75 protein-coding genes and 1 pseudogene (1 of these 76 running past the window's edge) are annotated in these 115,343 nt (G+C 56.7%); 38 read left to right on the top strand and 38 right to left on the bottom strand.

Annotation, left to right across the window (positions count from 1 at the left end; translation table 11 throughout):
• Positions 1-398: 398 nt before the first annotated feature.
• The 3 genes from J3U88_RS18880 to J3U88_RS18890 all read right to left on the bottom strand — a co-directional run bounded on the left by J3U88_RS18880 (position 399) and on the right by J3U88_RS18890 (position 3,523).
• Positions 399-1,412 carry an NHL repeat-containing protein gene (locus tag J3U88_RS18880; RefSeq protein WP_207860500.1) on the bottom strand — a complete coding sequence of 338 codons (1,014 nt, stop codon included), beginning with the start codon at positions 1,410-1,412 and terminating at the stop codon, positions 399-401.
• Positions 1,413-1,665: 253 nt separating this feature from the next.
• The gene (locus J3U88_RS18885) at positions 1,666-2,289 is read right to left on the bottom strand and encodes a hypothetical protein (RefSeq protein WP_207860501.1); all 624 of its coding nucleotides are present in this window, start codon (positions 2,287-2,289) and stop codon (positions 1,666-1,668) included.
• 220 nt (positions 2,290-2,509) lie between these two features.
• On the bottom strand, positions 2,510-3,523 hold the full coding sequence (locus J3U88_RS18890) for an Rpn family recombination-promoting nuclease/putative transposase (protein WP_207860502.1): 1,014 nt from the start codon (positions 3,521-3,523) through the stop codon (positions 2,510-2,512).
• A 323-nt stretch (positions 3,524-3,846) separates the two neighbouring features.
• Between J3U88_RS18890 and J3U88_RS18895 the strand changes: the two genes are divergently transcribed.
• From J3U88_RS18895 to sigJ, 3 genes are all read left to right on the top strand, one after another.
• On the top strand, positions 3,847-4,821 hold the full coding sequence (locus J3U88_RS18895; protein WP_207860503.1) for a DUF1028 domain-containing protein: 975 nt from the start codon (positions 3,847-3,849) through the stop codon (positions 4,819-4,821).
• Between the two features lie 150 nt (positions 4,822-4,971).
• Positions 4,972-5,523 (top strand): carboxymuconolactone decarboxylase family protein, encoded by a 552-nt coding sequence (locus tag J3U88_RS18900; protein ID WP_207860504.1) that lies wholly within the window; start codon positions 4,972-4,974, stop codon positions 5,521-5,523.
• A 17-nt stretch (positions 5,524-5,540) separates the two neighbouring features.
• Complete coding sequence (gene sigJ, locus J3U88_RS18905) at positions 5,541-6,425, top strand: RNA polymerase sigma factor SigJ (RefSeq protein ID WP_207860505.1); 885 nt, start codon at positions 5,541-5,543, stop codon at positions 6,423-6,425.
• Positions 6,426-6,673: 248 nt separating this feature from the next.
• Here sigJ and J3U88_RS18910 read toward each other — a convergent pair whose 3' ends face one another.
• Positions 6,674-7,186: a hypothetical protein gene (locus tag J3U88_RS18910; protein WP_207860506.1), complete on the bottom strand. Its 513-nt coding sequence runs from the start codon at positions 7,184-7,186 to the stop codon at positions 6,674-6,676.
• Between the two features lie 5 nt (positions 7,187-7,191).
• Positions 7,192-8,346, bottom strand: a complete 1,155-nt coding sequence (locus tag J3U88_RS18915; protein WP_207860507.1) for an aminotransferase class V-fold PLP-dependent enzyme — start codon at positions 8,344-8,346, stop codon at positions 7,192-7,194.
• 266 nt (positions 8,347-8,612) lie between these two features.
• Here J3U88_RS18915 and J3U88_RS18920 point away from each other — a divergent pair, with 266 nt between their 5' ends.
• Positions 8,613-11,387 (top strand): serine/threonine-protein kinase, encoded by a 2,775-nt coding sequence (locus J3U88_RS18920; protein WP_207860508.1) that lies wholly within the window; start codon positions 8,613-8,615, stop codon positions 11,385-11,387.
• Positions 11,388-11,446: 59 nt separating this feature from the next.
• Here J3U88_RS18920 and J3U88_RS18925 read toward each other — a convergent pair whose 3' ends face one another.
• The 4 genes from J3U88_RS18925 to J3U88_RS18940 all read right to left on the bottom strand — a co-directional run bounded on the left by J3U88_RS18925 (position 11,447) and on the right by J3U88_RS18940 (position 17,961).
• Positions 11,447-14,536, bottom strand: a complete 3,090-nt coding sequence (locus J3U88_RS18925; protein WP_207860509.1) for an efflux RND transporter permease subunit — start codon at positions 14,534-14,536, stop codon at positions 11,447-11,449.
• A gap of 3 nt (positions 14,537-14,539) precedes the next feature.
• Entirely contained in the window at positions 14,540-15,736 is a 1,197-nt protein-coding gene (locus J3U88_RS18930; RefSeq protein ID WP_207860510.1) for an efflux RND transporter periplasmic adaptor subunit, read from the bottom strand.
• Complete coding sequence (locus J3U88_RS18935) at positions 15,729-17,201, bottom strand: TolC family protein (protein WP_207860511.1); 1,473 nt, start codon at positions 17,199-17,201, stop codon at positions 15,729-15,731. The genes J3U88_RS18930 and J3U88_RS18935 overlap by 8 nt, the downstream gene beginning before the upstream one ends.
• Before the next feature lie 124 nt (positions 17,202-17,325).
• Positions 17,326-17,961: a TetR/AcrR family transcriptional regulator gene (locus J3U88_RS18940; protein WP_207860512.1), complete on the bottom strand. Its 636-nt coding sequence runs from the start codon at positions 17,959-17,961 to the stop codon at positions 17,326-17,328.
• 988 nt (positions 17,962-18,949) lie between these two features.
• Between J3U88_RS18940 and J3U88_RS18945 the strand changes: the two genes are divergently transcribed.
• Positions 18,950-20,029, top strand: a complete 1,080-nt coding sequence (locus J3U88_RS18945; protein ID WP_207860513.1) for an NAD(P)-binding domain-containing protein — start codon at positions 18,950-18,952, stop codon at positions 20,027-20,029.
• Between the two features lie 387 nt (positions 20,030-20,416).
• Positions 20,417-21,607 (top strand): 6-bladed beta-propeller, encoded by a 1,191-nt coding sequence (locus J3U88_RS18950; RefSeq protein ID WP_207860514.1) that lies wholly within the window; start codon positions 20,417-20,419, stop codon positions 21,605-21,607.
• Between the two features lie 21 nt (positions 21,608-21,628).
• Here J3U88_RS18950 and J3U88_RS18955 read toward each other — a convergent pair whose 3' ends face one another.
• Both J3U88_RS18955 and J3U88_RS18960 read right to left on the bottom strand, forming a co-directional pair.
• Positions 21,629-22,468, bottom strand: coding sequence for a hypothetical protein (locus J3U88_RS18955; protein ID WP_207860515.1), 840 nt, complete (start codon positions 22,466-22,468; stop codon positions 21,629-21,631).
• A 73-nt stretch (positions 22,469-22,541) separates the two neighbouring features.
• A complete protein-coding gene (locus J3U88_RS18960) occupies positions 22,542-23,513 on the bottom strand; it encodes a Gfo/Idh/MocA family protein (protein WP_207860516.1) in 972 nt (323 codons plus the stop codon).
• Between the two features lie 203 nt (positions 23,514-23,716).
• Here J3U88_RS18960 and J3U88_RS18965 point away from each other — a divergent pair, with 203 nt between their 5' ends.
• The 5 genes from J3U88_RS18965 (at position 23,717) to J3U88_RS18985 (ending at position 31,890) form a co-directional block, all read left to right on the top strand.
• Positions 23,717-24,961 carry an ankyrin repeat domain-containing protein gene (locus J3U88_RS18965; protein ID WP_207860517.1) on the top strand — a complete coding sequence of 415 codons (1,245 nt, stop codon included), beginning with the start codon at positions 23,717-23,719 and terminating at the stop codon, positions 24,959-24,961.
• A 354-nt stretch (positions 24,962-25,315) separates the two neighbouring features.
• The gene (locus J3U88_RS18970) at positions 25,316-26,044 is read left to right on the top strand and encodes a response regulator (RefSeq protein WP_207860518.1); all 729 of its coding nucleotides are present in this window, start codon (positions 25,316-25,318) and stop codon (positions 26,042-26,044) included.
• Positions 26,045-26,489: 445 nt separating this feature from the next.
• Positions 26,490-29,900: a response regulator gene (locus J3U88_RS18975; RefSeq protein WP_207860519.1), complete on the top strand. Its 3,411-nt coding sequence runs from the start codon at positions 26,490-26,492 to the stop codon at positions 29,898-29,900.
• 383 nt (positions 29,901-30,283) lie between these two features.
• Complete coding sequence (locus J3U88_RS18980; protein ID WP_207860520.1) at positions 30,284-31,537, top strand: serine/threonine-protein kinase; 1,254 nt, start codon at positions 30,284-30,286, stop codon at positions 31,535-31,537.
• A complete protein-coding gene (locus tag J3U88_RS18985) occupies positions 31,534-31,890 on the top strand; it encodes a hypothetical protein (RefSeq protein ID WP_207860521.1) in 357 nt (118 codons plus the stop codon). Before J3U88_RS18980 ends, J3U88_RS18985 begins: the two co-directional genes overlap by 4 nt.
• A gap of 68 nt (positions 31,891-31,958) precedes the next feature.
• On the opposite strand, the gene J3U88_RS18990 is transcribed toward J3U88_RS18985, so the two are convergent.
• A complete protein-coding gene (locus tag J3U88_RS18990) occupies positions 31,959-32,477 on the bottom strand; it encodes a hypothetical protein (RefSeq protein WP_207860522.1) in 519 nt (172 codons plus the stop codon).
• Between the two features lie 631 nt (positions 32,478-33,108).
• On the opposite strand from J3U88_RS18990, the gene J3U88_RS18995 reads away from it, so the two are divergent.
• Both J3U88_RS18995 and J3U88_RS19000 read left to right on the top strand, forming a co-directional pair.
• Complete coding sequence (locus J3U88_RS18995) at positions 33,109-34,179, top strand: 6-bladed beta-propeller (RefSeq protein WP_207860523.1); 1,071 nt, start codon at positions 33,109-33,111, stop codon at positions 34,177-34,179.
• A 360-nt stretch (positions 34,180-34,539) separates the two neighbouring features.
• Complete coding sequence (locus J3U88_RS19000) at positions 34,540-36,351, top strand: hypothetical protein (protein WP_207860524.1); 1,812 nt, start codon at positions 34,540-34,542, stop codon at positions 36,349-36,351.
• A gap of 58 nt (positions 36,352-36,409) precedes the next feature.
• Here the strand turns inward: J3U88_RS19000 and J3U88_RS35065 are convergent, their stop codons facing one another.
• Positions 36,410-37,009, bottom strand: coding sequence for a site-2 protease family protein (locus J3U88_RS35065; RefSeq protein ID WP_207860525.1), 600 nt, complete (start codon positions 37,007-37,009; stop codon positions 36,410-36,412).
• Positions 37,010-37,397: 388 nt separating this feature from the next.
• On the opposite strand from J3U88_RS35065, the gene J3U88_RS19010 reads away from it, so the two are divergent.
• From J3U88_RS19010 to J3U88_RS19035, 6 genes are all read left to right on the top strand, one after another.
• Positions 37,398-39,449, top strand: coding sequence for a hypothetical protein (locus J3U88_RS19010; protein WP_207860526.1), 2,052 nt, complete (start codon positions 37,398-37,400; stop codon positions 39,447-39,449).
• 7 nt (positions 39,450-39,456) lie between these two features.
• Positions 39,457-40,575 (top strand): AAA family ATPase, encoded by a 1,119-nt coding sequence (locus J3U88_RS19015; RefSeq protein WP_207860527.1) that lies wholly within the window; start codon positions 39,457-39,459, stop codon positions 40,573-40,575.
• A gap of 57 nt (positions 40,576-40,632) precedes the next feature.
• Positions 40,633-41,562, top strand: a complete 930-nt coding sequence (locus tag J3U88_RS19020; protein WP_207860528.1) for a DUF58 domain-containing protein — start codon at positions 40,633-40,635, stop codon at positions 41,560-41,562.
• Between the two features lie 3 nt (positions 41,563-41,565).
• Positions 41,566-43,206 (top strand): BatA domain-containing protein, encoded by a 1,641-nt coding sequence (locus J3U88_RS19025; RefSeq protein WP_207860529.1) that lies wholly within the window; start codon positions 41,566-41,568, stop codon positions 43,204-43,206.
• Entirely contained in the window at positions 43,197-45,848 is a 2,652-nt protein-coding gene (locus J3U88_RS19030; protein WP_207860530.1) for a vWA domain-containing protein, read from the top strand. Before J3U88_RS19025 ends, J3U88_RS19030 begins: the two co-directional genes overlap by 10 nt.
• 241 nt (positions 45,849-46,089) lie before the next feature.
• Positions 46,090-48,192 carry a rhodanese-like domain-containing protein gene (locus J3U88_RS19035; protein ID WP_207860531.1) on the top strand — a complete coding sequence of 701 codons (2,103 nt, stop codon included), beginning with the start codon at positions 46,090-46,092 and terminating at the stop codon, positions 48,190-48,192.
• 70 nt (positions 48,193-48,262) lie between these two features.
• Here the strand turns inward: J3U88_RS19035 and J3U88_RS19040 are convergent, their stop codons facing one another.
• On the bottom strand, positions 48,263-51,226 hold the full coding sequence (locus J3U88_RS19040; RefSeq protein ID WP_207860532.1) for a pentapeptide repeat-containing protein: 2,964 nt from the start codon (positions 51,224-51,226) through the stop codon (positions 48,263-48,265).
• Between the two features lie 109 nt (positions 51,227-51,335).
• Here J3U88_RS19040 and J3U88_RS34700 point away from each other — a divergent pair, with 109 nt between their 5' ends.
• Together J3U88_RS34700 and J3U88_RS19050 are read left to right on the top strand one after the other, a co-directional pair.
• Positions 51,336-51,704 (top strand): MauE/DoxX family redox-associated membrane protein, encoded by a 369-nt coding sequence (locus J3U88_RS34700; RefSeq protein WP_341535189.1) that lies wholly within the window; start codon positions 51,336-51,338, stop codon positions 51,702-51,704.
• A gap of 780 nt (positions 51,705-52,484) precedes the next feature.
• Complete coding sequence (locus J3U88_RS19050; RefSeq protein ID WP_207860533.1) at positions 52,485-53,252, top strand: hypothetical protein; 768 nt, start codon at positions 52,485-52,487, stop codon at positions 53,250-53,252.
• Between the two features lie 28 nt (positions 53,253-53,280).
• Here the strand turns inward: J3U88_RS19050 and J3U88_RS19055 are convergent, their stop codons facing one another.
• The 5 genes from J3U88_RS19055 to J3U88_RS19075 form a co-directional block, all read right to left on the bottom strand.
• The gene (locus tag J3U88_RS19055) at positions 53,281-53,694 is read right to left on the bottom strand and encodes a hypothetical protein (protein WP_207860534.1); all 414 of its coding nucleotides are present in this window, start codon (positions 53,692-53,694) and stop codon (positions 53,281-53,283) included.
• A 558-nt stretch (positions 53,695-54,252) separates the two neighbouring features.
• Complete coding sequence (locus tag J3U88_RS19060; protein ID WP_207860535.1) at positions 54,253-54,891, bottom strand: FMN-dependent NADH-azoreductase; 639 nt, start codon at positions 54,889-54,891, stop codon at positions 54,253-54,255.
• A gap of 107 nt (positions 54,892-54,998) precedes the next feature.
• Positions 54,999-55,844, bottom strand: a complete 846-nt coding sequence (locus tag J3U88_RS19065; protein ID WP_207860536.1) for a hypothetical protein — start codon at positions 55,842-55,844, stop codon at positions 54,999-55,001.
• Positions 55,834-58,596: a beta-propeller fold lactonase family protein gene (locus tag J3U88_RS19070; protein WP_207860537.1), complete on the bottom strand. Its 2,763-nt coding sequence runs from the start codon at positions 58,594-58,596 to the stop codon at positions 55,834-55,836. Before J3U88_RS19070 ends, J3U88_RS19065 begins: the two co-directional genes overlap by 11 nt.
• A gap of 643 nt (positions 58,597-59,239) precedes the next feature.
• The gene (locus J3U88_RS19075; protein WP_207860538.1) at positions 59,240-59,752 is read right to left on the bottom strand and encodes a VOC family protein; all 513 of its coding nucleotides are present in this window, start codon (positions 59,750-59,752) and stop codon (positions 59,240-59,242) included.
• A gap of 655 nt (positions 59,753-60,407) precedes the next feature.
• Between J3U88_RS19075 and J3U88_RS19080 the strand changes: the two genes are divergently transcribed.
• The gene (locus J3U88_RS19080; protein WP_207860539.1) at positions 60,408-61,583 is read left to right on the top strand and encodes a hypothetical protein; all 1,176 of its coding nucleotides are present in this window, start codon (positions 60,408-60,410) and stop codon (positions 61,581-61,583) included.
• On the opposite strand, the gene J3U88_RS19085 is transcribed toward J3U88_RS19080, so the two are convergent.
• Positions 61,566-62,639, bottom strand: a complete 1,074-nt coding sequence (locus J3U88_RS19085; protein WP_207860540.1) for a DNA cytosine methyltransferase — start codon at positions 62,637-62,639, stop codon at positions 61,566-61,568. The two genes, J3U88_RS19080 and J3U88_RS19085, sit on opposite strands and share 18 nt — an antisense overlap.
• 1,142 nt (positions 62,640-63,781) lie before the next feature.
• Here J3U88_RS19085 and J3U88_RS19090 point away from each other — a divergent pair.
• A complete protein-coding gene (locus J3U88_RS19090; RefSeq protein WP_207860541.1) occupies positions 63,782-64,984 on the top strand; it encodes a hypothetical protein in 1,203 nt (400 codons plus the stop codon).
• Between the two features lie 73 nt (positions 64,985-65,057).
• On the opposite strand, the gene J3U88_RS19095 is transcribed toward J3U88_RS19090, so the two are convergent.
• On the bottom strand, positions 65,058-66,515 hold the full coding sequence (locus J3U88_RS19095; RefSeq protein ID WP_207860542.1) for a pyridoxal phosphate-dependent decarboxylase family protein: 1,458 nt from the start codon (positions 66,513-66,515) through the stop codon (positions 65,058-65,060).
• Positions 66,516-66,689: 174 nt separating this feature from the next.
• On the opposite strand from J3U88_RS19095, the gene J3U88_RS19100 reads away from it, so the two are divergent.
• The 7 genes and pseudogenes from J3U88_RS19100 (at position 66,690) to J3U88_RS19130 (ending at position 72,866) form a co-directional block, all read left to right on the top strand.
• A complete protein-coding gene (locus J3U88_RS19100) occupies positions 66,690-67,145 on the top strand; it encodes an Lrp/AsnC family transcriptional regulator (protein ID WP_207860543.1) in 456 nt (151 codons plus the stop codon).
• Between the two features lie 12 nt (positions 67,146-67,157).
• Positions 67,158-67,571 carry an acyl-CoA thioesterase gene (locus J3U88_RS19105; protein WP_207860544.1) on the top strand — a complete coding sequence of 138 codons (414 nt, stop codon included), beginning with the start codon at positions 67,158-67,160 and terminating at the stop codon, positions 67,569-67,571.
• Between the two features lie 643 nt (positions 67,572-68,214).
• A pseudogene (locus tag J3U88_RS34360) lies at positions 68,215-68,883 on the top strand (L,D-transpeptidase scaffold domain-containing protein); the annotation flags it as partial.
• Positions 68,884-68,898: 15 nt separating this feature from the next.
• Positions 68,899-69,696: a L,D-transpeptidase family protein gene (locus J3U88_RS34365; protein ID WP_243436042.1), complete on the top strand. Its 798-nt coding sequence runs from the start codon at positions 68,899-68,901 to the stop codon at positions 69,694-69,696.
• A complete protein-coding gene (locus J3U88_RS19120) occupies positions 69,693-70,619 on the top strand; it encodes a M15 family metallopeptidase domain-containing protein (RefSeq protein ID WP_207860547.1) in 927 nt (308 codons plus the stop codon). The genes J3U88_RS34365 and J3U88_RS19120 overlap by 4 nt, the downstream gene beginning before the upstream one ends.
• Before the next feature lie 26 nt (positions 70,620-70,645).
• Positions 70,646-71,608 (top strand): calcium/sodium antiporter, encoded by a 963-nt coding sequence (locus tag J3U88_RS19125; RefSeq protein ID WP_207860548.1) that lies wholly within the window; start codon positions 70,646-70,648, stop codon positions 71,606-71,608.
• 64 nt (positions 71,609-71,672) lie between these two features.
• Positions 71,673-72,866, top strand: coding sequence for a cation:proton antiporter (locus J3U88_RS19130; RefSeq protein WP_207860549.1), 1,194 nt, complete (start codon positions 71,673-71,675; stop codon positions 72,864-72,866).
• Between the two features lie 36 nt (positions 72,867-72,902).
• Here J3U88_RS19130 and J3U88_RS19135 read toward each other — a convergent pair whose 3' ends face one another.
• The 8 genes from J3U88_RS19135 to J3U88_RS19170 form a co-directional block, all read right to left on the bottom strand.
• On the bottom strand, positions 72,903-73,793 hold the full coding sequence (locus J3U88_RS19135; protein ID WP_207860550.1) for a TetR family transcriptional regulator: 891 nt from the start codon (positions 73,791-73,793) through the stop codon (positions 72,903-72,905).
• Positions 73,794-73,934: 141 nt separating this feature from the next.
• Positions 73,935-75,431 (bottom strand): VWA domain-containing protein, encoded by a 1,497-nt coding sequence (locus J3U88_RS19140; RefSeq protein WP_207860551.1) that lies wholly within the window; start codon positions 75,429-75,431, stop codon positions 73,935-73,937.
• Between the two features lie 417 nt (positions 75,432-75,848).
• Entirely contained in the window at positions 75,849-77,156 is a 1,308-nt protein-coding gene (locus J3U88_RS19145) for a VWA domain-containing protein (RefSeq protein ID WP_207860552.1), read from the bottom strand.
• A 292-nt stretch (positions 77,157-77,448) separates the two neighbouring features.
• Positions 77,449-79,455: an ATP-binding protein gene (locus J3U88_RS19150; RefSeq protein ID WP_207860553.1), complete on the bottom strand. Its 2,007-nt coding sequence runs from the start codon at positions 79,453-79,455 to the stop codon at positions 77,449-77,451.
• 144 nt (positions 79,456-79,599) lie between these two features.
• Positions 79,600-80,409, bottom strand: a complete 810-nt coding sequence (locus tag J3U88_RS19155; RefSeq protein WP_207860554.1) for an enoyl-CoA hydratase/isomerase family protein — start codon at positions 80,407-80,409, stop codon at positions 79,600-79,602.
• Between the two features lie 3 nt (positions 80,410-80,412).
• A complete protein-coding gene (locus J3U88_RS19160) occupies positions 80,413-81,567 on the bottom strand; it encodes an acyl-CoA dehydrogenase family protein (protein WP_207860555.1) in 1,155 nt (384 codons plus the stop codon).
• Positions 81,568-81,646: 79 nt separating this feature from the next.
• Positions 81,647-83,200, bottom strand: a complete 1,554-nt coding sequence (locus J3U88_RS19165) for an acyl-CoA carboxylase subunit beta (protein ID WP_207860659.1) — start codon at positions 83,198-83,200, stop codon at positions 81,647-81,649.
• Between the two features lie 59 nt (positions 83,201-83,259).
• A complete protein-coding gene (locus tag J3U88_RS19170) occupies positions 83,260-85,077 on the bottom strand; it encodes an acyclic terpene utilization AtuA family protein (protein ID WP_207860556.1) in 1,818 nt (605 codons plus the stop codon).
• Between the two features lie 209 nt (positions 85,078-85,286).
• Between J3U88_RS19170 and J3U88_RS19175 the strand changes: the two genes are divergently transcribed.
• On the top strand, positions 85,287-85,856 hold the full coding sequence (locus tag J3U88_RS19175) for a TetR/AcrR family transcriptional regulator (protein ID WP_207860557.1): 570 nt from the start codon (positions 85,287-85,289) through the stop codon (positions 85,854-85,856).
• Between the two features lie 68 nt (positions 85,857-85,924).
• On the opposite strand, the gene J3U88_RS19180 is transcribed toward J3U88_RS19175, so the two are convergent.
• From J3U88_RS19180 to J3U88_RS19205, 6 genes are all read right to left on the bottom strand, one after another.
• On the bottom strand, positions 85,925-86,332 hold the full coding sequence (locus tag J3U88_RS19180; RefSeq protein ID WP_207860558.1) for a hypothetical protein: 408 nt from the start codon (positions 86,330-86,332) through the stop codon (positions 85,925-85,927).
• A gap of 421 nt (positions 86,333-86,753) precedes the next feature.
• The gene (locus J3U88_RS19185; protein ID WP_207860559.1) at positions 86,754-88,895 is read right to left on the bottom strand and encodes a protein kinase domain-containing protein; all 2,142 of its coding nucleotides are present in this window, start codon (positions 88,893-88,895) and stop codon (positions 86,754-86,756) included.
• A 13-nt stretch (positions 88,896-88,908) separates the two neighbouring features.
• Positions 88,909-89,493 (bottom strand): ECF-type sigma factor, encoded by a 585-nt coding sequence (locus tag J3U88_RS19190; protein ID WP_207860560.1) that lies wholly within the window; start codon positions 89,491-89,493, stop codon positions 88,909-88,911.
• A gap of 120 nt (positions 89,494-89,613) precedes the next feature.
• A complete protein-coding gene (locus J3U88_RS19195; RefSeq protein WP_207860561.1) occupies positions 89,614-90,204 on the bottom strand; it encodes an HAD family hydrolase in 591 nt (196 codons plus the stop codon).
• 159 nt (positions 90,205-90,363) lie between these two features.
• On the bottom strand, positions 90,364-95,649 hold the full coding sequence (locus tag J3U88_RS19200; protein WP_207860562.1) for an AAA family ATPase: 5,286 nt from the start codon (positions 95,647-95,649) through the stop codon (positions 90,364-90,366).
• A 422-nt stretch (positions 95,650-96,071) separates the two neighbouring features.
• The gene (locus J3U88_RS19205) at positions 96,072-97,565 is read right to left on the bottom strand and encodes a pyridoxal phosphate-dependent decarboxylase family protein (protein WP_207860563.1); all 1,494 of its coding nucleotides are present in this window, start codon (positions 97,563-97,565) and stop codon (positions 96,072-96,074) included.
• A 624-nt stretch (positions 97,566-98,189) separates the two neighbouring features.
• Here J3U88_RS19205 and J3U88_RS19210 point away from each other — a divergent pair.
• From J3U88_RS19210 to J3U88_RS19220, 3 genes are all read left to right on the top strand, one after another.
• On the top strand, positions 98,190-104,471 hold the full coding sequence (locus tag J3U88_RS19210; protein WP_207860564.1) for a condensation domain-containing protein: 6,282 nt from the start codon (positions 98,190-98,192) through the stop codon (positions 104,469-104,471).
• A gap of 218 nt (positions 104,472-104,689) precedes the next feature.
• A complete protein-coding gene (locus J3U88_RS19215; RefSeq protein ID WP_207860565.1) occupies positions 104,690-105,268 on the top strand; it encodes a sigma-70 family RNA polymerase sigma factor in 579 nt (192 codons plus the stop codon).
• Positions 105,269-105,449: 181 nt separating this feature from the next.
• Positions 105,450-108,389: a serine/threonine-protein kinase gene (locus J3U88_RS19220; RefSeq protein WP_207860566.1), complete on the top strand. Its 2,940-nt coding sequence runs from the start codon at positions 105,450-105,452 to the stop codon at positions 108,387-108,389.
• Positions 108,390-108,471: 82 nt separating this feature from the next.
• On the opposite strand, the gene J3U88_RS19225 is transcribed toward J3U88_RS19220, so the two are convergent.
• Together J3U88_RS19225 and J3U88_RS19230 are read right to left on the bottom strand one after the other, a co-directional pair.
• On the bottom strand, positions 108,472-109,068 hold the full coding sequence (locus tag J3U88_RS19225) for a type 1 glutamine amidotransferase family protein (protein ID WP_207860567.1): 597 nt from the start codon (positions 109,066-109,068) through the stop codon (positions 108,472-108,474).
• Positions 109,069-109,317: 249 nt separating this feature from the next.
• A complete protein-coding gene (locus J3U88_RS19230; RefSeq protein WP_207860568.1) occupies positions 109,318-109,755 on the bottom strand; it encodes a YbaN family protein in 438 nt (145 codons plus the stop codon).
• A gap of 356 nt (positions 109,756-110,111) precedes the next feature.
• On the opposite strand from J3U88_RS19230, the gene J3U88_RS19235 reads away from it, so the two are divergent.
• The 4 genes from J3U88_RS19235 (at position 110,112) to J3U88_RS19250 (ending at position 114,540) form a co-directional block, all read left to right on the top strand.
• A complete protein-coding gene (locus tag J3U88_RS19235) occupies positions 110,112-110,498 on the top strand; it encodes a type IV pilus modification PilV family protein (RefSeq protein ID WP_207860569.1) in 387 nt (128 codons plus the stop codon).
• Positions 110,495-111,400: a hypothetical protein gene (locus tag J3U88_RS19240; RefSeq protein WP_207860570.1), complete on the top strand. Its 906-nt coding sequence runs from the start codon at positions 110,495-110,497 to the stop codon at positions 111,398-111,400. Before J3U88_RS19235 ends, J3U88_RS19240 begins: the two co-directional genes overlap by 4 nt.
• 1,235 nt (positions 111,401-112,635) lie before the next feature.
• Entirely contained in the window at positions 112,636-113,058 is a 423-nt protein-coding gene (locus tag J3U88_RS19245) for a hypothetical protein (RefSeq protein WP_207860571.1), read from the top strand.
• 1,242 nt (positions 113,059-114,300) lie between these two features.
• The gene (locus J3U88_RS19250) at positions 114,301-114,540 is read left to right on the top strand and encodes a hypothetical protein (RefSeq protein ID WP_207860572.1); all 240 of its coding nucleotides are present in this window, start codon (positions 114,301-114,303) and stop codon (positions 114,538-114,540) included.
• A 389-nt stretch (positions 114,541-114,929) separates the two neighbouring features.
• Here J3U88_RS19250 and J3U88_RS19255 read toward each other — a convergent pair whose 3' ends face one another.
• On the bottom strand, positions 114,930-115,343 hold the end of the coding sequence (locus J3U88_RS19255) for a serine hydrolase domain-containing protein (RefSeq protein WP_207860573.1). 630 nt of this gene lie beyond the right edge of the window; 414 of the gene's 1,044 nt are visible here — the last part of the coding sequence; its start codon lies off the right edge, out of view; its stop codon occupies positions 114,930-114,932.

Here is a 115,343-nt window from a genome sequence, read left to right on the forward strand (position 1 = left end):
GAAAAAATGCCCCCGCTGAACGCGGCCGCTTCATCGGCCGCTAGGCCGGGGTATGCCTGGCTCTAACAAAAACGGTGGAACCTGAGATTTCCCCTTGCACTCAAACCCACAACACACTATCTGGGCTACAACGGCCTGCAAAAAATGCTCACCGCACCCACCGGGTGCGCCTCCGCTTTTTCCAAACCATTTCGCTCCAGATCTTTAGTCAAAATCCCTCGCTCTTATCCCGCCTCTTAGGTAAAAGTCAAAATGGAACGGATTCCGTCCCGATTTTTCCTCTTCTCCAAATAAATGACGATTCCGCTACCGTCCCCGGCGAACTTTTGCGGAAGCCTTCTTGAGGTGCCGCCACGGCTTCTTGCCGCACCCTTGAAGCTAGCCGGATGCGATGCGGGCTAGGGTTTATCCAGATCCTCCAGGATCGCGGGAACCTGGGCAAGCGGCACCTTGTATATGAACGCTTCTTCATCAACCTCAAGGGTCAAGTAGGCATAACCCTCGTGTTTCATGAGCACTTTGTAGATAAAAGGGTCGGGATCGCCTTTGATAGGTACCGACCGGCCGGCGAGGTCATAGACAAAGTCCGGTTTGATTTGTCCAGGTCGCAGCAGGCCAAAAACCACCAGTTCATCGTCAACGGTGTAGGCGACTTTCAGAATCGGCGGAAAAAAGTCGGGGAAAACGGCGCCTTTATTCTTGCTTTGACGGTGGGGCGACATCGTCTTTCGCATTGCCCGGATGTTTTTGACCGATTCCTCACCCCAGGCACGATCAAAAGGTACCGGGGTCACTTTTTCTTCCAAAACCCGCACCGCTTCACCGCGATGCGTATCAAATACCGTAACGTGAAACCGCGATTTCTCCGCCTTGGCCAACCAGCGATGATCCTTGGATAGGGCTGACGGAACCGGCCGACCGGCGGGATTCATCACCCCGTCAACATCGAAGGTATCCCGATCCACATGGAGCACTTTGGTTTCCTCGAAATCGTAGGAAAACCAAAGCAGTTCCCACTTGCCGGTTGCCTCGTAACGCCGCTCGGCAATCCAGCTTTTTCCGGTGGGGTACCAGTCGGCTTCAAAAGGTTTTCGGATCTTTTTGCGGGGTTTGCCCTCGGCGTCGAACAAGGTGAAAAAGGTGGGGTCTTCAACATAAAGGGTCCCTCCGGCGTAAAAGATGCCGATGGGAAAAGCAAATTCGCCAGGGCCTTGGCCCATGGCGCCAAAGGCACGCAGGAGCTTGAGGTCCTTTGCGTAGTGGCGGACCTGGTGTTCGCGACGATCCAATACATAAAAACTGCCCGCATCGCCCTCGGCAAAGTAAGCGGGAAACAGCGGGTGGTACAACCCCACCGATGTCCCCTCGGGCAAACCCAAGATACACAAAAAAAGGCAACTACCAAATAACACGGCTTTTCCTTTATCCGAAGGAACGCATGCGCACCCATCCGGTTTGTTCCATAAGAATCTCAATAAACGTGCATCATAATTCCGCCGCCGACGGTTTACAACCCAAAGGCGCCCATCCACGCTTGTGGATGATATCACCAGTTAACCGAACCCGTGGATTTCGGCGAGGCTTTGGTATTTTTTCCACGCGGCGCAGCCGGTTTGCCAAGGGAACCAGGGGACGCCGCGAATGTGCCCGAGCTTCCCGCGCGGGCTAGAAAAGAGGAAACAGCTTCGGCATTCCGGCTAGGGCCGGTCTTTCGTCGATAAGGTCGCAAGCGGCCAGGCGATCAAGGAGACAGATGACCGCTTGGATGCCCGCGATTAACGTCTCTTCGCTTTTAATCAACCGACCCCAATCAAGGGTGATCTCGCCCTTGTTACGCGTGGGAATCAAACCAAAGAAAAGTCGCTGTTTCGGTTTCACACACAATTGCACACGGGAAAGCGCCAAAACCGCCTGTTGCAGTTGCGGATCCGACAGCAGCGCCTTGACCTGTTTCGGTTGATTGCTCTGAATTAAATAGGTGTCGTCGAATGGGGCGTGACCTACCTGAATATCTTGCATGCCCACCATTTTGCCCAGACGGACCAACAGGTTTTCCGGGAAAAGCCGCATGTGTAAACCGTCTGGATTCAACACACGCACACCCACGCGGGTTACCTTTTTTTGCCCTACTCGTCTGAAACCGAGGGAAAGCATGATCTCCCAATGACGGTACTCGTGGATCAAGGTAGGGCCGCGGTAAAACCAGGGTTTTACCTGACGCGCACCCAAACGATTGCCAACGCGTTCCCACAAAAGCCGTTCTTCTTGACGCCAAAACAGACCAAACATACAACACCCCCAGTTCTGACCATGAACCTTGGGAAAACAGATCCCTACCATCAGCGGCTTTGAAAAAGAACCCCAGTCACGGCCAATAAAATGACGCGCCTCAAGGCGACGCACCAATGAGAGGTGCTAATGGGTGAAAAGAAGTGCCGCGGTAGGTTCATCGAAAAGAAGCTTTATGTCGCCGTCGCCTCGGGTGGGGCCGGCGCGAACGCCCGGGAGGTTACAGGCGCAGCCGTCCCAGTTCAATGCATTCGATGATTTCTTCATCCACATTAACGATTTTGCTAATGACGCTTCTTTCAATGCCGGCGTTCAGCATCTTCTGGGCGTGTTCCAATCGAATTTCCTCCCGCAGCTCTCTGATAGCCTGCGCTCGGAGGTCGTCCATTTCTTCACGGCGAACCTGTTCACGGGCTTTGGTGATGAGCTCGGGATGGTGCTTGTAGAGAAAATCCCGTTCCCAACCCATTTCAATGGTCATGAATCGCGGCATGAATTGCTCCTTGGTTTTTTGGTCGTGAAGGTTTCTGATCTTGGCCATGAATTCGTGACGAACGGGATCGAGATTGCCCGCGCTTATCAGGTAATGTAGTGCGAGTTCTAAATAAAGCAAGCCGTTTCGGTCAGTAGGAATGATTGCCAACCGTTCCACCAAAAGTTCCAATTGTTGGGACAGGTTTGCATCGTCGACATGTTTTAGCAGGTAATTGGTTAAACCGAATAAACCATGTCGCTTAAGTTCTTCATCTTTCGTTTCGCGCAAGTCAATTAAGGTCGGTTGATGGTAAAAAGTTTTTTGAGAAATTTCAGGCGGCACGTCAAGGTGATCGGCTAAATCCAGTGAAGAGGTCCACTTTCGCACCCCGTTGTAAACCACCGCGGTAAACACTAACGGAAGTTTTCCGCCGGGATTGGGTTGCTGTTTGAGATGGTGGCGAAAGACCTTGGCCGTTAGGTCAAAACATCGCCAAGCCATGTCACGGCGTTCTTTGCGCTGATGCTCGATCAGGAGGTAACAACGTCCGTTCGTTTGCCCGCGGTAAGCGGCGGAAAGCAGCACATCGGCCACGGATTCCACACCGCTCTCATCAATAAAGGCGGTTTTTTCCAGTCGTACCCCTGCCAAATCAAGGCAAGCCTTGACTTGACCAGGTAGCAGTTGGCACATGGCGTCATGCGCAACCCGCACATCTGAAAATGCCTCTCGGAAGAAGCGGTCGTGTTTTTTCTTCATTTATCGACCCACTTCGGATCGAACCCACACGCATTTCTACCCTGACAGCAGGGGTTTTATCAACCAAAAAAACTTAGGGATATCAAAAAAAATAGCCGAACCGGTATTTCTCCCACCTTGGCCTTCTCAATAACGCGGAAAGCAAAGCTGAGGCAAACGCCGATCCGGCTCAAAACGCAATGATATCGAAGGCGATATCATCTCCCTCACCAAAGCAATAGGGCAACAGGTTGCCAAAATGGCCGGCATTTTTCGGTGATCGCCCGAATGCCGCGGGGATCGGTTATGATGGATGCCGTACATCCATGTTGCGGGAGCGCGTTATGAGCTTGATATGTTTGATCTTATGGGGACAACTTGCCTTTCAACCAGAGGGTTCCTTTCGACCGTCCGAGTTGGCCCATACCTATTCGATTGTGGCGGTCGACCCCGAAACGGGCCAAATGGGCGGCGCGGTCCAGTCGCATTGGTTTTCGGTCGGAAGTTCGGTGCTGTGGGCCGAACCCGGCGTGGGCGTGGTGGCGACCCAATCCCTGACCCGTATTGATTACGGTCCTCTCGGCTTGGCGAAGATGGCGGCGGGAACCAGTCCGGCGGAGGCACTCAAAGGTTTGGTTGCGGCCGACCCCGGCGAGGCCCTGCGTCAGGTCGCGATGGTGCGTCACGACGGATCGGTCGCGGCCCATACCGGCAAAAACTGTATCGCCCAGGTCTGTGACCAACAGGCAGCAGGGGTAAGCGTGCAAGCCAACCTGATGCTCAAATCGACGGTTTGCGCGGCCATGCTCAAGGCGTATCACGCCACCAAGGGTTCCCTGGCGGATCGCTTAACAGCGGCCCTTGCCGCGGCCCAAGCCGAGGGCGGCGATTTGCGCGGCCAACAAAGCGCGGCGATGGTGATTGTTGATCTCAAAAAACCCGAGCGGGCTTGGGAAGGCCGTGTGCTGGATTTACGCGTGGAAGACCACCCGGATCCGGTCGCGGAACTCAAACGCTTGGTCGCCGTTCACCAAGCCTACCAACGCATGAACGAAAGCGACCACGCCCTGGAGAAAGGGGAAACCGAACGCGCCCTAGCCCTGCTCAAGGAAGCTGTCGCCGCGCTGCCGGGACGGTTGGAACCACGTTTCTGGCAGGCATTTAACCTGATTAAGTTGGGCAAACAGGAAGAGGGTTTGGCGATTTGGCGCGACATCATGGTTCAGGATGCCAACTGGAAAGTGCTGCCGGAACGCTTGATGAACAGTGGCTTGATGGATCACGACCCTGAATTACTGAAAAAAATCGCTACTTTTTAAACCATTTAAAACCTGATCTTTACACACTAACCCTTCATTTTTTTGGCTTTTTTTGGGGATCCCGTCACGAATCACCGGGCTATCTCGTCCATATGGATGAAAAGGCGGTTCACCCACCACGGGTGCCGCCAAACCAACCCGGAGGTTACCATGACCCATACCGAAACCATCACCGACACCAACGAAGCCCTGGCCAAGGTGCTGCCCATCGAGCAATACCTGAAGCGCCCGCTCACCCATTTGCGCGAATTGGCCGAGGTCAATTCCGACGGCCTCGACACGGCGCTCGCCGTTTCCGGGCTAATGGGCCGCCGCGGCAATTTGACTGCCGAACAAAACGCGGTCGCCCGCCTGCTCGCCACCCAATCCCAAGATTGTGGCAGTTGCCTCCAGATTGATATTGATTTGGCGCTGCGCGAGGACGTTCCCCAATCACTGATCAAGGCGGTGATCGAGCACCGGCCCCAAGAACTCGGTGACGAAAACCTCCGTGCGATTTACGATTTCGTAGAAGCCGCGCTCCTAATGCAGTCGGTTGAGGATCACATCGAGAAGCTAACGCAAAGCTTGGGCGCGGCGGCGGTGACCGACATCGCCCTCGGTGTCGCACTCTCGCATTTCTTCCCCATTCTCAAACGGCTGATGGGCCACGCGGAATCCTGTAGCGCAACCCAACTCACCTTTAACGAGGTACAAGCTTAACCACGGAGGACATTCCTTTGAATCAGACCAAACCCGCGACAGAAACCTTTGAAACCTATCGCCCGCGCCTTTTGCGCTCCGCCTACCGCATGACGGGCTCCCACGCGGATGCGGAAGATTTGGTGCAAGAAACCTGGCTACGTTGGCACGGACGGGAGGCGGCGCAACCGGAACACGCGGGCGCATGGTTGTCGCGGGTCTTGGTGAACCTGTGTTTGGATTACCTCAAGTCGGCGGCCAAGAAACGGGAACAGTATCCCGGTCCTTGGCTGCCGGAACCCGTGGTCGCGGCAAGTGAGGGTACGGAAGCAGAACGCAACCACGCCTTGGATTACGGGATGCTGGTGCTGTGGGATCAACTCAACCCGATGGAGCGTGCGGTGTTGATTCTCCGCGAAAGTTTCGACTACGCGTTTCGCGACATCGCCGAACAGCTCGATATTAAGGAAGCCCACGCCCGCCAAATCGCACGGCGGGCACGGCAACGCCTGCAGACCGACAGCCAGGGCAAACCCGCGGGCCCCGGACGGCATCGTGCCATCCTCAACCAGTTCCTCAACGCCTGCCAAAGCGGTGATCTCCAGGCCTTACTCGCCCTGTTCCACCAGGACATCACGCTAACGGCCGACGGCGGCGGCAAGGTGGTGAGCGCCCTTCGTCCCATTTACGGGGCGGATCGCGTGAGCCGCTTCTTGATCGGTATTTTTGGTAAAATCCAGGGCCCAATTGCGGTGAAACCACTGTGGGCCAATGGACAAGCGGCCTTGCTCATCGAAGCCGACGACCATTCACCGACCTTGGTCATGTTGGCTTGCGACGACCAGGGCGTCCGCCGCTGTTTTTTGCTGCGCAATCCCGATAAGCTCGCACGCCTAGCCCGCATTGCTCACAAGGATTCGTAGCGAGAAGCAGAAAGCCTTGTGAGTACGAAGATTACGACCGAGCGTCGGCACAGGGGTCCGACCTTTCGCGGGGCCGACCATTCGGCGTAGCAGCTGAGGCGAAGGCGGCTCGACCGAGTAAGGCGGAAGGCCGCCCCGCGGTAGGCCGCCCCGCGGTAGGCCGCCCCGCGGTAGGCAAACCCTCGTAATCACATGGGTTTCGGCTTTAGCAGAATTCCTTTTGAGAAATGCGGCCTAAAACCCGTTTTTCAGGACACCGATTGAAAACGAAACACAACATCCTCGGCCCCGGCAATTTCTTTCAGACCGTCACACTGATTGAGGAAGGCGCGCCAAAAGGCAAGCGCACCCGCGTTTTCGTGGAGCACGGCCAATTCCCAAAGGCCGGGTATCCGGCGGAACAAGGACGCGGCGGCCTGCCCCCCAACCCCCAAACGCCTTGCCCCACGCAAGATGAAAAACTCGGCCAAACGGACATCGCACTGGTCGGATTTGTAGGGAAAATCGCCGGCGCCGGTACAGGCAAACCCCACGCGTGCGCGACCCCATTCAAAAATCCAGACGGAGCCGGTTGTGGTGGGATCACGCCAGAAGGCGCGGTAATCCGGCTGCCAAACACCCGAATCATCCAATTGGTAAGCGCCGCCGAATTCACTCAAATCGTGAAGGTAAAGCTGGTAGGCGGCATCGAACCAGGCCGCGTCGGCGCTCACAAAAGGGCGAACCGAAGCGGGCTGGTGGAGATGGGGCGCCGTGGTCAAGGTGGTTAGCCCAGATGTTGGGCGCAGACTTCCACAAAGCGCGCGCGATCCTGTTCATCGTTGTAGAGGTGTGGTGAAACGCGAATGGCGCTGCCGCGCACACTGACGGAAATACCGGCTTCTTTGAAGGCACCCACCAGGGCATCGGAAATGCCGTCCCGATGCCGCAGGCCGATGATGTGGGGCGCGCTAAGGCTTTCAGGCAAGGTTTCAAACCCAAGTTCGGCGGCTTGTTGCACAAAGGCACGGTTGTAAGTACGCAGCCGGGCGGCAATCTGGGAGACCCCCCAATCAAGCAACAAGGTCAAGGCGGCAATCGACATGGGATTTAATACGAACTTGCTGCGCTGGCCGCCGTCGTAACGCACGGCCCCGGCGGCCAATTCATCGCGGTAATTCACCAAATCGGCAAAGTTCTCCGAATCTTTGCGGGTAATCCAGTTGGGATCCAAGGGTTCACCTTGCTGGTAAGCGGGATCGGCGTAAAGGAACGCGGTGTGATAAGGCCCGAGCAACCATTTGTAACCGGCGGCCACCAAAAAGGCGGGACGCACCCGCGCCAAATCAAAGGGCATGGCGCCGAGCGACTGGGTCACATCCAACACCAGTGCAATCCCGTGGCGGCGGCAGGTGTCGGCGACCTGTTCGAGTTTAATCAGGCTGCCGTCGGTCCAGTGGCAGTTGGGCAGGGCGGCAACCGAAACACCATCATGGAGCGCATCCAAAATGGCGGGCGTCCAATCGCCGTCGGAAGGCCGGTTTACCTGAACCATTTGGCAATCGCGCTGTTTGGCAACCGCCTGCCAGGGGTAAATGTTGGATGGGAACTGTTCGGCCAAGGTCACGATGCTGCTGCCGGCACGGGGCGCCAAAACCCGCGCCGCCTGAGCAATCCCGAAACTCACGGAAGGGATAAGGGCGATATCCTGAGTTTGGGCGCCCAAGAGCCGGGCAAACAAGGAACGCGCGTGGTCGGAATCACGAAAAAAGTCGTCGGGCATCACGGTCCAAGGCCGGGTTTCCTGCAGCAAGGCTTCTTGGCCCGCGGCCAAAACAGGCTGACACATGGGCGACATATAGGCGCAGTTGAGGTAGGTTACCGTGTCGGGTAAGTTGAAAAAAGCACGATTACAGTCGTGGGCCGGGGTCGGCATAGCCATAATGCATCACCTTTGAGAATGAATGTAGCAGGACTTGCTTCAGTTTACACCAGCCAAACCACGGGATGGCAAATGGTTCCATCGGACAAGAGCGCCGACCGGCAAAAATCCATCACCATCAAGAAAAGAACAATGCCAATTTAACTTTGACGATCATTAGGACGATAAAAAAGCAGCGAAATTGAACCTGATATTTCAAGTAATGCCAACCAAACCCGCGGCCGGTAACCAAGCAGCCCAATCACCGGTGAAAGGTGTCCTCTTTGATGAACAACCAAAATCCGACGCCCCGGATGGTGCTCGACACCCTGCTAGAAGCCAAAGAATTGACCGGTGAAGCGCGGACGGTTTTGTTATCCCGTTCCTTTCCAGAGGGCGACGCCGATTTTTTTGAAGCGGCCCAATGCCTATTTGACGAACACCCACTCACGGGAATCAGAATTAGGGATCATTTTAAGGTTGGGCAAGATCTCGGACCCTACCACATTGAAAAAGTGATTGGCGAGGGTGGAATGGGCCGCGTCTATTTGGCGAGGGACAAAAACCAGCCCGAACTCAAAGTCGCCCTCAAGACCATTCACCCCAATTACTTAAGCTCAACCTTCCTGGCCCGCTTCGAACGCGAACGCCAAATTTTGGCGCGACTCAATCACCCCAACATCGCTTCGCTTTACAGTGTGAGCAGCAAACGCAGCGAGATCCCATTCCTCGCCATGGAATACGTGGAAGGCACCACCATTGATCACTATTGTGGCGGAACCAAAATCGGACTGGATCAGTTTCTCGATTTGTTCGACGAGATTTGCGATGCCTTGGAATTCGCGCATCAAAACCTGGTCATCCACCGCGACATCAAACCAAGCAATGTGCTGGTCAACCAGCGCGGCCGGGTCAAATTACTAGATTTCGGCATCGCCGGATTAATCGATGAAGAAACCAAAAAACAGGCACAGGTAACCCAAGTCGGGCCGCGTTTGATGTCGCCGGACTACGCCGCCCCGGAGCAACTGGGCGGCTTGCCCCTGTCCACCGCCTCGGATGTGTTCATGCTGGGCACGCTGCTGTACAAATTACTTACGGGCCGACTCCCCTACGCGGAGGAAGGCACGGCCGCGGTCAAACGCTATCAACGAATTACCGAGGAACATTTCGAACCCCCATCCCGGTTGCTCAAGGAACACAAAGGCATTTCCGCGGCGCCGCGCATTACGCAAGAGGTGTTCCGACTACCCAAGGCACGCCTGCGCGATTTGGATGCCATTCTGGCCAAGGCGTTAAAACCCGACCCAGCCAACCGATACCAATCAGTAGAGCGCTTTGCCAATGATCTCAAAGCGTGGCGCCAATACGGTTTCCTCTCGATCGACACGCCGAACCGTTTCGGTGTCTTGCAGCGTTACATGCAGCGAAACCGCAAATTGGTTTTGGGTTCACTGGGTTTCTGCCTGCTCATGGCGGGCTTTTCGACCTACCTGGTCCACCAGAGCCAAGAACTGCAGATGGAACGCGACACGGCGAAACGGGAACAGATCGCGGCGCAGCGCGTCACCCAATTCATGGTCGATATGTTTGAGGGCAACGAGGGTACCAACAATCTTCAACATGAGATCACGGCCCGCGAGTTGCTGGATCAAGGGGCACTTTCCATTGAAACGGAACTGGCCGACAAACCCATGCTCAAAGCCCGCTTACAACACGCCATGGGTCGTGCCTACCTATCCCTGGCCCAAACCGAATCAGCCTTACCCCTGCTGAAAGCGACATTGACCTACATGCAGGAAACCAAAGCGCCACCCGAACAGATCTTCACGGTTGAGGAAGACATTAATGAGCTGATGCTGAATCAAGGCCACTTCCAAGAAGTGGAAGCTCGGCTCAACCGCATGATCAAAACCGCCGAAACCCTGCGCGAGCAGCACCCGCATTTATACCTGCAAGCCCACAACGATCTGGCCGAGGCCTATCTCTATCAAGGGAAATTTGAACGAGCGGAACAAGAATTGATTCACGTTTTAGGGCAAAGCGACTTTGAAAAAGCGGACCCCTTGCTACGCGCTTCGTTGTTTAACAACCTTGGCTTGCTGTACCGCGCGCAAAGTAAATACCCACAAGCGTTGGTTCATTTTGAAAATACCCTGCAAGCACTGCGCGAGGAATACAAAGGCGTTCATCGGGAAATCGCCAAAGCCCTGAATAACATCGGCGTCATTCACAGCAATCTCGGTAATCTCAAAAAAGCGGAAGAACATTATTTGAAGGCACTGGCCATGCATCCTGAGGTATACGGTGAAAACCACGGCGAAACCGGAAAACTCAAAGCCAACCTCGCGGTGCTTTACCACAACCAAAATCAACTGGAGAAAGCCGTTGAATACTATCTCGCGGCCCGCACTCAGCTTTTGCAATTCTTCCCAGCAAGCCATCCCAACGTCGCACAAAACCACCTCAGCATGTCCTCAGCCTTCCTGTCATTGGGTCAGCCGGAGGAAGCGGAAAAGTATGTCCGCATCGCGTTAACCGATATGTTGGGCCAAGCGGACGCCTCTCCCGCCATCCTCGCCCAAGGCTATCTGCGCTTGGCGATTGTTTTGATTCCCCGCGGCGAACTTGACGAGGCGGAAGATCTCCTGCAACGGCATCTCACCACCCTACCAAAAGAAATCGGCCCCGATCATCCATCTCGAGCCAACAACATCTTGCATCGCGGTCGTATTTGCAACATGCGCGGCCAAACCGAGGAAGCCATCGCCAAATTGCACGAAGCGGAACAGATTTACCTCAAGCGCGTTCCCGAAAGTCACCGTTGGGTGCAGCGAACGCGTATTTACAAAGCACAGGTTTGGCGAGACGCGGAAGCGTACCAAAAGGCCGAAGTCATCTTACTGGGCGTGCGCGACGCGATCATCCAAGGTGGTTTGGAAGGCACGCAGATCCATTTCGAATGCCTGGAAGACTTAGCCAAACTCTACCACCGTCAAAAAAGAGTCGGCAAAGCGGCCGGGATTGAAAAGCAACTGGCGTCGCTCAACAAACCCGGCTAACCCGCATTTCTCACAAGGAATTCTGCTACGAAGCCTTGTGAGAAGTGCGGGCTAACCAGTTACTTACGAACAAAACGCCCCAGATCCACACCCAGGTGCAGCATCACCGGCACAATCAACAGCGTGATCGGCGTGGCGAAGATTTCGCCCCAGGCCAAGGAAATGGCCGCCGGGATCAAGTATTGCGCCTGCTCCGAGGTTTCCGACAACAGCGGCATCAGACCGCAACAGGTGGTTACGGTGGTGAGCAGGATGGCGCGAAAACGGCTGCGTCCGGCTTGGATGAGCGCCTCCTTCAAAGGCATGCCCTGTCGATACAGTTCATTAAAACGGGTGAGCAACACCAAACTGTCATTGACGACCACACCGGTGACGGCGAGCATGCCGAAAAAGGAAAGTACACTGAGGGAAGCACCGTGAAACCAATGCCCGACCACGGCGCCGATAAAGCCGAAGGGAATCACGGCCATGATCACAAACGGCTGGGTGTAGGATTTGAGTGGAATCGCCAAAAGTACATAAATAAGGATGAGGATGAACCACAAGGCGCGTTTCAGGTTGCCCCGCATCTCGCCCATCTCCTCCAATTCGCCCGCGCCGCGAATGACCAGGTCGGGAAAGGTGCGGCGCAGTTCGGGTTCCAATTCGGCTTGGATCCAAGCAAAAGCCTCGGCCCCGCTGATTTGGTCCTTGTCGAGGTTGGCACGCACTTGGGCGACGCGACGGCCGTTTTGGCGATTCACCGATGCGGGCACATAACTGGATTCCAACTCGGCCACCAGGGGCAGCGGCACCCAGCGGCCTTGGTGGGTCAGCACACGGGTGTCCAAAATATCGCGCATGTCGCGGCGGCGTTGTTCGCGGTACTGCACGATGACTTTCACTTCCTCCGCGTCGCGCTGCACCCGTTGGACCTCAATCCCACCGAAGGCGTCGCCGATTTGTGCGGCCAAGTCGGCGGTGGTCAAGCCGAGGTGACGCGCCTCGGGTTTGAGTTTGAGGCGAATGCTGGGCGAACCGCTGTCTAAATCGTGGCGCACGTCATTGACCCCGTCGAGGGCCGCCAACCGATCAGTGAACACGGCCACCGCTTGGGAAAGCACCTCGTTTTGACGCGCTTCCAACTCAACGACAAAGCCACCACCGGTTTCGAAAGAACCGCTAAACGACAGTTCCTCCACGCCTTCCAAGCGACCCACCGCCTCGCGCCACTGGTCAATGGTTTCGTTGGTGCTGAGCACCCGCGCGGTTTCCGGTTGCAGTTCGGCATAGATTTCGGCGTCGAAGGGACCCATCAGCGCGGTCATGATGCGGGCTATCGGCGGGGTGTCGTTGCCCTGCGCTTGCATGTGGCGACGGTTCAGATCCTCGGCCGCCGCCTCAATCCGCTCAAGGTGTGCGGTGGTCAAATGGAGCGGGCTCGCGCCTTCCATTTTCAGGCGCACGCTGATGATTTGACCCGGCACCTCGGGGAAAAACACGGTGCGCACCCAACCGTTGGCAATCGCACCCAGACCACCCAGGGCCAGGGTCAAAAACAACAGCAGCGCACTGTAGCGGTGTTCGAGTGCGCGGCCCAGCAAGGGCTGGTACAAGCGCAGGTTGACGAATTGCAAGCCGGCGGCAACCCGGTCTTGTAGGCGACTCCACCACAGCGAAAGACCGCGTTTCGATTCTTGCCCGAGGGAAATTGCCGCGAGGTGGGCGGGTAAAATGAACTTACTTTCGATCAGCGAAGCGATCAGCGCGATGATTACCACCACGGAGAAGCCGGAAAAAATTTTACCGATATCGCTGTTCATCATCAGCAGCGGGGCGAACGCCGAAATGGTGGTGAGACAGCCGAACACGGTCGCGGTGGAAACGCGGTGAACGCCGTTGATGGTGGCCTGCACCGGATCGCCGCCGCGAAGCCGCTCCTCGTAAACGCTTTCACCGACCACAATCGCATCGTCCACCAAAATGCCGAGCACGATGATCATGCCGAAGGTGGTGATGTCATTGAGCGAATGACCCAAGGCGTGGTCGCCCATCACCACGAGCGCGCCGGCAATCGATATCGGCACGCCCATCGCCACCCAGAAGGCCAAACGCACTTCCAAAAACAACGCCAGCAACACAAAAACAATCAGCAAGCCTTGCCAAGCATTTTCAGCCAACAAGCTGAGCCGATCCTGCATGTAAATGCTGTATTCACCCCAGATATCCACCGAAACGCCCTCGGGCAGCCGCGCCGCAACGCGGTCTTTGATTTCGTGGGCCGCCTTGCTGACTTCCATCAGGTGGCCTTTTTTACTGGTGAAGATTTGCATGCCGACCGCGGCGTGGCCCTGGAACCGCGAAAAGGTGGGCTCATCTTGAAAGCCGTCGATGATTTCGGCCACATCGGCCACGGTCACGACCGTGCCGTCGGCGAAGTTGCGCACGGGAACCGCGGCGAAATCGCTGTAGTGAAACGCTTTCTCGTCGGCACGCACAATCACCTTACCCGCGTCGCTTTTGATTTCGCCGGTGCGGTAATCCAAGGACGCGTTGTGAATCGCGTTGGTGACGTCGTTGAGCGAAAGCCCGAAGGTGCGCAACCTGTCGTCATCAACTTCAATGCGCACCTCGTAAGGCAAAAGGCCGAAGGTGTTCATTTTGGTGATTTTGGGGTGGGCCTGGAGTTCGTCACGCACCTCGCGCGCCACCTTTTGCAGGGTTTCCCGATCCACATCGCCGTAGACCTGCACGATCAGCGCCTCGACGTTAAATTCGTCGCGGGTCACAATCGGTCGCTCCGCGCCTTGCGGCAGGGTGGCGATGGCGTCGATGCGGGTGCGGATTTCGTTTTGGAAGCGGTCCATATCAAAATCGCTTTCTTTTTGCGCCCACACGCTGGATACGCCGTCTTCGCTGATTGCCGCGGTTTTCTTTAGGCCCGGCATCCCTTCCAAGGCCTTTTCCACCTTGCGGGTCAAACCGCGATCCACCTGTTCAGCGACGCTGCCGGGGTAAACCGTGGTCACGGTCACCGAGCTGGGCGGCAAGGCGGGAAAACCCTCGATGCGCATGCTCTGCACCGAAAAGACAGCCGCGACCAGGGTCAACATGGTCAGCAAGTTGGCCGCAACCGGGTTGCGGGTAAACCATTCCGTTAAAAAATGCATGGTTTACTCTCCTTCCAAGGGTTGCACCGCGAGGCCGCGGGTAAAACCGGCGTGGGGGGAAACGGCCAACCGCAAGTCGTTGACCGCATCCTCCGGGGGCGTCACAAACACGGTACCGTCGCCGAAGAAACGGGCTTCCGCCTGCCAGGCACGCAGGCGATTGCCTTCGTCGACGTACCAACACAAACCTTGTTTGGTGTAGGCGCTTTCCGGGACCCGCAAGACGTGCTCCAGGGTTTTACCAGTTAATTCGGCGCGCACAAAACTCCCTGGCAACAGGGGCTGGGCTTGCGCAAAGGGTTCTTCGATATGCACAAACAGGGTGCGCAACCGCGTTTCCCCGGCGAGGCGACGGCTCTCGCGCACGGCGAACGCCGCGTGGCGGGTGCCGACCTCGGGATCGACAAGCGACACCGGCGTTTCGCGCCAATCGTCGGGCAGCATCGCCCATTGTTTTGCGTCCAATTGCACCGCGACCTCAAACACATCCAGCCCGGCCAAATGAACCACCGGGTCGCCGGCAAACAAGGACGCGCCGGGATTGACCTCACGCGACACAATCAGGCCGTCGTAAGGCGCGCGGATTTCGGTTTGCGCCAGTTGCTCCTCCGCCGCGGCGACCGCCGCCTCGGCCGCGGCCAACTCGGCACGTGCCGCGGCGACCTGGGGTTGGCGCAGCACCAAATCAGAATCGGGCTCCCCTTCCAAACCGGAACGTTTCCAGTTTTGGCGCGCCGCGACCGCCTCGCGTTCTTCCGCTTTGAGGGTCACATGGGCTTGTGCCACGCGCGACTTGGTTTCGCGCAATTGCTGCCGATAAGCGCTGTCTTCAAGTTTCACCAATAACTCGCCGGCACGCACGGTATTCCCTGGCTGCAAACGAGCGGACAAGGTCACAATCCGCCCATTGACCTGACTGCGCAGGGTGGATTGCCACAGCGGGGTGACCTCGCCCAACGCGGTGATGGTGGCGGGGTAACCGCCCGGTGCCACGGTGCGCACACTTACCGGCAACCCAACGTCGACGCCTTTTTTCTCATCAGGCGCGGTTTGCTCCGGCTCTTGAAAAAAAACAAAAAGCAAAACCGTGGCACAAAACAACCCGGTCGCGATGAATACGGCCCATTTCTTCCAGGCCGGCCCGCCGGTTTCTTTAGGATTCGATGCGTTAACGCCGGTATTCGTATGGGGTTCAGTCATGGGTTTCTCCTGTGCGGGCCAACCAAGGCCGGGTATCTTCTCCGAGACCGGCGGCGAGGGCCAAATCGATGCGGTTAACCAGATGGGCCGCTTGAAGCGCTTCCCGTTGCATCGCGATACTGATTTCTTGTTCCTGGGCGATCAGCCAACTCTGGAGGCTGTCCAAACCATCACGGTAACGCGCCTCAAAAAAGGCGCTGTTGCGACGGGCTTCTTGTTCCGCCACGGCCAAAGCATCCATTTGCGCCGTCAAACTCCGTTCGCGATCCAGCGCGTTTTCCACCTCGCCGAGGGCGCGCAACACGATGTCGTAAACGTCAAATACCGCGGCGTCCGCTTCAAGACGTTGGGCGCGTGCCGCGTAAGCCAGGGCGCCGTGGTCGAGGATCGGTTGAAACAGCGAACCCAAAAGGTTCCAACCGGTCTCAGCCGCACCCAACCCCGAGAGTTGCGCGGATTGGCGAAAGACCTGAGACGAGAGTTTGAGGTTGGGGTATTGGGCTTTGCGGGCCGCATCGGCCGTGGCACGCGCTGTTTCCAACCGCGCCAAGGCGGCACGAACATCGGGTCGCTGTAACAACACCGCCGCGGGAAGCGCGGGTTGGGTCAAACGAATCGCCGGCAATTGGGCGGGTAAATCGGGGCTGTGTTGTGGGGGGCGACCCAGCAAAATAGCCAGTTCGCGCAAGGCGCGTCGTTGGTTTTCGGCCTGCGCATGTTGTTCCGCACGGGCCAGCGCGTTTTGCGTTTTGGCCGCCGCCGCCTCTTCATAGCCGGCCAAACCGTTGCGGTACCGGTCGGCTTGAATCGCCTCAACCTCGGCCAACATCGCCAGCCGACGTTCTTGCACGGCCACCATCCTGCCGCTGTTCACCGCCGCGATCCAGGTCTGCACCCCGCGCACCACCAGGGCGTCTTTGAGCGCGATCCAATCCGCCTCTTGGGCGTCGCGTTGCCATTGGGCCGCGCGGCGATGGTCGGCCAGGCGACCCCACAGATCGAGTTCCCAACTGAAGGAAACCGTGGGTTGCAGGGAACCGGCGGTGGTGTTTTGCCCGGTCAAAGGATCGGGTGTTTGGTTGTTGCGACCCGCTTCAAAACCGGCATCGAGCCGGGGCAAATCTTGAGCACGCGCCTGCTTCACCAAAACCCCGGCGGCCTCCAGACGCAGGGCCGTCGCCGCCAAGCCGGGATTTTCGGCCAAAGCTTCGTCAATAAGCGCGGTTAAGGCAGGCTCATCGATCACCTGCAGCAAATGATCGCTGAAAGGAAGGTCACCCGTGGGTTCACGCCAACTTTGGGGAACCGCCTCGGCGACCGCGGCGGGGAGGTTGGTTTGGGCTGCTTTTTGGGGGCCGCAACCCAAACCGAGCAGCGCCAAAGCCAACAAAGCGCCGCAAGCGAGACCGCGCCAGGCACGGTTTATCCGGTTGTTTGTTTTTGTGAAGGTGTTGGTAAAGAACATGGTTTCGACTCCTCCTAACGCAAGTTTGACTTGCGTTTAGCTCCCGTCTCGCGGTTTTCGCGAGGCGGGGGCTGAAGATGCTGCAAGCGAACCAATCGGGCAAAGATGGGGGGCAAAAACAACATCAAACCCCTCCTAATTCCGGGTTGGCGGCGGCCAGCGTCACCGCCACGATGTGGCGACTGAGTTGGTCGTTGCGGCCCAGGTCATCGAAAAAGCCGGGAACAATTTCTTCCGCCATGTGGCCGTGAAGGCCGAAGGTTTCCAACAAAGAAACCATCGTCAGTACCGCAAATTGCACATGACGGCTGTCGGGCGTGGAACCCGCGGCCGCGGCCACCAGCTCGGTGGCAAAGACCATGTCCGGGCGGTAGTAGTGCTCAATCACCTCGCGGTAGGCCTCGCCGCCGAAATGAGATTCACGCGCTAGCAAAGCATTGCGCCAGTCGCCCGCGCCTTCGCGGCGACCTTCTTCCAGAACCTCCTTCACCATCACAAACAGCGCCTCGCGCGGCTTCAAGGTTTTGAGCAAGCGTTTTTCCTCGGCCGAAATAGAGGCATGGGCGGCGGCATGCATCAGCACCTCGTGGAACAAAATCTGTTTGGATTGAAAGTGGTAATTAAGCGCGCTCAGGTGGGTTTCGGCCTCTTTGGCGATCATCCGAACGGTGACCCCTTTGAAGCCGCGCTCGGCGAACAAGCGGCCGGCGGCCTCGATAATGCGTGCGCGGGTTTGTTCAGAATCTTTAGCGGTGCCCATGCTTCCTCCTTGGCAACAAGCCGAACACTTGTTTCGAACAATTGTACGACACACTTGTTCGAAATGTTGACCAATTTTTTCGAACAAGCCCCAAAACCGCGGCGAACTCTTTTACCCCAAAGGTTTTGAGAAGTATTTTTCGCAGCGGCAAGCCGCTTTGGAGGCCAAACACGGGCCTCAATGCAAACAACCTCGTGTGAACACTCGTGATCTCGGTCACTTCTTCAAGGGACTAAAATCCGCGGTCGACCCGTTTCACTCTCTAAATGGCGCATCCGTGGGCGACCAGGGAAATTTGGCTTTTTCGGAAGCTTTGCAATTTTTCCTTTTGTTCTCCACTTTGTCTCCATTTTCTTCACCTAGGATTCATCCAGCGGCGCAAGGCTGTGCCGTCCGATGAACGACCTTTCGTTCCGACTTCATTCTGTTTCACAACCATCCGTGTGATCACGCCGTCGATCAAAGACGGTTGTTGCTCACCGTTTTTGCCGGGTCTTGCCGGGCCCAACTTACTCAAAACGGATCGACCGCTCGAATGCCCAAGGTGGCGTCATTCGGCGGCTGCTTCCTTGCCACGATGATTGCCGGGATCGCCGGCAATTATTTTGGAGAACCCGTCGCCTCAATCATCACGGTTATGCCCGAACCGAGATGCGCCAGGTAGCCGGAAAAACCGTCCCTAACCCGCCCATGACGGGTTTCCTGTGCGTCGCCAAAACCTCCCCATCCCTCGACGACGCACCGACACGGGGCTATTGCCGACCCACCCTTGGGGTGTGGCGTGCCCCGTGTCGTCCACATCTCGCTCAGCAACGCGCGACTGCCGGGTACTTTTGTTGTCAGGGTATTGCGACAAGCATCCGTATCGAATCGTGAAGTCGAAACGTCATGGTTGTCTCAACCCTACCGGCGACGGTGTGCCCTCATGCCTGAATGACATCGTTCAGGTTTCACCGAGTCGCTTTGCGTCACCCTCTGGAGGCAAACGATGACTGCTCAATTGATTGATTACTGTGTGATTGGTGCCGGCCCCGCCGCTTTGCAACTGGGCTACGAATTAAAAAAAGCCGGCTTTGATTTTGTGTTACTCGAGGCGAACAACACCATCGCCCAACACCTTGGCGCGGATAACACCGCCCCTTTTTCCTTGGAAAAACACAAAACCGTTGCCGCGGATCATCCCAAACATCACGACCGTTTTTCATTATTGTGCGATGCGCCCCATTTGAATTTTGAGGCCACCGCCCAACACCGGCAAGGGAACAACCGCGCGTGGGCAAGCTACCTGCGGGCATTCGCCGCTTTTTATCAACTACCGATTCGTTACCAAAGCGAGGTAACCCACATCGCCCAGCGGGAGGGCCGCTTTTTGGTGCGCGACCGTTCCCATCGCGTCATCCTGGCCAAATACGTGGTCATCGCCACCACGGCCGCTTGGCGCAACGGCGTGTTTGCACCCAACTGCCTCCCCGACAGCAGCCGCCACCACCACTTACCCGAGCTGACCCACGAATGGGAATCCATCAACATCCCCAACCTGTATTTTGTCGCCAACGCGGCACCGGCCGACCACAACACGGGCAGCGCCTATCGCCACAGCGTCCGCGCTTTGGCCCGGATCCTGGCTTGCAAAAACCACGGCTGGGACTGGCCGCGCCAGGGTGTCGGTCGCGACGCCGCCACCCTCAGCGACATGATCGCGATGCGCCTGGCCAACTCGGCGGCCCTGTGGCAGGAAGCTTCAGTCCTGTGCGATTACATCGACCTGGCTAACGGCGGTACTTATATGGAAGCCGTCCCCTGCCGCCGTATTCACCAAACCAGACTGGGCAAATCAACCGACTTCCTCACCATCCACTTCGAAATCGGCCCCGGCAATCCCTTTATGGGCACGCCCGCCCTGGTGGCAACCTGCCACGCCGCCGGCCCGGTCGCCGTGATTCGCTACCAACACAACGGCCGTTTGCTCGAATCGCGCCGCCTCCCGTCCGACCCGGAGGCCTTACAAACCACGGTCCGCGAATTCCTCAACCGCCACCTAAAGACTCTGGAAAGCATCGCCATGTAACGCGTTAGAATTTACCTCAAAACCAAGAAAAATTAACTCTTATCAAACAACAAGGAACATGATAGATTTCAGGTACATCAAGAACCAAAAAAACCAGACACATGAGGTCTTCATGAAAAAAGCCTACCGAAGCTTTCTTTCCGTCCTTATATTTCTGTTCGTTTCTGGGTTCTCCTCAGGCCAGTATAATCTATACTGGTCTCAGCTCGTATTCGTTAAGACATACCTTTGCCACTGTAATTGCGTCACCATCGAAATCCGTTGCAACCAATACACCTGCGATATGAGGGATTACAACCAACCTTGCCGCTACATGTTCAGAGACGACTGCACTGACAGCGGCTTTGGCGACCCTTGCTACAACGCTTTTCAAATGTGTGAGGTTCTATGCGCGCCATGAACCTCATCCCACTTTCTATATTCTCCAAAACTCATATTTTTCTTATATTCTTTACAACATCAGTTTGCCTCTCAACCGAACCTATCACAACAGATACAAACCTAAATAAAAAACTAAGCCATATTAAGTGGCTTGATGACCTTTTTGAATTTCATTCTGCATTTTCAATGGAATTGACCGACGAAACGCTCTTTGAATACCCTAAAGTAACCCTGCGTACAGAATCAGGTTACTTCGTAACAAATGATAAGGGCGACACTTTGTTTCGCCATCATCTCGACGGCCGTTTTGATCGCATTGTTGCTCGTGCCGGGATGGGTCCTGAGGAAATTCTTCATGTAAATTTCGCAACGCATATCTACAACAACCTTGTGGCCTTCTATGACTATCATCGATCTAGAATTCTCGTTTACAACGAATCGGGCGATTTCCAACACGCCATTGAGCTCTATCGCAATACGATTGAAGGAAAACATCCCCATATGCTTGGCCCAGGTTTTGCCTGGCCCCATGAAGACTATCTTATTCTTGCCAACGTTCGATATCCAACAGAGCCGGATATTCAGGGCGCGCTTTTTCATGTAAACAGGACTCAGAAGGGAAAAGTCACATCCCTCTCACCCATTAAAAAATTCACAGGCCGCCCTACCGCGGTCGAACTCGAATTCGGTCCAACAGTCATTTCAAACTTCGTAAAAGTTGGTAAACACTTCTGGTTAGGTAGCCCCTACTTCTCACAAATAACAATCTGGGATAAGGACAAAGAGGGGAATAACACAAAAGAGAAACCCATCGATATATCTAACCCTTTGACCCTTTCTGATTATGAGGAATACAAAAAGGGAAAGGGTGAAAGCATGATGTACTTAACAAATCACAAAGGAACAATCCACAATATGATGGTTCTTCCAAAAATGGTTCTTGTTAAAGTCGGCGCGATGGGATGGGTGCCCTTTGATCTCCATGGGCGACAACTAGCGCGCCATAAAATTTTACCCCGCATCGCACCGATTAAATCCACTTACGCGGACTTTGCGGTGGCAGTAGCCCCGCGCCAACACCTGGAAAAGTTGCAAACCTATCTCAAAGAATGTTTCATCCGTTCATCCGACCACGACACCCAGGATCCCGACGAACCCATGATGGTCCTCCTTCGCCTCAGAGAACCGTACCGTTAATCAATGGTGCGCTGTTCCTCACTACCGGAAGGAAAATCGCGATTTGGCCTTGGATTGGACGCGCAGGTTGCGTTTCGCCGGGACCCGCTCGTACTGGGCCGCGAAGTAACGACCCGCCAAACAATCGGCGAAAACCAGCGGGCCACCCTCGAGGATTTCGAGGCGCACGCCCGGGGTGCCCTCGGTTTCGCCCATCAAGCCCAAGGGTTGGTTGGCGAAGACCTCACCGCCTTCCTTAGCCATCATCATGTCGGGCATCAGGGGCCCAATGCGCAGGCGCAAATCACCTTTTTCGCTGGTGATCTCGATGAAACCGGTATCGGTCACACGGTCGACCCGACCGGAAAAGGGTGAAAAGACCGATTTGCCCTCGTGGGGATCGCCGTACACGGCCCGACCGCGCATTTTATCCGTTTCCGGTAACTCCAATAAATACCAGGTGGTTGGGCCGACCAATGCATCGCTCCACACCATCGCGGGCCCATAAACGGGCACCACGCAGGCGGTCGTTTCCCCCGTTCCCAACCGAGGTTGAAACAGGATCAAGGCCACCAAGAGGGGAAAACTCAAACGCACCGACCACAGCACGGGGGACGGCGTGGTGACGCGGATCAGGGAGGCAAGCGCGTCCATTGCCATAGCCACCCACAACAGGGCCTCGCCCATTTTCAACTGTTCCGGGTTGACCGACCAGTGGGCCAGCCCCTGGTAAAACCAAACCATTACCGGCAACCACAACAGCAGGGTTGGAGGCAACCAAGCCGAGGCGCCGCGCCAACGCAAGACGCCTTGTTTGCTTGCTTGCAGCAGGACGGTACCGGCAAGTACCGCCCACATCAGGGATGTTCCATCCGTATTCATCAATTCTCCCAACCCGACCGCACCGGAGCCTCGCGGCATCCGGGCCGTCGGGTGGGCGACGGCCGCGACCGGTTTATGCTTTTGGTTGGCCCGCCATACAGGCTTCGCTTACGGCGACGGCCACTTCCAGCGCCCGCAGACCGTGTTCACCGGATACCTTGGGCGTGGGCAACACACCTTCCTCGCGGTGGGTGCGAATGCAGGCGACAAAGTTTTCACACTGCTTGAGCAAGGCGTTGTGGTCTTCAACCGGAACGGCCTCGCGCTGAATGCCCTTGTCGGTTTTGAGGAACACCTCGCCCGACTTGGCCTGGTAATCCAGGGAAATATAGCAGTTCCCTTGGAAAACGCGAATTTTCCGCAACGGTTCAGGCGTAACCCGGCTGGCTGTGAGGTTGGCGACACATCCGTTTTCGAACTTAATCCGGGCGTTGGCAATGTCCTCGGTAGGGCTCAACACGGGAATACCCACCGCATCAATGTGAACCACGGGGCTTTTGACCAGGTTGAGCACCATGTCGATGTCATGGATCATCAAGTCCAAAACCACGCCGACCTCGGTACCACGCGGCGGCAAACCGGGCCGCGGCGGCGGGTAAGGCGACAAACGGTGGCTTTCAATGAAGCGCGGGTTGTCGGCCTTTTCTTCCAAGTACCCGATCACCGGGTTAAAGCGCTCGACATGGCCAACCTGAAGAATCAACGACCGTTCCTGGGCCAGGGCAATCAAGGCGTTGGCATCTTCAACCGTTTGCGTAATCGGCTTTTCGATCAGGACGTGTTTGTTCCGTTCCAATAAACCCTTGGCAATATCAAAGTGGTAATTGGTGGGCACGGCGATGCTCAAGCCCTCGCAGGCCTCGATCAGTTCGTGCATGTCCTCAAAAACCGTCGATCCAATTTCGTCGGCTACTTTTTGGGCTTGCTCGCGGTTGACATCGTACACACCAACCAAGTCGCAACCCGCCACCTGTTTGTACAAACGGGCATGGTGACGTCCCAAGGCACCGACGCCAATCACCCCGGTTTTAATCGGCTCTCCCATGTTGTTGCCCCTTTCTCGAAAAAAAATGTCATGCAGGCGGTTATTTTCGCACAACCCGCGGAAAAAAAAACACGGCGGGCCGGTTCAATTTGAGAAAACACCGTGGCGCAACGTAAAATGAGGCTGACCGTTCGAAGGACCCTTTTACCTAGTCCCCTCCTACATGAGCCCGACCTATGTTACCGCCCCGAAGGAGTCCCCCCTTGTCCCAATTCCCGTTGATCCGTCCCCTTGCTTTGTGCCTCCTCCTCGCCCTGCTGCTGCAGTGCCGGCAAGGCCACGACCTCGACGCGCCAAAAGCCAAAAAAGACACGCCCCAGAACACCGAGGTCATTGATCTGATCAACGACAACCAACCGGAAGAAGCCCTTGCCGCGCTGCAGGCCGGCGCCGATCCACGCCAAACCAATCGGTTTGGGGACACTGCGCTGATGTGGGCCGCGGCCAAAGGGTACCGGGACATCGTCGACCTCCTGCTTTCCAAAAAGGTCGATATCCACCACACCGGATCCTACGGCCGCAACGCGCTCCACTGGGCGGCCCACGGCGGCGACAGCTACATCCTGCAACAAATGCTCGATGCGGGTCTCGACCCCAACAGCAACGACGAACGCCTCAAAACGCCGTTGGCCCTGGCCGCCCAACGGGGGCACCTCAAAAACTGCGAAGCCTTACTCAAAGCCGGTGCCGACGCAAATTTGCGCGACATGGACGGCGAAAGCCCGCTGATCTGGGCGATCCGCAACGAATTCCGCGAGTTGGTGGTGCTGCTGGCCTGTGCAACCCGTGATTTGACCCATACCAACTCGGAAGGCGAAAGCGCGATCAACATGATCCTTCAGTTGGACCGCCGTCCCTGGCTGGTGAACTCAGAGGTGCAAAGCTGCCATCCGCAAATCGAGTCCATCATCGAGAAAACCTACAACTTGCGCGAAACCAACCTCAACAAACAACCGGAACTCGATCTGGCCGCGATGAAAATCGCCCTTCACCAAGCAATCAATAAGGTCCGCCGCAAGCACAACCTCGTGCCCTTGGGAGAGGACGCCACACTGGACAAGGTCGCCCTCGGCCACAGCCGCGACATGGCCGCCCAAGACTTTTTTAACCACGTCAACCCCGCGGGCAAAAGTCCCAGTGACCGCGCGCAAGAGATCGGTTACAACACCCGCAAACAGGTCAGCGACACCGAATTTCTGGAAGGCATCGGGGAAAACATTTTCATGATGAGCCAATCCGCTGGAAGCTCAACCCTTTACGACAAACAAGAAAAGCTGGTACAAAGGAGTTGGCACGAGGGCGACCAACTGGTTCGAGAAGCCGTCGAAAGTTGGATGGCCAGTCCCGGTCACCGCGAGAACATTCTCAAACCCGGTTATCGGCGGTCGGGAATCGGGCTCGCCATCGGAAAAAACCATTATGTCTATTTCACACAAAACTTCTTCTAACGGAAACGTGGCACGGCATCGAAACCCTTTACTTCAGCCATTCACGTAAAAAACAGCACTCACGAAAATCACTCGAGATGCACCTTTGTGATCCTGATCGCAAAGATCCCGGCTAGTCTGCCGGCTGCTTCTCGTCTGGAATAGCCTAAACACAATCGGTTTCTCTACAATGGGTTAGAACCGATCCGGGTGACGCACCGCTGTTAAAACGGCGCCACCCATGTATTTCTCAACCGCGCCAATCACCGTGCCGGCCCCCGTTCTTCATGAAAAAAACGGGTCGGCCTGGGAACGGCGCTCAAGCCGACGCAACGACGCGTCGATACGTAACGATAACTTATGCAGGATGACGCCATGGAAGGCAAATTTCGTGTACTGATCGTCGATGACGATCCCAATATCCTTTCAACCATGCGGGCCATCGCCCGCCACCACCGTATGCTCGAAACCGAGGTGGTGGATAAACCCATTTTGGCGGGCGGCAGAATTCGCCAAAACCCGCCGTACCACATTATTTTGACGGACCTTGTCATGCCGGGCATGACCGGCGTGGATCTCCTCAAATTGGCCAAGGCCAAGTCGCCCGATACCAAGGTTATTCTGGTCGCGGGTTTCGGCGACCAACAAATGCTGATGGACGCCATCAAATTCGGGGTTTACGACTACATCCACAAGCCGTTCCGGCCGGAAGAGCTGAACCTAATGCTCAACAACTGTACCGAGCGCTGCCTCCATCTCCGTGAGAATGCGAAACTGCGGCTTGAAGTCGACCATCTCAAGGCAGGCCGGCAACAGGCCACCTTGGAAATCACCAACCTGCGTCACGAGAACGAGCGTTTGCGCCAACAGCTTCACCAATTTCAGCCCCAGAGTGATTCGGAACCAACCAACATCAATGAAGCAATCGCGGCGGCGGCGGCCAAGAAGGTGAGCAACATTCAACCCTACGACATCTACCGCGAGCTTAAGGAAGTGAGCAACCTCCTGGAAAACAACCACATCTCCCAAGAAGAGTTTACGGAGATCCGCAAAAGTATTTTGAATCGCGCCTACGGCTCAAAAGAAGTGTCCGAGGTCCCATAGAAGGACAATGTTGACCGCCTAAATCCTAGCCGCCGGCTCCACCTGGGTTGAATGAAGTCGATTCAGGCGGTCCGTTGCACGCCTTCGAGTTTGTTGATTAATGACTCAGGTCGGGCACACATCAAGAAGGCCGAAACGCCGTCGCGCGTTCTTGGATCGGCCCCGCACCGCCAAAACAACGCCCATCACCCCAAACGATCTAAGTAAAATTTACGCCCAACCGCTTGTGGATCGATATAACCTAAAGAAGCGCGATAACTCGCGGCAGTTTTGACTAAACCTCTGGGCTACAACGGCCTGTGAAAATGCTCACCGCACCCAGCGGGTGCGCCTCCGCTTTTCCCAAGCCATTTCGCTCCAGATCTTTAGCCAAACCCCCTCGCTCTTATCGCGCCTCTTAGGTATAAGAGAGGTACCCGTTTCACCTCATCCAGAAGAGGATACCGTGGAACCCAAAACTACCCCGAAGACGGCTCTATCTCCACTTGCCTGTTTCACCGTGAGCGCGCTTGGTTATGTGTTTACGGCGTGGCTCGGCTTGTTTTCATTGATCCCGCCAGGTTACGCTACCGCCGTCTGGCCCGCCGCGGGGTGGGCGACGGCCACCCTGCTGTTCCTCGGGCGGCCCGCCTTGTGGGGCACGCTTGTCGGTGCCATGCTCGCCAACAGTTGCGTGAGCAGCCCGCCCACGCTCCTGCTCCAGGGCCTTGATCATTGGATTTCCCCCGCCGTGATTTCGGTGGGCGCAACCCTCCAAGCCAACCTCGGCGCCCATTTTTTCCGCCGCACCGGCGACGGCCCCGAACTGCCGACCCATCCCGTAGACCTCATTCGTTTACTGGCCCTTGCCGGCCCCGCGGCCTGTGTGATCTCACCCACCCTCGCCCACCTCGGGTTTCTCGCATTGGGCCGCACAACCTTGGCAACCCTTCCGTTTAGTTGGTTTACCTGGTGGATCGGTGACACCATCGGCGTGATGCTCGTGGCCCCACTCCTGGTGTTTCTGTTTGGTAACCAAAAACAAGCGCTCGCCCGACGTTTGATCCACGGCGGCTGCTCGGTGATGTTCTGCCTGATTTTGTTTGGCTTGGTACGCTGGGTCGAATCTCAGAATCGCACCGCGCTCGAGCTGGAACTCAGCCGTAACCACGCCCACCTGGTCAACGTGTTGGAACTCGGCTTCCGCCAAAACCTGCAAACCCTGGATTACCTCAGCACGGTTCTCAACCACAAAACGCCCGCTTCCAAGGCAGATCTAACCCGCCAAACCCAAGCGTTTTGGGAACAGGCTCCCGAACTGAGCCACATCTTTTGGAAAGCGGGCGAAACGGCCGAGAACCCGGATCGGATCTGGGTGACGCGCCGCCCCCACCGCGGCGCGAGATCGGCCGAGGCATCAATTGGGCAAGAACACGCCTGGTCAGAAACCTTCGCAAAACACCCGACAACGGAACAATCCCCGACTCAGGTTGTCGTTTTCGAGGATCACCGCTTGCTGCTGTACCGCGAGTTTGTCGATGCCGCCCGTCTCGGCGCGGTGTTCCGGCTCGATCCCCTGATCCTCGATTCCCTCGGCTCGCAACCCCGCACCCAAGTGCATCTCGAAGCCCAAGGCCCAAAGGGTTGGACGGTCTTTTTCGCCCTGACCCACAATCATCAACTCAAGGCCAAAGCCCCTCACCTGTTTCAAAGAGTCGCCACGGTCCAACTTGGTCCGCGAACGATAAGGCTCACCACCAGCTATCCCGACCGCTATGTGGTGGAGCAGGTCCACGCCTCCAGTTGGCTGTTGCTAACCGGCGGCTTTTTGCTGACCGCGCTGTTGGTGGCCGTCAGCATCGTCATTTTAAGCAGCACCCGCGAGGTGCGCGACCGGGTTGAAGAGCAGACCCGTGACTTGCGCTCGGTAAACGAGCGCTTGCGGGTTAACGAAACCTTCCTGAACCAACTGGTGGAATCGATGCCTTTTATGGTGTGGGTCAAAAATGCCGCCGATTTCCGCTTGATCCGCGCCAACCAGGCGGTGCGTGACTTTTTACAAAAGGACAGCGTTTCTTTGACCCGCGAAAATGATTTTGACTGGTTCTCCCACGAAACCGCCCGCCGTATTCGCGGCATGGACCTCGATTGTGTGCGCCAGGTGGGTACCCGGCTGATCGAAAAGGAGCGCATCAGCCGGAACGAAACCGAGTACTGGTTCCGTACCGTTCGGGTGTGCATTCCCGACCACGCGGGCCGAGCCAAGTACCTGCTCACGGTGAACATCGACATTACCGAACAGGAAACGGCGCGCGAGGAATTGGATACCATCGTCAAAGCCTTTCCCGATCTGTACATCTGGCTCGACGAACACGGCACCATCGCGGGGTTTCACACGATGGAAAAACAAATTTACACGGACTCGGCGGGTTTGGTGGGCGAATACCTTACGGCCGTGTTCCCTGCCTCGGCTGAAATCCCCATGCTCCAAGCGTTGCGCCGGGTAATTGACCGGGAGCGCATGCAAATCGTGACCTACGACATGGCCATGATCAATCACGGCGATCAGTATTTCGAGGCGCGCTTGCTGCCCATCTCGGGCCGACGGGTTTTGGCCATCGTACGCAACATCAGCGAGACCAAGCTGGCGCAGCAGCGTTTGGAGGAAGCCAAGGAACGGGCTGAATCGGCAAGCCACGCCAAAAGTCAATTTTTGGCCAACATGAGCCACGAAATCCGCACCCCAATCAACGCCATCATGGGCATGAGTGAGTTGGTGCTGGACAGCCCGCTGAGTGAGGAACAACGCGAACAGGTCCGAACCGTGGCCGAAAGCGCCGACTCGCTGCTGTTCCTGCTCAACGACATCCTCGATTACGCAAAAATTGAGGCGGGCAAATTGGAATTAGATCCCTTTCCCTTCGATCCACGCACCCACCTGCAACGCACCGTGGCGATGCACCGCATTCGCGCCGCCGAGAAGAAGATCGCGCTGGATATCGACATTGACACGGGTGTTCCCGCGGTGATTATCGCCGACGGGCACCGGCTCCGCCAGATCCTGGTGAACCTCATCGGCAACGCGGTCAAGTTCACCGACGACGGGCGCATTACGGTCGCTTGCGCCCTGCTGGAAAAAGGCCTCCGAACCGTGGTCCTTCAATTTTCCGTGAGCGACACGGGGATTGGGATACCGCCCGAAAAGCAGTCCCTCATCTTTGAAGCCTTCGCCCAAGCCGACGGTAGCACCACCCGCCATTACGGCGGTACCGGCTTGGGCTTGGCGATTTCGGCGCAATTGGTCGACATGATCGGAAGCCACTTCAACTTGGCATCGGAACAAGGCGTGGGTAGCACTTTTTCCTTTCGGATGAAGTGCGCCTACAGCGAGACCCCTTTGGAAGCAACCCCTCCCCCCACCACCGAACCACCCAAACCCGCCAAACCGGAACCAGAAAATCAATCCTTAGCGGTCTTGGTCGCGGAGGATAACCCGATTAACCAGAAAGTCATCAAAAAAATGTTAACGGGGCTGGGTCACCGGGTCACGCTAAGCGGCAACGGCGCTGAAGCGGTGGAAACCTTCCAAACAGGGCGCTTCGACCTGCTATTTATGGACATTCAAATGCCGGTCATGGACGGTTTTGCGGCGACTCGGGCCATCCGCGCTTGGGAGGTAGAACACGGCGGACGCATCCCGATCATCGCGGCGACGGCCAACGCGATGAAAGGCGACGAGGAAGCCTGCCTGGCCGCGGGCATGGATGCTTACATCACCAAACCCTTTAAGAAAAACCAAATCAAATCCATGATTGAAGCCCAGGTTAGCGATACAGAGGCAAAAGACGGTGATGAAAAACCTAGCCCCGGCGATTAGGGCAGACCATACCAACCGGTCGGTTATTCTCGATGAAAACACACAAACGTTTGAAAAACAGCAAAAGTCGCCTTTCTGTGAACGACCTTTCCGAGTTAGACTTTAACCTAACAGAAGCGCGATACCTCGCGGTGATTCTTCGGGGACCACGCAGACAAACCGTTGGACGATTCACCCGAATCGCTTCCCTCTGGAACGCCCAACCGCTCTTCCTCGTCGCCTGATCGTTGAACATCGGGCCCTGACTCACACTTTTTGGTTCTTTTCTCTTTTTTGAAAAGGATTTTGCCCGCTTACCCCCTCGTATTACCGAAGCAGCTCACTTCACGCAATCAAACCCAAAACGGCACGCAGACACTTTTTGGGTTGAAACGAGGCAGTCCATGCAGTTTTCTTTTAGCGTTTCCAACCTGGTTCGCAAAATTCAGGGCCTCGCCAACGGCGGTAAAGATCCGCTGATCGGCGTGGAGCTGGGACCGCCCGGCCAAGAGGTCAAAATCATCAAAGAACTGGGCGCGGGCAGCATGGGCACGGTATACAAAGCTTGTCAGGGCTCCTTGGAACGCACCGTGGCCGTGAAGTTTTTGGCACGGGGCTACAAAATGGACGACCCCGATTCCGCCAAACGTTTTTACAACGAGGCCCGTGCCATGGCGCAGTTGCGCAGCCCCCACATCGTGCATGTTTATTTTGTCGGCCATTACCTCGACCTACCCTACCTGGTGATGGAATACTTGGACGGCTACAACCTGGAAACCTACCTGCGCATGCACGAGCGCCTGGAAGTAAACGAGGCCTTGGAGTTGATGCGCCAAGTGCTGAAGGGTTTGGCCCAGGCCCACGAACGCGGCAAAGTTCACCGCGACATCAAGCCGGCCAACATCATGGTGACGGGCAACCGGACCGCGGTCATTCTCGATTTCGGTTTGGTACGCGATTCAGCAGGCACACGGGTCACGCTGGAAGACGAAATTCTGGGTACCCCACTGTACGTGGCGCCGGAACAAATCGAGGGCCACCAAACGGACGAACGCGTCGATTTATACGCGGTCGGTATTATTTTGTACGAGCTGATCACGGGCCACGCGCCCTTCGACGGCAAAGATTATATTGAGGTGTTGAAGCAACATATCGAAAACCCTTTACCTAACCCGGAAACCTTTGGGGTTTCCATCGACCCCTGTGTCATGGGCGTGATTGAGGGATTGACCGCCAAAAACCCGGAAGAACGTTTTTCCTCGGCGCGCGAGGCGATTCTAGCCATTGACCGCCAATACAAGCGTTTGCAAGACGGCTTGCCCTGTAGCGCAACACCGGAACCGCCACCACCACAAGAGGAACACATTGGCGTGGCCGTCAACCGCCGCGGCGAAATCACCACCAAACTGGGCGACATATCGGAACGTTACGCCACCTCGCTGCACCTACTCAACACCATCATGCACGAATTCAAAGCCTTAGAACCCCTGGGCGAATTCAGCCGCGGCCGGATCACAACCGAGGACACCCACGTGCTGGTGATTCCCCACGGCAGTGGTTTGGCCGGGCTGAAGTGCACCTGTAACCATCGCCTCAGCGAGCTCAACCAACGCGAGTACGAGGCCTTGGCCGAGTGCTTCGAGGAGCGAGAAGTATGAGTCTTGGCTTGGAGGATATGGAGGGCGTATCCGGCTGCCGCTGGGCCGCGCTCTGTTGGGATCACGGCGTGGTAGAGCTTACCGAAAGTGCCCCGGTCGACGCCCGCAAGAAATTGGCGTTGATCAGCAAAGTGATCGCGGCGACGCCGGTCGCCATGGTGGCGGGCAATCTGGCTTTTGACCACGGCCGGGTGCTGTTGCGCCGCGCCGCACCGCGCACGCTGATCGTTTTTGCCGATCCCGAGGTCAACGGGGAAATGATCGATGTCATCGCCGACGCCATGAAGCTGCCCCAGGACAAAGACACCATGGTACCGACCACCCCGACCGTCATCGAAACCTTTCCCCAATAAAACGCAAAAAACCCGGCTGCCGTGAAGTGACAACCGGGTTTTTTGAGACCTTATCGGAGGAGCGGTGGTTATTTAGAGATCCACACGCGACCGACGATTTCTTCAGAGTCAATGGTAACCAAGTCTTGACCGGCCATGCCTTTGAGCGTTTCGATGATCGCCTCGTAGTCAATTTTATCGACGTCGGTCATGATGGCTTCAAACAGGGTCAAGGGGATTTTCACTTGCAGGTCCTGTACTTCATCGTTGGTCACGTTCACCATCAAGAATTCTTCGTCGGTTTTCACACTGACCTTGCCCTCGGGACCGTCAACCTGAACAAACTCGGTGGGGCCCGCATCGCGAATCGACGCCCACAAGGCTTTGATATCAACACCGTGGTCACCCTCGTGAACCTCGGTCAAAATCTCTTCGATCTGGGGACGCATGCTTTCGATAAAGGTGAGCGGTAAGCTCATTTTCATGTTGCCCTGTTCACCGCCGAAATTCTGAAGATCGACATTAATCATGTAGGCGGGTTCTTTTGCCTGGGCAAAAGCAACGCTCACCAAACTCAATGACAACAAAACGACCAAAAACTTTTTCATGTGATTCCTCCCGAGCCACGCTTCGTAATCTGACCCAGCAAACGGGAAAGCGGCGACGACGGTTTAGCAAAAAAATATTTTTTTTTCACATCGGCCCCATTCACTTCCAGGATCACTTGGTGATGACGGCGAGGTTGGAAACCCTGTGTGGTTCCACAATGGGGGTGGTGATGACCCATCCTACACCTCACCAGCATTTCCCACCAAGGGTTCCCCACTGGGATGCGCTTCAACCGCGAGGTGTCCCCCTGGGATTTAGCGAGGTATTCTCTAGTTCTTAGGACACCGGGAAACGAGGATGCGGCCGGCGCCCTTTTCCAACCCTTCCCGATATGGATGAAGCGGTTACTTCGATGTCGCTAACCCGCATAGAATCCCAGCCTTTTCCCGCACGACAAACAACGTCGCCCGCCGGGCTAGGCTTGATGTGCATCGCGTGCCGGGGGGCCCTGGAACAAACTGGTCCTCACACCCTACATCAAATTCATGGGGCCATTGAAGACCCTTTGCAAGACCCCATTGCGCCGACTCTAAATAACCCCGTCCGGCCCATTCTCCCAAAACTTTGCAACCTCGCTTTTCCGGGCTCGGTTACAATCGGGGCACATTTCCTATCGCCAAGGTGGACAGCATGCTCGTTCTTTTGTTTTCCGGTTTTCTGCTTTTCGGCCCCAAGTCTGTAGATCTGGTGCCCGTTCACAAACTTTCAGCCATTCCCGAGGACGCCGACAACTTTTTGCAAAACCCCTGGGACGCCACGGTCAGTCCCGCCGGCAAGGTTTATATCCTGGACTTGGCCGAAGCCACGGTGTTCCACTGGGACGAAAGCGGCAAATTTTTAGGGAACTTCGCCAAACGGGGTCAGGGTCCCGGCGATTTGATGATTAGCTCGCGTATCGGTGGTCCCCAGGCCAGCATTGCCACCCGCGGCGAAGAACTGGTGGTTTACGACGGCGGCCTGCGCAAAATTAACCGCTTCAAAAGCGATGGTACTTTTGTTTCCGCGGTCAACTTCAACCTGGCCCGCGGCCGAACCGAATCCTTCCGCCCCCTCAACAACGGGAACTACTTGATTCACCACCGCAGCTTCGGCGGTGAATCCTCGGCGCCCACGGTCAATGTCGGCATTTTCAAAGAAGACGGCACCGAGGTCAAAGAACTGTTCACCATGCCCGACACCTCCTGGAAACCCCGCAAGGACGGCGAGCGCGGCATTGTCATGATCGGCTACAGCCGCGATGTTTTTGTGCATTACGACGCCGACGCCGACCGCATCATCATCGCCGACACCGACAAACCCGTCGCCCAAGTCTTCGATCAAGAAGGCAAGCTGCAAACCACGGTTCAAATGAAACTGCCGCGGCCCGAGGTGTCCGCGGAAGACATCGCCGAATACCGCGAAATCGGCTGGCTGAAAAACAACAACTGGGTCAAGCTCGACTTCCCCGAAAAACACCAACTCTTCCAGTACATTATGCCCGACAAGAAAAACGGCTACATGGTGTTCCGCGAATCGCCGGTTTACTGCAACCTGGTGGGCGTATATGTCGACAGCAACGGCAAAACCACCGGCCGCGTCAACCTGGCCCTCGGTGAGGAAAGCCGCATTTTTGCCGCGCGTGGCAAGTTCCTCATTATTCGCGCCAATGAAGACGGTGACTTCAACGTTTACATCGCCGAACCCAAGCCCCAAACAACCTAAACCCCGGTGAAGCAACTCCTTAAAAGGCGCCCCGCCATGGGCGCCTTTTTCGTTTCAAGCCCTTCTTCGACAGAGCCCGCCGTTTCCAGTAACCTCTAGCGCATCCGTTCCGTGTTTCACGCCGGCCTCTCTAAGGCGCGGCGATTTCGAGCTTGCCCTGGGCGAACCCCGCCGCAAAACAGGTTAAGCAGACCTTCACATTTTTCTGCTTGTAAATGGTCCGCGTGTCCGCGAAAATTCCTGTAAGCATGCGCGTTAACTTATTTAACGACACATTTTTACATTACCAAAACGCGGTTTTTGGTTATGCTGGGAAAAAAATCGCATCCGCTTTAGGATCCAAACATGGGAGGTAACCGCTTGAAACAAGAACCACCGTCGCGCCGACCCGAGCTGTGGCAAGCCTTGGAGCAAGCCGAATCCCTGGGACACCACCCCTGTTCCGAAAAATTAAAAGCGGTGACGGCAGGCCCAACCAGCCTGACCTCCGCCGGGTTTCCCTACATTGATGAAGCCAGTTTCCAGTGGTTCATCTGCAAGGTACCCCACCTGTTTACCGACGGCCTGTTGATCCTGGATTGGGTCGACCGCTGTAAGGAAGTGGTCAAAAACGCGTTGGCAGCCGAACAAATCAGCGGGGAAGACGTTGATTCAGCGCAGCGCGCGCTGAAAGTAATCCAGAACATGGTCTTTACCGCCGCCATTACCGCACCTTCCGACCTGTGGCTGCTGCGTCACGTGTTGTCGACCCACAAGCTATTGGGCGTAACCGGTTGGCTGTTGAAGGACAATCCCTTAGATCCCGCCACCTTTGCGGCGAACAACGAATTCAACGAACGCCAGCTCAAGATCGATCTGCACTTTTTGCTTTCGCGGGGTTACTTGGTCAAACGGGACGGCGCGTTTTACATGTCGCCCGATCCGGCGCTGCGCCGCATGCAAGCCGACTTGAGCACGCTCACCAAGTCCGAACGCATCGATATGACCGGTGTGTGGATGGCCTGGTTTGGCGGGACACCCCACGGCGATTGGAACGGCGAACGGCTTCAAAGTTTGCTCAGTTTTTCCGCGAGCAAGCAGCGCTTGGACCGCGCCTGGTTCGCAAGTCATTGGGAGTTGGAAGCGGGATATCGCTTGCTCCCGATTGTGCTGGCCTTGCGCGCGCTGGACCTCACCAAAAACCTCACCGAGGGCGTGGTTTTCTCCGATGCGATTCCCCATCCCCTCGCCAACCTGCCGCGATTTTTGTCCCAATGCGGCCTGCTCACAACGGAAGGCGCGGTGACGGTGCTGGGCGCCCGCGTGTTCGAACGCGGACCGGGTCCATTTGGCATTGTCGGCGCTTACGCGAGTTACGCCGAACACCTGAGCGATATTTTGCGCGGTAAAACAAGCAGTGCCTGGGTGAGTCGCGGCGAAAACGTGGCCGCCAGCCAGGACGCCAACCGCAAAACCTTCGAAGCGGCCAACCAATCCCTCGACGATTTTTGCGCACGCTTTGGTTTTCAATACGGCGTCTATATCGAACACGCGGTCGGCAAAGGCGAAGCCACACGCCAGCGCTTTTTACGCAACGGCGAGGCGGATTTGCGTTATTTCGGGGCCGACCTGGAAGACGCCGCCATCGACGAGGCGGTCAAGGAACAGGCCAAGGGTTTTCTACCCGCCAACATGCAGTTCATTCGCAACGCCGACATCGGCCGCCCCGAAAAAATCACCGAGGCGCTGGATGCGGAGGGTTTGCGCGAGACCCACACGGTGATGGTCGTCGGCAACGGCTTTCACGAGGTGCGCGACCAATCGGATGAAAAAATGGTCGAGGTCTTCCGCGGCTACGCCGATGCGGGCATTCTGCTCATTTTCACGGAGGAAACCGGGCTCAGCGACGACGATTTGCTGAATACGGCCTGGAACACCTACCACGCGGGCTTTCGCCACGTCCACGAAATGTCCGGGCAAGGGCTGCGCCCGTCCTGGCGCAGTCATGAGGGCGGTTTGCTGAGCTGGTCGGAATGCGCCCGCCAAGCGGGTTACCGGGTGTTGGATCGCTACACGCGTTCCACGCGCACCATCTACCCCTACAAAAAGGGCAAGCGCAAAAACCCCGCCATCAGCGTGACCTATTTTTGCGTGCCGGAAAGCATGTGCGCCACCTACAACGTGTGTGATTAAGTCGCAAAACAAGCGAACACCGGCCGGCTAAGGCCACCCTTAGCCGGCCGGTGTGACGCTAGAAACCGAAAATCGTAAAGGCGACGCGCTGCACCACGCTAAAGATTTTGGGGAACACCAAGAACACAACGAGAAACCCAATCATGCCCATACCGCGCAACTTGTGACGGATCTCTTCCGCCCGGTGTTCGGGGAAAAACAGCAGAATGATTTCGGCACCGTCTAACGGCGGGACCGGGATCATGTTAAAGACGAACAACAACAGGTTCAGCGTGGCGAAGATTTCAGAAAACCGCCCAAGGAATTCAAGCATTTCGGGACCCAAATCCGCACCGAAAAACAGGACGGCGTGCATACAAGCAATGCCCACCAGAAACAGCGCCAGGTTCGCGGAAGGCCCGGCCAACGCCATCAAGGCCGCGCGTTTGGGATGGCGGGCGGCCCAGTAGGGATCATAGGGCGCGCTGGCCCAACCGATCATGCTGCCTGAGAGGAAAAAAGAGATCGCGGGAATCACGACCATGCCGACCGGCTCACGTTGGATGTGCGGCACCGGGTTCAAACTAACCTGACCGGCGGCGTAGGCGGTGTCGTCACCGCCCAATTTGGCGGCCAAGGCGTGGGCCGCCTCGTGGCAGGTCGCCGAAAAAATAAACACACTGGCCCACATGAGAAAATTAATCATCGTGGCGGAGTCGATAAAGCACCTCGCATTGGATTGAACCGGATCGGGATCGAGCGGCCATTGGGGCGCGCTCAAAACCTCATATTCTACCCGAACTTGAATCAGGTCATAGGGATTCTTGGCGTCGACCCGCGCGCGGGTTGCCTTCGATTTAAGACGGAAAAAAGGTGGGTTTGGTCCGGCAAAACACCGAATTGCGTGGTGCTTCCGGCTGATCCGCAATTGCGGCGCCCGGCCGCCTGTGGCAGACTTTGGCCAGCCTCCCTCCGTTCGGGCCCCTTTTCCGAGACCTTAGCGCCCGAATCCGCGTAGAACATCCCAGCGCCCCCGCGCGTAACGACCCACGCCGAGGAAACACCGCTTGTCGTCGCTCATCGAACGCCTTCAACTCAACCACGCCGTCACCAACCTGCACCGCTTCGGCAGCTTTGTCTTAGACCAAAGCCGCCAAACAGGCCGGGGTTTCGTCCGTTTGTTCGCCGCGGTCCGGGTCCTCGGGCAACGGGGAAGCGCCCTGCAATGGACGGCGATGGTTACCTCCGTCTTCTTGTTTGCCGGACTCGTGCTCGCTTTGCCGATCTTCGCCCTGTGGCTGCTGCGTCTGGTGTTGCTTGGTTTTTTGGCCGTCGGCCTATGGTATGGGACCCGCCTGCGTCGTTCCGCCGCGGTGGTTCGCGCCAACAAAGCGCCCGTCTACCAACGTATCGAACACCATGCCCGCGCCTATGCCGCCTGGTTCGGGTTGCTCCAAGTAGGCCTGCCGTTGCTCCCGCTGCTGCTCGCCAACCTGCTTTTGCTGGAAGGCCGCTTCAGCTTGCTCCCCCTGCTTGTCGCGGCCGCGGCCGTCGGCGCCGCCGCCTATGCCTGCACCGGCTGGGGAAGGCGTCCCGATCTTCTCGGTATCTGTTGGCAACAGGAGCGCCTGTTCAGCAGCGGGGCGGCCTGGCATGTGGGGCTGCGTTACCAACAAGCGGCACGGGCTGATTTAGCGGCCGACAACAGCCGCTTACAACACTTGGCCAACTTAATGGAGCGCGCGGACCCATCCCAGCAAATCCCCCGTTTACCGATGTTCACCAACGGCCCCTTGCGCGGCGAGGTGCGCCTGCGCTTGCCGCGGTTGTTGCTCGTCCAACTTTTGGCGATCTTGCTAATCTTACCGCCCTTGCTTTGGTTTGAACCCGCTTGGATACCGGGCGATTTTTGGCCGCAACCCAATGCCCAAAATGTGCTCGGCACCCCTGGTGACCCTGACAGGCAGAGCGAAGCGAAGGACGACTCCGAACAGCGTGAAGCACAACAAGAAGGCGGCGGCCTACCGGGTGATCAAACCGCGCCGGGCGACGCTGCCGGCGGGCGCAACGAAGGCGAGGGACAAAGCGAACAAGGCGAAACGCGGGATGGGCAAAGCGACGACTCGGGGAGCAGCGACCAAAACAGCAAGCCTCAGAAGAACGGTGAAAGCGCCAACAAAAACAGCCCGAGCAGCCAGAATCAGCAGGGCCGAAAAAACGCGTCCCAGGGCGGCGGGTCCGGCGAATCGGCCGAGCAACAGCGGCCCGAGTCGGGAGACGGGACGCCGCAAAAGGGCGAGGCCGGCCCCAACGGGCAGGCAACGGAACAGCGCCCGCCCGCGGATGCGTCACGCGATGAAGCATCAGACCAAGGTAACCCATCCGCCTCGGACGAACATCAACCCGGCGACACGTCCCGAGATCAAACCGGCGAAGGGTCCGGTGATCCATCCGGTGATCAGCGCCAATCGGGCGACCAACCGAGTGATCCGGGCGAAAAAAGCGCTCAAGAGCCCGGCCAAAACCAAGGCAACCCTTCGGAGGACGCCGCCGAAAACGGTGAAACCACGGAGACAACGGGCGGTGATGCCGAAAAAGGATCGCCGAGCGATGGCGAAAAGGCCGAGCCAGGTTCACCTTCCGGTCAACAATCCGGCGCGGAACCCAACGGCGACGCACCCGCCCAACCGCCAGGCTCCAGCGATGGCGGACCATCCGGCGCGGGGAACCCAAGCGAAGAAGCCCCCACCAAAGGCGAAGGTTCCGGTGGCAACGGCGCCGGGCAAGGTTCCGGCGACCAAGCCGGCGGCGGTTCCGGTGGGGAAATCACCATTAGCGAGGCCGAGGCCGTGGTGGCGGACGTCCCCCGTGCCGGCGACCAAACCATTGAAATCGACATCCCGCCGATGATGCAAAGCGGCAACGGCGACAGCAACCCCGATTCGAACGCCGAGACGCCCGAACCAACGCCCAAGGAGCGTCGTCGCGTGGCCTACCGCGAGGGGCGCCGCGCCACCGAGACAGGGGGTGCCACCCAACCGCTGCCCGCCTGGGTGGCCGAACTGCTCAAAGACCATCGCGCGGTGAACGCGCCCAACCAACCCAGCAAAAAACAATGAGGTACCCGTGAGTCAAGCCGTTAAATCCTTTGCCACCGCGCTCATCGACGCCACAAGCGTCACCATGTTCGGGGTGGAAACCGTGGGCAAACTCTGCCTGGTCGCATTCTACAGCGAGGGCCATGTGCTGCTGGAGGGCAACCCCGGCCTGGGCAAAACCGAGCTGATCAAAACCTTGGGTCGCGTGCTGGCGCTGCCGTTCGGCCGCATCCAATTCACGCCCGACCTCATGCCCGCCGACATCACCGGAACCTGGATGCCCGATTTCGAAAACCGCAACCAACTGCGCTTCCGCCAGGGGCCGATTTTCACCAACCTCCTGCTGGCGGACGAGATCAACCGGGCCACACCCAAAACCCAATCGGCCATGCTCGAGGCCATGGCCGAGCGCCAAGTCACCGTGTTGGGTGAACGCTACCAACTGGACCCCCCCTTTTTTGTGCTGGCGACCCAGAACCCCATCGACCACGAGGGGACCTTTGCCCTACCGGAAGCCCAGGCTGACCGTTTTATGTTTAAGATCGCCATGCCGACCCCGGACAACCACACCTTGCGCGCCATTCTCGCCAAGCAAACCGCGCCGCCAAATCCCGAGTCAGGCGCGGATCTCGACCGGAGCAAGCTGCCCCGCGACGTGGCCGACTCCAAGGCCAAATTCGCGGAGTTGGGCAAACGCATTCGCGCCACCGAGGTGCTGCCCTCGGTAGAACACCATGTGCTCAACCTGTTCGCCGCCACCAACGGTCGCTTCAACCAGTTACAAGGCCTGACCGGACCCCAAACCCAGCAGTTAAAAGCCTTACTCGACGACGCCTTGCTCTACGGGTTCGGCCCACGCGCCGCGGTCGCCCTGCAACTGGGCGCCAAAGCCTGGACACTGCTGTTCGAGGATAAAGATCAGGCCGACGCCGAATCACTGGCGCACATCATCATTCCCGCCCTACGCCATCGCTTGCAACTTTCGTTCGATTGGCTGGACCGGCAACCCCGCGCGGAGAACGAACCGAGCCGACTCAGCGCGGCCGACCAGTTTTTGGTGAAGCTTTGCGGTTTGTGCGCCCCCGCCGAACACGCTTACCGGCAACGCTTCGAAGCCCGCCTGGACCAAATCGCCGGGCAGGTCTAAGCGATGCGTTTCCCCTGGCAACGAAAGGCCGACCCGCCGCCCCCGGGACCGGAAGGCATGGTATTGCGCCCCCTCCCCCGCGAGGACCAGTGGCTCAACCGCTTTCATCTCGACGCGCGCCGTCGCGTTCGCGCGGGTGCGCAAGGTGGCCACCTCACCCGCCGTCGCGGTCAAAGCCTTCGTTTTCGTGAGTTCACCCCCTACCTCGCCGGCGACGATATTCGCGCCGTCGATTGGCGCCAATCCGCCCGCTTTGGGCCGGACCACGACCTGCTGGTGCGCCGCTTCGAGGCCGAAGAACCCCTCACCCTGATCGTCACCCTCGACGCCCGCCCCAGCATGTGGTTGCCGCAACCCCTGCCGAAAATGCAAATCGCGCTGTGGCTGACCGAGGCGCTGGCCCGCTTGACCTGCAAACAAGGCGACACCTTCGTGCTGCACCAATTGGCCACGGGTAAGGTTTATCCGGTCAAAACCCGGCGCGCGGCCGACACCCTCGTCGAACGCTGCCGCCTCGCCCCGGGGGAAACCGCGCCGGTGAACCTCGGCCAACTGGAACGCACCATGCCGCCGGCCGCGGTTTGGCTGGTGGTCAGCGATTTTTACAGCGAAGCACCGCAATGTCACGCGGCGCTGGCCGATCTCTGGCGTCGCGCGGCCCGCAAACACGTGTGGCGTACGCTGATCGACGTGAACGCCTGGCCAATGGAACGCGCGCTCCTCGGCCAGGGCGCGCGCCACATTCTCGGGCCCGGCCAACGCCTGGAGCAACCCTTCTTCCAAGTCGACAACGGCGTGCTGGCCCAGGTAGAACAACGCATCCAAACCGCCAAACACGCCGTGCAACAACCGCTTCAGCTCAAACCTCAAGACGCGCGCACCTGGTTCTGGCCCGAACAATCGGAACTGGACGCGGACGCCGCCCTCGCCTTTTTCCGGGCCCAATTCCAGCAGGATCCCCTGCTCAAACGCCTGTTCATGCGGTGAACCATGATCTTGCTCGCGTCAATTCTGGCGCCGCTCCTGCTCGGCTTGGCCGTCCTCCACATGCGCAAACCGCGTTACGAGGTCCGTCGTATCTCGGCGGCGCGGTTCTTCGACGACCTGGCCCCGACGGACAGTGCCCTCACCCAATGGCAGTGGCGCAACCCCCTGAAATCACCGCCGTTCCTCCTCCAAGCCGCGTGCCTGATCCTGATCGGCGCGGCCGTCTTCAGTGAAAATGCGGTTTGGTACACCGTGGAGGAACCTGGTCAACGGCGCCTGTGGGTGTGGGTCGACACCTCCTCCAGCATGGCGACGCGAATAAATGACGAAACCATGTTGGACCGGGTAGCGGCGGCTTGGCGCGATCAAAACCACCGACTCGAACAACAGGATTACACCTGGCGCTTCCGACTGACGGCATTTGACAGCACCCAACGCGATTTCGGCGAAGATTTGGACGCCGCCGGGTTGTCGCGCGGACTTGCCGAACTCGGGGCCCGCCCGCTCGCCACCGATGTCACCCTCCCCCTGCGCGCCCTCGAACAAACCGAAACCGACGGCGGGCTGCTCCTGATTTACAGCGACCAACCCGCCCCCGCTTGGCTCGCCCAACTCCCCCGTCAGCGCATCGTCTGGCATGACGTGAGCACGCCTGTCGCCAACCACGGCTTTAGCGCGGTCCAGGCCGTCGACAACCCCTTCCAAGAAAGCGGTGCCCTCGTCCAAGTCAGCGCCCGCCAAGTCGGCCCCGCGGTGAACGTGCGCCTGGACATGCGCAAACGCGACGGCTCCTGGCAAGACAACCAACCCATCACCTTTAAAGACGGGCGTTTCACCACCTTGTTCCGTCCACCCACCCCCGGTGCCTATGACCTGGAAATCGTCCCCAACGACGCCTATCCCGCCGATAACTACCTGGTGTTCCAAGTTCCCGAGACGCTCGGGTTCAGCGTCGATTGGCGCCATCCCAACCGCGATTGGTTGGCCCTCCTCGGCTGGCGCCACCAAGCGGAAGGCGCCGTGTTTAGCGTCGTCTCCCCCGCCCAGGCCGACAGCCTGCCACCCGATCAACCGCGTCTGATCGTCGGCCCCGGTTTCACCTCCACGCCCAGCCGCATCGGCCACTTCCGCGAGGGTTCCCCACTCCTGGCCCAAGCCAATTTGGACGTGGCCGAAACCCTTGGCGTTGCACCGGTTACCACCCCGGCACCCCTGTTGCCAATCCTCGCGGACGTCGACGGCCGGCCCTGGCTGGCACGGGGTGCGCACCCGCCCGCCGTGTACATCGCCGGTTTTCCCCACGGGCAAGGCGACCAAGCACGCCTGACCACCCTGCTCTGGTTTAACGCCGTGCAAAACCTGCTCGGCAGCCGCGCCACCGCGCCCCTGTTCCAAACCACCGATGCAACGACGCCCTCCGTGGAAACCCAAACACCGCCCTTCCGCCTCGATTTCCATCCGGCCGAGGGCAACAGCTTTAAAGCCAACCAATCCTACCGTCGCGACTTGCTCGACGCCCCCGAGGCGGCCGAGGCAACGGCCACCCGTGCGGTCGCCTGGTGGTCGTGGCTGATCGCGGCCGCCCTGCTGATCTTTTTCGCGGAACGGGTGCTGTTTTTGATTGGGGGCCCGGCATGGCGCTGAGCTGGCAAACACCCGCCTGGTGGGCGTTCCTCCTGCTTGCCGGCTTGGGGTTCCTGGCCCTGCTGTACCTCGTCACCTGGTTCAGCCCGCGGCGCACCCTGTTGGGCGCCTCCCCGCCGGTGCGCCTTGCGGTCCTTGCGCTGAATCTGGCCGCCTTCGCCTGCCTTGCGCTCAGCCTGTTCCAACCGCGCATGGTCCCAACCATCGACAGCGCCCAACACCACCTCACCCTGCTCATCGACGCTTCAAACAGCATGCTGCGCACGCCCGGCGGTTGGCCCGCCCTACGCGACGATTTGGTCGCCAAAAGCACCGCGCTGGTCGACAGGCTCCCCAAGATTCAGCGCGAGGATGCCGTCTTTTCGCTGGCTAGCTTCGGGGCCGGCACACGCACCCACACCGAGGCCGTCCCAATCGAGGAACTACCCGACACCCTGCGCAACCTGCGCCGCGCTGACTTGGCCGCCCCGCGCGCCTCGCACCTGGACGCGGGCCTGGACCACGCGCTCAACCTGGGCGTCGACCACAACGCCCGCGCCATACTGCTCTACAGCGACGGGTTCCCCACGCGCCAGGGAACCATTGACCCAGCCCGCCGCGCCACCCAGGTGGCCGTACCGATCCATACCTGGACCCCACCCGGCGCCCAACCCGAACTGGCCGTCCGCGATCTCTACCTGCCGCCCGTCATCGCCGAGAAGGTGCCGACCCACCTGCGCGCCAACCTGCGCAACCAACGGCGCACGGCGGCAGACACCACCGTGACCCTGCGCGGTTATTTCGGCGAAGACAGCGTGCGCGAGGCCGGCACCGAGACCCAGGTCCCCGCCGACGGCTGGGGCCGCTTGCGCGTGCCCATGGCGTTCCGACGCCGCGGCGTGCATTACGTCGACCTCACCTTAAGCGATGCCGACGGTAAAGAAACCCACCACCGCCGCGTATTCGCCCAGGTCACCCGCCCGCCCAAGTACCTGGCGGTCGGCGGCGACAACCGTTGGGTCGAAGCCTTTCCCCCGGATCGCGGTTGGGTCGAACCCATTCAGGCCGAGGCCTTGACCACCGACATCGACCTCACCGATTTCGACGCAATCATCATCAACGACGTGGTGGCGGGACAGTTCCCGCGCGGCGCGCTAAAGCGCATCGCGGATGCTGTCCAACGGCAGGGCTTGGGTTTGTTTTTCATCAACGGCGATCATGCCGGCGCCGAGGACTTGGAAGCCACCGCCATTATGAGTTACAGCGAAACCCCCATCGAACCGCTTCTGCCCGTTTCCACCGAACCCCGACCGCAACTTCCCGAATTCTCCGAACGCCACATCGTCATGATGGTAGACGCCTCTGGTTCCATGGGCGGCCCGCGCTTGAAAACCGCGCAAGCGCTGATGGGGTACATCGTGCGCGACCTGCTCGGCAGAAGTGACCGGCTGGATTTGATCGCCTTCAACACCGAGGCCTACCACCTCGTCGACAACAAACTCATGACGCCCGACAACAAACGCCAAGCGCTTTACCAGATCAACGGCATCGAACCCACCGGCGGCACCGACCCCAGGCTTGCGCTCAAACTCATCGCCGACCGGCAGTTCAGCAATTGCGGGTTGATCTTCATTTCCGACGGTTTTTTCGCGCCCGTGGATTACCGACCCGACTGCCGACCGACCGTGTTCGGGATCGGCCAAAGCAAACACAGCATCAGCCCCTCGCTGCAAAAAATCGCCGATCCCATCCCCGTACCCATCGGAACCTTGCCGGGCAGCTTGGAAATTCCGTTTTTCGACCCGGAGGAGCGCCCGCATTTCTATGAGCGAGAACCCTTTGTTCCGCAACGCCTCGATTTCATGATCAACCAGGCCGACCGCCTGCCCATGCCGCGCGGACCGCTGCCGGGAAATGCCATTACCAAGGTACGGCCCGAGGCCGCGCTGATTGCGATCCGTCCCAAATTCACCGACCCCGTGCTGGCTTATGTCACCCGTGCGTTGGGCACCATCGGCGCCTTCACCTCGGCTTTGCCACCCGCGCGCCGCGGTGAAACCCCGCCCTGGGTCGATTGGTTCGAGCGCGTGCTGCCTTTTGCCGCCTTTAACCGCTACCACATCGCCGTGCAGGAACGGGGCGACACCCTTGTCGTCGAACTCAATCTGTTGGCCGCCGGCGGCATCGCGCCGCGCGTCAGCAGTGTGGATTTGCAATGGCGCGACCGTCGCGGCTTTGTCCAAATCCTGACCACGCGCAAGGGCGACCGCGTCGGCCAATTCATCGGCACCCTGGAACCCCGCCGTGAGCCGGACCGTCTGGAGGGCATGCTGGAAATTCGCGAGCAAGGCGCCGACGCCCTGCCGCGTGTACAACGCCTGGCGATGCGGTTGCCGCGGGCCGGCACCACGCCGCGACCCGGCGGTCGTGAGGCCGAACATTTCGGGGTCAATCACGCCTTACTCGACGCCTTGCGCGGCGCCGGCGGCGGTACAAACCTCGACGAAAACGGGACACCTTTTGTTGACAGAAGTCGCACCGCGCCGCCGGGCCGGGACCTGCGCCACTTTTTTTGGCTGGCGGCCTGCCTGCTGTACGGCGCCGCCGTTGCAGTTCGGCGTTTGGCCGGGCAGCGTTCCCAGGTGAAGCCCTCACATTCTTGACAAATGTCTGACAATCCAAAGCCGAACCTGTGTTTTGATGTTCCCCTGCCGGACTTTTGCGATGCGATCCCTTCTGGCCGATCCATCGCGGCTTCCTCGTCTTAACTCGCATTTCTCACAAGGAGTTCTGCTACGAAGCTGAAATCCTTGTGAGAAATGCGTGTTAACCCACCGGCCTCTCGGCCTCGGTTCCACCGCGCGCCGCCCCATCGCCACGCTATTTCTGTTAGGAGTTACCTACATGCGTCCCAACCTCGCGGTCCAAGTCGGCCTGATCCTCGCTATTGCTCTGCTCGGCGGCATCGCCAACAACCTCCTGCGCCCCAAAACCACGATTGAATGGGTTCGCGCCTGGCCCGACTACGCGGGGATTGCGCCCGGCAAGGAAACCGCCCCCGCGCCAACCGCGGCGCCCGAGAAAGCCGCGGCAACCCCCATCCTTGACGCCGGCGATCCCGGTGAAACCGCCGCCTTTGTCACCGAAAACACCGGCATCACCGACATTGACCTGACCCGTGCCTACCAAATTTTCCAACACGCCGCCGACTTCACCCTGTGGATTGACGCCCGTGACCAGGAACTTTTTAACAAAGGCCACATCGTCGGCGCCGAACAGCTCCATCTCTACGAAAAACACCAATACCTCGACGCCGTACTCGCCAAGATCGAGGAAAAACAGCCCGCCGCGCTGGTGGTTTACTGCAAGGGCAAGGAATGCACCGATTCTCACCACCTCGCCCAAGATCTTCAGGGAATGGGCTTTAACAACATCCTGGTCTACAAAGACGGCTTTGACGATTGGTACAAAGCCGGTTTGCCGATTGAAGGAGAAATGGCCGGCGCCGCACCCGAACCTCAGACACCCACCACGACCACGCCCTCCGGCGCACGCGCGGACAGCGCGGATCCCGGTCAAATCGCCGAACTGGTCACCACCAACAACGGCATCACCGACATCAGCTTACAGCAGGCGCGCGACATCCATGCCCACGCCGCCGATTTCACCCTATGGATCGACGCCCGCGATCAGACCCTGTACGACAAAGGCCACATCAGCGGCGCCCACCTGCTTCACCTCTACGAAAAACACCAATACCTCGACACCGTACTCGCCGAAATCGAAGCCAAGCAACCCGCCGCCCTGATCGTGTATTGCAAGGGCAAGGAATGCACCGATTCCCACCACCTCGCCCAAGACCTTCAGGGCATGGGTTTTAACAACATCTTTGTCTTTAAAGACGGTTTCGACGATTGGTACAAGGCAGGTTTGCCGATTGAGGGCGAACTCGCCGCCGGCACCGTCGGCGCTGCAGCGACCACAACGTCGACCCCGGCCGCCGACGACGCCGACCCCGGTCAGGTCGCCGCGTTGGTCACCACCAACAGCGGCATCACCGACATCAGCTTAAAACAGGCGCGCGACATCCACACCCACGCCGCCGATTTCACCCTGTGGATCGACGCCCGCGACCAGGGCCTCTACGATAAAGGCCACATTAGCGGCGCCCACCTGCTCCACCTCTACGAAAAAAGCCAATACCTCGAACCCGTGCTCGCCGAGATCGAAGCCAAGCAACCCGCCGCCCTGATCGTGTATTGCAAGGGCAAGGAATGCACTGATTCCCACCATCTCGCCCAAGACCTCCAGGGCATGGGCTTCAACAACATTTTTGTTTTTAAAGACGGGTTCGACGATTGGTACAAAGCCGGTTATCCCATTGAAGGCGAACTTGCCTCGGCCGCACCGGCAACCGCCGCCGCGGGCACGGGCGTCGCCCAGGTCGAAAGGCCGCCGTTGGAAGAAGTAAAACCGCCCGGCATGTACCTGGAACACGTCATCCGCGACATGCTCCCCTTTGTGGTGGGCATCCTGCTGCTGGTGTTCTGGCGTCGCTTAATCGACCAAAAACCCGCCGTCTGGTTTGCCTGCTGGTTCGTCGGTGCCTTTTTCATCTGGGCCGCCTTACCGAAAATCGGCAACCCCTTCCTGTTCGCCAAGGACATTTGGAACTACGACATCGCGCCCTCGGCCCTCATCAACATTTCAGCGCTGTGGTTGCCCATGCTCGAGCTCCTCGCCGCGCTGGCGGTGATGACCGGCGTCCTGCGCCGAGGCGGCGGTTTGATCATCAGCGGCCTGCTGGTCATTTTCATCGTGGCCGTCAGCTTTAACGTCCTGCGCGGCCACGAATTCAACTGCGGCTGCACCAGCACCGCCACCCTGATCACCGACACCTACCTCGCCGGCTGGAACGACAAATACATGCTCATCCTGCGCGACGTCGGCCTGATGGTGATGTCGGCCATGGCCGTCTTCCACCGCCCCGGCAAAACCACCGATTAAGGAACATTAAAGAAGAGGTGACCTTCTCCCCTCAGATCATGATGCTGACTTGAAAAAAATTTTGAATGGCTCAAAGGTTATCAAGCTTAATCCCCATGATGCCCTTCGTGTTTGTTCGGTTGAAAATCGCGTTCCCCAAATCTGCGCGTCCCAAATCACAACCTTCTAAATTGGCGTCTGTGAAATTTACTTTTTTTAGGTTCGATTTACTAAAATCAGAACCTGATAAATCTGCGCCTGAGAAGTTAACTCCCTCAAGATTCGCTCCCTTGAAATTCACATTACTAGCTTCACAGCACGAAAAGTCAGACCCATTTAGATTTATACCGGAGAAATCAGCTTCATGAAGTATTGCATCACGAAAGTCTGCATCTTCAAGAATACAATCTAGAAACTTAGACTCACATAGATCCGCAGATAAGAAGCTTGAATTCGATAGATCCGTTCTTGTTACTTCAATATTTACAAGATCGGCGCAGCTCAGATCTGATTTTGATGCGTTACAGTCCCGTAACTCAGCACTCGATAATATCGACAAATAAAACTGAGAGCCGATCAAATTTGAGCCAAAAATCTTTACCTTCTTAAAATTTGAAAAATCTAAAGTTGATCCAACAAAGGAACAATACCGAAAGCAAGATCCCTCGAAATCTGTTAGACTCAAATCGCAAACAGTAAAGCTAACTCCAGTAAACACACATTCAACGAGATGCCCTTCTACCATCGAGTTACCATTAAACAGGCATTTTAGCATCTGCCCTCTGGCTAGTTGGACACCATTCATCGAGGAGTCAATAAACTCAGAAAACTCTAGTTTGCTTTCTGAGAACTCAACACCAGAAAGGTTACAGCTTATAAACTTGGAATATGCCATATCTATCCCCTTAGCTAATGAGTTTTGTAAGCTAATATTGGACAAGGTATACTCAAAGAACCTAGACCCATTTATATTCACACCGTTTAAATCATCATCATCCAAGTCTCTAGATTCTAACCCTTCCTCCAATATCCCTTTGGCAACCAAGTACTTATTCGGAATCTTTGTAGAGTCACTAACAATCACACCGTACAACATTGATTGGAACAAATCCGAACCGGTGAGGTCTGTTCCCGACAGGTCAGCCCTAGATAAATCTAAACCTCTCAGTTTAACCTTCTGCAGGAAGAGATTACTCAAATCTACCTCGAATAAATTTTCAGATATCTCTTCATTATTCAACATCCTCCAGGCCAAAAAATATTTATTTTCCAATAAAGTTTTTTCATTAATTTTTACTCCCGTAAGATCCACTTGATCTAAATTTGCTCGTGTCAAGTTAGCACCACATAAATTGGAGGACCGAAGATTTGCATCTTGAAGGTTTGCTTCAACAAGATTAGTTAAAGATAGATCAGCCTCTAGCAAATTAGCCTCAATTAGTGTTGCCTTTGTTAAGTTAGAGTTCTTAAAGTTGGCCTTCGGCAGATGAGACCAGCCGAGGTTAGCATAGCTCAAATCCACGCCTTCTAAGTTTCTTCCTGAAACCGAGTGACTATTAATGTCGTGGACAAGAGTCCATTTTGGATCCAAATTTTTTATCTTCCCTACTGGTAAGCCTCTCATATATGCACCATCAAGAATAGCACCTTTAAGATCAGACTCTTCCAATTCAACTCTATCCAGCATCGCATAAGAAAGGTCTGTACCCCTTAGATTGCAACCAATCATTGACGCACAAGTTAAGTCAGCCTCCGCCAGATTGCATTCTCTAAAGTCGTGACCATCTAACTTTACACGCTTCAATGATAGCCCCTTGAAGCATTGGATTTCTGCGCCCAGCAGGAACCTAACCATTAAATCACTAGGTTCTTCCCACGCCACATTTATACCCAAAACAACTCCATGCACAGTTAGAAATTCTTGAAAACTTCGATGTGCAAATCGGAACAAACCAAAAGAATCTCTATTTAGAAGTGAGCGTCCTCCAATACTTACCCTATTAACTTGTTCGGCCAAATCGCAATCAATCAAGATAGAGTCTAAGCTTTCCTGAGAGACGGCCAGACGCTTATTTTCCTGAAACCAATGAGCAAGATGTACACAGGCGAGTAGAAGTTTTTCAGAATCAATACCATTTCGTTTCTCACAACTTTCCCGCTGCAGCCACCCAGTGACTACAGCCATGTAAATTTTATACAAGTTACCACCCACATCATGTTTAATAATATCATCAATGTAGGTCAGCAATAGAGGTCGCGATCTTAGATCTGGGATTTTCATCAAAGCTCGCGCAGCGCTAACAAGTTTGTAATTTTGCGAAAACAAAAGTTTTTCAGGCAAACTACGCGGAAATCTCTTCTTAATATATTCTTCTGCTTGATCATCACTAAAAGGTGATATGTAAAGAACACCACAAGAATGGCTACCAAGACTAATCTGATCCTGTCGAGGAAAAACCTCTGTTTTACCCAAAGGTAAAAATTGGTTTCGACATGTAATAACAACGCGATAACAGCCTTTAGTTGCATTTAACAGATCCACTATTCTACCTTCTATATCATCAAACGATGACACATCTTCATCTAAGGCATCAAGCAAAAGAACCGTTCGCGCCCTACCTTTAAGTTTTTTAATCCGATCAATTGAATCCTTACTTATTTTCAAAGGAACACATTTATAATTCTTAGGCCATAGTGAATTTATCTCGGCGATTTTCATCATAGCCAATAAAGATGTTTTTCCCATTCCTGCATCAGCTAACAAAAACAGAACCCTTGCTCCATGCCTATCTTTTTTCACACGAATAAATTCCTCAAGAGCACAATAAGCACTCTCCTTAAAGCCTTTTTTGTATTCATTATCTGGATCAGCAGGGTTTATCAGTTGTAGATCGGGTTCTACAAAAAACGGAACTATGTCATGGGGACTCATAAGTAACTCTTCACTGATAGAATCAAAGCCTCGCTCTTTACTTTCCACTTTCTTTGCGTAAATTTTCACCAACTTATCTACCCATTTTACTGGCCATTTAAAAACCGACGGCCCAACATCCATCAATTACCTCCTACTTAAATGTTGCCGAACACCCAAATCAAGACCCACACTGTTACGAAGCTTTCTAAAATCATTTGCGCTAAACAGTGCTCAACCGGACCAAATAAAAATAGGCAACACCAAAAACCACCACACAAGTCACTCTAACAACCTAAAAAACATACACTTACCACAAAAGGCCTTATTCGACACTTCAGCGCTGTGGTTGCCCATGCTCGAGCTCCTGGCCGCGCTGGCGGTGATGACCGGCGTCTTGCGCCGAGGCGGCGATTTGATCATCAGCGGCCTGCTGGTCATTTTCATCGTGGCCGTCAGCTTTAACGTCCTGCGCGGCCACGAATTCAACTGCGGCTGCACCAGCACCGACACCTACCTCGCCGGCTGGAACGACAAATACATGCTCATTCTGCGCGACATCGGTCTGATGGTGATGTCGGCCATGGCCGTCTTCCACCGCCCCGGCAAAACCACCGATTAGAACCGTTTTCGAGACAACCTTTCCTGAACCGGCCGGGGCGAATGCAGCAGCGTTCGCCCCGGCCGATTTCATTTAACCCGCATTTCTCACAAGGCTTTCTGCTTCTCGCGACGGTTCCTTGTGAGAATCGCGGGTTAACCCAACCCAAAACAGCCGACTTTGAAACGAAACAGCCACCGGTTCGATTTCCCAAGTCATTTCCTGAAGCCGTGTTCAATAAAAAGCCTTTTCAACAACCAAACGTGAAAACTCTGTGAGGAATCGAAACCGTTGAGGGCCAACACACCCGCCGCTTTTCCACAGGTTTTCCACAGGAGCGCCGGCATTGAAGCACAACCGAGGTTCATTTTCGCCGCTACCTTAGCGAAAATCACGTGTCAAGCAGAAAACCCTTGGGCGCCTAAGGAAAATTCTTGCACAAAAACGTGTGTAAAGTGGAGTCAAGCCGGTCCCCCCAACGCTTTCGGTCAAATTTTCTCAGTTTATCCACAAGGTTTTCCACAGGTTCTGTGGAACCTTCAACAAAAACCGAGGACCGCCGACAAGCACCTACCAGTGTCAACCTAAAACGATGGCTTTTTCAGGACCTACTGCCCAGAAGCAAAGTCCTAGACCGCCCATTCGTCGAAATACCGCGTGGATAGGCCCAAAACGGGCCACGCGCTTGGTTCTTGGGGTGCCGGTGGTAAGATGGCACCACTTATTTTTCGTGAGACGTTTGCGCCGATCCGCCGCTCAAGATTGGGTTTCGCGCATTGCGTTTCCTTTTAGAGGGGATTTATGTTTCAACCATGCGTCGTTTCTTCTTTGGTCGGGCCGTCAACGGTTCGCCGTGTTTTGCCCAAGCTCGTCGTGGGTTTGTTTCTTTTCATGGCCGGCCTGGGTTTCGCCACCGAACCCCGCGCCGACAAATCGCATCGCGGTCCCTTTTGGGAAGGCCGGGTGCCCGCTTCTTTTGAAGAGATCGGCATCGAACAAAGCGGTGCCACCGGTGGCAAACTCACCTTTGAGGGCATCGAGGTGGCCTGGGTGTTCCACGCCAACCAACACCTTCAGTTCTACACCAGCCGCGGGAAAAAATCGCTGATCGCTACCGATACCCAGCTTCATATCCATCCCGACCTCAGCAAGGTGGCCATGCGCGGTGACGTCACCGGGGACGGCAAACCCGAGCTGATTCTGATGGCCCATGTTCCGGCTCGCGAAGGCGATCCGTTCGGGCAAATTCGTTGCGCGGTCTTCCAATTCAGCGAACAGGGCGCCGTCGCCCAAGTCGTTTACCTGACCACCGCCGACCATCGCTTGCCGATTTTTGCCGACCTCAACAAAAACGGCGACGTCGAATGGGTTCAGGCCATCGTTCAACCGGACGAGAAGGAACCCAGCCTGAAAATCGGCGCGCTGTGGTTTACTTCAACGCTGACCCAAGCCACGCCGCTGCAACTCTCCCAGGAACAGCAAAAGAAATACCCCAAGATTACCGGTGGCTTGCAGTACGACACCGAATACGCGACCTTTAACCGCTTTGAGGTACCTGCCGGGCGATAACACATCGAAGCGGCCCAGGCCGCTTCGTTTAAATCAAACCGGGCGGTAATTGGTTGCGCAAGGCTTCCATTTCACCGTCCGTCGGTTTCCAGTGGAGTCTGGCCAGGCAGCGTTGGGCGATGCGGTTGCTGACGTAAACCACGTTGTTCCCGCCGCTGACCTGGGCTTGGATCCCTTCGTAACTCATCATCGCCAGGCGGTTGAGGAAATCGCGATCATGAAAACCCTCTTCGTCGAAACGCAGGGTGAAAAATTCCATGTGGGAAACTGAAATCGGGCGTCGGTCAAGGAAGAGTAGAAAGAGGTGGGCATAGCGAATGGTGTTGTCCGCGTAACAGGGACAGGATTCTTTACCGTCGTAAATTCGTTCAAAACGTTTGTTGGGGATCCGTTGAATGCCTTGCGACTCGTCGAAAAAGAAAACCCGTCTGCCAAAACCCACGACACGCCTCCCGGACCAAGAACTGAACACAAAAGGCGTGTCGGCATCGCCTTCGCCAACCTGTAATTTTTAAAGCACTCGACAGAAATGCGGCCACAACAAGTTTCACACCCTGGTCACAAATTATAGAAGATTCAACTTTAACACAATCCAAACCCAGTGCTTTGCGTCGCAAAAAATCCAGCCTACGAAGCCGCGGCCACCAAGCGATCTACGCGAGGAAACAGACCTGAGTGCTCACAAAAAAAGAGCCGTTTTCACCGCGCAAGCGGGAAAACGGCGAAACCCGGAAGGAACAGGTGCCGGGCAGGGTGGATGAAAAGAGGGCGCTCGCCGCGATGCATCAGCGGCAACGCGGGTTAAGAATCGGTTGGTTTGTCTTCGGCCGCGCGCTGCTCCGGTTGCCTCGGCGGTTTGGGTTTCCGGCGCAGAAACCAATTATCACGGCGGCGAAGGGTTAAACGCTGTCGGCGACGAATGTGGGACGGGGGCGAAACACGCATGCGACGGCCTCCTTGGTTTAGCCGGTAATACGAGCGTGGGTTAGACGAACGTAGATTAGACGAGTGCGCGATCCTCGCTATACCAGGCGGCACACAGATCGCGAATCGCCTGCTCGGCTTGGTCGAACCGGGGTTCTAATTCCTCGGGCGGGAACATGTCGGTACCTTGGACCGAAATGACCTCGCTTTGATCAAAACCCACGAAGCGGCACAGGATGTTTTGCAATTTAAAGCAGTGGTCCAGTTCGGCGGCGTCACTGCCTTCCTCGTAAACCCCGCCGCTGGTGATTAAGGCCAGGGCGCGTTTGCCACCCAGGAGACCGCGGTAGTTGAACCCTTCGAGGTCGAAGGTCTCCCCTTTGATAATGACGGCGTCGAAAAAAGCCTTCACGATGGCGGGCATGCTGTAGTTGTGCATAGGGTAAGCAAACACCACGCGATCAGCCGCGCGCAGCAAGCTCAGGAAGTGGTCGTTTTTACCAATCACGGCGCGTTCGTCCGCGTTCAGGGATTCGCCCAGATAGCTGCGTTTAAACAGAATCGCTTTCACATCACTGGTCATGAAGTTGGGTGGGTTTTGCAACAGGTCAAGCGTCACCACGGTGCCGGTCACATGCTTCAGGAAGGCTTGGCGTAAACGGCGCGTTCGTGAGGTTTCGCCAGAGGGCAGATACTGAATGATCAATGTGTTCATGGTTCACCTTTTCTTGGGCTTGTTCGGCAGGGGTGCCGCCGTGCACCGGCCCCGCCCCTCCAGCAGAGGACGGCGCGGGCGACACCCCGTTCGAAGGTTTTGCGGCGTTACTCGAGTTCGGTCCCGTTTACGAGGAAACTCATGTGGATGTGGTTGATGGTACCCGCGAAGGTACCGGCAAAGGGCAGATTGGTTTGGGTGCCGTAGAGGCTGTGGTTGGAATGGTAGGTAATGTCGATGATTAACATCCGCGCGGGATTGGTTTCATCGTCGTAGCAGAAGTTGAGCGAACGCTTGTAACGGGCGTCGCCGTTTTCGTCGGTGACCACCGCGTTGGGCACGCCGCCGAGGGGAACCGCAACCGGACCTTGCGCGCTCATGAACACGGCGCTCACGGTGTACAAGCCGTTGGGCACCAGGTTCTTCAACTTGATGTCCACGCTGGAGCCCGCGTCGGTGCAACGCAAGGTCGCCATGCCGGAAGCTTCCTGCCATTTTTTGATGGTGATGTCGCCGTTGGAAGCCGCGCGGCTGTAGTCCAACATGCCGGCGTCGGCAATGTCGGGCAGCGGCACGGCCACCTGACCGGCGGGATCGACAATCACGCCGACGCCGCGCAAGGGACGGTTCAGTTCACTATCGGGAACCACATCGCCTTCAATCCCGAACAACGACAGAAACACGGGATCCACGTAGGTAGCGAGTTTGTTGTCACAATGGGTTTTGCTGGTCAGTGGTAAGGGTTCCAGGCCGTCGGGGTTGTACACGCCCAAGGTTTCGAAACCGAGCGTGCCGAAACCCTCGCCCAGATCCCAAATGGGTTCACCGAAGGCGCGGTTGACCCCGGTGACCACGGTACCGTCAATCACCATGGTTGCGCGTTTGGCAACTTCCTCACCGGCCACGAGCATTGCACTGAACAGGGACATCAAAATCATGAACTTAGTTTTCACCACCCACCTCCGCGGAAATGTTGAATTTTTTGGTATCGGCGACCTTGTTGTTGTGGTCGTCGCCGTCGTAGCTACCGTCAGCATCACGGTCCAAGCCGATGCGCACCTCGGTCCCCTTGGGCACCAAGGTGAAGGTCACGGGATAGTTGCGCTTGGCCTGGCCGAGCAAGTAGTTGAGGTTCACGGCGGCGCCGTGTTGGTCACCGTAGAACTGGCCGTTGCGGTAGACGTAACCGTGGTCCGGGGTACGCACCACCAGACCGACGCGTTCGCGTTTGGCCTCGCTCAGCATCAGCGTCAGGTAGGCGTTTTCTTTGGTCGATGGTTTGTCCGAATGCACGGTCACCTGTTTGCCGACCCCGGCGTGGCTGTCTTGGCTGAGTGATCCCGGGGGCGCGTCCAAACCGATGCCGGTAGATTGCGGCAGGTCGGAACCGGCGAAACTCATCAAGAAGGCGATCACGTCGGCCTTGTCCTGGTTGTTGGTGAAGAGGAACAAGTCGGAGCTCAGGATTTGTGCCATCGACCACACGGCGCCGTCGTGGCTAAAGCCGAAACCGCGCGTGTTTTCGGTGCGGTGGAACTCCATACCGACTTTCTCGTACATGTTGCGCAGTTGCGGCACCTTGATGGTGACGTTGGATTGGCCGTCACCGGAAACCAAACCATGGCGGGCAAAGCCGTCGTCGTTGCCGTGGAAATCCACGTACTCCTGGCCGTCGAACACCTTGGGGGTGGCCAAACCGGTGGGCAGCGAGTGGCAGTTGTTACAAGACAAGCCGAAGACTGCCAGACGGTTGGGCGCCTGGAAGAGTTCCAAACCGCGTTTGGCGTTGCCGACCGGCAGGGGCAGACCCGGTTCGCCCAAGCGTCTGGTGGTCAGTTGACCGGTCAACGGCAGGCTGGTGGGCAGGCTGTTGTCGATGCCGCGGTAGGGGTTGGGTGGGAAGTGCAGGGTGGCCAGGAAGTCGGAGAACTCTTGCATCTCCTCCTCTGAGATTTGGGTACCCCCCTGCAGGTTTTCAAAGGCGCCGTTGAATTGGGCCAAACTGTCTTTATCACCGCGCCAGTGGAGCGGTTCTTTGCCGATGATGTCCTGCAAGGTCTGGGTCACCATCGGGCCTTTCATGGGGTGGTGATCAGCAAAAAGCTGCGACAGCACGGGGTGCCCAAAACCGAGGTTTTGGTGGTCCACTGCTTCCATTTCGCCGCCGGGATCACCGAGATCCCAAGCCAAACCGTCGGCACGACCGTCGACGTGGCAGGAACCACAGGAGGCGATGCCGAGACCGGAGTTTTTAAAGGTGTCGTAGAGGTGCTTGCGGCCTTTTTTGATGGCAATCGGGGTCGGATCAAAAAAGGCAACGCGGTTGATTTCCTCGCGGGACAAGGTATCCACCACGGAAATGCTCGCGTCGAAGCGGTTGAGCACGTAAAGCCGTGGTTTGGTGCGGTCCAACACCAGGCCGGTGGGGCCTTCGCCGACGGCAACCACATCCTCACAGTGATCGCGACCGCCATCCTCACTCATGACCACGACGTTGTTAGAACCCAAGCCGGCGACGTACGCTTTCTCGCCTTTTTTGTCCCAAACCACCGCGCGGGGATCACCGACCGACTGCCTGCGTTGATCGACGGGTACGCTGGTGGTGGTGTAATCGAGGTGGGGGTTGAGGTCTTGGATGTCGGTGCGGTTGGCGGCGGGATCATAGGTCGCCATATTAACGCGCAAGAACACGCCGTTGAGCACGGGCTCGTAGCGCACCTCGTTGCGTGCATCGGTGCCGACCACGGTCACTTTGCCGTTGACCGGATTGACCCCAAGCGCCATGTTGATGTTCATCAGACGATCGACGTAAGACACGGTGTTGTAACGGGTGTCGAGCACAACCAAATCGTGGTCGAGCACGTCCCAACCGGGAATACGGCCGCTTTTTTCGGCGTTGGCGCCGCTGACAAAATCGGTCCAGTCTTTGCCGTTATCGTCACGCCAACTGCCGTGTTCGTCTTTTTTGACGATAATCCCCACGGGCGGTGCCGGCGGCAGCTCGGGGTTCATCTGTGGCGCAAAACGGTCGCCGTTGTTGGGGTACGGGTTCATCCCGCCGTTGGGGTTCTCGGGATCGTTGGCGCCCTGGGGAAAAGGCGGCACGCCGAACAAACCCAAAAAACCACCCGAAACCAAGGTGGACCCGTTGCCGGATTCAAACACGGCGGTGTACACCGTCATGCCGTCGGGACTCACCGCCATCGCGCGCGGGTCCTCGCCTTTGACGGGGATGCGCAGCGGGGCGTTCTCGAGTTTCTCGGGGCGGAATACCATAATGGTGTTGGCCTGAGAACAACTCACATAGGCTTTTTGGGGATGCCCGGCAAAAACCACGTCGGCCGGTTCATCATCGGTTTGTAAGGTCTCGGTGACCATCATCTTTTGCAGATCGACAATGCTAACCGAGTCGGAAATATGGTTTACAACCCAAGCTTCTTTGTTGTTGCGCACGCGAACGGAAACGGGATCAAGCCCGACCGGGATCGAGCCAAGCGCGCGCAGACTGGGTAACTGAAACACTTCTAAACGATTGTCGGCGGTGTTTACCGCCAGTAACAAGCGACCATCGGGCGTTCGGTCCATGGGATGAACATGGGGGCTTTCCCAGTTCACCAGACCCAACCCGTCCCCGGCCGTCAACGGGCCGGCGAGCAAAACCAAGGTCGCGAGAAACAATCCAAGGGTGGTGTACTTCTGGTTCACGACAACATCCTTCGTCCAATATCATTCACCCGCCCGGCCGGTGTCCGCCCCAGGCGTCCGAACCACGTTTTCCCTAAGGGTCTAATATGGCGCGGGACGCCGTGCCGGGAGCGGGGCACAACGCGATCTTCCGTTTCGCGGCGGCGTCCATCAGGAAGCCTTGGCGAAGCGCCGATCTGCTTTGCGCCCTACCCGGTGTCCGACACGGACGACCGACCTTGTTGCGGGGGCATACTACCTTCTGTTGTTGATAAGGATTGATGGGGTTATGGCGATGCAGGAAGGATGACGACGATTGGCAGGCGATGTACCCGTTTACAGCGATACATCCCCGGGGCCGCGCGCTGCCGGCCGTTCCCCTCGCGGTGTCGGCCCAGCTTGTTAAGCCAAGCTGTTTGATAAAAGCCGTGGGGATCGGTGATGATTTGACGCGCTCCGTATTGGAACAGCAGATGGTGGAACAACCCGTGAGCGAGGAAGAACCTAGGCGGGGTGGTCATTTCATCGGGTTATCGTTAAGGACGGAGGGTTGCCGACGGTCAGGGGCCGAGCCCGCCCCCGATTACCGCCGTTTACGGCACGGTAACCATTGGGGGGGTTGGTTGAGGCGGATCCCACCCCACAACCGGCGGCGGAAAGCGGGTTAGTCTTGCGGCGCGGACTTCTCGGTTTCGGGTTTCACAAACCCGTCTTTGTAGGTTTCACTGACGGTTTCCAAGCGCTGCGAAATATTGAGCGCAACGCCGTTGGGATCGACAATGGCAAAGTGCCGTTCGCCCCAGGCTTCGTCGGCAAGCTCGTAGGAAATGGTCACACCGGCGGCTTTGATTTTTTTGTAAAGCGCCTTCACGTCTTTCACTTCCAGGGTGATAAACAAACCCTTGCCCGCAAAACCAGGCTGAAAGACAGGGGGTTGCGTGGGATGATTGGGTTTCATGAAGGCAATCTGAAAACGCGCATCGGTGTCGGACACCATATGGATGTACCATTCGTTTTGAAAGACCACTTTGAAACCAAAATGTTTGGCGTAAAAGTCGCGCGAGGCCTCAATTTTTTCTGAAATGACACCATAGGTCATGGTTTGCAGGGGTTGATCCATGGCAAACGAGGACAATGAGCAAACGAGAAACAAGGCCAAGCTTAAAACGGCTTTCATAACACTTTCTCCTTGAGATGAATCGTGAAACAACGCGGCCGGGTGGCGGCGTTCCAAGAACCATTGGGGGCTATCAACCACGATCCTTGGAACGCCGACAACACGGTTATCTACGATAGTAGGGCGGAATCAGGAATATAAGATAAAGGGGTAAGACAAACCCAACCCATCCCCGCATGGAAGCAGATGAGATAAATCACAACAAACCAACGACATGCCGGAACTTTCTCGGAGTTTGGCCTGGAGGAAGGGAACGCTTTATGTCGTTTGATTGGCGAAGTATGGGTTGGTTTTATGAATGTCTCTACATGCTTTTGGCATGCTTCTACACACTTAATGTGTGTATGTTTATCAGCAAACTGGAACCCGTTCTAAAGAACTTGGGGGGCGTTGTCTTTAGTGCGCCTCCGTGTTGTTGATGTCGTCATTATAGGTACCGCCGTTTTGGACCCGCTTGACATTTTTTGCGAAATGGAAGGCCAACCACACAAACCATTTTTTTCATGGCACTTAGACGCCATTCAGAAAACGATTTTTCTTGTTGGAACCCAATCGGAGGACGGGCGACCGGCTCCGAACCCGACCGATTGGACACCCCGCCGAGGATCAATGGGCCGATTTCGCGCACGCTATGCCTACCTCGGTAGAAGCGGCTTTGGTTCAATACGCCAAGCAAGCCGGGCACAGGAACAAGAACCCTGGATTAAGCGTGACGGGATACCAATCCGGGGAGCAAGGCGATCTTCGCCAAGATCCATCAAAGGTTCGTAACTCGTTCCAACAAACACCTCGGGTTCAACCGCCGCATCGTAGACCACATCGACCCGTCCGTCGATTCCAAAACCCACGCCGGCGACAAAACAAAAAAAACGGCTCTAGACAACTCACCCGCCAACAATCATCTTCTCTAGATTTTTTTTCGCGCGGTATAATGTCCGAACCTATTTTCCCTCAAATTTCGGCCGGTCTCATGAAAACCCGCTCCCTCTACAACCAACTGAAGACAGAGACAAAGAAAAACCTGGGTACCGGTTCCGTATCCACACTATTCCAAGCAATTTTTCTGGAAAGCATCGCCTACCTCGACAGAACGGCCCAAGTCCCAATCACCTCCAAAGTGGAAGGAAAAACCTATTTCCTTTTTAGCTCCGGTAAGAAAACCTCGCGTGCGGTGAACGCGGATCTCTACCTTTCTGATCCCACGAGTCTCAATCCATTTTTTATGGCGATGCAGAGCAATGATTGGGAAGCACTTTCAGCCGAAGAAATCACCCAACAGGCTTACACCCTGGCGATGGCATTCATCACCTCCGTGGATCTTCAAAAAACGGGTGATGTGAAGACGCCGGGCACTTTCTTTGAGCTTCTTTGCGGTCATTTAGTCACCCTTCTACTCGGCGTCCAGCCTAAAAAACGCATACCTGTTTTAAACCTCGACCAAACGGCAACCCTACCCACGGACTTCATTTTTGACCTGGGGGAGAACCGGCCCAAGTTCCATGTTCCGATAAAAACATCTACAAGAGAACGTGTGATCCAAGTATGGGCACACCAGCGGGTTCTCGACGGAATCTACGGCCTCGAGCGCTTTAAGGGCACGCTCATTTGTCTTTCAGAAGTAAAGAAAAATGCCGCAACCCATGTGGTAACGGAAATTTGCCTACCAACCCAATGGAAAGTCTACCAATCGTTTATTGCCAGAATGCACCGCGTCTACTATTTCGATTTACCCTCAAAATACGAAGCGCTGAACCGGCAAATTCCACGAATTACGGTTCTTCCTTTTGGATCACTTTTTAAAGAAGTCGAGCGCTTAAGCGCCGGCGAATAGCTGTTGAACCGCGGCAACGGGGTTCAACGTTTGCCGCACTTCCCTTCCAATCGCTTCCGCCAAGGGCGGTGGAACCGCATTGCCGATTTGAGAACGGATGTCGCCACGTGTTCCCTGAAAAACAAAAGAATCGGGAAAACCCTGGATCCGTGCCGCTTCACGCGGGGTTAGCGGTCGATCATACAAAGGATGACCATAGCGACCGCGGGTAAAACTGTCGAAGCCACCCGTAATCGTCGGACACTGACCGTCCCAACGCAACCGACCATATACATCAGGCCAACCCCCAGATTTGACATCAACCTTCTGGTGGCATTTTAAACGCAGTTCGTAGGGGATGTCCTGCCAGCCCCCGCCCTGGGGAACATGCGAAAAGCGTTGGATGTTTCGCGCGGTAACCCGTGCACGCTGATGGTTGGGAAACTGGGGATGATGGGAATAATCCGCGGGTGGCTCGGGGAGACCGGCGAGCACATCACCAACGGTTAACCACTCTGGTGTTGAGGGTTTTGGGAAGGAAAAAGGTCGGAATACATCAATGCGAACTCCAACGATAATGAACCGCTGTCTCGTTTGCGGCACCCCGTAGTCCGCGCTATTCACAAACGCCAGCGTCATCTGGTAGTCGGCGAGTTCACGCTGGATTTGGGAGAGGTACTTTCTACCCCGCTTTTGACCAAAAATCGCGACATTTTCAAACAGAAACACTTTGGGCTGTAACGCCCGCACCAAGCGAACAAACTGAAGCACCAGGTCATTGCGCCGGTCCCCCTTGTGCGCGCCACGCTTCTGCTTCGAGAACCCCTGACATGGCGGCCCCCCTGTCAGAAGATCCAAATCTCCTTTCGCTAAACCGGTTTCCGCGGTGATGGTCGACAAATGGACGTCACACACATCCTTTACCTGAGCGTGACTGCCGATATTGCGCCGATAGGTTGCCACGGAAGGCTCGTCAATGTCGAAAGCATAAACGGTTTCAAAGCCGGCGCGACCCACGCCCAAACTCATGCCTCCCGGCCCACAAAAAGCGTCAATCGCTTTTGGCTTTTCCATCATCGAGACCGCTCCTAAGCCCTATCATCACCCTATCGAGGCAGCCCCGACCGGATGTCACAACGAAACGAAGTTAACAAAGCAGCACAAGCCGCATCCTAACACAAGCTCATCGTCATTCCTTTTCGACCGTGGTCTGAATTGCCCATGCACCCAGATCGACATAGCTTGGGGAGCAACGTTCAGGGTCACCTGGTCAACCACCGAATAAGCCCCTCGCAAGCATCCTTTCCTAATTCCTTTTTTTTACCTTGGGGGATATGTTCGCCTGGCGCGTTGAGAGAAGATGTGGTCCAACCCCATAGGAATGGGGCACCGCGCTTTCCAGGCGAGAGACGAAAGCGTTCTCGCCCAAGGGCTTTGCGTTCCCGAAAGGAAACGAGACCCGCCCCATAGCCTTTCCTAGCCAGGAAAAACCTCCAAACAGACATCAAAAATACGACTACTTACTTCAAAAGGCCGTATTTTCCTCTCCACAAGACGTCATTTTATTTTATTTTTTTCAAAACCTTTCCCACGCATCCGCGTTGAAAGCTAATGGAACAAATAAATTCGTTTCACCCCTTTTGGGATCCACCCTTATTCGTGGCTCATATCAATATAACAGCAAGGTTTCTCACATTCGATAATTTACCCGGAGTCTGTCCTTATGCTCGTTCCACGCCCTTATGCGTCTTCCGTTCCGTTATCGTTCACCACCGTTCCTATTTTTAAGCCTCCATCACCTACCTTGGATCGCCTCTCCGGCCGTGCCTCTGTAGGTGTATCTGAGCGAACCCCGCCTTTCGGCCGTTTTTAACCGTCACACCGGCCAAGGCCCCCAAATCATTCGATGCCCACATCGGTGACAGCCACCGGGCGGCGTGCCCATCCCCGGTCTGTCCCACCAACCCGATTCGATAAACACACCGCGCGGCTTCTCCAACGAATCTAGGCTGGATGCGTGGTGTGTCCCCCTGTGACCGATGATTGATTGCTTTGATCACGGCGCATCGGGGGTAACAGCACTTGTTCGCACGGCTCGGCTATTGGCCGCCGCCCGCGAGTACGGCCCCATTAACGCCTTTGAAGCCTCTGGTTTTGATGTCGTTATGAAATCCACCCTGTGCAAAAACGTCTCACCGCCAGTCGAGACGTGGCACCGCATGCCGTTTTCTTTTGCACCAAACAAACCCAACTTCCCACCGTTCATTATTCTGGAGTGCATCTTCATGAACATCTTCCGCTTGCTTCTTTCCGTCTGTTTTGTGTTTGCCCTTTGCCACGGCGCGCTGCTTGCCCAGCCAGGCTTTGAGGACTATGAGTTTATTCCCGCCGTCGACAAGGCCGGCATCACCGAGGCTGAGTACAACGCCGACCCCAACGCCTTCCGCGCGCGTTATTTCCCCAAACTCGGCTTGCCCGTTTTCCGTAGCGATTACTTTGGGATTTGGAACTGGTTCAACCACGGTACCTTTCCTTTTAATAAGATCTACGACAATAACAACAGCAAACGCACCTACTTCTTCTGCCGCACCCGCGGCAGCAAATGCGGCCACAACGGGGTCGACTGGCTGGTTGGTTTCCGCAACTACGGCCAAAACGAGGTCATCAACCCCTTTCCTTACGGCGCAACCGTAGAGGTGACCAACCTTAGAAACGACCATCCCGACGACCATGCCGACAACAGCCTGGGTAACTCCGTGGAACTGACCTGTTACCTGGATGGCAACGCGGGCAACCGCGACCGCGTCAATAAATTGGTTGTTCGCCTATCTCACCTGAAGATGAACTCGGTCACGGTAAGCCGCGGTCAGTTCGTCAACAGCGGCCAAGTTCTCGGCCAAATCGGCTACAGCGGCGCCACCAGCTTTGATGTCTTGCACGCCCACGTCACCTACGAGCATATGGGTAAATTCTTGGACCCCTTCTATGGCTGGCAAAACCCGAATCTGGATGAATCCATGCTGTTTAACCAGTACTGGATTGAAAGCATCACCAACTGGCACACCCGAGAAAACTACAAACAATTGACGATCAACAACGCCTTTTACGCCACCATGCGCAACAAACGCACCAATTCTTATGTGTTCCGTGCCAACGATCCCATCGAACACATTCGCGTGGAAGACCAGTACGGCAACATCATCCCCGGGCTGGACGTGCTTGATAATCCCAACCTGCAGAACCTGAGCTTCAGTTCCTATAACTACCCCGCCGACGACGGCCGCAATTGGACCGTCTACGAGGTTTCCTTCCGCTGGTACCAAGACGCGGATCCCTCGGTCCTCAATAAAGAGATGCCATTCCGCATTGAAACCGACCGCGGCGAACTGAGCAACCGCGTGTTCATCAAAGTCACCCCCTAACCGAGACCAACCACCCCATAAACCAAGGGCTCGCCACATGACGAGCCCTTTTTAATGAATGCTGATGCGGGCTTTAGGCACCACGCGCCAGGCGCTTGTCGCGGTGGGTCGGCGAAAAGGTTTGACCCAGGACCTTCACCGCGTCCAGCAATTCGCGCAACTCAGCGTCGCCGGTGTAGGGGTTCATCAGCGTGACGCGCAGGAAGGTGCGACCGCGCAGTTCGGTGCGAACCAGGAAGAAACGTCCGTCTTCCATCAAGGTCTCGCGAATCCGCTGGTTCAACACATCCAAATCCCGCTCGCTTTTTCCTGGCTGCAGGTAACGGAAACAGACGATGTTGGCGGCGGGCTCCACGGGCAAGGAGAACTCGCAATCAGCTTTGACCAAACGGGCAAACAGGCGCGCGTTGTCATAGGTCCGTTCGATGTATTCCGCGAACAAGGCGTCGCCAAACTTTTGCCACAAGGCCCAAACCTTGAGGCTGATCGAAGCTTTCGAGGTTTCAAAAGTCGCCCGTGACGGGTGGAACCACTCCTCCGCGCTTTCACTGCGCCACAAGTAGGAAGCCTTTTGGGCAAAAGTACGGTAGCGGGTGCGGCCGTCTTTAAACACCACGGCGGTGGCCAGAGCGGGCACCATCATGCTTTTGTGGAAATCCATCACCACCGAATCCGCTTGATTCAGGCCTTTGACTAGGTGGCGGTATGTGTCGGAAAAAACAACGGGTGCACCGTGGGCGCCGTCCACATGGAACCACAGTTGCCGCTGTTGGCAAAATGAAGCGATTTCTTCCAAGTCGTCGTAGCTGCCGGTGGCGGTCGAACAGGAGCTGCCGATCACGGCGATCACGGTTTTGCCGGCGGCACGGGCTTCTTCAAAATAACGGTCCAACAAATCGGTGCGCATGGCGTAGTTGGCGTCGCTGGGAATTTTGATGACTCCGGCCGCGCCCCAACCCATCATACGGGCGGCGCGCTCCACGCAGTAGTGGGCCTGCTCAGAAACCATCACCGCGTATTGTTTTTGCGTGCCTTCCTGCCAAACTTCCTCCGCCATGTTGGCGCGGGCGCAGAGTAAGGCGGTCAGGTTGCCGAGCGACCCGCCCGAGGTCAAAAACCCGCCGCTGCCGGGGCCGAACCCCATCACCTTAGCGGTGCGTTCCACCACCAAACGCTCGAGGGCAACACCGGGACCGCCCATCTCGTAAACACTGGGCAAGTTGTTCAGTGCATCCCCCAAAAAACCCGCCAGCGAAGCGGTAAAAGCGGTCATGGCGGCCTGGTGTCCCATGTAACGGGGGTTGTGCATGTGCAGGGATTGGTCGATGAAGTCTTGAAAAAAAGCCTCGGTGGGTCGGCCCTCGGGTTGATCGGCCCAGTAGGCGTACTGATCCTCAGGATCCTTCCAGGAAAAAACGCGTGGGGATTCACCACTGAGCGACGTCTCGAAATGACGGCTTAGCAGATCAACCAAAGCGTGGGCTTCATTGCGGAACTCACTTACATCAAACGCTTTATCAACCAAGGACATAATCTTCACCTCGAATCGTTACGGGCTTCACGCCACACCATTCAATATAGACTTCTTTTGACATTTTTCTAGGTATCAACTAAAGTTAAGTAATCTTTCCTAACCGCGCCTGAACTCGTCCTTCTTTTTTTCGAACAATTCCCTGTAAACGACGAAACGGGAGGAAAATGATCTATGCTTGACGATACCGACCGCCATATCCTCAACCTTTTGCAGCAAGATGCAAAAAAAAGTATCAAAGAGATCTCTGCCGAACTGCACATCACCAAAACACCGGTTTACGAACGCATCAAACGTTTGGAACGCGATGGTTACATCACCGGCTACACGGCGATTGTCGACCCCAAGATGGTCGAACGTTCACTGATGGTGTTTTGCGCGGTAACGCTCAAAACCCATACCGCCGAAAACATCGACGCCTTTACCGAGGGGGTGCGTGCCATTCCCGAGGTGATCGAATGTTTTGTGACGGCGGGGATGTTCGACCTCATCCTCAAGGTAGTGGTGCGGGACTTGGAGGCGTACCACGAATTCGCTTCCCACAAACTGGCTACCCTGCCCAATATCGATAAAATCCAAAGTTCCTTTGTGATGACCCAAATCAAAAACAGTACCAATCTGCCACTTTAACCAGGAGCTTCTATGCGTGACCGCTACGCTTTTTTTACCTCGGTTGCGGTGCGCTGGGGCGATATGGACGCCCTCGGCCACGTCAACAACATTCAGTTTTTCGCCTACTTTGAACAGGCCCGCATTCAGTTTTTCGAGGCGGTCGGCGCCGACAAGGTGTGGGACGCCGAGCAAGGACCGATTTTGGCGAGCGCGAGCTGCAACTTCTTAAAACCCATTGTTTACCCCATTGATCTTGAAGTCGGGTTGGCGGTGACGGACATTCGCAACCGCAGTTTTGGGGCCTCGCTGGCCATTTTCCGCAAGGACAGCGACGAGATGTTCGCGGAGGGGAAAAACGGCATCGTGTGGGTCAACTACCCGGCCGGCAAAGCCATTAACCTGCCCCCGGTTTTGGTGGAAGGATTAAATAAGTTCAAACCTTAACGAGACAGACCCGGCCCAGATCCACCAATCCCGCGCGGTCGCTTGGCGCGCGTCGGCCGGAACCCTGCGCGATTGCATGCACCAGAACCGCACCCGCCGGGGAATGGCCGGGGCAGCGCGCGAACGCGCGGCCCATTCGGCTAAACGATTGACCTGTTACGATTTGCAAAATACTCACCCCATTTCCGCCAAAAGATGAGATGCTCAGGTGATCTCTAAGAAAGCCAAAAAAACCGTTCTGCCAACCAGGAAAAACGCGGTATACCCTTTCGCTTGACCTGCTGTTGCGTTTCCTCGGGTTGGTACCACTTCTGGTTGGAAGACAAGGGTAAACAGAAACCTCGGCACCGGGAATGGGCACGCGGTTCCACCCCGGTCACCGAAGAGATTCACGCATTTCTCGTGATAACCCCAAGGGAAGCGCCGGCACGTCCGCAACAAAAAACATGACCCGAACCTGGGTAGCGATGCTGCCATTGCCCTCGATCTCATCCCCTGACCAAACGAGGAAAAAATGATCGGCTTCATCTTGTTAATGGGAACCCACTTTTTGGCCATCCCCTCCCCCGGCCCCAATCAGCAGCAGGCATCCGAACTGATCCGTCGGGTGGTTGAGCAGGTTGCGGTTGGCGAACCCGTGACCATGAAGGGGGAGACCTTGCACTCCACCGTGTTGCTCCCACGCCTCTACCGAGATCACGGCTTCATGCCGCTGTGGTTCCTCGACAACAAACCCCGGGCTGCGCTGCTCTCCTTGCCGAACACCCTTGATCAAGCTGAAGCCCACGGCCTGACAGGGAAACCGTATCACCGGGCCCGGTTACGTCGGCTTTTTGAACAACAGTAAAGCGATCCCGATCCCCTTCTGGTCGCCGAAATCGATTTGCTCGCGACCGACAGCCTGCTGATGTACGCCACCCACCTGTCCAGTGGCTGCGTCGACCGCGAGGGAATCGATCCCAATTGGCGGGCGGATCGAGCGGAAGTCGATGTTGCCGTATTTTTCCGCCAAGCCGTGAACGCGCCCTCGCTCGACCCGATCCTGGAGACACTGGCGCCGCAACACCCCCATTACCGCGCGTTACAGGCGGAGCTGGCCCGGCAACATCAGCTGCCGGAAAACAGCGGGTTGACCTTGAGCCCGGGCCCGGCGCTCAAGGTCGGTCAAACCCACGCACAGATTCCCCTCATCCGCGCCTTGTTGAAGGTTGAGGGAAATTCCGCGCTTTACGACCAAGCACTGGGCGACTCGGTGCGCAAATTCCAAAGCGAACATGGCTTGGATGCGGACGGCGTCATTGGCAACCGCACGCGCGAATTATTGGGGATGTCACGTGCTGATCGTATTTTACGCTTACGCGCCAATTTAGAGCGCCGGCGCTGGTTGCCCAGATCGCTTGGGAGCCATCACATCCTGGTGAACATCGCCAACTACCACGTCGCGGTCGTCGCCAATGAAACAGCCGTTATGGAAATGAAGGCGGTTGTGGGCCGACCATTCCGTCAAACACCGGTCTTTTCGGCACAAATGACCTACCTGGTGCTGAGTCCTTTTTGGCACGTGCCGCCCTCCTTGGCGAGCAAAGACAAGTTACCGATTTTACTCAAAGATCCCGGCAAGTTAGCCGACCAGGGCTACCGAATTTTTGACGGCTGGGGAAGCGATGCCAAAGAGTTAAGCCTCGAAGAAGCGCGAACGCGTTTAGCGGGCGCGAAACGGTTCCCGTTCCGTTTTCGCCAGGACCCCGGCCCTAAAAACGCCTTGGGCGATGTAAAGTTCATGTTTCCCAATAGTTACAACGTGTATTTGCACGATACGCCGGACCGCAACTTGTTTGGCAAATCGGAACGTTCTTTTAGCTCCGGCTGTATTCGCATTAGCCGGCCCATCGACTTGGCCGAGTTCCTTTTGTCGGATCAACCGGGATGGTCGCGGGAGCGCATCGAAGCCGCCATCGCAAAGCGTCAAGAACAAACAATCACGCTGAAGCAACGCTACCGCGTGCATTTACTGTACTGGACCGTCGCCGTGAAGGATGATCGCGTCCACGTCATTCCCGACATTTACGAGCGCGATGGACGGCTGGTAACCGCTTTAAAAGAAGTGGAAGAGGACCCGTCATGATGATGCCTTTTTTGCTTTGCCTGTATCTTTCGCCGCCGACCTTCGATCCCGGGAAGGTTTCCTTTGAACTGGTCTACCGCGACGAGGTTTCGCCCTATTCGGTTCAATCGGCCTTTGTCTTGCCCAACGAACCCCTGGATCTAACGCTCCGCCATCAGGGTGGCGCAACCTTTAAGCTCCATGCCCCGACACTGACGGTCAGCCAGGTGAAGGAACAGCAGTGGCAACTGAGCGCACCGCCGGAGCCGGGCCGCCATGAAGCGGTGATCCACCGTGAGGATACGGGCGAACAGGTGCGCCTCAATGTGTTTGTGATGGAACCCTTCGCCAAGGTAAAAAACGGCATGTTACATGGCTACCGAATTGGCACCTATCCCGATAAACCGCTCAATAACAACCCCATCTATCTTCCCCCGCGAGGGTTTGTCAAAGTAACGAAGGACGACCTGGATGTGAAGGTCAGCCCCCATTTCACCCTGGGCCGGTTTCTCTGCAAACAAAAAAGTGATTTCCCCAAGTACCTGGTCTTGCGCCCCCGGTTACTGCGAAAACTTGAATACCTGCTCGAAGAGGTTAATCGCCAAGGACTTGCGTGCTCCAGTTTCTATATCATGAGCGCCTTTCGAACGCCCTACTACAACCACGCAATCGGCAATGTCCGCTACAGCCGCCATCAATGGGGGGGCGCGGTCGATTTTTACATCGATGAAAAACCCAAGGACGGCTACCCCGATGATCTAAACGGCGACGGCACCATCGACCATCACGACAGCATGGTGCTGTATCGTTTGATCGACAACCTTTCCCAACGCCGCGACTATCGCGCGTTCGTTGGTGGCTTGGGCAGGTACCGGAAGACAGCCGCGCACGGCCCCTTCGTTCACGTGGATGTGCGTGGTTTTAAAGCGCGCTGGGGCGAATAAGCACAGATTGGAGGATGGTGTTGCTTGTGAATGTTGTGATTCTGGTTGGCGCATTATTGGTGCTCCTCTTCAGCGCCGGCTGGTTCATTTCCGGCGCATCGGTCCTGGCCGAAAAAATGGGTATTCCACCCCTGTTGATCGGCATGATCATTATTGGTTTTGGCACCTCTTCACCGGAACTGCTGGTGTCCGTCCAAGCGGCCATGGATAACAACGCGGCGCTGGCGATCGGCAACGCCGTCGGCTCCAACATTACCAACATCACCCTTATCTTGGGCTTGACCGCCGTGTTGGCGCCCATCGCGGTTCAATCAAACATTGTCCGCCGTGAACTCCCCTTTCTTCTCGTGGCAACCACCGTCCTTTTTGCCTTGGGTTGGGACGGCCTCCTTTCACGCGTGGATGCGGTGATCCTGCTCAGCCTGTTTGCGGTCATTTTGGGCTGGGCGATGGTCTTGGCAAGACAAACCCCGGACGACGCCCTTGCCGACGATGTCACCAAAGAACTGAACGAAGTAACCATGAGCTCGAAAAAAGCCGCGGTGCTGGTGGCGGTCGGCCTCGTGCTTTTAACCCTAAGTTCCCGATGGCTGGTTTCAAGCGCGGTCCAGTTGGCTACCGCGCTTGGCGTCAGCGAGCTGATGATCGGATTGACGATTGTTGCATTGGGCACCTCGTCTCCCGAATTGGCGGCCTCCGTGATCGCGGCGCGCAAGGGAGAACATGACCTTGCTCTTGGTAACGTGTTAGGATCCAACTTGTTCAACACATTGGGTGCGATTGGCGCAGCAGGTCTCACGCGCCCTCTCCCCGTGACAGAGACCCTTGTGTTTCGGGACATGCCCGTCCTGCTCCTTGTCACCCTTCTCTTGTTCCCGGCAGCCGTGGGTTGGCGGGGACCCGGAAGCATCAACCGCTGGGAGGGCGCCCTTTTATTGACCGGTTTTGCCGGGTACACGGGGTACCTTATTTTCAGCAACCTTTCGTGAAACCATGCAGTCTCCCATATCCTCCGGCTTCGTTGCCAAGGCGCTATTTATTTTGAGGTGAAGTATGCACATGGACGCCGCCGTCATCCCGTTCGTCACCATTTGCTTCATTGTGTTTACCCTTGGCTTTCTCGCCAAAAAAATGCGGGCGCCCATCATGGTGGGTTACATGATTGCCGGTTTTGTCGTAGGGCCGTCGGGGTTGGGCATCATCACCGACCAAGTCGTGCCGAACCAACTGGGTTCTTTTGGTGTTTTGCTGCTCTTGTTCTTTGTGGGGATGGAACTATCCATCGCCGATTTCAAATCAAACTTGGTAAAAGCCACGGTTGGAACCCTGTTACAAATCGGGCTTTCTATCGCCTTCACTTTCCTGATCGGGTTCGCCTTCGATTGGCCCTGGCAACGTGCACTGGTGATGGGTTTCGTCATTAGCCTTAGCAGCACCGCGGTCGTATTCCGCTTTCTCCAGAATGAGAATATGTTGCAGTCAAAAATTGGCGGCGCAGTCGGAAACATCTTGATTTCCCAGGATTTTGCCGTCATTGCCATGCTGCTCTGCGTTCAATACCTCGGTCCAAAACAAGCCGGCGCGGACAGTCATGCGGTCCTGCAATTGATCGGCTGCATCCTGTTTTGCGGCGTACTGTTTCTTATCCTCAAAAAACAACATATCAACTTGGGGATCTGGCGATGGGTTGAACAGGATAAAGAGTTACAGGTTTTTCTCGCCCTTCTCTTGTGTTTTGGGATTGCGCTTATCGCGGGGCTGTTTCATCTCTCCGCTGCTTTAGGCGCCTTTGTCGGCGGCATCATCGTCTCGGCAGCCAGGGAAACGGAGTGGGTTTCCCATCGTTTGGAAACCTTCCAAATCTTGCTGATGGCCGTATTTTTTGCGGCCGTCGGCATGATGTTGGATGTTTCTGTTTTGCGCGAGTATTGGCTCACCATCGGCCTCTTGCTGTTGGCGGTATTCCTGACAAATACCTTCATCAACACGGGCATTCTTATGGTGAGTGGCTTTAATTTTCGCGACAGTCTCTTCGGTGGTTCTTTGTTATCGCAAATCGGCGAGTTCAGTTTCGTGTTGGCCGCGATCAGCGTTCAAATAGGCATTATTTCCCAAATCACGTACCAAATCACACTCAGCGTGATTGCCATGAGCCTGTTCTTTAGCCCCATTTGGGTTTTTGTGGTCACCAAGCTGTTCCCTAGAACACCTGAAGTGCACTCGGGCGAGTCGCAACCCACGGCGTAATGGTATCCACCGGGATCACACGGGTTCGGATAAAGGCTAAAGCAATTTAATCTTGAGCACGTCGGCAATGCGCCGGCGCGGATCTTGGATCGCCTTCCACTCGCGAAAATTGGCCAACAAACCCTGAACCAACATGCGGTTGGGTTCCTCGGCATCGAGTTCGCGACCGAGTAAATCAAGTACCGATTGCACATCAACTTCTTCACGATCCTCCAGTTCCATCGCATCGAAAAAGGCCTTGATCTCCTCGAATGCGTCGGCCAGGCGCTTTTTGACAGCCTCGGCCAATTTGGCGGCCACTTCACCGCGACGGGTGAAGAGGCTTTCGTTGAGAAAAGGCTCCGGTTGATCCCGTTCCAGACCTTCCACCAAACAATCCATGGTGTAAACCAAAAAATCAGCGGCCTCGTTGACCTGTAATTCAATGTTTTCCAACAGGGCGAGCGAGGAATATTCGTTGAGGGTCCCGCTGAGAATCACGGAGAGGTCGATGGAATACGTTTTGATGCGGTCGCCATACGCGCGTACCAGGAACTTTTCCTGGATGAGTTGCCACGTCATGCGGATCTTTTCGGCCATGAGAATCATGGTTTCGTCGAATTGCAGGCCGGCTTCTTGCCAGAACTCGGTAGTCAGGTTTTGATCCTCACGCACGGAGTTAAATTGCAGGCGAATTTGTTCGACCAACTGGGCACGGGGACTCAAATCCTCCCGTTCCAACAATTGGTTGACCTCGGCCACCAGTTCCTCGTTGAGGTACTCCATGGCGGCGATGGTGAGATCGGATTTGGAGCTAAAGTTCAGGTAAAGTGCACCTTTACTGACCCCGCTCGCCTCGGCCACCTGCTGCATGGTGGTACTTTTGATGCCGTTAGCTCGGAAAAGCTCCAGGGCTTTCGCCAGGATCGTCCCCCGTTTATCCGCCACGCCCGACCTCCAGGGTACATCTTGTTTCGAGAAATGAACCACGGGTCATTTTAGCAGGGTCATCTTTGCCTGAACAGACGGGTCAGGGTCACCCACAAAAAAGGCCTCCCGTGGGAGGCCCTCATGGTTTGTACAGAATGTTTAAAAGGACGCGAGGTTGTTCTTTACGAACACCCGTTCGCCGGAGGTTAGATCAACCACGGTTGCCTCGATCCAAGCGGGCTGTTGGCCGTCGGCCCAATTGAAGGCCACCTTTTGGGCAAGGATCGGGTAGGTGTAGGCACCACGGCGTTTCTTGACGCGCATTTCGGCGGCCTTGACCTGTTCGGCGATAAGCACCCCGTTTTCGTCATAAGCGCGATAGCTCACGGCCACGTTGGCGCGCCGTTTCTTCCAGCCGGCATGGGTCCAGGCCATCCATTCGGCGTTGACGGCCAGCGCCATTTCGTCCGCGTTCCCGCGCAAAACACCGCCCACCGTTTGGGCGGGGATGAGTGCCGATTGGGGATAGTAACCGGCGAAGTGGTTGGCCAACTTGGTAATCCCTTTCACCTTGACCTGCACCCGGCGGTAGCGATCATTTTGGGCGTTGCTGTAATAGCGAATGCGGTAGTAGTGGTTGATTTCCTCATTGACGCGTTCGAGCATTTTGGGGACGGCACCACCTTGGACCCGGTAAAAAACACCGGCGGTGTTGGCCGCAATTTCGGAGGTACGGTCGAAATAATTGTCGTTGCGAATGCGACCGAAGCGACCGGCGGCAATGTTTTCGTGAGGCTCCAAGCTGAGGACGTTGACGCTGACCTTGTTAAACAAGGCGGTGGTTTGAATGTCCTTGATCGACAACACCTCGGGTTGGTTGCTCGCGCCCTCGGTATCGTCACGGCTGCCCAAATCCCAGGGATTGGAAATGAGAAGCAGATCTTTGCGACCGCTGTAAGCGCCGAGGTAATTCACGAACTGCCCCAAAATCTCCAACTCTTGGCGGTAGTGGTTGGGGTTGAGATGCTCGGGGCCGAGCACGGGACGCCCCAAATGCCCGTAATGACCGAGGTAATTGGGAAAGAACCCGCGGTGGTGACGCAAGCGGTGATCCATGTGGTAGCTTCGGGTATTCCGGTAGCGGGAGTTGTGGTAGTAATTTTCAGCGCGATCAATCGCGGTTAAGAAGGCATCGCGATCCTTGGTAAAAGGTTGAATTTCTACAATACCGTCGCCGTTAATTGCCAAGCCCAATTCGCTACTGCCATGATCGTAAATGGTGGCGAATTCACGCAGGTTCTTGAACATCGGCCGCATGGAAACAAATTCGGTATTTTTGAAATCCAAAAGAATCATAAACCGCGACCGATTGGCTTGCTGCTCGTCCGCGTTCATGGCGTTCAAATCAACTTCTTCAATGCTGTCAATCGTCTGACGCCTTCCATTTTCGTGAACCACGAAATCGCCGCGGGTCAAACCGCGCAGCGTTTTTCCCGACAGGTGCTCGGCGCGAACCACCAATTCTACCAGATTGACATCGATCTCTTCCTGGACACCGGCACCCCGTGATTGAGCAACGGCATAACCAGAAGCACCAAAAGTCATTAGGGCGATGGACAGCAAGGTCCACGGGTTAAAACGTCTCAATTCAGTCATAAGTTCCCTCCGCTTCGTTTGTGCGGCACCGGCTCCGCAATATGGACTTGACGAGGAACCCAAGGGGCAAAGGCTGTGCCAAACCACATCAACGCCGCCGCGCGAGGGAGCGAATAAAATCTCACAAAAACAGCTAAACCTTTACCATTTATTAACTTCTCCAAAATCACACGCGCTGAAGACAACGCGTCAAAGGCCGTACTCAAAAATGTTCATCGCGGCGAATATCGCTACCTAAAGGTCCACCGGCTGACCCCCGCGGATGACGCCGTAAGCCCACGACAGAAGAGAAGAGGACACAACACACCCCGACACCGGAACGGCAACAGCGCACACCCATGGACCAGAAATCACAAAGGCGCACCGAACAGGTGCGCCATGGCCTGATCAAGGCGGGTTTTCGAGAACCGAAAAAGACTAATTGGCCGCCAGTTGATGCTGAATCAATACGCGTTCGCCGGAGGTCATGTCGACAATCCGCGCCTCAAAACGAGCCGGTTTTTGGTCTTCAGCCCAGTTAAAAAATACCTCTTGGGCCAAAACGGGGTAGGCGTATTTTCCTTTCTCCTTCTTCACGCGTAATTCAGTTGCCTGCACGCGCTCCGCGATCATTTGACCGAGTTCGTCAAAGGCCCGATAACTCACCACCACGTTCACCCCCCGTTCCTTGCGGCCGGAACGACGCCAGGACATCCAGTCGGTTTGAACCGCCAGAACTTGTGCGTCGGTGTCTCCTTTGAGCATGCCGTGAACCTCTTTTTTGGGCGCGAGTTCCGATTCGGGGAAAAAGCCGGCAAAGTGGTTTCCAACCCGGTTAAGTCCCTTAACCTTTACATTCACACGGCGATAGCGCTGGTGCTTGACATTGGAATAATAGCGAATACGGTAAAAATGGCTGAGATCGTCGGCGACGCGCTCCATGGTCGTCCCCAAACCACCGCGGTTAACGCGGTAGTAAACACCCGAGGTTTTGGCTGCCAGTTCCGCGCTTTCGTCGATGCCCACATCCGCCGAGGTGCGGGCAAAACGCCCCTCGGAATCATTCGGCGAGGGCTCCAGGTTCAAGATGTTAAGGGTGACCTTGTTAAATTGGGCGGTGGTTTGGATGTCGCGTAGAGAAACAACGCCGCGAATGTTGCGACGCCCTTCCTGAACGTCGTTGCGGCCAAATGCCCAGGGATTGGAAACCAACAACAAATTCTTGCGCCCATTGTAGGCGCCCAGAAAATTGACGAACTGGCCCAACACCTCGATCTCTTGCCGAAAGTAGTCCGAGTCGGCCACCAATTGCCGCCGGGTGAAGTTCTTGGTACGCGCGCTACGATGCCCCTTGGTATTGTAGAATTGCTCGGTTTTGGCAACGGCCGCGAGAAACTCGGCACGATTTCGCGTAAACGGCTGTACGGTCTGAACACCGGTCAAATTAAAAGATAATCCTAAGTCACTGGTCTCAAAGTCGAATTCTTCAACAAAGTTGCGCAAAAACTCAAAGGCACCCACCATCGACGCGTACTCGGTGTTTTTAAAATCGAGCAAAATCATCAAACGCGAACGATCCGAGGCATGCACGCCGTCGGGATGATGAATGTCTACCTCTTCGATGTGATCAATTTTTTGACGTTTCCCGCCCTCGGTGACCACAAAATCCGCGGCGGTCAAGCCGCGCACTTTCTCCCCGCTCAGATTTTCAGCGCGGACGACCAATTCGACCAAGTTAACGCGCATTTCCTCCTGGACGGCCGGCTCCTGGGCGAAAGAAGCAACAACTGCAGTACAGATCCATACGAAACAAAAGCCTTTAAAATACCTATTCGATCCGAACATTTTCCCTCCATTTCAGGTTTCGTGAACGCGTCACGGACACAATCAATCAATAGGTCAATCATTGTGCGTAGCAAGCGCTAAAGATTACTGCACAAAAATTGACGTGTACGTGTCATGAAAAGGCGGAAAATCTCGATCTCTTGGACCTCATTTTTTCATTTAAGGCAGTGCGATTGGCGTATCCCCCACGCGCTCAGGATGATACCGGCTGAACCTCGATCAATAATTGCCGCGACTGGACTTGGTCGCCGGCCGCAACACCGACCACCGTAATTTCGCCGTCAATGGGCGCCGCGAGCCGGTGTTCCATCTTCATGGCTTCCAGGACGGCCAGTAAATCGCCGGCCGCAACCCGGTCACCCACGACGACGGCGACATCAACGACGCGGCCGCTCATGACGGCATGGACCAGTCCGTCGTGGTGGGCGCCACCTCGGTTGCGCGCTTCCAAACCGCGATCTTCAAATTCAAGAACACCCGCTTCAGCTGCCAACCAAAAACGCGCGCCCGCGACAGCGCCAAGTCGGCGGTAACGCACGCCGTCCTGTTCGAGGTCCAGATGAAACAGTCGCGCGCCGGTGGGCGCGACGGCGACCGCTTCGCACCCATGACAAACAAGCTCACCCGCCTGTTCCCCAAGCGTCACGGCCAAATGATCGTTCCCCAATTCGCGAACACGGCCCTCCAACAGACGCGCTTCAAAAGCCAACCGTAAGGTCCGCGCGGGCGCATGGCCCGAAAACCAACCGCGCCAAGCATCACCGGCTCCCGCGGGCAAAGGCAACAAGGCGCGCTGGATGCACCACACCGCGGCCAGGTCGGCCCAACCCACCGTGGGCTGTTGGTATTCGGTAAAATGCTGCTGTAGAAATGAGGTGCTAAAACGGCCGGCGGCAAACTCGGGGTGCGCGATCACGCGCGCGAGAAAATCGGCATTGTGCACCACGCCCAACAAACGGGTTTCCCGTAACGCGGCGCCCAACCGCTTTAGCGCGGTCCCGCGATCCGGGCCTTTGGCCATGATTTTGGCGACCATGGCGTCGTAGTGGGCGCTGACGGCCAAACCATCGCACAAACCGTGGTCCACCCGGATATCGCGCCCTTGCGGCGGTCGCCAGAAGTGGACGGTTCCGGTTTGCGGCAGGTAATCCCGCGCGGGATCCTCGGCATAAAGCCGCACCTGGACGGCGTGCCCGTCAAAAACGACATCGCCCTGGTCCAACGGCAGCGGTTCACCCTGGGCAACGGCCAATTGCAGCGCGACCAAGTCAAGCCCGGTCACCATTTCGGTTACCCCATGCTCAACTTGCAAGCGCGTGTTCATTTCCAAAAAGTAAAAAGCGCCCTGGTCGTCGAGTAAAAACTCGACGGTGCCCACGCTGTGGTAATCCACGGAGGCGGCAATCCGCAAGGCGACGGCGCCCATGGTCTCGCGCAGTTCGTGGTCGACGGCGGGGCTGGGCGCCTCTTCGACAACTTTTTGGTGACGCCGCTGCACGGAACAATCGCGCTCGCCCAGGTGGATGCGGTTACCGTGCTGATCGGCGGCGATCTGGATTTCGATGTGCCTGGCCGAGAGCAGCGCTTTTTCCAGCAACAAACCATCGTGGCCGAACGCGTTTTTGGCCTCGGAACGGGCCCGCGCAACGGCATCCGCTAAATCCTCGGCGCGTTCGACCAAACGCATGCCGCGACCACCCCCCCCGGCGGCGGCTTTGATTAACACGGGAAAGCCACACTCCGCGGCGGCCCGAGCCCAGGTGTCCGGCGCACTCAAATCGAGTTCGACCCCGGGGATGAGCGGCACATCGGCATCGCGCAGCAGCCGTTTGGCCTCGGCTTTGTCGGCCATGGCGCGAATCGAAGCCGCGGACGGCCCGATAAACACCAGACCCGCGGCGACGCAAGCTTCGGCAAAAGCGGCCTGTTCCGAGAGGAACCCGTAACCTGGATGCACGGCCTCGGCGCCGACCCGTTTGGCGGCGGCGATGATCGCGTCGATGCTGAGGTAACTCGCGGCGGGTTCGGCGGCCCCGAGGAAAACAGCCTCGTCACAGGCTGTCACAAAAGGTGCATCGCGGTCGGCCTCGCTGTATACCGCCACGGTACGGTAACCCAACTCACGGGCGGTGCGCTGAATGCGGAGGGCGATTTCGCCGCGGTTGGCGATAAGGATTTTGCTAAAACGAGCGGATGACACGGGGAACCTCCTAGGTGGGGACAAAGCACGGCCGGCACGCACAAAAGGCGCGTTTTTGCGAAAGGTCGCGGGACGATCCGTGATGGGAAAGGGGGCAATGGAGAAGCGGTCAAAACACCAACAAGGTGGGTGACGGGGCGCCGGTTAAAGCGCCCATTTGGGTTTGCGTTTTTGGGCAAATGCCAAGGTGCCCTCGCGGCCTTCGGGCCCGCGGATGGCCTCGGAGAACGCGTGGGCGGCGTCGTCCAGCAGGTCGTTTATCGGTTTCGAGCCCACGCGGTGCATCAGTTGTTTGGTGACGGCGTTGGCCTTGGGACCGCGACTCGCCAGGGCTGTCAAGACCTGGTCGAGTTCTTTTTTAAGGCCGTCGGCATCAGTGGCAACGCGATGGACCAGACCGAGACGCAGGGCCTCGTCGCCCTGAAACCAGGGGCCGACCAAAGCCAGGTAACGCGCTTGGGTAAGGCCGATACGACGCACCACAAAAGGTGCGATTTGGGCGGGTGGAATACCGAGCCCGGTTTCGGGAAGCCCGAACTTGGCGTTGGCCAAACAAATGGCAACGTCGGAGACGCAGGCAAGCCCGAAACCGCCGCCCAGCACGCTGCCCTCCAACACACAAATCACGGTTTGCGGCAGGGCGTCGACCAGACACAACAGCCGCCCAAAAGCGCGGTTCAAAGCGTAAAACGGATCAGATTGTGGGTCTTGTTGCTGTCGTTCCTGGGCCTGCACCATGTCTTTGACATCGCCGCCGGCGCAGAAATGGCCGTGGGCGCCGCGCAGGATGACGGCGCGAATCTCGTCTGAGGCGGCGACGGCTTTCATGACCCGCTCCAGTTCATGCACCATCTCCAGGTTCATCGCATTGCGAACCTGCGGTCGGTCAAAAACCACGCTCAGGAACGCGCGGTCCCGTTGCAGCAACAAATGATCACACTGTCCAACTTCCATGTTTTATCGTCCCCCGGGCGCGGTCCCCATGAGCTTGGAAATGATGCTGAGCATCACCTCGTCGGCACCGCCCCCAATTGAAATTAACCGCATGTCGCGGTATGCCCGTGCCACCGGGGTATCCCACATGAAACCCATACCGCCCCAGAATTGGAGACAGGAATCGGTAACCTCGCGAGACAGGCGGCCGGCTTTTAACTTGGCCATCGACGCCAACAGGGTGACATCTTCACCCGCCAGGTAACGTTCGCAACAACGGTAGGTCAGGCCGCGCAAAGCTTCGACCTCGGTGGCCAATTCGCCCAAGCGGAAATGAACGCTTTGGTTGTGCAGAATCGGCTGACCAAAGGCCTTGCGTTCGGCGGTGTACTGAATGGTGTCGAGGATGACCCATTCTAAACCTTTAATGATGCTGGCGGCGGCAAAGATGCGTTCTTCCTGGAATTGGATCATTTGGTACTTGAAGCCCTTGCCTTCTTCGCCGATGAGGAACCGCCGCGGGACGCGCACGTTGTCGAAAAAGATCTGGGCGGTGTCGGAGCTGCGCATGCCGAGTTTGTTAAGCGGCTTGGAGAAACTGACGCCGTCGATTTTGAGCGGCACGGCAATCAAACTTTTGTTGCCGTGGGTGGGGCCTTCGCTGGTGTTGACGAGCAGACACACCCAATCGGCTTGGGTCGCGTTGGTAATCCACATTTTGGTGCCGTTGATGAGGTAGTCGTCACCGTCGCGTTTGGCGGTGGTTTTGATGGAGGCCACGTCGGAACCGGCGTGAGGTTCGGAAACCCCGATGGCGCCGACCATCTCACCGCGAATCGAGGGCGCCAAAAATTCTTCGCGCACGGCGTCGTTCCCAAACCGGGCCAAGGCGGGGGTACACATGTCGGTTTGGACCCCGATCGCCATGGGAATCGCGCCGCACCGAATGGCGCCCAGTTCCTCGGCGAAGGCAAGGCCGTAGGAGTAATCAAGGCCGAGGCCACCGAACTTTTCGGGTTTGGTAATGCCGAGTAAATCCCGTTCACCCATGCGGCGGAACAGGTCGTGGGCGGGAAACAACCCCTCTTTTTCCCATTGTTCAACGTGGGGGTTAATCTCTTGTTCCACAAAGTCGGCAACGTTTTGCCGCAACGCGTGGTGTTCTTCGGTAAAGAGCATGGAACCTCTCCTAATCACATAAGATGGTGTGCGCGCCTCGAGAAATCCGTGGGCCGGCGCATGTTTGGGTTGTTGCGGGTTAGAAGCGCGCCACGCCGAAACTGTTGGGGCGCGGCTGACAGGCGGCGGCCTGATCGCAGATGTCGAGAAGGAAACTCAGCAAGCGCCGGGTATCGCGGGGATCGATGATGCCGTCGTCCCACAGGCGGGCGCTGCCGAACAAGCTGTGCGATTCGGCGGTCATCTTGGCGCGAATCTGCTGCTCCATCATGGCAAGGTGTTCTTCCGGCATGGGTTTCCCGGCGCGGGCTGTTTTGGCGCGGGTAATCATCGACATCACACCCGCCGCTTGATCCGCGCCCATCACGCCGATGCGCGCGTTGGGCCAGGAGAAGATAAAGCGGGGATCGAGACCGCGACCGCACATCCCGTAGTTGCCGGCGCCGAAGGAGCCCCCGATCACAATCGTGATTTTGGGGACGTCGGCGTTGGCCACCGCCTGGATCATTTTCGAGCCGTGTTTGATGATGCCGCCGCGTTCGGCGTCTTTGCCGACCATGTAGCCGGTGGTGTTTTGCAGAAACACCAGGGGCGTGTTGCTTTGGCAGCAGAGCTGGATGAATTGGGCCGCTTTGGCGGCACCGGCCGCGGTAATCGGCCCGTTGTTGCCGATGAACCCAACGTGAAAACCGGTGATCGCGGCGGTCCCGCAAATGGTGAAGGCGTCGAAATCCGCCTTAAAGGGGGTGAAGGCGGATGCATCGGCCAAACGGGCGATGACCTCGCGCACGTCGTAACTTTGTTTGAAATCGGTGGGAACCACCTCGATCAGTTCTTCAACGGGATGGTCCGGCGGTGCGAAGGTTCGCGCCCCGCCGGCCGGCCGCGGGTCACGCCGGCCGAGCTGCGCCACGATCTCGCGCGCCAAACGCAAGCCGTCGGCGTCGTCTTCGGCAAGGTATTCGGCCGTGCCGGCAACCGCCGCGTGCATCTCCGCGCCACCGAGTTCTTCGTCGTTCGCGATTTCACCGGTGGCCGCGCGCAGCAGCGGCGGCCCGGCCAAAAACACCTTGGCCTGTTGCTTGACCATCACCACATAATCCGACAGGCCGGGAATGTAGGCGCCGCCGGCGGTGGAACTGCCGTGCACCACGGTAATCTGGGGAATCCCGGCCGCCGACAACCGGGCTTGGTTGGCGAAACCGCGCCCGCCTTCCACGAAGAGTTCCGCTTGGTAGGTCAGGTTGGCGCCGGCGCTTTCCACCAGGAAAATCAGCGGCAGCCGGTTTTCGAGGGCGATTTGCTGGCAACGCAGGTTTTTGTGCAGGCCCGCGGGCGAAATGGCGCCGCCTTTGACGGCGCTGTTGCTGGCCATTACCATGCAACGGACCCCGGAAACATAACCGATCCCGGCGATGGTCCCACCGCCCGCTTCGCTCCCGTCTTTGTCGTCGTGGCGCTGGTAACCGGCGAGGGCCATCAATTCGAGGAAGGGCGATCCGGGATCGAGCAACAAGCCGATGCGTTCGCGTGGCAGGATTTGACCGCGCTTGGCGAACTTGGGGCGCGCTTTTTCCTCGCGTTCAATGAGCCGAGCCTCGGCGGATCGGAAAACGTCGATTTCCGCGCTCATGGCTTCGCGCCGCGCGGCTCTGGTTGCCGCGTCGATTTGGGACGTCCACTGGGTCACGGTTACACCTCCACGGTGCTGCGGTGGTTTTCAAGATCGGCCAAATGCGCCATTACCTCGGCACCCACGGGAATCGGCATTTCCAACAGCATTTGGGCAAAAGCCTTGCCCTGGGGATCGGCACGCAGACTCGCCATACCACCACCGCCAAGGCTGTCTTTGAGCAGCAGGTTCAAGCCGTTTACCTTGGGCAAAGACCAGCGCAAAACCGGCCCCTCACACAATTCGGCAAACCATGCCTTGACAGCGTCCGGGGTGAGCGCGGCCCACAGATAGGGCAAAAACAAGGGCTCCCGGGCCAGCACACCGATGTTGGCGTCGTTGCCTTTATCGCCGGATCGCGCCCAGGCCAAACGCTCCAGCAACACGGCGCTTTCGGTAACAGGCGCCGTTTCCGAGGGGTAAACAGCAGGCTGGAGCAATTCGGGACGGAACCCGCCCGCGGTTGGAACGACACTTTCGATCTGTTGTTCGCCGATCAACACCCGCACCTGCACTTGGTCCTTGGGAATCAAAAAATCAAACAGCTCGACCGAAGGCGAGGGATGCGGCCGCCCCCCAATCATGCCGGTCAAACCCGGCGCGGTCGCGGTCGCGGCCTGGGCGATTTCACGGGAAAACAAACCCAGCGCTTTTTTGTCGTCGTGGCGCACCGATAAACGCAGCACCACCTCGCGCGAGGCACCGGCGTGACCGCGACTGCCGTAGCAATGTTCGTTGCCCAAGAGGGCGATTTGTTGATCGCTAAAAGGTGCGAAACCCCGAAGCTTAAACAATCCCGCGACTCTTTTGAGAATCGCTTCGCCGACCCGTCGCCCCTTCTCCGCGGCACGGGGGCCGACGATCAACACGGCCACATCGGCGCGGTATCCGTTGGCGTAGGTTGCGGCCACCTTGTAGCTGTCGGTCGGCGCACAGCCCTTGGCGCCCTGGACGCGAACCCGGTTTTCGCCCACCTGCGCCAGGGTGACATGGGAAAAATCGCACACCACGTCGGGCAAAATGTAACATCCGGGATCACCCATTTCGTAAACGAACTGCTCCCCTACCGAGGCGGGCGTCACCAAGCCGCCGGTTTCCGGCGGTTTACCCACTTCAAAAGACCCGTCGGCAAAACAGGTCACCACGGGAAAACCCACGTTCTCAAAGCCCGGCACCTGATCCCAATCGGTAAAATTACCACCCGTACAATGGGCGCCGCATTCGATGATGTGGCCGGCCAAACTACCGGCGGCGAGCAAATCGTAATCGTCCTTTTGCCAGCCAAAATGGTGCATGAGCGGCGCCAAGGCAAGGCTGGAATCACAGCAGCGACCGGTAATCACAATGTCGGCACCGGCCTCAAGCGCATCCACAATCGGCAAGGCGCCCAAATAGGCGTTGGCACTGATGAGTTTGTCGGGCAGGGGTTTGCCCGATTTCATATCGCGAATGTCCTGCTCGGCCAAACGCGCCTGGTGATCCATCAAATCGTCGCCAAGGACGACGGCGACCTTTAGGGGCAAATCGCTTTTTTGAATCAAATCCTCGAGCACGGCGCGGCACGCCAAGGGATTCACGCCGCCGGCGTTGGCAATCACCCGCACACCCTGTTGGTGGATTTGGGGTAACAGCGGTCCAATCACCAGGGGAAAGTCGGGCGCAAAACCCGCGTGAGGATCCTTGAGGCGCAAACGCGCCAGCAAGGACATGGTAATTTCGGCCAAATAATCAAAAACAAGGACATCGACGGCCCGCGCGCGCAACAACTGCGCGGCGGCAAAAGGCGTGTCGCCCCAAAAGGCGCTCGCGTTACCGATACGGATCGGGTCGGAAACCATAACAGCCACTCCCAAAAAGTGCGATGGAGGTGTTGATAAAAAGAAGGCGCCGGTCTTCAAACCAAGCGCTTGCTTGGGAAACTCCCGTAAGCCTAACAACGTGATATCAGGGGTGGCAAGTAAAAAACCAAGCGCTTGCTTGTTTTTCATTTTTTCCTTATGATGGGCCCACTTTGGCTCCCTCCGACCTTCTTTTTTCGAGGCATTCCATGACCCAACACGTCAAAGACCGCCGCGCCGTCCTCCTCGCCGAGGCTGCCTCCCTTTTCCGCAAAAAAGGCTTCCCACGCACCACGGTTCGCGATATCGCATCCGCCGTCGGCCTCCAGTCCGGTAGCTTGTTCCACCATTTCGCCACCAAAGACGACATCCTCTTTGCGGTCATGGAAGATGTGATCGCGGTGATTACCGAAAACATGCTGGACGCACTCGCGGAGACGGAAACACCGCGGCAAAAAGTACGCGCCTTGATCCGCACCGAGCTGGAGGCGATCCACGGCGCATCCCGCGACGCGATGACGGTACTGGTTTTTGAATGGCGTCACCTCAGCCCGGCCCGCCAGAAGGAAATCCTGGTTCTGCGCGATCAATACGAGGCCTTGTGGTTGACCGGTCTCGCCCAAGCAGCCCAAGCCGGCTTGACGGTGGTTGAATCCTTCACTCTGCGCCGACTTTTGGTCGGTTCCATCAGTTGGACGGTCAATTGGTTCGATCCCGACGGCCCCATGAGCCTCGACGATTTGGCCGAACAAATACTGAACACCGCACTCAAAACCTGAGATCACATACGCAAAAAGCCGGGGCGGTCTCGCCCCGGCTTGAAGGTTCACATGTTTTGGTTAATTGCTTAGCAAATGGGAACCAACGCGCCTTGGCCGCCGGTCAGGAAAGCACACAGCCAAGCGGCACTCCAAAAATCCAAATTCATGGGAACGCCGTTGGGATAGCCTGGCCCGTAACACATGTAACCAAAACATTTATCCCGTGTTTCGAACACGAATCGTCCGCGCGGGAACAACTGCTCGAAACCGGTTTTAAAGGCCTCAATATCGCCGTCACTGTCGGTGATCAAGTTGATCAGATCCTCGGTGGTTTCCTCGGTTAACTGGAACCGTTCGGCGAAGGTCAGGGTGAATTGAATTTTTTGACTGAGTTTGGCCTCGGAAAAATGAGCCAGGGCGGCGGCCTGATCGACCTTTTCACCCGCAAAAGCAAAACCGGTGACAACCATGAGAAGCAAGACAACTTTTTTCATATCATTCTCCTTTTTTTTATTACTAACACAGGGCATTAAGGCACCTCATAAAGTGATCGATGCATGAGAAACGGGTGATCAAAACGAAAAGGAACCTTGCGCCACCTATACGGGTACAAAGCAAGCCCCATCAGATGGTCGACCACCGTCTCGGCATCGCCAACTACAGTCATCTAAGATACATGAATTAATCACTTTATACGAGACAACCCACACTTAACTGCGCCGTCTTCCAGCCCGAAAGACGCGAGCAATGATCCCTGTGTTCTCGGCGAGCGTAATGGAAAAACATGAAACACGGGTATCGATTCGAACCGTTAATCCGTCTTGTTTTTGCATTTTTTGTCGCTCATTGGACTAAGCGATCTTTTTTATTGTTTGGCTCATCTTTTTTTAAAAAAAGTTCACCTTTGTGGGCCAATTAAGGTGAACGGGGCGCCGCATCGCTTTCACTGAGGTGCAAGGCCTCTTCTACCGAAAGCAAGTGGCGGCGCCCCACAAAGGGCGGATTGGCCACCGGTGCGGCCCAACCCATGGAACCCTGACCACCGGCGCGCTGGAGCTGCTCCAAGTTGTTGCGGAGCAGCCTTACCATCGGCGCCTCCTCCGGCAACCACTGCCTCAATTCCTTGTAGGCCCGTTCAAAATGACCCAGTGCGCCAATCAAATCACCCATGCCCAGGTAGGCCTGTCCCACATTCTGGTGGGTACTCGCCTGGTTCACGCCGCGACCCTTGCCCTGCTCCCCCAAGGCAAGCGCGGATTGAAAATACGACAAGGCGGCGTCCGTCTTTTTGACCGTGACCATCAGGACACCCAGTTCGTTGTAACAGGCCGCCGCCAGAACCGGCCGGGCTGCTTCTTGCAGCAACGCGGCGGCACGACGCAGACTTGTCTCAGCCTCCGACCATTGGCGCTGCCGCCGCTTCAGCCCGCCCCATAACATCCACCACCGGCCAACCAAGCAGTCTTCAACCTCGGCCGCAACTTCTTTTGCCGGCTGAACCGCGCTCAGGTAGGTCTCAGCTTGATTCAAATCCGCTTGCTGCATCGCCGAATGAGCGCGAATCAGTCGCGTTTCGAGCCATAACCCAAGCGACGCCGACATTTCGTCAGGCAATAAATCCAGCACGCGGTCGGCGTTGTTTGGCAAGTCTAAGCACACACATTGATGGGCAAGTTGGACGGCAACCGCGACCTGTGCCGGCGCCCGCGGCGGCTGCTCGGCCATGAGCATCGGCAGGGCATTCAAAAAAGCGGCCAGGTCCGGCAGTTTCCGCGAGGAACCCGCGCCCACCTGGTGGGAGAAAAAGGCCGCGCTGAGTTGGAACCAATAGGCGGCCTCATGGGCATCGAAATCCTCACCCAAGGCCGTCAGTTCGCGCCAATACCCCAAACCCAAACCCACGCAGGAAACGGGACGGTGGCGATGATGCAACAACCGGAGCGGCGTCAAGTAGGCCCAGTTTGGTCCGGTCCCCCGTAACGGCGACCCCGACGCCAACCGGCGCACGTCCTCGCGAAAGGCGGCCACCGAGGGATAGCGATCACATGGCTCCTTGGCCAGGGCTTTGGCCAAAACCCAATCCCAATCGCCCGCCGGCGGCCAAATCACCGTGGTTCCCTCACGAGACAGTCGCGTCGGCAACCGGTCCGGGGCAATTCGGCTCGGCGGCGGCAGCCGTTGGTGGACAATCGCCCACTCACAGGCGCGCGGGTTCCCCTCGGTTCCCGCAAAAGGCGGCTTGCCGGTCAGCAATTCATAAAGCAGGTTCCCTAGCTGATACACATCGGTCGCAACACCCACCTCGCCGCCGGTAATCTGTTCCGGGGCCGCATAGGGCAAGCTCATAAGACGGAGACGGGTCTGGGTTTGGGTAAGGGTCGCCCCTTCAAGCCGGCCCAGCAATTTGGCAATGCCGAAATCGAGCAGAACAGGGCGACGCGCGGCGTCGATGATGATGTTGGCGGGTTTTAGATCGCGGTGAACAATGCCGCGCCCATGGGCCGCATCCACCGCGTCACACAACTGATCGAACCAGTGCAACGCTTCCTCAAGGGCTATCGGTCCCTCGCCGAGCAAGGTCTTGAGGTCGTCGCCTTCCAGGAAGGGCATCACCAGATAGGGACGCCCGTCGCGGGAGAAACCCGCGTCCAGCAACGCGGCGATATGGTCGTGTTGCAAGCGACGCAAGATCGCGCATTCCCGCTGGAAACGCCGCTGATAAGCCGCGCCTTCCAACCAGTCACCCAATATTTTGACGGCCACATCGGCATGACCCGGGTGGGTCGCCTTGGCACGAAACACCTGGCCCATGCCGCCCTCGCCCAGCATCTCCAGAATTTGGTAGGGGCCGATCCAAGCGGGGCCGGTCGCAAGCCCCGCGGACAAAACCATGGGTGGTTCGGGAAAGGGATCGGTTCCCCCAACCAGCATCGCGGCCAAACGGTCGGCAAGCACGGCATCGCGAGCCTGAAGCTCACGCAGAAACAGTGGCTGTTCCTCCGCGCCGAGGACCAAATAATCGTCCAACGCGGCCAACAGCTCACGCTCCCTTCTCACCCGATCCACCTCGCTAACCCGCGACCGGATTTCCCGCCGTTTTCGGCAAGTAGGCCAGCACCCAAAGCTTGGCGGCCCGCAAGTGACGCTTGGCCGTGGCGCGCGAAACATTTTGGATCTGGGCGATTTCATTGCTGGTTAAACCGCCGAAATACCAAAGCTCCAAAACCCGAGATTTGTCGGGATCCAGCTCGGCCAAGTGGGATAAAGCCTGGTCAATTGCCAGCAAGGTATCAGGATCTGTCGGTCGGCTGGGTTCGTGGTCCTCCAACGCGACCGGGACCAACCCATTCCCGCGTTTGTCACTACCGCGCGCACGGGCGAGGTCGACCAAGACCTGCCGCATCACATGGGCGGCAAAGCTGAAGAACCGTTGCCGATTGGCCAACAGGGGGGTTTGATGTCGATGGAGGCGCAGGTAGACCTCGTGCAATAAGGCGGTCGGCTGCAAGGTCACCTGGCGGTGTTCGCCGCGAAATTGGCTTCGCGCGATCACCTTGAGTTCTTGGTAGGTTTGATGGAACAGTTGATTAAGGGCGTCCTCATCGCCTTCGTGCCATTGGCGCAGGTACCCGGTTACATCACAATCGAAACGCATTGGATTCTTCCGCCCCTTCTAACAGGAAAATCGATTGAAACAGGAAAATAAGGGCATTCACGTTCACCAAACCTAGCACAGTTTGGGTGTTATCCAAAACATCCGCGCGGCACCCACGGCTTATTTAACCGTTACCGCATCGCGACCGTCGGGTGCGGTAACTCGGTTGTACCAGCCGCGTTTTTCCACCGGACGCACGTCGTTCTCCTCGAGCAATTCCGGCAGATAGCGCATGAACCGCGGGAGTTCCACATCCTCGGGATCACCGCGAAAATCGCGAATGGGGACCAAATTACCGTAGTTGAAGCGCAGCTTTTTGGGGGTATTGTCGAGCATCAACACCTGGCTCAAGCACCAGCCGCGTCGTTTCACTTTTTTGAGGTTTTTAACCCAGGCCCCCTCGCAAAGCTCCATTTCATTAAAGGCATCGAAACGACGGAAGGTGCAGCGGTCGCGACTCCACACAAATTCCAGCGGCATATCCTTGGGAAAAATACGCGCGACCACCTCGTGCGCGTAACGCGCGCCGGCCGAGGTCCATACCGCGCAGGCCACCCGTTTGCGGCAAAAATCGATACACTCCTGTAGATAGGGTCGGCGATACACGTAATAGGGACCAACCTGAAAGCCGTAGAGATCGGTTAGCGGTTTGCGGGATGCGCGGACCAAGGTTTCGTCGAGGTCGAAGATCAGGAGCTTTTGAAAGGTCAAGGGCGTCTCACTTTTGCGGGAAGCAACACAAACCCGCATCGAGAACCCACCGCGACGACGGTGGGGAAGGAAGCATGTCCTTAATGTCGGCTCGGGGACGCCCAAAACCAAGCCGTTTCGCCAAAATGTGAGCAGGTCGGCATTTTGGCGAAACCCGAATTAGAAACGGAAGCCCATGATGGTGACGTCGTCACGCTGCGCTTGGGAACCGGTGAATTCGGCAAACTCGTATTGCAACATGTCCTGCTGCGCCTCCGCCGATTTCTCCGCCAAGGCCTCCAACAACCCGGAGAAACGACGGTTGCCGTACTTCTCGTTGGCGGCGTTGTTTTGATCACTGAAGCCGTCGGTCGTAAGGTAAAGCATGTCACCCGGGTGGACCTGGACGTGCACGTTCTCATAACCGGAGCCACCGGTGCGCTGCCGTCCGCCGATGGGGCGCCGCGAACCCTTCACGCGCTGTAAATTCCAGCGTTTTTCCTGGGCGCGTGCGATGAACAACGGACGACCCGCGCCGGCAAAGGTAAGGTCACCGCCGTCTTTGTTCACCACGATGAAGCAAACTTCCATACCGTCGTTGATGTTGCCACTGTCGCTCTCGCGGCTCAGTGCCTCACGAACCCCGGTGTTCAAACGCTCCAAGACGTCGGCCGGATCGTAAATCCCCAATTCGGCCACGATCCGATTAAGCAAGGTGTGCCCGATCATCGACATCAAGGCGCCCGGAACCCCGTGCCCGGTACAGTCGGAAACAGCAATGAAGTGACGGCCGTCGACCTCGTGATGCCAGTAAAAATCACCAGAGACCACATCGCGCGGTTTAAAGAACAAAACAAAATCTTTAAACGTTTGGCGCAGTTGACTTTGACTGGGAAGAAGGGCTTGCTGGATGCGTTGGGCATAACGGACCGAACTCATCAAGTCGGCGGTTTTTTTGTTCAACAGACGCGTGCGTTCTTCAACCAAGGATTCCAAATTGCCGTAGAGCTGTGCGTTCTCAACAGAAATCGCGGTTTGCGAGGCCAGCAGTTGCAGAATCTCCAACCGATCATTGGTGAACAACCCGGCGGAGGAACGGTGCTCCAGGAAGATCACCGCATTGAGGTGGTTCTGCTTGCGCACCGGCATCGCCAGCACGGATCGCGAACCGAAGGCGTTGAAGAAAGGATCACTGCTGAACAAATCGCTGGGCCCGTCGTCGAGAATGACCACCTCACCGGTACTGATGAGGTAGTTAATCACCGAAAGCGGGATTTCGCTGTAATGGTCGAGCGGGATTTCAACAGATACCACGGTGACACCACCGTCCCCGAGCGTGCCTTCAACCGTTACATACCAAGTATCGCCGCGTTTGAGCAGCAAGGTACCGCGTTGGGCCCCGGCATTTTCAATCAAAATCGAAATCATGCGACCACTCAAGCGATCCAACTTAATCTCACCGGAAATCGCCTGGGACGCTTTGAGAACGGAGGCGTATTCCAGGGTGGAGCGGTCGTGGCGAATGGTGCCGACGCCGCCCACCTGGGGCCGGTCCAAACCTTGCTGTCGACGGGACAGTACATGGGGATAGCGGGTTTCCAGGTCGCGCAGCTTGGCACGGTTGCCCCACTCAATACAGTTGTCGCGCGCATCTTCCAGGTAGTAACGGGCCAAGCGACGGTTGTCCAAGCCCAAGAAGAAACGGCCGGCCAGCTCACAACCCAAGGTCGCTTCATCCAGTTGATCGGCGGCACGGGCCGCGTCAATTGCCTCATCGTAAAAATCCCGCGCGCGTTTGGGTTTTTGTTCCATCCGGGCCAATTCAGCGTCCAGGAGCGCCAAACGGGCTTTGAAATGGCGCCTGTTGTAGGCGGCACGGCTGAGCATCTTTTCGCGATAACGCAACACCGGCACCATCTTCTCTTCGCGCACGGGGCCGGCCGGTTCATCCATGGCGTCGGCAAGGCGAACCAGGGCCGCGTAAAAGTACATCACCGGCTCAAAAGCCGTGCCTTCACCCACCTGCCACACTTTTTCAAGCGCTTCCACATGGGTCATCGCCTCGGTATGGCGCCCAAACTGATAGAGCATCATCGCCTTGATGCGATGGAACGCAAACAAGGCGCCGTTGTCGTGAATCGCCTCGTGGTGGTGCAGGCGCTCAAGCTCATCGTAAACCTCGCCTTGTAACAAGCAGGGATCGTCCAGTTCATCGCCAATCAGGTTCAACACCGACTGACGCACGATTTCAAACCAACCGATGGCCGGCTTCTGGCGAAGGCGTTCAACCGCGTTCGCGTAACGTTCGTGTTCACGGGCCACATGGTTGAGGTTACCGCCGCCCGTTTCAAGCAGGAGGCAGTAATTGGCCAAGGAATAAGAGGCCCATTCCAAATCACCCGCTTCCATGCCCGCCTGATAACCCTCGATAAATTTCGGGAAAATCTGCTGGAGCGGCTGTTTCCAGTGCATCAAGCAGAAGTAGGTCATCATGGTGGTTTTGGCTTTGAGCTCGGGGCTGGGATAGCGGGGTAACATGCGCACCGCGAGTTCACCCAGCGCAACACCACTTTTGAGGTCCCCCATCAAGCAGTTCACCACGCCGTAGTTGGCAAAAATAAACGGTGAGGACGGTGCATTGCCGTGACGCAAGCACTGCTCGACCAAGCGCGAAACCACCAACGGGAAGAGGTGGTTTTTAATTTTCCAGGTCACCCCGATCAGGTTGTTAAGGATGCGAATGGATACCAGCGCCAGCTCGTCCTCGGAGGGCGGCATGTTGCCGATTTCGTTGAGATCGTGCTCGCCCATCAAACGCGCCGTATGCAGCAAAGCCGCTTCTAAATATTCAGGGGTAGGATCGCCGGGTAACTCGATGCCCAGTAAATCCAACACCTGCTGCCCGGTTTCAAAACAGCGGAAGTAGTTGCCGCGCGCGTAATGGGCGTTCATCACACCCTCTTGAATCCATACTTTGACGCGCAAGTCGCGCGCCCGTGCCGTTACCTCGCGCGTCAGCTGCTCTTGGTAACCGTAATCGCCGAGCAAACACGCCAACTCAGCAGCGTGCAGGTGAATGTCTTGGGTCAGGTCGTAATGGTTCTCCCAAATTTGGCCCGGCTCGGAAACCGTCGATTCGAGCAAGAAAAGCGCTTGGCGTAAATAGTGGTATGCCGGTTCCCAAGCGATGGAGAGTTTGGCCTTGCGCGCCGCGGCCAAATTGAGTTCCGCCAAGCGGATGCGTTCGTCCGATTCTTCCATCAAATTCGCGCCGCGGTTGAGATGGTTGACGATTTCGAACAAATCTTCCTCATCGTAACGGTGGGCCAGAAACTCGCGACCCACGGTCAGGTGGACCCGATCCCGTTCCGACTCCGGCAACAGCGAATAAGCAGCCTGGCGAATGCGGTCATGGACAAACCGGTAGGAAACGGAAACCCCACCTTCGCCGCCTTCCACCTCGGCGCTCACACTGCGATAGGCCGCATCGAGCGGGATCAGGAACCCGTCGAGCAGCGCCTTCCACAGGGCAACCCCAAGGATCCGCGGTGTTTTGCCAATGACCGGGGCCAAGGTAGAAAGGTCGAACCGATCCCCGATACAGGCCGCGATTTTCAAGCTGGTCAGGGTTTCCTCCGGCAGGTTGCCGAGGTTTTCCACCAACAAATGAATCAGGTTGTCGGTAATGTCGAGGTTCTTCACCGCCTGCAAATCCCAGGACCAACGGCGCCGCTGATGATCAAAATGGATCATTTCTTTAACGTACAGAGAATTGAGGAACTGGGTCACAAAAAACGGGTTGCCGCCGGTTTTGTCGTGAATCAGGCGCGCCAAGGGACCGACCTCGGTCAAATCTTGGTTCAGGGTATCGGCCACTTCCTGGGCGATGTCGGCCTCTTTGAGCGGCTTTAAAAACAACTCGTGAACCGGCACCTCGGATTTTCGCCATTCCTCAATGATTTTGGTCAAGGCATGGGCGCCGTCGACTTCTTCAGCCCGGTAGGCACCGATCAGGAACAAACCGCCGGTATCCGGCTCATCGAGCAGGGATCGCAACAATTCGAGCGTCGCCCCGTCGGCCCAATGCAAGTCGTCCAGGAACAGGACCAGCGGCGTCTCGGCGTTGGCAAACACCCGAATAAAATTGCGCACCACCATTTGGAACCGGTTTTCGGCCTCGTGGGGCGGGAGCGCGTCGGGCGTTGGGAAGCGACCCAAAAGGGGTACCAACTCGGGAACCGCCGACATCAACAAACCGGCATTGGCCCCCAAGGCTTTTTTGATTTTATTGCGCCAGTGATCGCGTTTCGTCTCTTGGTAAGCCAACACCTGACGAACCAAATCGCGAAACGGTGGAAACAGCGCGGCATAAGGCACATCGCGTTTGAGTTGGTCGAACTTTCCCGACAAAAAGAAACCGCGCCGGGCGGTAATCGGGCGATGGATCTCACGCACCAGGGTTGATTTCCCAATCCCGGAATAACCGGAAATCATCATCACTTCTTCGCCACCCGCGGCGGTGCGTTCAAAGGCCTCGATTAAACCCACGACCTCTTCCTCGCGACCGTAGACCTTTTGTGGAATCTGGAAGCGGTCGGATTGATCGTTTTCACCCAATTCAAAAGGCACCACGCTTTGCGTGCGCCGCCACTGTTCCAAACACTTGGTCAGGTCGTCCTTAAGGCCGTAAGCCGATTGGTAACGGCTTTCCGCTTCTTTGGCCAAGAGCTTCAAAATAATCTTCGAAACCATTTCGGGGATGGTCGCGTCGCCGCGCGTCGGTGGCAGGGGTTCCATCGCCAAATGACAGTGAATCAACTCCAGCGGGTCCTGACCGCGAAACGGGGGAAAACCGGTTAACAATTCGTAGAACGTGACGCCCAGGGAATAAAAATCGGAGCGGTAGTCGACGGCGCGGTTCATGCGACCCGTTTGTTCCGGGGACATGTAAGGCAGCGTTCCCTCGAGAAACTCGGGATCGCGATAACTGGTATTTTCACGGGATAGTTCAGAGGCAATCCCAAAATCAATGATTTTTAGCGCCTTGGTTTCGGGATTCATACAGACGTTCAAAGGGTTGATATCTTTATGAACCAGGAACTTGCGATGAATTTCCGCCAAAATATCCGTCAGGCGAATCGCCATCTCCAGGAATACCTGGATGCTGAGGTTCCCCGCGAGCTTGAGTTTGGCCAAAGAGGTCCCACCAAAATCTTCCTGAACCAAAACCCAAAGATCCCGGATGTGGAGAAACTCATAGGTCCTGGGGACACCGTCAAAATCGATGTCACGGGATCGCTCGAATTCAGCGCGAAAGGCGGCAACCTGGCCCTGGTTGGGATGGGCGTCACGCAAAACTTTACAAACAACGGGTTGATCGTCGGCCAAACGGGTGCCGCGATAAACGAGAAAGTTCACGCCTTCATGCAAGCATTCTTCGATGTGAAATCCGTCTAGATCAATCATAGGTGATGGGTCTCCCTCTAAATTCACGCATCCCGTAAACCAAGAATGCGTTGGCAACCAGCCCGCCCGGTGTCTCACACGACCGCGTGACACGGCCTTAAAAAGGCGGGTCACCTTCATTTCCACCGGATTACACGGTAGGTTTAGGCTTTCTCAAAGCGCGATGGTAAGGTTGCTGAGCTTATGATTCGTGATATTTCCGGGCAAGGAAAGAGGGAGAACATTTGGGTCGGCCGTATTTAACACCAGTTAAGGGCAAGATGTCTACGCAAAATCTAATGCGCAAGAAAATTCATTTCAAGTATTTCGCCGATTTTTTACCGGAAAAAGGATGACGGGTCGACTCGGAAAGAACCCGAGACGACCCAAAATCATGGGCGTTTACAGGTGATGCACCCGCGAAATATCCTGTAAATCAAACACTATCCGGCGGATACTGGATTTTCACGCATGAACTGCTCACCCAACTCGCGCAGGTTCTCGAACAGTTCTTCCATCTTGGCCTGGGTCGACAAGGGGTTGATCAAAATCGCCCGATAAACGACCCGACCTTCCAGCTTGGACATATTAAACAACGCCAACCCCCGTTCCATCGTTTTTTGGCGGCACCAACGGTGCAAGCGGTCACAATAGGCCGCATCGGCGCCTGCCAAGGCTTCCGGGGCATAACGGAAACACATCACCGGTGAACGCAAATCGTAGCAAGGTTCAAAGTCGGCATCGTTGCGCAACCATTGATGAATTTGCAGGGAAAACTGCCAGCGCTCTTCCGCCAACTCCGCGAAGTAGTTGCGTCCGTAAATCTGGAACAACAACCATACCTTCAATGCATCGAACCGTTTACCGCACAGGAGGGTATATTGGCCCAGATCGTCCGTCGCGTCCGGTTCGTGATCGGGGTTGTGAAACAGGTAGCTTGCGTTGGATGCAAACACCGCTTTCAGCAAACTCGGATTAGGCAGCAGCAACACGGTACAGGTCAGCGGGGAATGCAGCCATTTGTGCGCATCCCAAATCACACTGTCCGCCTGTTCGATGCCGCGAAACAGCTCTTTGCCGAACCGCGTCATCGCCATCGCACCGCCGAACGCCGCATCGACATGAACGTGAATATCGCGATCACGACACACCTCAATCATCTCCTGAAGCGGATCGAAACCACCCGTGACGGTAATGCCGCAGGTTGCCACCGCCGCAAAAACACGGCGCCCCTCACGATCACACATCGCCAGTTTGTCCTTAAAATCCTCGATCAGCAGTTCGTTGCGGTCATTGGTCGCGACTTTGATTACTGAATCCGTACCCAAACCCAGCAGGTGCGCGGCGTTGGCAATCGAATAGTGGCAACCGGCGGAGACCAAAATGCCGACCTTTTGCGCGCCAACCCCTTTTTGACGAATGTCGGGTCCCAATTTGGTATCGCGCGCCACCGTCAAGGCCATCAAGTTGGACAGCGAGCCGCCGGGCAGAAAAATCCCAGAGCTACCCGGTTTCATGCCGATGATTTCAGCCATCCAGGTGGCCACCGAACGTTCGATCAAGGTCCCGGCCGGGGACGCCTCAAAAGTAGCCAGGGTTGGGTTGAGCATACCCGCCAGCAAATCACCGACAATCGCGGGAAAGGATGCGCCGGCAAACATTTGATTGAGAAACAGCGGGTGCCAGGTTCGGATGCTGTTGGCCATGATGTCGTTTTCGAAATGCTCCATGGCCGCCTCGAAACCCATGCCTTGCTCCGGCGGATGTTCCTGATGAAACAGCGCCTTCAGCCGTGCCTGGTCCAAGGGCGGCACACAGGCCGCCGCCTCGGGTTGTTCGTAATGTTTTTTAAGTAACGTCGCAAGACGACCCATGATGTTGTCGATCGTTTCCTGGTTGTGCGCGTCCTGTAGCCAAGACACCTGCTCTTTTTGCAATGTTCACCTTCATGAAAAATTCGTCGGCAATGGTACGCCGAGGTAATCGCTGATGCGATAGAAAATTGTGCGGGACAGGCAGAAATCACCCGAATGAACGCTTGGAATGAGACATCATCAAGCGCATCATTCTTTCGGACTCTAACCTTTTTCCCGGGCGCCGGCGCGCCCAGAAGGCCCGCGAGACAAGCCGAACAATTTATAGCACAAGCCGCAAACATTTCGAATCCTAGATTATTTCACCCCCGGTCCCGCAAAAATTCGCCGCCGCGTGATTCCCGTCGGGAAAGGGTTTCCAGTACGCACGTCCTGGAAAAAATGCAACTTCTTAAGAGAAAAACCAGCGTTGTTCCTCACCGTCCCTTCTCCTATCGCAAGCAATAAAGCAGGATTCGTGATGCGCAAAAACTCGCATAAAGGGAACAACTTGGTTAAAATAACGCCGGATTCCAAGGTTCGACGCAATCGCCCACCGCTTGGGTTTGGTTGATTCATCGGCTTCGCCGATCAATTCGCCGTCTCCGTTTGGCGGTCAAGCTTCATCGCCAACGGACGATAGAAGGTTTAGCCGAGGCTATACATTAATGTAAGGAACGCCCCAAGATGGGCGCGATGGGAGCAACAATGGTTCTGGATCGCAGCGAAATTCTTCAAATGCTGTACGAGCAGCGGATCGACCGCGAGGAAGCACTGCGACTGCTAGACCGGCGGACCGAGCCGACAGCCGCCGTTACCGAAGCGCCCGTCACCCATCCCCCACACTTTGATGTGCGCGGCCTCCTCAGTCAACTGAGGCCCCGTATTAGCTCCAAGGATGTGAGCCGGTCCGCCGCCGCCTTCCTCGAACTCGAATTCTGGGGTCGGTTACGCCTGTTTCAGGTATGTCAGTCGATGGGTCTTTTTGTGGATCCCAAGGTAGCCGATGAGGGCGCCGTTTTGGGCGCCGGCGCCGGCATTCAACCTAAGTTCCTGCCTTATTTTGCCCAGTTGTGCGACATGCTCGTCAAAGAACGTCTCATCCAAAACATCGATGGGCGGATTCAGGCAACCCAACGCGTCCTCGAACCGGCGCTTCAGGAGAAGTTGGCCATGTTGGCCGACAGTAAAAGCAAGCTTTTGGAAAAAGAACCAAGCCTGGCCGTGCACATGCAGGTGCTCGACCACAGCTTAAACGAGCTGGCCGGGGTTTTGCGCGGCGAGAAAACCATTGAAGAAGTACGCGAGCCGATTCGGGCGCTCCTTCAGGATATGAACCAACAGGATCATCATTCCCAGTTTCTCAACGATCTGTGCGCCCAGTTGATCACCGCCTACCAGGGCTGGCTGCACCCGCGGGGTGTCCCCGAAAGCGAACTCACTTTATTTGAATGGTCCTCGGGTGGCGCCTCTGCCGCCGGCGCCGTGGCGCAAACCCTGGACGCCGACAAAACACGGGTTCACTTCAACTGGACCGCCGACCAGAGCGACGATGTCGCCTTTGCTCGGCGCCGCTGGGGTGCCGCGTTTCCCTTTACCGCGTTCCACAAACTCGATCTGAATCGCGACAATCCCACCCTTGACCAATTCGCCCAACACGCCGACATCTTGCTGTGCACCAACAGCCTGCACCGCGTGGCTTACTTCCCGGAAGCCATGGCTCACTGTCGCCGCCTGCTCAAACCCGGCGGCTTGCTCATCATCCGCGAGATGCTGGCGCCGCGCGATTTCAGCTTGCTAACCGCCGGCATGGACCCGCGCTGGTGGCGTTTCGAGGACGGCGCGCGCCGCCTCCCCAACCTACCCATCGCCGACAGCGACGGCTGGATGTCCGCGCTGGACCAAGCCGGCTTCGAAAGCCTTTCGGCCATCGGTTTACCCATTGAAAACCGCTTCTCTTTTCAGGGTTTAATTATCGCCCGCGCTCCAGAAACCCCGCTTGCCGACCTGCGCGACCAAAGCCTCGACGACCTCGCCGTTCATGTTGCTTACGAGGCCCCCGCAACAACCGACCACGAACCCGAACCCGCCGGCGATGCCGATTGGCTGCACCATCACCAACCAAGCACCGAAACCGACGAGCTCATCCCCGCGGCGCCGGTACAATCCGAACCCGCCGTCGCAGCGACCCCCCTTCAGACGCCCGATGAATCGCGCCAGAACCATTTACTGGTCCGCCAAACCTGGTCGGCCTGCCCCGGTCGCCCCGCTGAGAAGTTACCGGAACACGTGCTGTTCTTTTTGCCCGAAGACATGACCCCGCAACAAACGCCCTGGTTGCGCGATCTCCCCTGTCGGGTAACCACCGCGACCGTCGGCCCGCGCTTCAACCGAGGCGAGCAGGGGGGCTTCGCGCTACCTTTCGATGATCCCGGCGCACTTCGCCTGCTCTGTCACGCGCTGCACGACATTCCCATTGATCGTATTTACAAAATCGGCCCCGTCGAGGGCACAAGCGATTGGCAGGCAGAACACCGCTTTCTCCAAGCGCTCGAAATCGCCTTCAAAAGTGAAGGTCGCTACGGCGAATGTCCCACCACCCTCATCCTGCGCGGTAAAAACCGTTTCGGTGCCCGTGCCCTCGGCGGCATTTGCCAAGCGTTGCGCATCAGCGGCGCCACCCTACAACCACGCGTCCTTCAAACCGACACCCGCCAATCACTTGCCGCACAGTTGCGCCACGAACTCCGCATCGAACCCAGTGACCAAGGCACCAGCTACCGCATCAAAAAAGGGCAACGCCGCCGGTTGGTACTCGAGGCCACCCAGCCACAACATGACCGTCCGCCCATGTTACGTCGCGGCGGTGTTTATTTGATTCTAGGTGACTTAACCGGTGCCGCCCACGCCTTGGCCGACCGTCTGCACCATCATGCCGAGGCTCGATTGTTGGTACTGCCCTGGCGGCAACAGGGTCAACAAGATCCAAGTTGGTCGCGGTTGGGCGACCCCCACCAGGTGCAACAGCTCGCCGATTTGGCCGAAATGCCCCCGCTCTTAGAGGCCTGGAACGCCCGTGGTTTTCGCTTCAACGGCGTCTTTTTCTTCCACCAACCCCGCGCCCACCGCACTTATTCGTTGCTGGAACAACTGCGTCGGCTCGATTCATTGACCCAAAGCCAACCGCTTGATTTCTTTAGCATCGCCACCTCCGGCTCCGCCCATCTGGGCGAGTGGGGCTCTCCAAGTAATGCAGTCGATGAAAACCTATGCGCCGCTTTTGTCCATCATCGCAACGGATGGACCGCCACCAAAAGACGCGACGGCGAAGCCTACTGCTTGCGCATTGTCGATGAAACCCACCAAGGTTTACCCGCGGACGGCCTGGCCCTTTACCGCAAGGTTACCGGCATCGAGGAACCCCACGACCAATTAATCGCCGACACCCTTCTGGCACAAACCGCCCGCAACGATCACGATCTTTGTCTGATCGCCGGTGAAACCGACAAACTCGTCGATTTCATTCAGCATGAAACCGGCCTTTTACAGGACGCCCGCCGCTCCACTCAATCGTTGTTTGAAACCATCAGCACCGATGTCGCGCGCTTATGGCACCAAGAATGCCGGGGGGAAGGCAATCATCTCCAAGCACTTATTGACTTTTTTGGTTGGGAACCCGAGTTCCTGCTGCTCGACGGTTTTCAAGAGGCCGAGTGCGTGCGCAACCTGCTCGCCTACCACCGGGATCAGCTTCTCGTTTTCTACGGCGCCCAAGCGCTGCCCGGCCGCCAATTGGAACAATGGGTTTTGGATGCATTACGACAGGTCCTTGGCGAATCCACCCAACCCGCGCCACGCACGTCCTTTGGGGATTTGCCGTTCGGGCGCCGGTCCCTCGAGCATTTCTGCCAAAAACTCGGCGTTTTCCTCGGGGCAAAGCTGACCCCGGCGTTGTGTTTGCGGCATCCCAGTGCCGCGCAACTGGCCGCCGCGTTAACTGAACGCTTTCCCGAGCAAATCGACCGCGTATTAACCGAACACTGGCAATGGCAACCCCCGGCCGAGGCGCCCCAACCCACGCCGGTCCCCACCGTGCAAGCCGTCCCCGCGCCCAGCGTGCCGGCCACAAGCGCGACCCTGCCGACGGAAAGCGTCACCCCACCCCACCCCGGCGGTGACCTGGAGATGATCCCCCTTTCCGCGAAAAGCCGTTACATCCTGCAACACAAAGCCGCCCGTTTGGCCGCGTTCATTCAAACCCAGCACATAGCTCGGTTGCGTTTCTTGGCCCACCGCGGTCAAACCCAATCACCGGAACCCCATCGGTTGTTGGTGCTGGCCGAAACACCCGCTCAAGCAGTGGAAACCCTTCAGGCTTTCGCCGCCGGCCAAACACATCCACGTGGGGTATACGGCACCTGCGAAACGGCTTGGCAACACTTCGGCAGTGACCCGGGCGACCAAACCCTGTTGCTCGGTTTCTGGAAAAAACGCGAACTGCACAAACTCGCCGATCTCTGGACCCGCGGCGTTACCATTCCATGGCCGTCATTAATCGGCGAACCCGAAACCCACATTCAACCGGATGCCCCCGCGAGTAACATCCTGCCCACAAATGCAGGCCGGGAACCCACCGAGGTTGCCGTCCCCGCCACCCCGCGGCCGCCGATACAGGCGTCCTTTGCACCACAGCCATCAGAAGCCGGCGCCTCAGCGTCAAGCGATCCCGCGTCAAGCGATCCCGCGTCAAGCGATCCCGCGTCAAGCGATCCCGCGTCAAGCGATCCCGCGTCAAGCGATCCCGCGTCAAGCGATCCCGCGTCAAGCGATCCCGCGTCAAGCGCTCCCGCGTCAAGCGCTCCCGCGCCACCGACGATTCCCGGTCCGAGCAACCCCAAGGAAAACACCGAAGACACCGATCATCAGGGTGATGTTCCCGGCAGCGAACCCAGCGCCTCTGAATCAGAAGCGACGCCCGTCTCAGACGAACCTCCGGTTTTTACCGACCCATTAACCGCCGAAGACGCCCCCTCTCAAAGTGAAGCACCACCGATTCTTGAGCAAACGCGTTACGAGGCAACGCCGTCATCTCAATCTGAAGCGGTTCCCGCCGAAGCAATTTCCGAAACAGAACGCCATGCCCTTGAGCACCCCGAACCGGCCGACACAAACACCGCCCGACCAGAAACCGAGGAAACCACGATCCCGCCCCGGTTCAAAGTTGCCACTCCTGCCGACGCCTTGGAAGACGCCGAACCCGCGTTGCCCATCATCAGCTCTTCATCGCCTTCATTGAGCGAGGGTCAGCTTAGGGTATTCCTCGAAATTCGTCAGGTCCTGTGCTCCCTGCTTGATCTCGAAGAAAAAATCGTCAACCCCGACCAATCCCTGTTTTTTTACGGGCTCAATTCCATCAACGCCGTCCGTCTAAAATGGCACCTCGAACACCGCTTCGGCATTGACCTCCCCCTGAACGATCTACTCCTGACCCCTACCCTCGAAGGGCTTAGCGATCGTGTAAACGCACGCATTCAAACCCCTCATGAAACCATCGAACGGGGCTTGGACATCCAAGATTCCGACCCGCGCACCGCGTTCTCCCACAGCCTTGCCGGTTCAGACACCTCCGCACCCTTCCCCTTCTCCGCCATGCAGAATTACCTTCGCTGGGTTCGCCGCAAGGTTTCGCTTGGTAACTATTACTTTGAACTGGAAGAAACCGGACTCGACGTGAAAAACTTGCGTGCTTCTTGGGAATACGTTGTCGAGCACCATGAAATGCTGCGCGCCAACTTGGTTCAGGAAGATCAACAAGTCATTGAGGACGACCTTCCCGAACTCGCCATTCAGCTATTTGACTTGACCGAAGAAACCCACGACGCCGTGGATGCCTTTTTTGACGATCTCCGCCAAAAATGGTCAACAGAGCGTTTTGAAATCGGAACCACCCCGCGTTGGCGTTTGGCGCTTGTTCAATTGCCCGACGAGGTTGTGCGCATCGCGCTTTGCATCGATCGCATGCTGCTCGACTTCTCCTCGCTCCCCAACCTGTTGCAAACCTGGTTCGCGTACTACCGAAACCTGGAGCCCGCCCTACCCGGTGGCACCTTCTCGCGGTTCATGACCACCAAACAGCGCATCCAGGACCATGTTTGGTACCAGCGTGATCTCGAATACTGGAAGCAACGGCTCGACCAATTCGCCCCTTATCCCTCATTCGTCGGCGACTCCCAGTTCAGTCCCAATTTCCGACGGCTGTATGCGCAACTCGCACCGCCTACTTGGCATAGCTTGGCTGAGAAAGCACAACGCAACCGGATTACCCTGCCAATCGTGCTGTCGCAAACCTTTGCCGTGACCCTCGCATTTTTCACCCAGCGCAAGAACTTCTCCTTCCTCATCGAATCCAACCACCGCCTGCCGCTTTTTCAGGATGTCAGCCAGGTGGTCGGGCCTTTCCATGCACTGGCGCTTTACCCGTACCAACCCAATTGGGACATGTCCATTGCCGATTGCTTCCGCGAAGCACAGCGCGACCAATGGCGCGATCTCGACCACGCCACCGCGCGCGCCGAGGCCACCCTCGCCGTTTCCGACCGTCTGGGGGACTTCCCGATCATCATGCAAATGAGCCATCAGTGTCAGGACGAAACCGATTTCAAGGGTTGGAACCATGTTTGCCAATGGGTGTATAGTCGCAATGCTTTACCCAAGGCCACCTTTACCGCCCACTTCATGCTCGGCGGTCGAACCCTCGAAACCGCTTGGGAAGCGCCGCGGGAAGGGCTCGCCATGTTCCGACAAATGTTGGACTTCTTTTTCCTGACCTTGCTCCATCTCGCCAACTGTGACTGGCAGGAAAAAACCATGACCGCCGCCATCATCCCCATCCTCAACAAGCACCCGCGCGCCGCGGCGATGATGGGCAACTTCCCCGACCACATCCTGGAAGTTTTACAAAACTACCTTCAACAGCACCACGGCCGCTAACCCGTTGGCAGGCCGGCCCGGACAGTAAAAGCCGGCGGCCGCCATAGACGGCGTTTTTCCCCAAAATTCTCGTACGCTTTATGTAACTTTTTCGTCTTTTTTTCGTTAAGAGCTATGGATGTCGCTAACCAGGTGTGAGGTACGCCGCGGAACAATGGTTCACGGTCCGTAACCATCACGCACCGGTTCCGACATGATCTTGATTCAGCGAGGGTTCCTTGCAACGCGACCACGCCGATATCACCGCCCTTCTCGCTGATTGGCAGCAGGGAAACCAAAACGCCGTTGATCGGCTGATTCCCTTGGTAGAGGACGAGTTACGTAAATTGGCACGTCAGTATTTGGCCAGAGAATCCGCGGGCAATCATTTACAGGCAACCGAACTGGTTAACGAGGCTTATTTGAGACTTGTGGACCAGGAACGAACCACCTGGAAAAATCGCGCCCATTTTTTCGGCATCGCCGCCCAAATGATGCGCCGGATCTTAATGGATCACGCGCGCGCGCGGCAGGCCGCCAAACGTGGGCCCGACATCAAGGTCTCGCTTAACGAGCAATTGGTCGGCCGGGTTGATTTGGATTTGATCGCTTTGGACGAGGCACTCAATGAACTGGCGGCCTTGGACGAGCGCCAATCACGCATTGTCGCTTTGCGTTACTTCGTCGGTTTAAGCATTGAGGAGACCGCCGAGGTCCTCACGCTTTCCACCTCCACCGTAAAACGTGAGTGGCGCATGGCCAAAGCGTGGCTTTTGCGTTATCTTAAAAAGAGAAAAACGCAGCCCCTCGATTCATAAATCCTTTTACCCTTGTTCGGCATTTTTCATACCGCCGCTTCCTTTTCAGACTGCCCCCCCTTATTTCACCCAGGACTGTTCGATCTATGTTTCTTGATGCTTTGGCGATTTTCTGTCGCCCGCGAACATTTTTTCTTGACCAGGGACGACCGCCGCGTCCCATCACCGCGGAGGGGGGCCTATGAACAAATCCCCGGATCGCGGTCGTTTGGCCGCCTTGTTTGCCGAGCTTTGCGACCTCGGCAAAGCCGAACGCGAAACCTATTTGACCCAACAACAGCTGCCTCCCGCCCTGGAACAGGAGCTTCGCTCGCTACTCGCCTGTGACGAGGATGCCGAAACCTTTCTCGAAAAACCTGTTTCCAGCTTGGGCAACGTGCTTCTTTCCGAAGAGGCGCCCGCCGAACCCGATCAAGTGCCTGGCTGTGAACTCGTGCGTCTTTTGGGTGAAGGCGGCATGGGCCGGGTTTGGGAAGCACAGCAGTTAAAACCCATAAAACGTCGCGTCGCCGTTAAAGTCGTCAAGAGCGGGCACCTGTTTGATCGCGACGAAATGTACCAGCGTTTTCGCGGCGAACGTCAAACCCTCGCCCAAATGAACCATCCCAACATCGCGCAAATATATGGGGGCGGCCAAACGGAAAAAGGGGAACCGTTCCTATTAATGGAATATGTCGAACAGGGAACCCCCCTACTCGAATACTGTCAAAAAGAGCGCTTGGATCTCAACCGGCGCCTGGATCTGTTTTTCCAAGTTTGCCGCGGCGTCAAGCACGCACACCAAAAAGGGATCATCCACCGCGATCTCAAACCGGCCAACATTCTCGTCAAAATCTTGGACAAAAAACCCGTCGTTAAAATCATTGATTTCGGGGTCTCTGCCCAAACCTTGCACCTTTCAGCACAAGAAGACCAACCCAAGGTCACCGGGTTTTTGGCCGGCACCCCCATGTACATGGCGCCCGAGCAGGCCGATGTGCACAACCTCGACATCGACACCCAAACCGATGTTTACGCGCTGAGTGTCGTCCTTTACCAACTAATCTGCGGCTGCACCCCTTTTCGTGACCAAATCAAACCCGGCTCGGACTTCAACACCCTACGCGGTTACATCGCCGACAAACGTGCCATTTCCTTACGGGAACACTTCCGCGGTTTAAGCCCTGAGGCCGTGAGGATCGCTTGCAATAACCTTGCGATTCGCAAGGCCCAATGGCGTCGTCTCTGTTATGCCGACATGAACGCGGTCATCCTCAAAGGTTTGGCTGCCGACCGCCGCGAGCGCTATGAATCCGTCGCCGCCTTAATGGACGACCTGCGCGCGTTTTGCGAACATCGCCCCGTGAGCGCCGTCCCGGCCACCACCTTGTACACCGCCCGCAGGTTCATTCGTCGGAACCGAAACCTGCTCGGGGTCACGGCTTTGATTTTCGTATCCCTTTGTTTCGGTCTCATCTCCGCCGGAATCAGCCTGATGCGCTTATCGCGTTCCCAAGCCCAAGTCCTCGCCGAGTCGCGTAAAAATGAGCAGATCCTCAATGCCCTGGACACCATGTTCAAGGACGCCGCCCCTGATTCAGCGGGCAAGGTTGATGTCTTAACCATGCTCCAGGACACCAGCCGGCGTTGGAACCATCCGCTCTACGTCCGCGATAAGAACCCCGAGCTCCAGGCCGAAATGCACCTCGCGCTCGGGCGTATCTATCGTTCGTTAAGCCACTTCCATCTCGCTGAGCCTCACTTGCAACAGGCCGTTACCTTAATCGGCGAGACCTCGGGCAAACAGTCCCCAACCTATCTTGAAGCCCTTTTTGAGCACGGCATGCTCCTCTCCGCCACGGGTCACCATCAAGACGCCCTTAACCTGTTACGTAAGATCACCGTCTGGAACAAATTAAACCTCGGCGACCTCCACGAACGGACCCTCGTCGCTCAAGTCCACCTGGGTGGATGTTACCTGCAGCTCGGCCAACTCAATAAAGCCGAGCATCTGTTGCAACGGAGCACGGAGCAAATAGCAGAAACCTTCGAACCCCATCATCCGATTGTCGGGTACTGCAAACGATCCTTGGCACTCACCCTTATAAAACGCCACCAGTTTAACGACGCGGAAAAATTGCTTCTGAGCCTCAACCGAGCGGACCGTGCACGCCTCCCCGAAAACCATCCCGACCTGATGATGAACATGCATCTGTTGTCCCTCGCCGTCGGTCAAAAGCCACACCCAACCTTGGAAACCCACCTTGTGCGGAGTTTGGTCAACCCACGCTGGTATTCGGGCGCTCCTAAGCATGAAGACGATATCGGAAACTTGCTCGAGGATGGCGATAACGCCTTCAAAACCCAGGAATTTGCCAAGGCTGAGGAAATTTACAACTACGCCTACCAGGTGGGGCGGGAACTTCTCGGCCCCGAACACCGCCAAACCCAAAAAGCCGCCGCCGCCCTCAGCAAGGTGCTCGCACGACGGGGTAAACACTCCGAGACCCTCGCCATCGCCAGGGATCATGAGAAGATCGCGCGCATGCAGTTCGGCCATACCCACCCCATCACCTTAACCCTCCGGGAATACCGCAACCATGCTTTGCGGGCCCAGGGCAAACACGGTGAATTGAACCAAATGATCATGCAGGAATTCCTGCTGGCCAAAAACCGCCCTCGCCAACGCCTTTTGTCCGAACTTCGCGAATCCAACGAAATCGTCAAGATTTATGTCGCCCAAAACCGCCTGGAACAAGCACACACCATGGCCCTTGATAATTTAGAGGCCTGCCGCAGGCTCTTGCCTGCCGAGGGCGGGCCGGAACTGATTCCGCTATTAGAGACCTTGGCCGATATTCAATACGTCCTCGATCAACGCTACGCGGCCGAACAGTATCTCCAAGAAGCGCTCATTCTGGCACGCGACCACCGGGAGCAGGCGCCCCACCTTCTCCAGGGCCTCCACGTGAAATTTCCGAACCATATCCAACGACTCGAACGCCTTCTCGGGGACAGGGCGCGTGCCGAGCCGACACCGGCCAGACAGGCATCGAACCCTCCAGAACGCGTCCGTACGCGTGATTTGGGGACCCCGTCCACCACCGCGGACCAGGCCGAAATGGTCACGAACCGCCCATAACCTGTGTTCTCGGTAGGCGTGGTCAGATTGAGAAAGGGCCGGAAACTTCGCGGCGAATCTCGCGATACAAAAGAACAGGCGATCAGGGTGAAGGCCCCATCCAAGGTACCGGGCCATATAAGGAGCCAAGCCCGCTTGCGGCGTCCCATTCCACCACGGAGCGCCATGGTAATCCCAACAACGGCAACGAACCAAGCGCGCGTAACCGTTGCCAGTTGGTGTCTTCTTGGTGTGCATCGATCACGTAAGGAACCGTGCCGAGCATCGGCGTGGCTTCCTCCCACGCGCGTCCTAAAAAAATCGCGCCCGCGGATATCCCAATGATCAGAACGCCCTGTTGCAAAGCGCGCGTCACCGCCGCACGGGTTTCCGGCGTCGCTAGTTTTCGCGGGTCCCCGCCTGCCAGCAGTAAAAGATCCCCTACCCGCCAGTTTTGATCCCAATCCCCATTCTTGATCAGTTGCCGGCAGGCCGTTTCCGACACGACCGGTGCCATCGCCGCCGTGAAAATGGCGAAGTGTGCCGCTTGGTGGTCATTGGCATGACCCGCGTAAAAAGCCCGATCCAAGCGGTAACCACGACGTTCCAGTTCGTCCGCGAACCATGTAGGCCCTTTTGGGCCGTGGAAGAAGGGGCTTGAATCAGCCATTAACCACAAGGGCTTCACAGGATTGTGCATGGAATGTTGCCTCAAAAGTCGCGGTTTTTCCACAACCTTTTTAACAGGAACAAGGAAACGATCACCGAGATTAGATCAGCGCCGAGAATCGGATAATTGGATAAGGTGAACTTCTTTAACCCATTCTTTTTATACAGGTTATACCATCTAGCTGCTTCGTCAAAGGGTGCACAAAAATAAAAGTTAATTGAAACAGTCACAGAAGGCCCAAAGTTTTCCACATGTTTTCCACAGACCACGCCGTCGCCTTCATTCAGACGGGAAGCGCCAAATATACACCAACACCGCACCCGCGATCAAGCCCACAATGACCTTCGCAACCAAAACGGGAATGAAGTAGATAATCGAGAGCGGAATCGTCAATGCCAGAGCACCGGTTGCCGCCAGTTTGGCGCGTAAGGGAATGACCCGGTCCAGGTACCAAGCGCGAATGACCGAGCCGAACCAGGCATTGTTCAGCAGCCGATGGTAGAAACGCCGCGAACCCCGCGCGAAACATCCCGCGGCCAGCAACACAAAAGGTGTGGTGGGCAGAACCGGTAAAACCACGCCGATCAGGCCCAAGCCTAAAAACAAAATTCCCAATCCTATAAATAGCGCACGTAGTACCGGGGACCGTGAAAGGTTGAGACGGGCTTCCATTTCAGCTTCCCGTGCCGACCGCGCTTCCATGGATTCTTCCGCCATGTTCATCCTTTCCTGATTCGAGTCCTCCATGTTCATCCTTTCCTGATTCGAGCCCTCGGCGGCAAGACCTTGGTGCGTCATCTTATCCCATTTTTCGCCACGCATTTCCCGACACTTAGCGCCTGACCCAAAACACGCTTCGTTCTAAGACGTTACCCGAAATGCACGGGCCTTCCCCAGCCAAAACCCGTCAGATATGGCCAGGATGCTGTTTTTGGGATTTAAGGTGGCTTTTAAGAGGCTCGAAAGATGGTGGTTGGAGCGGTGCCGCGTCAACAAACCGGCATTTGATTTGCTGTATTCAGGGTGTTGTCAAGATCAACCAGGTGTTTGCACCAACAAGGGGGGCTCGATTTATGTTGCATCAACCCAAATTTCGGCGTGGCTTTTCGCTTTTGGAAAGCAGTATTGCGATCCTGTTGATGGCCGCGTCCTGCAACCTCGTTGTGTCAATGACGGCCGCTACCAACCGACAAATGAGGATTACACGGGCCGCCCAAACAGGGAAAAATATCATCCAGGACCTGTACCACCTTCCCCGAGAGGCCCTCGCGACCGAGACTCCGCTTAGCTTTGATGAACGCGGCTTACCCACGGCCACCAATCCGGCTTTTCATCTGACCATCGAACATGAGGAAGTACAGGAACATCACTTATACCATTTCCAGTTGATCTTCAATGAACCACGTTTACCGAACCGAACGTTCACCGCCGTGCGCCGTTTCCCAAGGATCCAACCATGACCCGACACGACGGTATCACCAACCGAAACGGGCGTTCCTTCGCGTTCAGTCTGATCGAACTCATGGTCGGTTTATTGGTCGGCGGGATCATCCTCTCCACGGCGCTCGCCTTGCTTCAGACAGCATTTAGGTCACAGCGAACCATCCGAGACACCATCCAACTCGAAACCCAGGTGCAATTGGCACGTGATCGATTGCAACACCAACTTCGTATCAGTGAATCCCAATTCTGGTGGGACCACCCTCTCGACCAACATCCTCATCACCCCATTGACCTGGCCAGAGGACCCCTCGCGTATACCCGCAATTGCCCTTGGCTCGAGGCTCCGTGCCTCATCGCCTACGACATTCGCCCCCCGCAACAACCCACCGTCTTCTCCGTTCTCCCTCACCAAGCCAATCCAAACGACGGTATCTGGCTGAAACTTCGCGGTAACGCATTCGATCCCCCACCCAATGGGTCACTCACCGGCAACGTGGCTTGGTTTACCAATGGGCAAACATCCTTTGCCGCCCTGATCGACCAAGGCGGAGGTCTTGACATCCGGCTCGCGGCCCCCGCCGACCAGCCTTGGACACTACCTACACAAATGACTGGTGACCAATGGTTTATAGTCATTCTTGGCTCGATGCATACGGTACACTGGACACTCCGTAATCAGGCCGGATCAGGAAAAGTACTCGCCGAACAACACTGGACCTTCCGAAACACCCAATGGTGGCCGCAACGCACCAAACTAACCCAACGTTTCCTTTTTGACCTTTGGACCTACGAACAAGACCAAAACCACTACCTCGTCATCAGCACTTCAAACCCACACCCAACGCCCTTAGCGCGCCCGATCACCGTTGCAGGAAGACAGTTCCTCCATCCGGTCCATACTGCCGTAATCCGTTGGTAAAGCCAAAAGCCAGGTGTCATTGCACCGATTGACAACCCTACACCGGCCATGGAGCCTACCAGCCTGGAAGACCAAACACGACCAAATCAGCGCTCAATCCAAACGGCCTGCAATGCTCTCTGATAAGGCGACCACGGGTTGGCGAATGACAACCCAAAAGGGGTCCAGGGCATTTTTTCTCAATTACCTTAAGCCTCCTTTGAAAGGCTTTTGGTTGGGAAAAATGCTGAGGGGATGGCGCCCCTTTCGGCCGCCAAAGCAGTACCCCTTTTGGTTGTCAAATCTAAACGCCCGCTGTACCCAAACGGGCAAAATGCACCGGAATGCGCCGCACCAACAAACATGATCCATGCACAACGACGCAGCGTGGCAGTCTTGCCCGCATTTCTCACAAGGATTCGTTGCGAGAAGTTGAAAGCCTTGTGCATACGAAGATAACGACCGAGAGACGGCACAGAGGTCCGACCTTTCGCGGGGCCGACCATTCGGTGTAGCAGCTGAGGAGGCGAAGACGGTTCGACCAAGTAAGGCTGATGGCCGCCCCGCGGATGACCGTCCCGCGGATGGCCGCCCCGCGGATGACCGTCCCGCGGATGACCGTCCCGCGGATGGCCGCCCCGCGGATGGCCGCCCCGCGGATGGCCGCCCCGCGGATGGCCGCCCCGCGGATGGCCGCCCCGCGGATGGCCGCCCCGCGGATGGCCGCCCCGCGGATGGCCGCCCCGCGGATGGCCGCCCCGCGGATGGCCGCCCCGCGGATGGCCGCCCCGCGGATGGCCGCCCCGCGGATGGCCGCCCCGCGGATGGCCGCCCCGCGGATGGCCGCCCCGCGGATGGCCGCCCCGCGGATGGCCGCCCCGCGGATGGCCGCCCCGCGGATGACCGTCCCGCGGATGGCCGCCCCGCGGATGACCGCCCCGCGGATGGCCGGCCCGCGGATGACCGTCCCGCGGATGGCCGCCCCGCGGATGACCGTCCCGCGGATGGCCGCCCCGCGGATGGCCGCCCCGCGGATGACCGTCCCGCGGATGGCCGCCCCGCGGATGACCGTCCCGCGGATGGCCGTCCCACGGATGGCAAACCCTCGTAATCGCATGGGTTGCCCCTAGCAGAATTCTTTGCGAGAAATGCGGGCTTAGGACCTCGCCCACCACGAAAACTCAGGACCTCCCCATCCAACCATCCATTACCAACGTGGGGGAATCACCCGTAAACCCCAATTCAAGGAGCCAGTCATGCAACTCTACCCACGCAGGGGCGTCATTCTCGCTTATACCTGCTTAATGCTACTCCTCATTACCCAAATTTTTTTCACAGGGATGGCGCTTTGCCGGCTCTACCAACAAGCCTTCCCCAATCCCCACCAGGATCTCCACCAAATGGCCTGGGACCATCATCTCCCCCTCATCGAAATGGCCCACTACAACCAGCACCTCAACCCTCTTATTGAACAGGCCCAAACCCAGCAACTGCAAATCAACGACGAGCAATTTCGCGGAACATATCATTTAACAGGCACCCCGCATTTCCAGACCGGGGTCTTAAACTATGAAGCCGCTTCACCCCACCAAATCCCTGGTCGTTACCAAGCACTGCTTCTCCAAAACAGCGACCAAGTCTGGCACTTCCGCCACATTGTGTTTCAACCAAGAAACTAAACCCACCATGGTCATCCGGCGCAAAAGGAAGGCAACTCAACCTTTAGGAACCTTTTGTCGAAAAGGAGGGATATCACCAAAGAAGCAGGACAACTCGCGGTGATTTTCGCCAAAACGCTGGGCAGCAACGGCCCGTAAAAATGCTCATCGCACTCAGTGAGTGCGGCCATTCGCGTCGTGCGCGACCCCGGCCCGCTCTATCCAAACCATTTTGCTCCAGATCTTTAGCCAAAACCCCTTGCTTCAGCGTCTCTTAGGTTGTCTTTACGAAGCATGAACCATCAGCGTGTCGCGCAAGTCCGTTACTGCCGTTGACAGAACAAACCTTGAAACCAAGAACAAACACCACTTCTACCTCGTGACCCAAAGGCTACCTACGCTTCTTCCTTGTGAACCAAAATGCGACAACTCGGTTGACAGGCAACGGACGCGACCCATTAATGCACCCAGAAAGAAACCGAAACCCTATCAACTAGCCCGCAATTCTCAGGAGGATTCGTCACGAGAAGCAGAAAGCCCTGTGAGTACGAAGATGACGACCGAGAGACGGCACAGGGGTCCGACCTTTCCCGGGGCCTACCTTTCCCGGGGCCTACCTTTCGGTGTAGCAGCTGAGGCGAAGGCAGCTCGACCGAGAACGCGGAGGGCAAACCCTCGTAATCGCATGGATTGCCCCCTAGCAGAATTCCTTGTGAGAAATGCGGGCTAGGCTGGAACCTCCAGACGTGAGCCCACCTTGCGATTTTTTTTCTCGCGGGAACAGTGGGGATTTCGCTGAAACCTCGGCAAAAACATGGGATTTCCCATTCCCCACATCAAAGAGATATAATCAGTGCCTAATACGCGGAGGGGCGCTTGTCCGACCAAAACGAAACACTGCTAAAAGAAATTTTTAAGGCGATTCCGGTTCGCCACAAGCTACAGTTCTTGCGGGAAACCCTAGCATCTTTGGAACCCGAGTTGCGGCAACAGTTGTTTCAATCTCTTCACGAAGTAAGACGAACCCAACGACCCAGCCAACCCAAGCCCCCCCCGGTTCGGCGCCGCGCTGATGGACGAAAACCGCTAAATAGGCCCCCCGACAGCATCCGAAGCCAGGCGCGTGTGGAACCCAATACGAACCCAGCAAGCGGAAACCCTCGACAGGCGAAGCGGTCTGTTCAACAAAACACCCCCGCAACACCGCCCAAACCGCCCAGGGTTGAGAAGCGACAGGAAACGCACCTGTCAAAGTCGAGCGTCGTGACCACCCAAGCCGAGCTAAATCAGTTGGCAACGGAATCCAAAACGGAAAAAGACAAAAAAATCGAGGCGGTTCTCAAGCAGTTCGAACAAGAGAAAATTATCATGCTGGCCAACGACCAAACCAGTATCAAAAAAGAACTGTTTTTTCTCATTCTTTGGCTCATAGCGGGGATCGCCGTCCTGGTCGGCTTAGCCGTCGGAACAAGGACACTATGGGAAATGATCAACCCATCCTAGCTCGCCCTGGGAAACATCAGGATTCCAAGAGGCCGGACAGTTCCAACCTTGCACAAGCGGAGAGAAAAGATGGGAGGCGCCCAGCCAAGCTTGCCTGGTTAGGCGGTGCCGATTTTTTCCCGTAGCGGTCCTTGATGCAGGTGGTGGCGCGCTAAAATCAGCGTCGGCCGGCGACGAAACCGTTCATGCACCATCAGTCTTCCCGTCGGCGGTATGGCTTCCCAGCGCGTCGGCCCCACCTGGGTCAAGGATCGGCGGTGGTTTTCCAACCTGGCCGCGATGGCACCAAACATTTTCCTCATGGGATTGATACCGTTCCCGCTGATCCTTATGCTCGCCTTCTAAAATTCCTGTTCACGCTTGAGCTGCACAAATGGAAGCCGGTTCACCTATTCTGCCGTGTTTGCGTCCTCTGGGGCCGTGGGCACAATTTTTGGTCCCAACAGCGGGAACTTATCCTTAATGCGATCAGGATAAGGCATCTCGCGCTCCATGTAAATCAAGCCGACCTCACGCGCGATTTGCCGCGCATCCAGTTCTTCCCGTGGTATCGAACTCAATACCACCAAGCTAAAAGCACGTTCTGAAAAACGGAGAATGCTGTGGTTGGTGGATGCGTCGATCGGCGCCTCTTCTACTCGAAAGCCACCGTACTCAAAGGGGTACCAACCTAACGAGAAACGACTGGGTTCACCGTTGGCCAAGCCTACTTTCTTAAAAGCACGCAGATAGGTTTTCAGCTTGATTAAGTTATGGCGATAGAGGTCCAGTTCCCAGTTCATCACATCCTCAACACAACTAAA

The organism is Acanthopleuribacter pedis, assembly GCF_017377855.1.
Taxonomy (GTDB): Bacteria; Acidobacteriota; Holophagae; order Acanthopleuribacterales; family Acanthopleuribacteraceae; genus Acanthopleuribacter; species Acanthopleuribacter pedis.

Excerpts from the sequence above, each read along its gene's own strand:
- J3U88_RS18885 (WP_207860501.1), bottom strand. The coding sequence starts at position 2,289 with ATGTTTGGTCTGTTTTGGCGTCAAGAAGAACGGCTTTTGTGGGAACGC.
- J3U88_RS18890 (WP_207860502.1), bottom strand. The coding sequence starts at position 3,523 with ATGAAGAAAAAACACGACCGCTTCTTCCGAGAGGCATTTTCAGATGTG.
- J3U88_RS18895 (WP_207860503.1), top strand. The coding sequence starts at position 3,847 with ATGAGCTTGATATGTTTGATCTTATGGGGACAACTTGCCTTTCAACCA.
- J3U88_RS18900 (WP_207860504.1), top strand. The coding sequence starts at position 4,972 with ATGACCCATACCGAAACCATCACCGACACCAACGAAGCCCTGGCCAAG.
- J3U88_RS18915 (WP_207860507.1), bottom strand. The coding sequence starts at position 8,346 with ATGGCTATGCCGACCCCGGCCCACGACTGTAATCGTGCTTTTTTCAAC.
- J3U88_RS18920 (WP_207860508.1), top strand. The coding sequence starts at position 8,613 with ATGAACAACCAAAATCCGACGCCCCGGATGGTGCTCGACACCCTGCTA.
- J3U88_RS18925 (WP_207860509.1), bottom strand. The coding sequence starts at position 14,536 with ATGCATTTTTTAACGGAATGGTTTACCCGCAACCCGGTTGCGGCCAAC.
- J3U88_RS18930 (WP_207860510.1), bottom strand. The coding sequence starts at position 15,736 with ATGACTGAACCCCATACGAATACCGGCGTTAACGCATCGAATCCTAAA.
- J3U88_RS18935 (WP_207860511.1), bottom strand. The coding sequence starts at position 17,201 with ATGTTCTTTACCAACACCTTCACAAAAACAAACAACCGGATAAACCGT.
- J3U88_RS18940 (WP_207860512.1), bottom strand. The coding sequence starts at position 17,961 with ATGGGCACCGCTAAAGATTCTGAACAAACCCGCGCACGCATTATCGAG.
- J3U88_RS18945 (WP_207860513.1), top strand. The coding sequence starts at position 18,950 with ATGACTGCTCAATTGATTGATTACTGTGTGATTGGTGCCGGCCCCGCC.
- J3U88_RS18950 (WP_207860514.1), top strand. The coding sequence starts at position 20,417 with ATGCGCGCCATGAACCTCATCCCACTTTCTATATTCTCCAAAACTCAT.
- J3U88_RS18955 (WP_207860515.1), bottom strand. The coding sequence starts at position 22,468 with ATGAATACGGATGGAACATCCCTGATGTGGGCGGTACTTGCCGGTACC.
- J3U88_RS18960 (WP_207860516.1), bottom strand. The coding sequence starts at position 23,513 with ATGGGAGAGCCGATTAAAACCGGGGTGATTGGCGTCGGTGCCTTGGGA.
- J3U88_RS18970 (WP_207860518.1), top strand. The coding sequence starts at position 25,316 with ATGGAAGGCAAATTTCGTGTACTGATCGTCGATGACGATCCCAATATC.
- J3U88_RS18980 (WP_207860520.1), top strand. The coding sequence starts at position 30,284 with ATGCAGTTTTCTTTTAGCGTTTCCAACCTGGTTCGCAAAATTCAGGGC.
- J3U88_RS18985 (WP_207860521.1), top strand. The coding sequence starts at position 31,534 with ATGAGTCTTGGCTTGGAGGATATGGAGGGCGTATCCGGCTGCCGCTGG.
- J3U88_RS18990 (WP_207860522.1), bottom strand. The coding sequence starts at position 32,477 with ATGAAAAAGTTTTTGGTCGTTTTGTTGTCATTGAGTTTGGTGAGCGTT.
- J3U88_RS18995 (WP_207860523.1), top strand. The coding sequence starts at position 33,109 with ATGCTCGTTCTTTTGTTTTCCGGTTTTCTGCTTTTCGGCCCCAAGTCT.
- J3U88_RS19020 (WP_207860528.1), top strand. The coding sequence starts at position 40,633 with ATGGTATTGCGCCCCCTCCCCCGCGAGGACCAGTGGCTCAACCGCTTT.
- J3U88_RS19025 (WP_207860529.1), top strand. The coding sequence starts at position 41,566 with ATGATCTTGCTCGCGTCAATTCTGGCGCCGCTCCTGCTCGGCTTGGCC.
- J3U88_RS19030 (WP_207860530.1), top strand. The coding sequence starts at position 43,197 with ATGGCGCTGAGCTGGCAAACACCCGCCTGGTGGGCGTTCCTCCTGCTT.
- J3U88_RS19035 (WP_207860531.1), top strand. The coding sequence starts at position 46,090 with ATGCGTCCCAACCTCGCGGTCCAAGTCGGCCTGATCCTCGCTATTGCT.
- J3U88_RS19040 (WP_207860532.1), bottom strand. The coding sequence starts at position 51,226 with ATGGATGTTGGGCCGTCGGTTTTTAAATGGCCAGTAAAATGGGTAGAT.
- J3U88_RS19050 (WP_207860533.1), top strand. The coding sequence starts at position 52,485 with ATGTTTCAACCATGCGTCGTTTCTTCTTTGGTCGGGCCGTCAACGGTT.
- J3U88_RS19060 (WP_207860535.1), bottom strand. The coding sequence starts at position 54,891 with ATGAACACATTGATCATTCAGTATCTGCCCTCTGGCGAAACCTCACGA.
- J3U88_RS19075 (WP_207860538.1), bottom strand. The coding sequence starts at position 59,752 with ATGAAAGCCGTTTTAAGCTTGGCCTTGTTTCTCGTTTGCTCATTGTCC.
- J3U88_RS19085 (WP_207860540.1), bottom strand. The coding sequence starts at position 62,639 with ATGATGGAAAAGCCAAAAGCGATTGACGCTTTTTGTGGGCCGGGAGGC.
- J3U88_RS19090 (WP_207860541.1), top strand. The coding sequence starts at position 63,782 with ATGCCGTTTTCTTTTGCACCAAACAAACCCAACTTCCCACCGTTCATT.
- J3U88_RS19095 (WP_207860542.1), bottom strand. The coding sequence starts at position 66,515 with ATGTCCTTGGTTGATAAAGCGTTTGATGTAAGTGAGTTCCGCAATGAA.
- J3U88_RS19100 (WP_207860543.1), top strand. The coding sequence starts at position 66,690 with ATGCTTGACGATACCGACCGCCATATCCTCAACCTTTTGCAGCAAGAT.
- J3U88_RS19105 (WP_207860544.1), top strand. The coding sequence starts at position 67,158 with ATGCGTGACCGCTACGCTTTTTTTACCTCGGTTGCGGTGCGCTGGGGC.
- J3U88_RS34365 (WP_243436042.1), top strand. The coding sequence starts at position 68,899 with ATGTCACGTGCTGATCGTATTTTACGCTTACGCGCCAATTTAGAGCGC.
- J3U88_RS19120 (WP_207860547.1), top strand. The coding sequence starts at position 69,693 with ATGATGATGCCTTTTTTGCTTTGCCTGTATCTTTCGCCGCCGACCTTC.
- J3U88_RS19130 (WP_207860549.1), top strand. The coding sequence starts at position 71,673 with ATGCACATGGACGCCGCCGTCATCCCGTTCGTCACCATTTGCTTCATT.
- J3U88_RS19140 (WP_207860551.1), bottom strand. The coding sequence starts at position 75,431 with ATGACTGAATTGAGACGTTTTAACCCGTGGACCTTGCTGTCCATCGCC.
- J3U88_RS19145 (WP_207860552.1), bottom strand. The coding sequence starts at position 77,156 with ATGCGCGTTAACTTGGTCGAATTGGTCGTCCGCGCTGAAAATCTGAGC.
- J3U88_RS19155 (WP_207860554.1), bottom strand. The coding sequence starts at position 80,409 with ATGGAAGTTGGACAGTGTGATCATTTGTTGCTGCAACGGGACCGCGCG.
- J3U88_RS19160 (WP_207860555.1), bottom strand. The coding sequence starts at position 81,567 with ATGCTCTTTACCGAAGAACACCACGCGTTGCGGCAAAACGTTGCCGAC.
- J3U88_RS19165 (WP_207860659.1), bottom strand. The coding sequence starts at position 83,200 with ATGAGCGCGGAAATCGACGTTTTCCGATCCGCCGAGGCTCGGCTCATT.
- J3U88_RS19170 (WP_207860556.1), bottom strand. The coding sequence starts at position 85,077 with ATGGTTTCCGACCCGATCCGTATCGGTAACGCGAGCGCCTTTTGGGGC.
- J3U88_RS19175 (WP_207860557.1), top strand. The coding sequence starts at position 85,287 with ATGACCCAACACGTCAAAGACCGCCGCGCCGTCCTCCTCGCCGAGGCT.
- J3U88_RS19180 (WP_207860558.1), bottom strand. The coding sequence starts at position 86,332 with ATGAAAAAAGTTGTCTTGCTTCTCATGGTTGTCACCGGTTTTGCTTTT.
- J3U88_RS19190 (WP_207860560.1), bottom strand. The coding sequence starts at position 89,493 with ATGCGTTTCGATTGTGATGTAACCGGGTACCTGCGCCAATGGCACGAA.
- J3U88_RS19200 (WP_207860562.1), bottom strand. The coding sequence starts at position 95,649 with ATGATTGATCTAGACGGATTTCACATCGAAGAATGCTTGCATGAAGGC.
- J3U88_RS19210 (WP_207860564.1), top strand. The coding sequence starts at position 98,190 with ATGGTTCTGGATCGCAGCGAAATTCTTCAAATGCTGTACGAGCAGCGG.
- J3U88_RS19220 (WP_207860566.1), top strand. The coding sequence starts at position 105,450 with ATGAACAAATCCCCGGATCGCGGTCGTTTGGCCGCCTTGTTTGCCGAG.
- J3U88_RS19225 (WP_207860567.1), bottom strand. The coding sequence starts at position 109,068 with ATGCACAATCCTGTGAAGCCCTTGTGGTTAATGGCTGATTCAAGCCCC.
- J3U88_RS19230 (WP_207860568.1), bottom strand. The coding sequence starts at position 109,755 with ATGGCGGAAGAATCCATGGAAGCGCGGTCGGCACGGGAAGCTGAAATG.
- J3U88_RS19235 (WP_207860569.1), top strand. The coding sequence starts at position 110,112 with ATGTTGCATCAACCCAAATTTCGGCGTGGCTTTTCGCTTTTGGAAAGC.
- J3U88_RS19240 (WP_207860570.1), top strand. The coding sequence starts at position 110,495 with ATGACCCGACACGACGGTATCACCAACCGAAACGGGCGTTCCTTCGCG.
- J3U88_RS19245 (WP_207860571.1), top strand. The coding sequence starts at position 112,636 with ATGCAACTCTACCCACGCAGGGGCGTCATTCTCGCTTATACCTGCTTA.